Annotated in this window: 109 protein-coding genes (2 of these 109 running past the window's edge); 64 read left to right on the forward strand and 45 right to left on the reverse strand. The window is 64.5% G+C overall.

The features are described 5' to 3' along the window. From ccmE to C7G41_RS37725, 7 genes are all read right to left on the reverse strand, one after another. On the reverse strand, positions 1 to 96 hold the start of the coding sequence (gene ccmE, locus C7G41_RS10100; protein ID WP_106942427.1) for a cytochrome c maturation protein CcmE. Its footprint begins 414 nt before the window's first position; 96 of the gene's 510 nt are visible here — the first part of the coding sequence; the start codon lies at positions 94 to 96; the stop codon falls past the left edge of the window. A 37-nt stretch (positions 97 to 133) separates the two neighbouring features. Then, positions 134 to 1,249: a c-type cytochrome biogenesis protein CcmI gene (gene ccmI, locus C7G41_RS10105; protein WP_106942908.1), complete on the reverse strand. Its 1,116-nt coding sequence runs from the start codon at positions 1,247 to 1,249 to the stop codon at positions 134 to 136. 131 nt (positions 1,250 to 1,380) lie between these two features. Further along, complete coding sequence (locus C7G41_RS10110) at positions 1,381 to 1,650, reverse strand: hypothetical protein (protein WP_106942428.1); 270 nt, start codon at positions 1,648 to 1,650, stop codon at positions 1,381 to 1,383. A 99-nt stretch (positions 1,651 to 1,749) separates the two neighbouring features. Beyond that, a complete protein-coding gene (locus C7G41_RS10115; RefSeq protein ID WP_106942429.1) occupies positions 1,750 to 3,150 on the reverse strand; it encodes a hypothetical protein in 1,401 nt (466 codons plus the stop codon). 159 nt (positions 3,151 to 3,309) lie between these two features. Next, positions 3,310 to 4,686, reverse strand: coding sequence for a sensor histidine kinase (locus C7G41_RS10120; protein WP_106942430.1), 1,377 nt, complete (start codon positions 4,684 to 4,686; stop codon positions 3,310 to 3,312). Between the two features lie 121 nt (positions 4,687 to 4,807). Further along, a complete protein-coding gene (locus C7G41_RS10125; RefSeq protein ID WP_007593400.1) occupies positions 4,808 to 5,479 on the reverse strand; it encodes a response regulator transcription factor in 672 nt (223 codons plus the stop codon). A gap of 230 nt (positions 5,480 to 5,709) precedes the next feature. Then, positions 5,710 to 5,865: a hypothetical protein gene (locus tag C7G41_RS37725; protein ID WP_007593402.1), complete on the reverse strand. Its 156-nt coding sequence runs from the start codon at positions 5,863 to 5,865 to the stop codon at positions 5,710 to 5,712. A 234-nt stretch (positions 5,866 to 6,099) separates the two neighbouring features. On the opposite strand from C7G41_RS37725, the gene C7G41_RS10130 reads away from it, so the two are divergent. From C7G41_RS10130 to C7G41_RS10160, 7 genes are all read left to right on the forward strand, one after another. Continuing rightward, complete coding sequence (locus C7G41_RS10130; RefSeq protein WP_106942431.1) at positions 6,100 to 7,080, forward strand: Ku protein; 981 nt, start codon at positions 6,100 to 6,102, stop codon at positions 7,078 to 7,080. A 57-nt stretch (positions 7,081 to 7,137) separates the two neighbouring features. Continuing rightward, positions 7,138 to 7,374 carry a hypothetical protein gene (locus C7G41_RS10135; protein WP_106942432.1) on the forward strand — a complete coding sequence of 79 codons (237 nt, stop codon included), beginning with the start codon at positions 7,138 to 7,140 and terminating at the stop codon, positions 7,372 to 7,374. 219 nt (positions 7,375 to 7,593) lie between these two features. Beyond that, positions 7,594 to 7,776, forward strand: a complete 183-nt coding sequence (locus C7G41_RS10140) for a hypothetical protein (protein ID WP_106942433.1) — start codon at positions 7,594 to 7,596, stop codon at positions 7,774 to 7,776. Between the two features lie 192 nt (positions 7,777 to 7,968). Next, positions 7,969 to 8,133: a Flp family type IVb pilin gene (locus C7G41_RS10145; protein ID WP_106942909.1), complete on the forward strand. Its 165-nt coding sequence runs from the start codon at positions 7,969 to 7,971 to the stop codon at positions 8,131 to 8,133. Positions 8,134 to 8,346: 213 nt separating this feature from the next. Further along, positions 8,347 to 9,909, forward strand: coding sequence for a hypothetical protein (locus C7G41_RS10150; RefSeq protein ID WP_199198290.1), 1,563 nt, complete (start codon positions 8,347 to 8,349; stop codon positions 9,907 to 9,909). 158 nt (positions 9,910 to 10,067) lie between these two features. Then, entirely contained in the window at positions 10,068 to 11,063 is a 996-nt protein-coding gene (locus C7G41_RS10155; protein WP_106942435.1) for a glycosyltransferase family 2 protein, read from the forward strand. An 8-nt stretch (positions 11,064 to 11,071) separates the two neighbouring features. Further along, positions 11,072 to 11,755 carry a class I SAM-dependent methyltransferase gene (locus tag C7G41_RS10160; protein WP_245446497.1) on the forward strand — a complete coding sequence of 228 codons (684 nt, stop codon included), beginning with the start codon at positions 11,072 to 11,074 and terminating at the stop codon, positions 11,753 to 11,755. Position 11,756: 1 nt separating this feature from the next. Here the strand turns inward: C7G41_RS10160 and C7G41_RS10165 are convergent, their stop codons facing one another. Beyond that, positions 11,757 to 13,202 (reverse strand): hypothetical protein, encoded by a 1,446-nt coding sequence (locus C7G41_RS10165; protein WP_106942437.1) that lies wholly within the window; start codon positions 13,200 to 13,202, stop codon positions 11,757 to 11,759. Between the two features lie 198 nt (positions 13,203 to 13,400). On the opposite strand from C7G41_RS10165, the gene C7G41_RS10170 reads away from it, so the two are divergent. From C7G41_RS10170 to C7G41_RS10180, 3 genes are all read left to right on the forward strand, one after another. Beyond that, positions 13,401 to 13,820: a hypothetical protein gene (locus C7G41_RS10170; protein ID WP_106942438.1), complete on the forward strand. Its 420-nt coding sequence runs from the start codon at positions 13,401 to 13,403 to the stop codon at positions 13,818 to 13,820. 194 nt (positions 13,821 to 14,014) lie between these two features. After that, complete coding sequence (locus C7G41_RS10175) at positions 14,015 to 15,670, forward strand: thiamine pyrophosphate-requiring protein (RefSeq protein ID WP_306768036.1); 1,656 nt, start codon at positions 14,015 to 14,017, stop codon at positions 15,668 to 15,670. A 114-nt stretch (positions 15,671 to 15,784) separates the two neighbouring features. Beyond that, positions 15,785 to 18,286: a GAF domain-containing protein gene (locus C7G41_RS10180; RefSeq protein WP_199198291.1), complete on the forward strand. Its 2,502-nt coding sequence runs from the start codon at positions 15,785 to 15,787 to the stop codon at positions 18,284 to 18,286. 6 nt (positions 18,287 to 18,292) lie between these two features. Here C7G41_RS10180 and C7G41_RS10185 read toward each other — a convergent pair whose 3' ends face one another. Continuing rightward, complete coding sequence (locus C7G41_RS10185) at positions 18,293 to 19,873, reverse strand: MDR family MFS transporter (protein ID WP_106942440.1); 1,581 nt, start codon at positions 19,871 to 19,873, stop codon at positions 18,293 to 18,295. A 156-nt stretch (positions 19,874 to 20,029) separates the two neighbouring features. After that, complete coding sequence (locus C7G41_RS10190; protein ID WP_106942441.1) at positions 20,030 to 20,545, reverse strand: YcgN family cysteine cluster protein; 516 nt, start codon at positions 20,543 to 20,545, stop codon at positions 20,030 to 20,032. Between the two features lie 294 nt (positions 20,546 to 20,839). On the opposite strand from C7G41_RS10190, the gene C7G41_RS10195 reads away from it, so the two are divergent. The 3 genes from C7G41_RS10195 to C7G41_RS10205 are packed head-to-tail and all read left to right on the forward strand — an operon-like array spanning position 20,840 to position 24,294. Continuing rightward, positions 20,840 to 23,125, forward strand: coding sequence for a transglycosylase domain-containing protein (locus C7G41_RS10195; RefSeq protein ID WP_106942442.1), 2,286 nt, complete (start codon positions 20,840 to 20,842; stop codon positions 23,123 to 23,125). Positions 23,126 to 23,134: 9 nt separating this feature from the next. Next, positions 23,135 to 23,713 (forward strand): DUF1214 domain-containing protein, encoded by a 579-nt coding sequence (locus tag C7G41_RS10200; RefSeq protein WP_106942443.1) that lies wholly within the window; start codon positions 23,135 to 23,137, stop codon positions 23,711 to 23,713. After that, the gene (locus C7G41_RS10205) at positions 23,710 to 24,294 is read left to right on the forward strand and encodes a DUF1254 domain-containing protein (RefSeq protein ID WP_106942444.1); all 585 of its coding nucleotides are present in this window, start codon (positions 23,710 to 23,712) and stop codon (positions 24,292 to 24,294) included. The genes C7G41_RS10200 and C7G41_RS10205 overlap by 4 nt, the downstream gene beginning before the upstream one ends. Before the next feature lie 322 nt (positions 24,295 to 24,616). On the opposite strand, the gene C7G41_RS10210 is transcribed toward C7G41_RS10205, so the two are convergent. Next, the gene (locus C7G41_RS10210) at positions 24,617 to 25,588 is read right to left on the reverse strand and encodes a GlxA family transcriptional regulator (RefSeq protein WP_106942445.1); all 972 of its coding nucleotides are present in this window, start codon (positions 25,586 to 25,588) and stop codon (positions 24,617 to 24,619) included. 91 nt (positions 25,589 to 25,679) lie between these two features. On the opposite strand from C7G41_RS10210, the gene C7G41_RS10215 reads away from it, so the two are divergent. The 3 genes from C7G41_RS10215 to C7G41_RS10225 all read left to right on the forward strand — a co-directional run bounded on the left by C7G41_RS10215 (position 25,680) and on the right by C7G41_RS10225 (position 28,094). Next, the gene (locus C7G41_RS10215) at positions 25,680 to 26,360 is read left to right on the forward strand and encodes a DJ-1/PfpI family protein (RefSeq protein WP_106942446.1); all 681 of its coding nucleotides are present in this window, start codon (positions 25,680 to 25,682) and stop codon (positions 26,358 to 26,360) included. Positions 26,361 to 26,450: 90 nt separating this feature from the next. Next, the gene (locus tag C7G41_RS10220; RefSeq protein WP_106942447.1) at positions 26,451 to 27,719 is read left to right on the forward strand and encodes an ABC transporter substrate-binding protein; all 1,269 of its coding nucleotides are present in this window, start codon (positions 26,451 to 26,453) and stop codon (positions 27,717 to 27,719) included. Between the two features lie 135 nt (positions 27,720 to 27,854). Continuing rightward, positions 27,855 to 28,094 carry a DUF1127 domain-containing protein gene (locus C7G41_RS10225; RefSeq protein WP_106942448.1) on the forward strand — a complete coding sequence of 80 codons (240 nt, stop codon included), beginning with the start codon at positions 27,855 to 27,857 and terminating at the stop codon, positions 28,092 to 28,094. A gap of 131 nt (positions 28,095 to 28,225) precedes the next feature. On the opposite strand, the gene C7G41_RS10230 is transcribed toward C7G41_RS10225, so the two are convergent. Genes C7G41_RS10230 through C7G41_RS10245 form a run of 4 tightly spaced genes read right to left on the reverse strand, consistent with a single transcriptional unit; the run spans position 28,226 to position 30,578 of the window. After that, the gene (locus C7G41_RS10230; RefSeq protein WP_106942911.1) at positions 28,226 to 28,726 is read right to left on the reverse strand and encodes a heme-binding protein; all 501 of its coding nucleotides are present in this window, start codon (positions 28,724 to 28,726) and stop codon (positions 28,226 to 28,228) included. A 29-nt stretch (positions 28,727 to 28,755) separates the two neighbouring features. Continuing rightward, positions 28,756 to 29,415 carry a hypothetical protein gene (locus C7G41_RS10235; protein ID WP_106942449.1) on the reverse strand — a complete coding sequence of 220 codons (660 nt, stop codon included), beginning with the start codon at positions 29,413 to 29,415 and terminating at the stop codon, positions 28,756 to 28,758. Between the two features lie 3 nt (positions 29,416 to 29,418). After that, positions 29,419 to 30,327: a DUF1259 domain-containing protein gene (locus tag C7G41_RS10240; protein WP_106942450.1), complete on the reverse strand. Its 909-nt coding sequence runs from the start codon at positions 30,325 to 30,327 to the stop codon at positions 29,419 to 29,421. Positions 30,328 to 30,344: 17 nt separating this feature from the next. Continuing rightward, positions 30,345 to 30,578, reverse strand: a complete 234-nt coding sequence (locus C7G41_RS10245) for a hypothetical protein (RefSeq protein WP_106942451.1) — start codon at positions 30,576 to 30,578, stop codon at positions 30,345 to 30,347. Positions 30,579 to 31,061: 483 nt separating this feature from the next. Between C7G41_RS10245 and C7G41_RS10250 the strand changes: the two genes are divergently transcribed. Further along, on the forward strand, positions 31,062 to 32,093 hold the full coding sequence (locus C7G41_RS10250) for a Cj0069 family protein (RefSeq protein ID WP_106942452.1): 1,032 nt from the start codon (positions 31,062 to 31,064) through the stop codon (positions 32,091 to 32,093). Positions 32,094 to 32,136: 43 nt separating this feature from the next. Here C7G41_RS10250 and C7G41_RS10255 read toward each other — a convergent pair whose 3' ends face one another. The 3 genes from C7G41_RS10255 to C7G41_RS10265 form a co-directional block, all read right to left on the reverse strand. Then, positions 32,137 to 33,318, reverse strand: coding sequence for an MFS transporter (locus tag C7G41_RS10255; RefSeq protein ID WP_106942453.1), 1,182 nt, complete (start codon positions 33,316 to 33,318; stop codon positions 32,137 to 32,139). A gap of 115 nt (positions 33,319 to 33,433) precedes the next feature. Further along, the gene (locus C7G41_RS10260) at positions 33,434 to 34,801 is read right to left on the reverse strand and encodes an NAD(P)-binding domain-containing protein (RefSeq protein WP_106942454.1); all 1,368 of its coding nucleotides are present in this window, start codon (positions 34,799 to 34,801) and stop codon (positions 33,434 to 33,436) included. Between the two features lie 48 nt (positions 34,802 to 34,849). Further along, positions 34,850 to 35,167 carry a helix-turn-helix transcriptional regulator gene (locus C7G41_RS10265; RefSeq protein ID WP_106942455.1) on the reverse strand — a complete coding sequence of 106 codons (318 nt, stop codon included), beginning with the start codon at positions 35,165 to 35,167 and terminating at the stop codon, positions 34,850 to 34,852. A gap of 125 nt (positions 35,168 to 35,292) precedes the next feature. On the opposite strand from C7G41_RS10265, the gene C7G41_RS10270 reads away from it, so the two are divergent. The 4 genes from C7G41_RS10270 to arsC are packed head-to-tail and all read left to right on the forward strand — an operon-like array spanning position 35,293 to position 37,632. Next, positions 35,293 to 35,655 carry a helix-turn-helix transcriptional regulator gene (locus C7G41_RS10270; protein WP_106942456.1) on the forward strand — a complete coding sequence of 121 codons (363 nt, stop codon included), beginning with the start codon at positions 35,293 to 35,295 and terminating at the stop codon, positions 35,653 to 35,655. Continuing rightward, positions 35,648 to 36,175, forward strand: coding sequence for an arsenate reductase ArsC (locus C7G41_RS10275; RefSeq protein ID WP_106942457.1), 528 nt, complete (start codon positions 35,648 to 35,650; stop codon positions 36,173 to 36,175). The genes C7G41_RS10270 and C7G41_RS10275 overlap by 8 nt, the downstream gene beginning before the upstream one ends. A gap of 3 nt (positions 36,176 to 36,178) precedes the next feature. Beyond that, positions 36,179 to 37,234 carry an ACR3 family arsenite efflux transporter gene (gene arsB / locus C7G41_RS10280; protein WP_106942458.1) on the forward strand — a complete coding sequence of 352 codons (1,056 nt, stop codon included), beginning with the start codon at positions 36,179 to 36,181 and terminating at the stop codon, positions 37,232 to 37,234. After that, positions 37,231 to 37,632, forward strand: a complete 402-nt coding sequence (arsC, locus tag C7G41_RS10285; RefSeq protein ID WP_106942459.1) for an arsenate reductase (glutaredoxin) — start codon at positions 37,231 to 37,233, stop codon at positions 37,630 to 37,632. Before arsB ends, arsC begins: the two co-directional genes overlap by 4 nt. Positions 37,633 to 37,666: 34 nt before the next feature. Here the strand turns inward: arsC and C7G41_RS10290 are convergent, their stop codons facing one another. The 4 genes from C7G41_RS10290 to C7G41_RS10305 form a co-directional block, all read right to left on the reverse strand. After that, positions 37,667 to 39,046 (reverse strand): carbohydrate porin, encoded by a 1,380-nt coding sequence (locus C7G41_RS10290; protein ID WP_106942912.1) that lies wholly within the window; start codon positions 39,044 to 39,046, stop codon positions 37,667 to 37,669. A gap of 178 nt (positions 39,047 to 39,224) precedes the next feature. After that, a complete protein-coding gene (locus C7G41_RS10295) occupies positions 39,225 to 40,226 on the reverse strand; it encodes a tripartite tricarboxylate transporter substrate binding protein (protein WP_106942460.1) in 1,002 nt (333 codons plus the stop codon). 72 nt (positions 40,227 to 40,298) lie between these two features. Beyond that, a complete protein-coding gene (locus C7G41_RS10300; RefSeq protein WP_106942461.1) occupies positions 40,299 to 41,204 on the reverse strand; it encodes a VOC family protein in 906 nt (301 codons plus the stop codon). Between the two features lie 16 nt (positions 41,205 to 41,220). Further along, entirely contained in the window at positions 41,221 to 42,213 is a 993-nt protein-coding gene (locus tag C7G41_RS10305) for a zinc-dependent alcohol dehydrogenase family protein (protein ID WP_106942462.1), read from the reverse strand. 110 nt (positions 42,214 to 42,323) lie between these two features. Between C7G41_RS10305 and C7G41_RS10310 the strand changes: the two genes are divergently transcribed. From C7G41_RS10310 to C7G41_RS10320, 3 genes are all read left to right on the forward strand, one after another. Beyond that, entirely contained in the window at positions 42,324 to 43,025 is a 702-nt protein-coding gene (locus tag C7G41_RS10310) for an FCD domain-containing protein (protein ID WP_106942913.1), read from the forward strand. A gap of 94 nt (positions 43,026 to 43,119) precedes the next feature. Next, positions 43,120 to 43,983, forward strand: a complete 864-nt coding sequence (locus tag C7G41_RS10315) for a fumarylacetoacetate hydrolase family protein (RefSeq protein WP_106942463.1) — start codon at positions 43,120 to 43,122, stop codon at positions 43,981 to 43,983. A gap of 9 nt (positions 43,984 to 43,992) precedes the next feature. Then, a complete protein-coding gene (locus C7G41_RS10320) occupies positions 43,993 to 44,610 on the forward strand; it encodes an amino acid synthesis family protein (protein ID WP_245446499.1) in 618 nt (205 codons plus the stop codon). An 18-nt stretch (positions 44,611 to 44,628) separates the two neighbouring features. Here the strand turns inward: C7G41_RS10320 and C7G41_RS10325 are convergent, their stop codons facing one another. Continuing rightward, positions 44,629 to 45,456, reverse strand: a complete 828-nt coding sequence (locus C7G41_RS10325; RefSeq protein WP_106942464.1) for an MBL fold metallo-hydrolase — start codon at positions 45,454 to 45,456, stop codon at positions 44,629 to 44,631. 94 nt (positions 45,457 to 45,550) lie between these two features. On the opposite strand from C7G41_RS10325, the gene C7G41_RS10330 reads away from it, so the two are divergent. From C7G41_RS10330 to C7G41_RS37730, 4 genes are all read left to right on the forward strand, one after another. Further along, positions 45,551 to 46,426 carry a LysR family transcriptional regulator gene (locus C7G41_RS10330; RefSeq protein ID WP_106942465.1) on the forward strand — a complete coding sequence of 292 codons (876 nt, stop codon included), beginning with the start codon at positions 45,551 to 45,553 and terminating at the stop codon, positions 46,424 to 46,426. Positions 46,427 to 46,539: 113 nt separating this feature from the next. Continuing rightward, a complete protein-coding gene (locus tag C7G41_RS10335; RefSeq protein ID WP_106942466.1) occupies positions 46,540 to 47,694 on the forward strand; it encodes a LuxR C-terminal-related transcriptional regulator in 1,155 nt (384 codons plus the stop codon). A gap of 190 nt (positions 47,695 to 47,884) precedes the next feature. After that, complete coding sequence (locus C7G41_RS10340; RefSeq protein ID WP_106942467.1) at positions 47,885 to 48,070, forward strand: hypothetical protein; 186 nt, start codon at positions 47,885 to 47,887, stop codon at positions 48,068 to 48,070. A 60-nt stretch (positions 48,071 to 48,130) separates the two neighbouring features. Beyond that, complete coding sequence (locus tag C7G41_RS37730) at positions 48,131 to 48,298, forward strand: hypothetical protein (RefSeq protein ID WP_199198292.1); 168 nt, start codon at positions 48,131 to 48,133, stop codon at positions 48,296 to 48,298. Positions 48,299 to 48,899: 601 nt separating this feature from the next. Here C7G41_RS37730 and C7G41_RS10350 read toward each other — a convergent pair. Both C7G41_RS10350 and C7G41_RS10355 read right to left on the reverse strand, forming a co-directional pair. Then, on the reverse strand, positions 48,900 to 49,661 hold the full coding sequence (locus C7G41_RS10350; protein ID WP_106942469.1) for a hypothetical protein: 762 nt from the start codon (positions 49,659 to 49,661) through the stop codon (positions 48,900 to 48,902). A gap of 15 nt (positions 49,662 to 49,676) precedes the next feature. Then, on the reverse strand, positions 49,677 to 49,865 hold the full coding sequence (locus C7G41_RS10355) for a hypothetical protein (RefSeq protein WP_027516916.1): 189 nt from the start codon (positions 49,863 to 49,865) through the stop codon (positions 49,677 to 49,679). A gap of 253 nt (positions 49,866 to 50,118) precedes the next feature. Here C7G41_RS10355 and C7G41_RS10360 point away from each other — a divergent pair, with 253 nt between their 5' ends. Next, positions 50,119 to 51,105 carry a DUF2336 domain-containing protein gene (locus tag C7G41_RS10360; protein ID WP_106942470.1) on the forward strand — a complete coding sequence of 329 codons (987 nt, stop codon included), beginning with the start codon at positions 50,119 to 50,121 and terminating at the stop codon, positions 51,103 to 51,105. Here C7G41_RS10360 and C7G41_RS10365 read toward each other — a convergent pair. From C7G41_RS10365 to C7G41_RS10375, 3 genes are all read right to left on the reverse strand, one after another. Continuing rightward, positions 51,102 to 51,446 carry a DUF1491 family protein gene (locus C7G41_RS10365; RefSeq protein WP_018458488.1) on the reverse strand — a complete coding sequence of 115 codons (345 nt, stop codon included), beginning with the start codon at positions 51,444 to 51,446 and terminating at the stop codon, positions 51,102 to 51,104. The genes C7G41_RS10360 and C7G41_RS10365 overlap by 4 nt on opposite strands. A gap of 67 nt (positions 51,447 to 51,513) precedes the next feature. Then, entirely contained in the window at positions 51,514 to 52,218 is a 705-nt protein-coding gene (locus C7G41_RS10370) for a peptidoglycan-binding domain-containing protein (RefSeq protein WP_106942471.1), read from the reverse strand. Next, a complete protein-coding gene (locus C7G41_RS10375; protein ID WP_106942472.1) occupies positions 52,211 to 54,142 on the reverse strand; it encodes a PAS domain-containing sensor histidine kinase in 1,932 nt (643 codons plus the stop codon). The genes C7G41_RS10370 and C7G41_RS10375 overlap by 8 nt, the downstream gene beginning before the upstream one ends. Positions 54,143 to 54,526: 384 nt before the next feature. Here C7G41_RS10375 and C7G41_RS10380 point away from each other — a divergent pair, with 384 nt between their 5' ends. Both C7G41_RS10380 and C7G41_RS10385 read left to right on the forward strand, forming a co-directional pair. Further along, on the forward strand, positions 54,527 to 54,952 hold the full coding sequence (locus C7G41_RS10380; RefSeq protein WP_106942473.1) for a DUF5330 domain-containing protein: 426 nt from the start codon (positions 54,527 to 54,529) through the stop codon (positions 54,950 to 54,952). Between the two features lie 68 nt (positions 54,953 to 55,020). Then, on the forward strand, positions 55,021 to 55,452 hold the full coding sequence (locus C7G41_RS10385; RefSeq protein ID WP_007608201.1) for a SufE family protein: 432 nt from the start codon (positions 55,021 to 55,023) through the stop codon (positions 55,450 to 55,452). Positions 55,453 to 55,457: 5 nt separating this feature from the next. On the opposite strand, the gene C7G41_RS10390 is transcribed toward C7G41_RS10385, so the two are convergent. Next, entirely contained in the window at positions 55,458 to 55,874 is a 417-nt protein-coding gene (locus C7G41_RS10390; RefSeq protein ID WP_036005917.1) for a MucR family transcriptional regulator, read from the reverse strand. A gap of 189 nt (positions 55,875 to 56,063) precedes the next feature. Further along, positions 56,064 to 56,939: a hypothetical protein gene (locus C7G41_RS10395; protein ID WP_106942474.1), complete on the reverse strand. Its 876-nt coding sequence runs from the start codon at positions 56,937 to 56,939 to the stop codon at positions 56,064 to 56,066. Positions 56,940 to 57,252: 313 nt separating this feature from the next. Here C7G41_RS10395 and C7G41_RS10400 point away from each other — a divergent pair, with 313 nt between their 5' ends. After that, positions 57,253 to 58,902: a glycosyltransferase family 39 protein gene (locus C7G41_RS10400; protein WP_106942475.1), complete on the forward strand. Its 1,650-nt coding sequence runs from the start codon at positions 57,253 to 57,255 to the stop codon at positions 58,900 to 58,902. A 179-nt stretch (positions 58,903 to 59,081) separates the two neighbouring features. Then, positions 59,082 to 59,861, forward strand: a complete 780-nt coding sequence (locus tag C7G41_RS10405) for a class II aldolase/adducin family protein (protein WP_106942476.1) — start codon at positions 59,082 to 59,084, stop codon at positions 59,859 to 59,861. Positions 59,862 to 60,058: 197 nt separating this feature from the next. Here the strand turns inward: C7G41_RS10405 and C7G41_RS10410 are convergent, their stop codons facing one another. The 3 genes from C7G41_RS10410 to C7G41_RS10420 all read right to left on the reverse strand — a co-directional run bounded on the left by C7G41_RS10410 (position 60,059) and on the right by C7G41_RS10420 (position 64,596). Further along, the gene (locus tag C7G41_RS10410) at positions 60,059 to 61,453 is read right to left on the reverse strand and encodes a M20/M25/M40 family metallo-hydrolase (protein ID WP_106942477.1); all 1,395 of its coding nucleotides are present in this window, start codon (positions 61,451 to 61,453) and stop codon (positions 60,059 to 60,061) included. Between the two features lie 52 nt (positions 61,454 to 61,505). Further along, positions 61,506 to 62,834, reverse strand: a complete 1,329-nt coding sequence (locus C7G41_RS10415) for a glycosyltransferase family 87 protein (RefSeq protein WP_199198293.1) — start codon at positions 62,832 to 62,834, stop codon at positions 61,506 to 61,508. Between the two features lie 133 nt (positions 62,835 to 62,967). Then, positions 62,968 to 64,596, reverse strand: coding sequence for a helicase HerA-like domain-containing protein (locus C7G41_RS10420; RefSeq protein WP_106942479.1), 1,629 nt, complete (start codon positions 64,594 to 64,596; stop codon positions 62,968 to 62,970). A 346-nt stretch (positions 64,597 to 64,942) separates the two neighbouring features. On the opposite strand from C7G41_RS10420, the gene C7G41_RS10425 reads away from it, so the two are divergent. From C7G41_RS10425 to C7G41_RS10500, 16 genes are all read left to right on the forward strand, one after another. Then, positions 64,943 to 65,308 (forward strand): hypothetical protein, encoded by a 366-nt coding sequence (locus tag C7G41_RS10425; RefSeq protein ID WP_106942480.1) that lies wholly within the window; start codon positions 64,943 to 64,945, stop codon positions 65,306 to 65,308. A 26-nt stretch (positions 65,309 to 65,334) separates the two neighbouring features. Continuing rightward, positions 65,335 to 65,742, forward strand: coding sequence for a DUF4332 domain-containing protein (locus tag C7G41_RS10430; protein WP_007608193.1), 408 nt, complete (start codon positions 65,335 to 65,337; stop codon positions 65,740 to 65,742). Positions 65,743 to 66,018: 276 nt separating this feature from the next. After that, the gene (gene folP, locus C7G41_RS10435) at positions 66,019 to 66,879 is read left to right on the forward strand and encodes a dihydropteroate synthase (protein ID WP_106942481.1); all 861 of its coding nucleotides are present in this window, start codon (positions 66,019 to 66,021) and stop codon (positions 66,877 to 66,879) included. Beyond that, positions 66,876 to 67,244: a dihydroneopterin aldolase gene (gene folB / locus C7G41_RS10440; protein WP_106942482.1), complete on the forward strand. Its 369-nt coding sequence runs from the start codon at positions 66,876 to 66,878 to the stop codon at positions 67,242 to 67,244. The genes folP and folB overlap by 4 nt, the downstream gene beginning before the upstream one ends. A gap of 1 nt (position 67,245) precedes the next feature. Beyond that, positions 67,246 to 67,737: a 2-amino-4-hydroxy-6-hydroxymethyldihydropteridine diphosphokinase gene (gene folK, locus C7G41_RS10445; RefSeq protein ID WP_106942483.1), complete on the forward strand. Its 492-nt coding sequence runs from the start codon at positions 67,246 to 67,248 to the stop codon at positions 67,735 to 67,737. A gap of 81 nt (positions 67,738 to 67,818) precedes the next feature. Further along, positions 67,819 to 69,690: a methylmalonyl-CoA mutase family protein gene (locus C7G41_RS10450; protein WP_106942484.1), complete on the forward strand. Its 1,872-nt coding sequence runs from the start codon at positions 67,819 to 67,821 to the stop codon at positions 69,688 to 69,690. After that, a complete protein-coding gene (locus C7G41_RS10455; protein WP_106942485.1) occupies positions 69,687 to 70,151 on the forward strand; it encodes a GFA family protein in 465 nt (154 codons plus the stop codon). The genes C7G41_RS10450 and C7G41_RS10455 overlap by 4 nt, the downstream gene beginning before the upstream one ends. A gap of 22 nt (positions 70,152 to 70,173) precedes the next feature. Next, complete coding sequence (gene scpA / locus C7G41_RS10460) at positions 70,174 to 72,330, forward strand: methylmalonyl-CoA mutase (protein ID WP_106942915.1); 2,157 nt, start codon at positions 70,174 to 70,176, stop codon at positions 72,328 to 72,330. Positions 72,331 to 72,383: 53 nt separating this feature from the next. Beyond that, positions 72,384 to 73,154 (forward strand): RsiV family protein, encoded by a 771-nt coding sequence (locus tag C7G41_RS10465; RefSeq protein WP_106942486.1) that lies wholly within the window; start codon positions 72,384 to 72,386, stop codon positions 73,152 to 73,154. A 131-nt stretch (positions 73,155 to 73,285) separates the two neighbouring features. Next, positions 73,286 to 74,278: a tripartite tricarboxylate transporter substrate binding protein gene (locus C7G41_RS10470; protein ID WP_106942487.1), complete on the forward strand. Its 993-nt coding sequence runs from the start codon at positions 73,286 to 73,288 to the stop codon at positions 74,276 to 74,278. Positions 74,279 to 74,509: 231 nt separating this feature from the next. Continuing rightward, entirely contained in the window at positions 74,510 to 75,004 is a 495-nt protein-coding gene (locus tag C7G41_RS10475) for a tripartite tricarboxylate transporter TctB family protein (RefSeq protein WP_106942488.1), read from the forward strand. A 4-nt stretch (positions 75,005 to 75,008) separates the two neighbouring features. Continuing rightward, a complete protein-coding gene (locus C7G41_RS10480; protein ID WP_106942489.1) occupies positions 75,009 to 76,523 on the forward strand; it encodes a tripartite tricarboxylate transporter permease in 1,515 nt (504 codons plus the stop codon). Between the two features lie 51 nt (positions 76,524 to 76,574). Continuing rightward, positions 76,575 to 77,564 (forward strand): methylmalonyl Co-A mutase-associated GTPase MeaB, encoded by a 990-nt coding sequence (meaB, locus tag C7G41_RS10485; protein WP_106942490.1) that lies wholly within the window; start codon positions 76,575 to 76,577, stop codon positions 77,562 to 77,564. Then, a complete protein-coding gene (locus tag C7G41_RS10490) occupies positions 77,561 to 78,214 on the forward strand; it encodes a pyroglutamyl-peptidase I (protein ID WP_106942491.1) in 654 nt (217 codons plus the stop codon). The genes meaB and C7G41_RS10490 overlap by 4 nt, the downstream gene beginning before the upstream one ends. 92 nt (positions 78,215 to 78,306) lie before the next feature. Further along, positions 78,307 to 79,677, forward strand: coding sequence for a TIGR03808 family TAT-translocated repetitive protein (locus C7G41_RS10495; RefSeq protein ID WP_106942492.1), 1,371 nt, complete (start codon positions 78,307 to 78,309; stop codon positions 79,675 to 79,677). A 198-nt stretch (positions 79,678 to 79,875) separates the two neighbouring features. Beyond that, positions 79,876 to 80,193, forward strand: coding sequence for a GIY-YIG nuclease family protein (locus C7G41_RS10500; RefSeq protein WP_106942916.1), 318 nt, complete (start codon positions 79,876 to 79,878; stop codon positions 80,191 to 80,193). A 116-nt stretch (positions 80,194 to 80,309) separates the two neighbouring features. Here C7G41_RS10500 and C7G41_RS10505 read toward each other — a convergent pair whose 3' ends face one another. The 4 genes from C7G41_RS10505 to C7G41_RS10520 all read right to left on the reverse strand — a co-directional run bounded on the left by C7G41_RS10505 (position 80,310) and on the right by C7G41_RS10520 (position 84,444). Further along, positions 80,310 to 80,951 (reverse strand): TIGR03809 family protein, encoded by a 642-nt coding sequence (locus C7G41_RS10505; protein WP_199198338.1) that lies wholly within the window; start codon positions 80,949 to 80,951, stop codon positions 80,310 to 80,312. Between the two features lie 510 nt (positions 80,952 to 81,461). Further along, positions 81,462 to 83,168, reverse strand: coding sequence for a S8 family serine peptidase (locus C7G41_RS10510; RefSeq protein ID WP_106942494.1), 1,707 nt, complete (start codon positions 83,166 to 83,168; stop codon positions 81,462 to 81,464). Between the two features lie 14 nt (positions 83,169 to 83,182). Then, positions 83,183 to 83,878, reverse strand: coding sequence for a hypothetical protein (locus C7G41_RS10515; protein ID WP_106942495.1), 696 nt, complete (start codon positions 83,876 to 83,878; stop codon positions 83,183 to 83,185). Further along, a complete protein-coding gene (locus C7G41_RS10520; RefSeq protein ID WP_007593582.1) occupies positions 83,875 to 84,444 on the reverse strand; it encodes a sigma-70 family RNA polymerase sigma factor in 570 nt (189 codons plus the stop codon). Before C7G41_RS10520 ends, C7G41_RS10515 begins: the two co-directional genes overlap by 4 nt. Positions 84,445 to 84,879: 435 nt before the next feature. On the opposite strand from C7G41_RS10520, the gene C7G41_RS10525 reads away from it, so the two are divergent. Together C7G41_RS10525 and C7G41_RS10530 are read left to right on the forward strand one after the other, a co-directional pair. Next, on the forward strand, positions 84,880 to 86,037 hold the full coding sequence (locus tag C7G41_RS10525; RefSeq protein ID WP_106942496.1) for a GGDEF domain-containing protein: 1,158 nt from the start codon (positions 84,880 to 84,882) through the stop codon (positions 86,035 to 86,037). 63 nt (positions 86,038 to 86,100) lie between these two features. Beyond that, the gene (locus tag C7G41_RS10530) at positions 86,101 to 87,204 is read left to right on the forward strand and encodes a DUF2336 domain-containing protein (protein WP_106942497.1); all 1,104 of its coding nucleotides are present in this window, start codon (positions 86,101 to 86,103) and stop codon (positions 87,202 to 87,204) included. A 10-nt stretch (positions 87,205 to 87,214) separates the two neighbouring features. Here C7G41_RS10530 and C7G41_RS10535 read toward each other — a convergent pair whose 3' ends face one another. Together C7G41_RS10535 and C7G41_RS10540 are read right to left on the reverse strand one after the other, a co-directional pair. After that, positions 87,215 to 87,853: an NrsF family protein gene (locus tag C7G41_RS10535; protein WP_106942498.1), complete on the reverse strand. Its 639-nt coding sequence runs from the start codon at positions 87,851 to 87,853 to the stop codon at positions 87,215 to 87,217. 2 nt (positions 87,854 to 87,855) lie between these two features. Continuing rightward, a complete protein-coding gene (locus tag C7G41_RS10540; protein ID WP_199198294.1) occupies positions 87,856 to 88,401 on the reverse strand; it encodes a sigma-70 family RNA polymerase sigma factor in 546 nt (181 codons plus the stop codon). Positions 88,402 to 88,691: 290 nt separating this feature from the next. Here C7G41_RS10540 and C7G41_RS10545 point away from each other — a divergent pair, with 290 nt between their 5' ends. The 8 genes from C7G41_RS10545 to C7G41_RS10580 all read left to right on the forward strand — a co-directional run bounded on the left by C7G41_RS10545 (position 88,692) and on the right by C7G41_RS10580 (position 95,120). Beyond that, on the forward strand, positions 88,692 to 89,372 hold the full coding sequence (locus tag C7G41_RS10545) for a hypothetical protein (RefSeq protein ID WP_106942500.1): 681 nt from the start codon (positions 88,692 to 88,694) through the stop codon (positions 89,370 to 89,372). Positions 89,373 to 89,534: 162 nt separating this feature from the next. Then, a complete protein-coding gene (locus tag C7G41_RS10550; RefSeq protein ID WP_106942501.1) occupies positions 89,535 to 90,314 on the forward strand; it encodes an enoyl-CoA hydratase in 780 nt (259 codons plus the stop codon). A 185-nt stretch (positions 90,315 to 90,499) separates the two neighbouring features. Further along, complete coding sequence (locus C7G41_RS10555; RefSeq protein WP_106942502.1) at positions 90,500 to 91,930, forward strand: TolC family outer membrane protein; 1,431 nt, start codon at positions 90,500 to 90,502, stop codon at positions 91,928 to 91,930. A 66-nt stretch (positions 91,931 to 91,996) separates the two neighbouring features. Next, complete coding sequence (locus C7G41_RS10560; RefSeq protein ID WP_106942503.1) at positions 91,997 to 92,287, forward strand: type II toxin-antitoxin system RelE/ParE family toxin; 291 nt, start codon at positions 91,997 to 91,999, stop codon at positions 92,285 to 92,287. Beyond that, positions 92,287 to 92,637 carry an addiction module antidote protein gene (locus C7G41_RS10565; protein WP_106942504.1) on the forward strand — a complete coding sequence of 117 codons (351 nt, stop codon included), beginning with the start codon at positions 92,287 to 92,289 and terminating at the stop codon, positions 92,635 to 92,637. The genes C7G41_RS10560 and C7G41_RS10565 overlap by 1 nt, the downstream gene beginning before the upstream one ends. Before the next feature lie 83 nt (positions 92,638 to 92,720). Continuing rightward, complete coding sequence (locus tag C7G41_RS10570) at positions 92,721 to 93,278, forward strand: hypothetical protein (RefSeq protein ID WP_106942917.1); 558 nt, start codon at positions 92,721 to 92,723, stop codon at positions 93,276 to 93,278. A 52-nt stretch (positions 93,279 to 93,330) separates the two neighbouring features. Continuing rightward, entirely contained in the window at positions 93,331 to 94,293 is a 963-nt protein-coding gene (locus C7G41_RS10575; protein WP_106942505.1) for an amidohydrolase family protein, read from the forward strand. A 200-nt stretch (positions 94,294 to 94,493) separates the two neighbouring features. After that, positions 94,494 to 95,120 (forward strand): LysE family translocator, encoded by a 627-nt coding sequence (locus C7G41_RS10580; RefSeq protein ID WP_106942506.1) that lies wholly within the window; start codon positions 94,494 to 94,496, stop codon positions 95,118 to 95,120. A 9-nt stretch (positions 95,121 to 95,129) separates the two neighbouring features. Here the strand turns inward: C7G41_RS10580 and C7G41_RS10585 are convergent, their stop codons facing one another. From C7G41_RS10585 to C7G41_RS10595, 3 genes are all read right to left on the reverse strand, one after another. Next, a complete protein-coding gene (locus tag C7G41_RS10585; RefSeq protein WP_106942507.1) occupies positions 95,130 to 98,246 on the reverse strand; it encodes an efflux RND transporter permease subunit in 3,117 nt (1,038 codons plus the stop codon). Between the two features lie 36 nt (positions 98,247 to 98,282). Continuing rightward, complete coding sequence (locus C7G41_RS10590) at positions 98,283 to 99,527, reverse strand: efflux RND transporter periplasmic adaptor subunit (protein WP_106942508.1); 1,245 nt, start codon at positions 99,525 to 99,527, stop codon at positions 98,283 to 98,285. 145 nt (positions 99,528 to 99,672) lie between these two features. Further along, a complete protein-coding gene (locus C7G41_RS10595; RefSeq protein ID WP_106942509.1) occupies positions 99,673 to 101,073 on the reverse strand; it encodes a CoA transferase in 1,401 nt (466 codons plus the stop codon). Positions 101,074 to 101,127: 54 nt separating this feature from the next. Between C7G41_RS10595 and C7G41_RS10600 the strand changes: the two genes are divergently transcribed. Beyond that, complete coding sequence (locus C7G41_RS10600; RefSeq protein ID WP_092024185.1) at positions 101,128 to 101,415, forward strand: hypothetical protein; 288 nt, start codon at positions 101,128 to 101,130, stop codon at positions 101,413 to 101,415. Between the two features lie 178 nt (positions 101,416 to 101,593). Beyond that, positions 101,594 to 102,364, forward strand: coding sequence for an SDR family NAD(P)-dependent oxidoreductase (locus C7G41_RS10610; protein WP_106942511.1), 771 nt, complete (start codon positions 101,594 to 101,596; stop codon positions 102,362 to 102,364). Between the two features lie 252 nt (positions 102,365 to 102,616). On the opposite strand, the gene C7G41_RS10620 is transcribed toward C7G41_RS10610, so the two are convergent. From C7G41_RS10620 to C7G41_RS10630, 3 genes are read right to left on the reverse strand one after another with little or no spacing between them, the layout of a single operon-like run. Beyond that, on the reverse strand, positions 102,617 to 106,093 hold the full coding sequence (locus tag C7G41_RS10620) for an error-prone DNA polymerase (protein WP_106942513.1): 3,477 nt from the start codon (positions 106,091 to 106,093) through the stop codon (positions 102,617 to 102,619). Continuing rightward, positions 106,090 to 107,682: a DNA polymerase Y family protein gene (locus C7G41_RS10625; RefSeq protein WP_199198295.1), complete on the reverse strand. Its 1,593-nt coding sequence runs from the start codon at positions 107,680 to 107,682 to the stop codon at positions 106,090 to 106,092. The genes C7G41_RS10620 and C7G41_RS10625 overlap by 4 nt, the downstream gene beginning before the upstream one ends. Beyond that, on the reverse strand, positions 107,579 to 108,367 hold the full coding sequence (locus C7G41_RS10630) for an ImuA family protein (RefSeq protein ID WP_106942514.1): 789 nt from the start codon (positions 108,365 to 108,367) through the stop codon (positions 107,579 to 107,581). The genes C7G41_RS10625 and C7G41_RS10630 overlap by 104 nt, the downstream gene beginning before the upstream one ends. A gap of 160 nt (positions 108,368 to 108,527) precedes the next feature. Here C7G41_RS10630 and C7G41_RS10635 point away from each other — a divergent pair, with 160 nt between their 5' ends. The 3 genes from C7G41_RS10635 to C7G41_RS10645 all read left to right on the forward strand — a co-directional run. Beyond that, the gene (locus tag C7G41_RS10635; RefSeq protein ID WP_106942515.1) at positions 108,528 to 109,763 is read left to right on the forward strand and encodes a putative DNA modification/repair radical SAM protein; all 1,236 of its coding nucleotides are present in this window, start codon (positions 108,528 to 108,530) and stop codon (positions 109,761 to 109,763) included. After that, positions 109,763 to 111,205: a UdgX family uracil-DNA binding protein gene (locus C7G41_RS10640; protein WP_106942516.1), complete on the forward strand. Its 1,443-nt coding sequence runs from the start codon at positions 109,763 to 109,765 to the stop codon at positions 111,203 to 111,205. Before C7G41_RS10635 ends, C7G41_RS10640 begins: the two co-directional genes overlap by 1 nt. Before the next feature lie 98 nt (positions 111,206 to 111,303). Further along, positions 111,304 to 112,374 carry the 5' portion of an inorganic phosphate transporter gene (locus tag C7G41_RS10645; RefSeq protein ID WP_106942517.1) on the forward strand. 558 nt of this gene lie beyond the right edge of the window, so only the first 1,071 of its 1,629 coding nucleotides appear in the window; it begins with the start codon at positions 111,304 to 111,306; the stop codon falls past the right edge of the window.

The raw sequence follows: 112,374 nt of genomic DNA on the forward strand, positions 1-112,374 counted from the left end.
GGAGTCGCGCAGTGCGTTGAGCACCAGCGCGGCCGCGAGCGCGAGCACGGCAAGCGAGCCGCCGATGATGGTCATACGTCGCTGCTTGCGCGTCATGGCGTATCCATTCCCTGCCCGTCTCGTCCTGACATCGTCATCCGTCGAGCCCGAGCGTCTTGAGGCCTTCATCGAGCTGGCGCAAGCGCGCTGCATCGTTGGCAACCGCCTGGCGGGCATCGGTCGATGCCCCCACCGCCTTGTCGCGATCACCCATCACGAGATAGGCGCGCACCAGGCGCAGCCAACCCTCGACGTCGTCGCCGTTCTGCTTGAGGCGCGTGGCGAGCCGTTCGACCATGCCACGAACCATCGCGTTGCGGTCGCCCTCTTTCATGTCCTTGGAAGCTGCGAGGGTCTCATCCGACAGCGCCGGCATCGTAGCGCCACCGCCGCCGACCCGCGCGAGCGAGGTCTGCACGAGAGGGCGCCACGGCGCATCCGCCGGCGCTTTCGCCAGCAGCGCGCGCCAGATATTGGCGGCATCGTCCTTGCGGCCGTCCTGCTCGGCGGCGAGACCGAGAAAATAGTTCGCCTTGGGGTCGTCGGCGCTGAGCGCGCGCGCGCGCTCGAACTCGCTCTTGGCTTCGGCGGTCACGACACCACCGGCGGCGGCCGAGATCGCTTCGCCGAGATCGGACCGGCGCTCTGCGCTCTCGCCATTGTAGGTGAGCGAGTTGCGATAGGCGCGCACCGCGTCGTCGAAGCGGCCAAGCCGCTCCAGTACGGGCGCGATCACGTTCCAGCCGCGCCCGTCGGTCGGATTCTTTTCCAGATGTTGCTCGACCTGCACGACCAGATTCTCGAGCGACTGCGCCATGCCCGACCCGGATCCGCGCTCCCGCTGCGCCAGCGGAAAGTCCTGGAGTCTGGGCGAGCCGAGCGGCGCATAGACGCCGACCGCAACCAGCGGCAGGCCGGCAAGCGCCAGCACGGCCGCAGCGCGGCGCCATTTGACACTGGATTTCGGTGCCGTTGCGGGCTCGCTGCCGGCCGCGGCGAGCAGCCTGCGGCTGACCTCGACGCGCGCGGCCTCGGCTTCAGGCGCTGCGATCAGCCCTGCGGCAAGGTCACGCTCGATCTCGGCGAGCTGGTCCTTGTAGACCGCGACCTCGCTGCCCTGATTTTGCGCGCGTCCGCTACGGCCGAGCGGCAGAAGCACGGCGAAGATAGCCGCAACCGTCATCAGCGCGAACACGAACCATAGCGTCATCTGGCAAGCTTCCGGCAGCGCGCGAACCGCGCCCACTGGTGGCTTTACACCACGGCCTGACGATGCGGCAATTGACAATTGTCAATTCGGCGCGACCGCGCACAGTCCCGAAACGATGAAAATCCAACGGCTTAGCCGATCTCGAAGTCCGAGCTTTGAGCGGCGTCCTCGCCGTGCCCGTCGAAGGCCCTCAGGAAGTATGTTCCCGGCAGGATCGCGTCGGGCAATCTGATGCGCAACGCCCCGACGGGAACGGGCGATGCAACCCTGGTGACGGTCTCAGGAAGCTGCCGACCGCTTGCCTTCTCGACCAGCACCACCTTCGCGCCGACCATCAGCCTTTGATATTTGGCAACGACGACGCGATTCTCGATTTCGATGGAACTGATAACGGGTTTCATGCGCCCACAGATAGAAATATAGAAGTTTGCACGGTGAGCGTAGGGCCCGTCACCGACACCGTCAACCTAAAATTGTGATCACAAAAATATGCGCCTGGATCAGCTCGCGCGCGACGATTTGCGCTCGCCCGTGGCCGCGTTCTCCGCGGCGCGGCTCATCAGCGAGGCATAATCATCGCCGAACAGCACCTGGCAGAAGCGGATCGCGGCCTGCACCTGCTGCTGCCGATAGGTGCGAACCTTGTGATCGGCGCCGCGCAGCGACTGCACCAGTTGCTCTGTCGAACGCTCGACATATTGCTGGAGGTCGGAATAGGTGCGCAGTGTCACCTCGTTGATCGCAAGCTCACTCGCATAATTGCGGCAGGTCGCGACAAAATCGATCAGCGCCACGGTTTCCTCGACCTCGGTGCTGTCGATCCGCGCGCCCGGCGGAATGTCCTTCTCGGCGCGCTGGCGCAGGATGCGGCGGACACGGCCGGGAACACTGTCGATCTCGGATTGCAGCGCGTTGGAGATGTCGGCCCGGATCGAGGTCAACTGCTTGCCCCAGGCGGAATCGTTGCGCAGGTCGAGTTCGGTACGCAGGCCGCGGACGCCGTCGTGCAGCGTCTTGAGATTGCCGGCGACGTTGTCGAAATGGCCGCGCTTGATGTCCATGCGCAGGATGGCGGCGACACAGGACAGATCATGCAGCGCGATCGTGACGGCGACGCCATAGGGCGTTGCCGCGACCCGGATCTCATCGTCAGACGCGGCAATCTTGATGGCGAGGCGGATGATCTGCCACGGCGCGGTCATCCGCTGCACGACGATCGACAGCGCGAAGGGCAGCATCTGCGGCGTCTGGAGGACGGGAATGTTGAGCGCCGCAGTCACCGAGGCGATCTGGGCATCGCCGAAGGCGCGCAGGGAGCGCGGCAGCTTCTCGTTCAGGGTGGCAATAGCCTCGCGGACTGCGAGCACCGCCCCGGTCGAATAGAGGTCCTCGATCACGTTGGGCGGGCCAACGCGGGCAAGCGCACGCGACTTGTCGCCGCCGCCCGGCCCGGTCAGCTCGAAGATGGCGTCCGCGGCGACCGCCTGGAGCTTCGAGGCCAGCGCTTCGACCTGGCCTGCACTGTCGACCGGCGTACGTGCCAGCGCCGCCTCGAATTCGCTCAGCTTGTCCGGAGCACCGTCGCGGCCGAGCCATTGCCAGATCGGAGCCAGCGAGGAGCGGCGAATCTGCCCGACCCGGATCGGGGCGCCTGCTTCGACCAGGAATGGTTCCAGCACCTGGAACAGCAGCCGCGACAGATCGTCAGTGCGCGGCGGTGCGGCCTCGTCGGCTTCCGTCTTGCGGACGATCTTGCGCAGCTGGTCGAGCACGAGGGTCGCCACGGCAGTGTCCTGGCCGCGCTCGAGCGCACGCTCGAACTCCCGCATCAGCAGCGCCTGCGCCTGCGGCGGGAGCTGCGCGAGATATTCCCTCAGCCGCTCGATCGATGTCTGGCTCATGCGCCCGGATAATGAACGGTAAAATGGCGGACGTGGGATCCGTCCTGCTCGATCATAGGTGGGCCCACTTAAGAAGCCGTTTAGGAAGTCGCTCCGAATACCCCTGCTTTCGTTCGGATCGACGTGCCGTAAGCCAAATAGTCGCGTCGGAACAAGGGATTATACAGCGGGGAGGACCAGCTCCGCCCGCAGGCCTCCGGTCGGCGCGCGGCCGAGGGAGAGGCTGCCGCCGTAGAGCGCAGCGAGCTCGGTCACAATCGACAGCCCAAGCCCCGATCCGGGCTTGGACTCGTCGAGCCGCTGGCCGCGCCGTGAGACCTGGGTGCGCTCGGCCTCCGACAGGCCGCGGCCATCGTCGTCGACGATCACATGCAGCCGCGGACCGGCGCTCGCCTGATGGGGCGCTTCCACAAGAACTTCGATGAAGATCCGCGAGGCCGCCCATTTGCAGGCGTTGTCGACGAGATTGCCGACCATCTCCTCCAGATCCTGCCGCTCGCCGCGAAATTTCGCCGACGGATCGGCCTCGGCCTCGACCACGATGCCGCGGCCGCGGTGGATCTTCTCCATGGTCCGCCGCAGTGCCTCGATGGCCGGTGCGACCTCCGTCACCGTCGCGACAACCGAGACCCGCGCCGCGATGCGCGCGCGCTCGAGATGATGGGCGACCTGGTCGCGCATCACGTCGGCCTGCTCCATCACCTTTGCCGCGAACGGATCGGCGGCATGCGCGCCGGCCTCGTTCACGATGACCGAGAGCGGCGTCTTGATGGCGTGGGCGAGATTGCCGACATGGGTGCGTGCGCGCTCGACGATCTCGCGATTGGCGTCGATCAGCGCGTTGGTCTCGCGCGCCAGCGGTGCGATCTCGACCGGGAACTCGCCCTCGAGCCGCTCCGCCCGCCCGGACCGGATGTCGGCGATGGATTCGGAGATGCGCTTGAGCGGCGCGAGACCGAAGCGGACCTGGAACACGGTGGTCAGCAGCAACACGATGCCGAGCGCGGTGAAGGTGCCGCCGAGGTAATAATCGAAACTGCGCGTCTCGTCGAAAATCTCGGTGTCGTCGCCGGCGACACTGACGAGAAATTTGCCGTCCGCGCCGAGATCGACCGGCCGCTCCACCATGCGCAGGTTCTGTCCCTCGGGACCGTCGACATAGGCGATCCGGATGCCGGCGGCGGTAAGCTCGGTGCCCTGCTCTTCCAGCTTCGGCAGCTTCTTGTCCCAGAGCGAGCGCGACGAGCGCACCTCCGGCTTTTCGGTGTCGGTCCGCGTGATCTGCCAGTACCAGCCGGACAACGGCAGCTCGAACAGAGGCTCGCCGAGCGATTGGAACTGGCGATCCGGGGGCTCGTCGGGGGTGGCAACCTCGGCGATCAGTGTGCGGAGATAGAGATTGAGCCGGCGGTCGAAGGCGCGCTCCGTGGCGTTCTTGTAAACCGACGACAGCACCACGCCGGTGATGGCCAGGATCACCACGAGCCACGCGGTCGCCGACAGGAACAGGCGGTTCGCAAGCGAGCTGGCGGGCATCGGAATGATCCCGGAGGCGCGGGGTGGCATGGCATCGGAACTCATGACCCGAACAAGGCCTCTGCCGGGCCGCCCGTCAAGCCAAGATACGTCTAGACAAGATAGTTCGAGACGCCACGCTTCAAGCGCCGGGGGTCGGCGGAGTCAGGAGATAGCCGAGGCCACGGACGGTCTGGATGATGTCGACGTCGAGCTTCTTGCGGATGCGGCCGACGAAGACCTCGATGGTGTTGGAGTCGCGGTCGAAGTCCTGGTCGTAGAGATGCTCGACCAGCTCGGTGCGGGACACGACGCGCCCCGAATGATGCATCAGGTAGGCCAGAAGCCGATACTCGTGCGACGTCATCTTGATGGGATTGCCTGATACGCTGACCCGGCCGGTCCTGGTATCGAGCGTGACGGGGCCGCAGCTCAGCTCGCTCTGGGCATGGCCGGTGGAGCGGCGCAGCAGCGCGCGGATGCGCGCCAGCACCTCCTCCAGGTGGAACGGCTTTGCGACATAGTCGTCGGCGCCGGCATCGAAGCCCTGGACCTTGTCGCTCCAGCGGTCGCGCGCGGTGAGGATCAGGACCGGCATGGTGCGGCCGTTGCGCCGCCAGGCTTCCAGCACCGAGATGCCGTCCTTCTTCGGCAGGCCGATGTCGAGCACCACGGCGTCGTAGGGCTCGTTGTCACCGAGATAATGCCCCTCCTCTCCGTCAAAGGCGCGATCGACGACATAACCGGCGTCGGTTAGCGCCTTGGTAAGCTGGCGATTGAGATCGGGGTCGTCCTCAACGACGAGCAGGCGCACGCTTCTCTCCCGAATTAGGCCGCATGAACACCCGCACAGATGAGCAATTCCGGCGTGAACTGAATATGAACACGGGGAACCGGCCGTGTTACTTTTTGGTCATCTCCGACCTGATCGCGGTCAACGCACTGCGCCCGCCAGGCCACCGGACGAACCGGCGGCATGGCGGGCGCAATGTGCCGCGTTACGCGGCGAGTCGTAAGGTGCGAACCGTCCGATCGATCCGCCGATCAGGTCCGGAAGAACACGAACCAGATGACCGCGAGGATCAGGATCGCGAGCCCTGTGGATATGGCGAGCAGCGCCGCCACCGACGGCCCGGGCTCGCCCTGGCGCGCCTCTGTCGGAGTTTCCACGATCTGACGTTGGTCTCGCGTGGTTGCCATGGTGACCTCAATTTCTGGCTGTCGCGTCGGATGGCCGCGACTCCTCGCGGCGGAATGTCTCGTGGCAACGCATGATGGGATATGATGTTCCGGCCTTTGCGGCCCGATCAGGCTGCAACCGCGCGCTGGGCGGCCGGTTAACGCAGTTGCAAGATTCAGCGATCCGCCTTGCTATGATTCGTTGTTCCCCGATGGTATCCTCGTCTTCTGTCCCCGTTGCGTTTGGAGTAGCCCATGGCCCCCCGCGCCAATTGGAAGGGTTTTCTGCGTTTGTCGCTCGTGACCTGCCCGGTCGCGCTCTATCCGGCCACTTCGGATACCGAGAAGGTCTCGTTCAACCAGATCAACCGCAAGACCGGCCACCGGATCAAGTACCTCAAGGTCGACGCCGAGACCGGTGACGAGGTGACCTCGGAGGACATCGTCAAGGGCTACAAGGTCGACACCGACACCTATATCGAGGTCACCAAGGACGAGCTCGACGACATCGCGCTGGACTCGACCCACACGATCGAGATCGACGAGTTCGTACCGAAGACCGACATCGACAGCCGCTATCTGATCCGTCCCTATTATCTCGTGCCCGATGGCAAGGTCGGCCACGACGCCTTCGCGGTGATCCGCGAGACGATCCGGAGCATGGACAAGGTCGCGATCGGCCGTGTGGTGCTGACCAACCGCGAGCACATCATCGCGCTGGAGCCACTCGGGAGCGGCCTGATGGGGACGCTGCTGCGCTACCCCTATGAGGTCCGCGGCGAGAAGGACTATTTCGACGACATCCAGGACGTGAAGCTGACCAAGGACATGCTCGACCTCGCAAAGCACATCGTCGAGAAGAAGTCCGGCGCGTTCGAGCCCGAGCTGTTCGAGGACCATTACGAGACCGCGCTGATCGACCTCATCAACAAGAAGCGCAGCGGCGCGCCCATCGCAGCAAAGGCCGCGCCCAAGACCGGCGGCAACGTCATCAACCTCATGGACGCGCTGAAGAAGAGCATCGCGAACGAGAAGGACGCAGGCCCCGCGAAGGTGGCCAAGGACGTGACCAAGGACGCCGTCAAGGGCAAGAAGCCGAAGAAGCGCGTCGAAGGCCAGCGCGAGATGCTGCTGCCGATCGCCGGCAAGGGCGGCAAGGATGCTGCTGCGAAAGCCGCTCCCAAAAAGGCCGACAAGCCGGTGCGCGCGCCGGCGCGGGCGAAGAAGGCCGGCTAGCAGCATCGCACAGCGACGACGCCGTGATGCCTCCCCTCGCCGATCGGCCGACCTGACATGCCCTGGTCGGCCGCGTTCGACGACCCCATTCCGTTGCGCGGCAGGCGCAAGCTGCGGACGCTGCAAGAAGCTGCCGATCACATCATGCGACTGCCCGAGGACACGCAGCATGCGAGCCACTGGCAGACCGCGATCGAGGCCCTGATCAACGCGGCCGAGACCGGCGGCGGCTGGATGATGTTCGCCCGCATCGCGGTGTTGCGGGCGCTGAATGCGGACGGTCGGCGCGAGTGAGCACGGCACCGCACTGGGTCTGCCTTCCGATCCGCCGCCGACCTGCCCAAGAACAGGTTCAAGAACAGGCTCAACGATCCGTTAAGCTGCCCCATCGCTTTCAGTGTCCGCCTGCGGTCGCGGGGACGAGGCGTAATCCTACGGACGACAAAATTAACCGCCGGTTCCCGCTACGCACAGCATGGTCGCCCCTCGATTAAACCCGGGATTTGCAGCCTCGTGCAGCCGCAGGACGCCAGAAAGAACTACATCGGCATCGTCAACGACACGGCCGAGGAAGAAAGCCTCGCCGGCGGCGCCGCGCGGGCCCAGCCGCGCGTGGTGAGCTATCTGGTCGGACGCCTCGCGGCGGTACTGAAACGCCCCGGCAAGGCCGCGCCGGAACGCCCGATCGCGTCCTGAGACGCGATGAAGACATCGCCAAATGCATCCGAATTGGGTGACGAAACCTTAAGTCAATCAATGACACGATATGAAACGACAGGCGAGGACCATCCGACCTGCGTTTTGATGCGCCCACGAAAAATTAGTGAATCAATTTACCATTCCGAAAACGGCACCAGCCTACGTTGGACGGATGAACAGGAGTTGACGATGACTTTGCTCAAGTCATTTCTTGCCGATGAGAATGGTGCCACCGCCATCGAGTATTGTCTGATCGCCACCGGCATCGCGCTCGCGATCATCACGGCCGTGAACAACACGGGCAGCGCACTCCTGAGCGGCAAATTCAACTCGATCAGCGCGGCGGTGAAGTAGCCGCCATAGCCGGCGCGCCATAATCCGATCAGCGCAAGTCCGCGTGCAGCGCGCCCGATGAAGGGCTCCTCTTTCCAATCGACGTTCCGATACGGACACGCGTTTGGTGTTCTCGCGGCCCCAACTTGATTGTCGCGAAGTTCGCATTATGGCGTTGTGTCGTGCGGCTGCGCCATCGTAGAGCGTAAGCTCAAACTCCGGCGGCCCGATGACATGATTCCTTCCGACAAGCCGACCTTGACAATCCGGACTCGTCTTGGCTCGGACCGATCGGTGGCGATCACCGTTCTCGCGATGCTGGCGGCCGTCTCGTTTCTTCCGGTGCTGCTCACCCCTATCCCCGCGATGGTCGACTATCCCAATCACCTCGCCCGGATGTATATTCTGAGCCAGAACGGCACCCCCGACGCCAATCCGCATTACGAAGTGGCCTGGGCATTCTATCCCAACCTTGGCATGGATCTGCTGGTCCCGCAGATGGCGCGGCTGATCAGCGTCGAGAACGCCACACGGCTGTTTCTGCTCCTGAGCCAATTGCTGATCGTCGGGGGCGCGCTATTGCTCGAATGGGCGCGGAAGGGACGGGTCCATCTCGCCGGCTTTGCGGCGCTCGCTTTCCTCTACTGTCTGCCTTTCAGCTGGGGCTTCGTGAATTTCGAGTTCGGACTGGGCCTCGCTCTCTGCGGCATCGCCATCTACCTGATGCTCTCGGAACGCCCTTGGCCACTGCGTTTCATCGTCAACATGGTCTTCGTCGCTGCGCTGTTTGCGGCGCATTTCTTTTCCCTCGGCATCTACGGCGCGACGCTCGGCCTTTACGAGCTCTCGCGCATCCGCGATGGGCGAATATCGTACGGTGTCGCTGCCGCGCGGCTCGCCGCGTTGGCGATACCGGCGCTTGCCCTGTTTGGGATCATGCGCATGACCGCGGGCTCGATCGGAAGCGAAGGAACGAGCTGGTTCCTCGGGTTCAAGCCGATTTGGCCGTTGCGCATCATGAACGGTTACAATTTGACGGTCGCGGCTGCGACCGGACTGATGCTGATGAGCTCGCTGTTCTTCGCCGCAAGGCGTGGCGTCCTCAAGCTCGAGGCAGCCGGGATCTGGCTCGCGATCGGCTTCGCGCTGCTCTACGTTGTCATTCCCTCGAAGCTGTTCGGAACCTCGTTCGTCGACCTGCGCGTGATTCCCGCTGCGGCTCTGATCCTGCCGGCCTTCTGCTCGCTGACGCTGCCCAGCCGGGCATGGAGCATGGCAGCGCTCGCCGCGATCAGTGGCATCATACTGATCAATCTCGCCGTCGTGCTCGCGGTGTGGTTGCCTTACCGCACCGACTATGCGGCCATCATCGAGTCGTTCCACAAGATCGATCGCGGCTCTCGCATCCTCGTCGCCAGCACGGACGACAATGGAGACCCGCCCTTCGCCGACCTCACCTCCTATCCGATGTATTATGCGCCGACGCTCGCCGTGCACTATGCCAACGCGTTCGTGCCCAATTTATTCACGGAAGCGGGCAAGCAGCCCGTGCGGCCACGCGAGGAGGTGCGCCGTCTTGCCATTCCCTACGGCGGGCCAATGCCGCTAGACGTGCTTACCGCGATTGCGGAAAGCCGGCCGCCGGCGGGCGTTCCGCCGTTCGTCCGCACCTGGCACCAAGATTACGACTATCTCTATGTCCTCGGGCCGCGGGCCGCAAACCCGCTGCCGGATCTGCTGGAGGCGCTGGATACCTCAGAGCGATTTGTTCTCTACAAGATCCGCCGCAGATCCTAGGCGAAGCCGCGCTGCCTAGTGTGGTTAATCAGGCGTCACCATCCGCACCGCCTTCTGGAAGCCACCCCAGCGCCCCATATCCTTAACGGTTGTGGCAAGGCCACCTTAACCACCGCCGGCATAGACTTCCGCTCCTGCAACGAGTTGGAATCTCTCGCATGGCGGCCAATCCCCAGTCGATCCGCTACAGCCTCGTCATCCCCGTGTTCAACGAGGAAGCCGTGCTGCCGGTCCTGCTGCGCAGGCTCGACCTGGTGCTGTCCCGGCTCGACGGGCCGGCAGAGGCGATCTTCGTCGACGACGGCAGCAGTGATTCCAGCTCGATCGTGCTGCAGGCGCTCGCCACGCGCGACCCGCGCTTTCGCTATATCGGCCTGTCGCGAAATTTCGGGCATCAGATCGCCATCACCGCCGGCATGGACGCCGCGCAAGGTGAAGCGATCATCGTCTTGGATGCCGATTTGCAGGATCCGCCCGAAGTGATCGAGCAATTGATCGCAAAATGGCAGGAAGGCAACGACATCGTCCACGCCCGCCGCCTGTCGCGCGACGGCGAAAGCCGGTTCAAGCGCGCGACCGCGCATCTGTTCTACCGGCTTCTCGGCAGGATGTCTTCGGTCGGCATCCCCGCTGATGTCGGCGACTTCCGCCTGATCGATCGCAAGGTGCTCGACGCGCTTCGGCAGATGCCGGAGCAGGACCGCTTCGTACGCGGCATGATCGCCTGGCTCGGCTTCCGGCAGGCGGAGGTCACCTTCCACCGCCTCGAGCGTGCAGCCGGCGAGACCAAATATCCGCTCTTCAAGATGGTGCGGCTCGCGATGAACGCCGCGCTCGGCTTTTCCGATCTGCCCTTGCGGCTCGCAATCTGGTGCGGATTGACGGTCTCGGGTCTCGCGCTGCTATACGGCGGCTGGGTGATCCTGTTGTGGCTCAGCAACGACAGTCATCTCGTCACCGGCTGGTCCTCGACGATCGTGGTCGTGTCCCTGCTGTGTGGAATGAACATGCTGATGACGGGCATCGTGGGGCTTTACGTCGGCCGCATCCATGCCGAGGTGAAGCGCCGCCCGCTCTACGTGGTGCAGACGCGCGCCGGCTTCGATCGCAACGAAGCGACGGCCGCACCCGCGATCCGCGCCGTCAACGAGTGACCCAGCGCATGACCGAACTCTTCGACGGTTATCACGACAATTACCGTGACGTGGTCCAATCCTCGATCGACTTCTCCGGCTTGCCGCATGACTTCTTCATGCGCGCCAAGGCCGATCTGCTGGGCAATCTGATCGCGCAGCGGCTCGATACGGAGAGGCCCGACATGCTGGACGTCGGCTGCGGGGTAGGCAGCCTTCATCCCCTGCTTCACGGCATGGTCGGCCGCTTGAGCGGCATCGACGTTTCCTCGGCCAGCCTGGCGCAGGCACGCGCTGACAACGGCGGGGTCGACTACCGTGAGTTTGACGGCCGCACCTTTCCTTTCGACGATGCCAGCTTCGATCTGGTTACGGCCGTCTGCGTGATGCACCACGTCGTGCCGACCGAATGGGCGCAATTCATCGCGGAGATGCGGCGCGTGACTCGCCCCGGGGGGCTCGTCTGCGTCATCGAGCACAATCCGTACAACCCGCTGACACGCCTTGCCGTCGCGCGTTGTGAGTTCGACCGGGACGCCGTCTTGCTCGGTGCCGGCACCACCCGAAAGTTGATGGCTGCCGGCGGCCTGCGCGAGATCGGCGCGCGCCATTTTCTGCTGCTGCCCTGGGACACCAAGCCGGCGCGGCGCCTCGAAGATACCCTGAGCGGCGTGCCGCTCGGCGGCCAATACGCCGCCTTCGGGACCGCTTGATCTATCTTTGCGGCATATCTCGCCGCTTGTGCACGACCGCCACGTCGTCGCTGTAGACGCGCTGCCATTGGGGCAGCCGGTCCAGCATCGCTATCGCCGGCGTCCCCGGCGCAAGCAGCGTCGCGGCGATGTTGTATTCGTCGAGCAACTTGAGAAAGTCGCCGAGATCGACCAGCGCCAGGGCGCGATTGTAACGGTTGATGAACGCTCCCCCGTACAATTCGCCGCGACCGTCGATAAAGGTGGGAATGCCGGCAAAGATCAAATAGCCGCCGAACGAATAATCGTTGAGCACGTGCCCCGCCGTGGCGAGTTTGGCTTCAGCGATGGCAGCCTGAGGGGTAATGGCCGGAGCTGGCCGTATGTCACGGGCCAGCGTCGCCCCGCTCGCCACGATCAACACACCGAGCGCGACCAGGTTCAGGCCGCGTGACGAGCCGGCCTCGTCTTCCCCAATCGGTCCGCCGAACTTCCGCCCCAGCGGAGCCGCCAGATAGAGCGGCGCCAGCATGGCCAGCAGATCCGCATTGCGGATCTGGGCCAGCGCGAAATGCAGCAAGCCGATCACGACCAGGGCCCGCACGACCGGCAGCGTCACGCCGCGCGAGAGCGCGAAGATGCCGGCCAGCAGCAGCAACTCGAAGAAACTGATGTGGCTGAAATCCTGCGGCCGCCATTCCGCGATCCAACCGAGCGCGGGGCCGAGGCCGAGTGTGGTCAGCGGCATCAGCAGCGGTTCGGGCCCGTAGGGGGTCAGGCAGGACGCCGCGACCGCAAGCGCCGTGAACGGTAGCCAACGCAGGAATACGCGCGGCCATTCGCTGCACTTCTCGCGCAGCAGCGCCTCGAGCCCCGCAGGGCCGATCAGTCCAAGCGCCAGCACCACACTGCCGTGCAGATTGGCCCACACGACCAGCAGCGGAAGGACCCAGTACGGCGGAGGCCCTCCACGATCCATGCAGCGTACCAGGGCAGCCGCCCAGGTCACCATCAGCGGCAGCACCAGCACGTGTGGCCGCGCCAGCATATGCGGCGCCAACAGGATGACGGCCGCGATCACCATGAGCAGCGTCTGGGTCGGCGAAAGCTCGCGCAGCAGGAAGAACGTGAACAGGCCAAAGGCGAGCGCTATCGCCGCGGCGGCGACGACCAGGACGCCCTGCCAGCCGGCAAGCGCGTAGGCTCCGGCGTAGATGATCTCCGAGAGCCATTCGAACGTGATCCAGGGCGCGCCGTGCCTCGAAAAGGAAAATGGGTCGCTCGCCGGCAACGTGCCGTGCGCGATGATCCAGCGCCCGACCTCGATGTGGGAATAGCTGTCGGGATCATTGAGCAGCCGCGGTCCAAGGATCAGCAGCAGGCCATAAACGCCAAGGCTCACCAGCCAGGGAAGCGCCGCACGCGCCGAAAACGGATGAACCTCGCTGTGGACGGCCTGGTCACTCATGGCGAGCGCAAGTTAGGGCCCAAGCGTTAAATTCCTCTTTGACTTGACCGCGCCTGGCCTGGTGCGCGGCGGGCCGGTCACGCTTTGTGAACCATATTCCCGGCTGCGAAATCCGGGCTGCGGCGCTTTGACGACCATGTGGGTCCTGATACTCTTCGCACCGTCAGACGACGAACCGGAGCTGCTTGAAGGATGCGGATGAGAAGCGTGCTGCCCCTGGCTTTCAGCCTCATCTTTGTCGGCGTCTGGTCGCAGGACGGCGCGAGAGGACAGACTTCGGCCGCGCCGCCGGTTTCGCTTTCTCCCCCCAATGCATCGCCGCCGCATGCAGGCGCCAAAAACTCCAGACCTCCACCGGCAGCATCCATCAGAGAAGTTTCGCCGCCGGTGATCGGCGGGCTTCCACCGACGCCGAACCCAGCCGCCGACTACGATGGCTTCAGCGTAGGTACCGGCGACGGCAATGACACCTCGAGCCAGGTAGTCCCGCCTGTGAGGTCACGCACTGCGAAGGGCTCCAGGGCCGATCCGGGTGCTAAAGGCGCTGCTGAGCAATTAATCGATCAAGAAGACGCGGCGCTGAAACGCAAGCTGATGATCTGCCAAAGCTGCAAGTAGCGGTCGTAGTACGGATGGAGCGCAGCGAAATTGGTCATCGGTCTGCCCGGGTGGAACGGCCCCGGAATGCGCTGCGCTCCATCTGGGCTACGGCAGTCCGCTGCATAGCTGACCTACCGCGACTCTCATCGCCCGTGCTTTACCCTCCCTCAATTTCCTGATCCTCTCTCCCCTAATCAGCCGGACCAACCGGCCTGCCCAGGGAGAGAGACGCCATGAAGCTCGGCACCGCGATTGCGGAAATCATGAAGCGCGAGGGGATCGAGATCCTCTGCGGTTATCCGGTCAACCATCTGATCGAGCATGCGGCCAAGGCCGATATCAGGCCGGTGATGGTGCGGCAGGAGCGCGTCGGCATCCACATGGCGGATGCGATCTCGCGGGTGACATCGGGACGTTCGATCGGCGCTTTCTGCATGCAGCATGGACCCGGTGCTGAGAATGCGATGGGCGGCGTCGCGCAATGCTATGGCGAATCCGTTCCCGTGCTCGTGTTGCCGATGGGCTATCAGCGCCGGCTTGCGCATATCGAGCCGAACTTCAATTCCAGCGAGGCGATGAAGGCGTTTTCGAAATCGTCCGAGCCGATCATCTTGGCTGGGGAAGTCGCCAACATTTTTCGCCGCGCCTTCACCAAGCTGAAGAACGGCCGCGGCGGGCCTGTCATCGTCGAGATCCCCGCCGACATGTGGAACGAGGAGGTGCCGGAGCCGCTGAACTACACGCCGGTGCTGCGCACGCGCTACGGCGCGGACCCCGTACATGTGAAGGAAGCCGCCAACCTCCTCATGAATGCCAAGCACGCGGTGATCTATGCCGGCCAAGGCGTGCATTACGCGCAGGCCTGGCCGCAACTGAAACGGCTGGCCGAACGGCTCGCCATTCCCGTCACCACCAGTCTTGGGGGCAAATCGTCCTTTCCGGAAACGCATCCGCTCTCGCTCGGCTCAGGCGGCCTCGCGGTGCCGCGCGCGGTGCCGAAGTTCCTGGCCGAGGCCGACGTCATTTTCGGCATCGGCTGTTCCTTCACCGAAACAAGCTTCGGCATCGCGATGCCGAAAGACAAAACCATCATCCACTCCACACTCGATCCGAACCATCTCAACAAGGACGTGGAAGCCAGGATCGGCCTCGTCGGCGATGCCGGGCTCGTGTTCGACGCGCTGCTGGAGGAGATCGGCAAGACCGTCACCGCGGATCGCGACGCATCGGCGGTGGCAGCCGAGATCGCGGCCTCGCACGAGGCGTGGCTGGCGAAATGGATGCCGAAGCTCACCAGCAATGATGCGCCCTTGAGCCCCTATCGTGTGCTGTGGGACTTGCAGCACACCGTCGACATCGGCAACACCATCATCACCCACGACGCCGGCAGCCCGCGCGACCAGCTCTCGCCGTTCTGGAAATCGGTCGAGCCCCTCACCTACCTCGGCTGGGGCAAGACGACGCAGCTTGGCTACGGCCTAGGGCTGGCAATGGGCGCGAAACTCGCAAAGCCCGACAAGCTCTGCATCAATGTCTGGGGCGACGCCGCGATCGGCTTCACCGGCATGGATTTCGAGACCGCGGTGCGCGAGCGCATCCCGATCATGTCGATCCTGCTGAACAATTTCTCGATGGCGATCGAATTGAAGGTGATGCCGGTCTCGACCGAGAAATATCGCTCGACCGACATTTCCGGCGACTACGCTGCGATGGCGCGCGCCTTCGGCGGCTATGGTGAGCGGGTGACGAAACCCGAGGACATCATCCCAGCGATCAAGCGCGGCATCCAGAAGACGCAGGAAGGCGTCCCGGTGCTGCTGGAGTTCATCACCAGCAAGGAGACCGAGGTGTCGCGGCCGGGCACGTGAAGCGGGCCCGGTTCTGGCCGCAAAACTCGCTGTCGCGGACGCTGGCTCCGGCCGCAGGAGATGTGATAATCCGCCTTGGTGCCGCGCATGTCGCCGCATCAAGCTGGATTGCGAATGACCACCCCTGCGAACGACATCGAGGAACTCGAGCGCCTGTTGCAGTCGGCCACAGCCGAGAACGCGCAGCTTCGAAGCGAGCTCGCGATTGCGCGCGATCGTCAGAGCGCCAGCGCCGGGATTTTGCGTACCATCGCGGCCTCTCCCTCCGATGCCCGGCCGGTCTTCGAGGCGATTGCGTCCAGCTCCCGACGTTTGCTCGGCGGCTTCTCCGCCACTGTGCTTCAGTTCATCGAGGACGAGCTCCACCTCGTGGCGTTTACGCCAACCAGCCCAGAGGCGGACGAAGGGCTCAAGGCGTCGTTCCCGCGGAAGATAGCCGACTTTCCGACCTTCGCGCTGGTGCGTGGCGGCGAGACGATCCAGTTTCCGGATAGCGAAGCCGCTGATGTCCCGGAGCTGAACCGGAACCTTGCGCGGCTGCGTGGCTTCCGCAGCGTGCTGTTCATGCCGCTGATGAATCGGGGGACACCGGTCGGCATGATCAGCGTCACGCGCGCCGAGCCCGGCGCGTTCGCAGCCGACCTCGTGCAGTTGCTCCAGACCTTTGCCGACCAGGCGGTGATCGCGATCGAGAATGCGCGGCTGTTCAACGAGACGCGCGAGATGCTGGAACGCCAGACCGCCACCGCCGACATTCTGAAAGTGATGGCCGCTTCACCGTCGGACGTACAGCCGGTGTTCGACGCCATCGCCGCCAACGCCAACCGGTTGATCGGCGGCTTCTCCACGGCAGTGCTGCGCTACATCGGCGGCGCCGCGCACCTTGCGGCGTTCACGCCCACCGATCCGGCCGGCGATCGCGTGCTGCAGTCCTCGTTCCCGGTGCCATTCGCGCAGTTCCCGCCCTACCAGCTCGTGGCCGATGGTGCCGCGGCGCAATTGCCCGACACCGAGGTCGAGCCGGCAGCCCGCGACATCGCGCGCGCCCGCGGCTACCGCAGCATGTTGTTCGCGCCCTTGATGAGCGACGGCGAGGCCATCGGAATCATCATTGCCACGCGGCGCGCGACCGGCGCGTTCGGCGAGCATCATGTGGGGCTGCTGCAGACCTTCGCCGACCAGGCGGTGATCGCGATCAAGAATGTCAGCCTGTTCAACACCACGAGGGAAGCGCTGGAACGGCAGACCGCGACAGCCGACATCCTCAAGGTGATCGCGGCCTCGCCCGCGGATGTGACGCCGGTGTTCCAGGCGATCTCCGACAGCGCCAAGTCCCTGGTCGGCGGACATTCCTCCACCGTCACGCGCGTCATCGACGGCCAGCTGCACCTGGCCGCCTTCACCACCGACAACGAAGCCGGCAACGACGAGCTGCTCAGCTCGTTCCCGGCGCCGCTGTCGGCATCCGGCATTCACAGCCGGGTGGCGACGAGCGGAGAGTTCGCATTCCGCAGCGACATGCAGAACGAGCCCGACCTCACGGACGCCATGAGAGAGCTGGCGCGGACCAGAGGTTATCGCAGCATCCTCGTGATCCCGATGCTGCGCGACGGCGTCGCGATCGGCACCATCGGCGTGACGCGCCCCGAGGCCGGTCCCTTCCCGGACAAGGCGATCGCCCTGCTCAAGACCTTTGCCGACCAGGCCGTGATCGCCATCGAGAACACGCGACTGTTCAACGAGGTGCAGGACCGCACCCGGGACCTCGCCAAATCGCTCGACGATTTGCGCGCCGCCCAGGACCGGTTGGTCCAGACCGAGAAGCTGGCCTCGCTCGGCCAGCTCACCGCCGGCATCGCGCACGAGATCAAGAATCCGCTCAACTTCGTCAACAATTTTGCATCGCTCTCCGCCGAGCTGACGGACGAGCTGAACGAGGCGCTCGCGCCTGTCCCGCTCGCGGACGACGTCCGCAGCGAGGTCGACGAGCTGACCGGGCTCCTGAAGGACAATCTCGGGAAAATCGTGCAGCACGGCAGGCGCGCCGACTCCATCGTCAAGAACATGCTGCTGCATTCCCGCGAGGGCGGCGGCGAACATCGGCTGAGCGACATCAACGCGCTGGTCGAGGAGAGCCTCAACCTCGCCTATCACGGCGCCCGCGCCGAGAAGCCGCAGTTCGACGTGACGCTGAAGCGCGAGCTTGATCCGGCAGCCGGGCACGCGGAAGTGTTTCCGCAGGAGATCACGCGGGTACTGCTGAACCTGATCTCGAACGGCTTCCACGCGGTGGCCAAGCGCAAGTCCGATGACGGCGCTGCCGATTACGAGCCGGTGGTGATCGCCGTAACGCGCGACCGGGGTGACAGCATCGAGATCCGCATCCGCGACAACGGCACCGGCATTCCGCACGATGTGAAGGAAAAGATGTTCGATCCGTTCTTCACCACAAAGCCGGCCGGCGAAGGCACCGGCCTCGGATTGTCGATGAGCCACGACATCGTGGTGAAGCAGCACGGTGGCACGATCGACGTCGCGACGGAGCCCGGTGCGTTCACCGAGTTCACGATTCGATTGCCGCGAAACAGCAGCTTTCCAGACGGAGGTCGCGGCTAGCGGTTCTTACTCCGCCATCTCGGCGGGTTGCGTCGTGGAGGGACCGGCCAGCGGCCGCTCCTCCATCATGATCAGGCAGAGCGCGGCGCCGGCCATCAGCGCGGTGGCGGCACCGAAGACATATCGGAACGCATGCCGCATGTCGTCGGCGGGGATCGCATTGACGGCGCCGTGATGCTCGCCGGCGAGCGGAACGTCGGCGCCAAGTGCAATAAGCAGGATGGCCGCGAACGCCGCGACCGTGAACGACGACATCAGCGAGCGGAAGAAGTTCAACGCGCCGGTGATGGTGCCGACCTGCGGACGGGCGACCGAATTCTGCACCGAGACCACGCAGACCGGAAAGGTGGTGCCGAGGCCAAGCGCAAACGCGGCCATCAGCGTCAGCAGCGCCCAAAGCGGCAACGTCGTCAATGTGAGGCCGAGGCCGCACAGCGCAGCCCAGGACGTTCCGACGATGGCGACCCGCTTGTAGTGCTTGGCGCGCGCCATGGTGCGGCCGGCGACGGCCGCGCCGACGGTCGAGACCGCCGCGAGCGGAATCAGCGCGAGGCCCGCTTCGCTGGCGCTGAGATGATAGACCGCCTCGTAATAGAGCGGCAGCTGCACCGTGAGCCCCGTGATCGCACCGAGCGCGCAGCCGCCGGCCGTCAGCCCGAACGGCACAACCGATCCTCCGAGCAGCGGCAGCGGCAGGAACGGCTCGTCCGCCCGTCGCGCGTGCCACACGAAGGTGACCGCGAGCGCGACCGCGCCGCCCACCATCGCAACCACGGTCGGCGAGAGCCACGGGAAGCGCGTGCCGCCCCAGGTCAGCACCAGCATGAAGACGACGGCGGAGGCCATCAGCAGCACGCCGCCGAGCCAGTCGACCTTGCGCTTGCGGTGGAATACCGGGATCTTCTTCATCCTGGGCAACAGCAGCGCGATCGCAGCAGCTGCGAGCGGCACATTGATCCAGAAGATCATCGACCAGTGCAGATGCTCGGCGAACACGCCGCCGATGACCGGGCCGAGAATGCCGCCGACCATCCAGACACTGGAGAAATAGGCTTGATACTGGCCGCGCTCGCGTGGGCTCACGACGTCGGAAATCACGGTCTGCACGACAGGCATGATGCCGCCGCCGCCCAGCCCCTGGAGCCCGCGTGCAAGAATCAGCATCGGCATGTTCGGCGCGACCGCGCACAGCACCGAGCCGGCGACGAACAGGCTGAGCGAGATGATGATCATCACGCGGCGGCCGTAGATGTCGCTGAGCGTGCCGAACACGGGCGCGACCGCGGTCGACGCGAGCAGATAGGCGGTGATGACCCAGGAGAGATTGGAAACGTCGTGGAACTGGCGCCCGATGGTCGGCAGCGCGGTGGCGACGATGGTCTGATCGAGGGCAGCCAGGAACATCGTCAGCATCAGGCTGATGACGATGGTGCGGACCTCGTCCTGCGATAGCGGCGCCGGCGGCGCGAGCGAAGGAGCGTCATCGACGCTCAGGACCTCGGACGGAAGGCGAGACAATTCCTCGGCGATGTCGTCGGGCAATGTCTGGATGTCGGCAGAACTGCTCTGCCGCTCGAACTTGTTCATCTCGATCGGAAGCCATGAGGCGGCGCAACGCCGCGAAGGATTCGTTCTATGCAGTCCAATGTAGACAGCAAAGTTCTTCCCGGGCAGGCACCGCGGCGCATGGGAGCATCCCACCCCACGGCCATCCCGAACACGTGATCTATCTGATGCGGCGGATCAGTCCTTCGGACGTCGCTTCAGGCGGGCCCGTTTCGGCAGCTGCGCCGGCCACTGCACGATGTGGTTCTCGAGCTCATCGTCCGGGATCTCCACCTCGCTGCCTTCGACCCGTCCGCGTACGGAGACGCCGGCGTCATGCACGGTGTCGGGATCGCCTGACACCAGCGGATGCCACCAATAGAGGTCGCGCCCTTCCGCGACGAGCTTGTAGCCGCAGCTCGGCGGCAGCCAGTTCAGGGTGTGGACATTGGCCGGGGTCAGGCGGACGCAGTCCGGAACCTTCTCGGAACGATTCGCATAGTCCTTGCAGCCGCAGGTCACCCCATCGAGCAGCTTGCAGCCGACATGGGTGAAATAGATGTCGCCGGTGCCATCTTCCTCGAGCTTGTTCAGGCAGCAGCGGCCGCAGCCGTCGCACAGGCTCTCCCATTCGGGCCCCGACATCTCTTCCAACGTCTTGGTTTTCCAGAAGAATCCTTCCTGGCCTGAAGGTCGTTTGGGAGCTGCGGTCATGCGCCTCAACAAAAGTTCGAAAGAGCTACGGCTGGTGCCATCTAGGGCGTGCGGCCGGGGGGCTGCAAGCAACGCCCGCGTGAGGCCCGTAATGAACCGGGGTCAATTAGGCCTGTTGTTCAAAATCGCAAGCGTGACCATTGGTTTATAGGCCCTGCTCGGCTAGAAGGAACAGCAAGTCCCCACCGTCGCTGGCCGGGCGCCTTGGGTTTGCCGCAACACTCCCGCAAGACGTCTCGATGCCGCCCCGGCCGGGTGCTTGAACGCTTTCGAACCAAGCCGCAAGGGTTCTAGGTGCGCCAGATCATACCACCGCATTGGAAGGCCCGGATCCGGAATTTCTTCCTGGATCTCGATGCGCGCATCGATTCCTCGCTGTTCTCCTCGGCCAAGGGCATCCGCGAGCTCTACGAGCGCTACTCGACCTTCATGGACCGCTTCTATGTCGGACGTTGGAAGCGCTGGGTGTTCATCGAGCCGCTGTCGGAGGCTGCGACGCTGGGCCTCGGCGGCCTGGTCGTGATGCTCACGCTCGCCATCCCGGCCTTCCGCGAGACCGCGGACGAGGACTGGCTGAAGAAGTCCGACCTTGCGGTGACCTTCCTCGACCGCTACGGCAACCCGATCGGCAGCCGCGGCATCAAACACAACGACTCGATCCCGCTGGAAGATTTTCCGGACGTGCTGATCAAGGCGACGCTCGCGACCGAGGACCGCCGCTTCTACGAGCATTTCGGCATCGACATCGCCGGCACCGCGCGCGCGCTCGTCACCAACGCCCAGGCCGGCGGCGTCCGCCAGGGCGGCTCCTCGATCACCCAGCAGCTCGCCAAGAACCTGTTCCTGAGCAACGAGCGCACCATCGAGCGCAAGGTCAACGAAGCCTTCCTCGCGGTCTGGCTGGAATGGCGCCTGACCAAGAACGAGATCCTCAAGCTGTATCTCGACCGCGCCTATATGGGCGGCGGCACCTTCGGTGTCGACGGCGCCGCGCATTTCTACTTCAACAAATCGGCACGTGACGTGACGCTCGCCGAAGCCGCGATGCTCGCCGGCCTGTTCAAGGCGCCGACCAAATACGCGCCCCACATCAACCTGCCCGCCGCCCGCGCCCGCGCCAATGTCGTGCTCGACAATCTCGTCGACGCCGGCTTCATGACCGAGGGCCAGGTGTTCGGCGCCCGCCGCAATCCCGCCTTCGCGGTCGACCGCCGCTACGAGGCGTCGCCGAATTATTATCTCGACTACGCCTTCGACGAGATGCGCAAGCTGGTCGACACCTTCCCGAAATCCTACACCGAGCGCGTCTTCGTGGTCCGGCTCGCGATCGATACCAATGTGCAGAAGGCGGCGGAGGACGCGGTCGAGAACCAGTTGCGCCAGTTCGGCCGCGACTACCACGCGACCCAGGCCGCGACCGTCGTCTCCGATCTCGACGGCGGCATCCGCGCCATGGTCGGCGGCCGCGACTACGGCGCCAGCCAGTTCAACCGCGCCACCGACGCCTATCGCCAGCCGGGCTCGTCGTTCAAGCCTTACGTCTACACCACCGCGCTCCTCAACGGCTTCACGCCGAATTCGATCGTGGTGGACGGCCCGGTCTGCATCGGCAATTGGTGCCCGCAGAACTATGGCCATTCCTATTCCGGCGCAGTGACGCTGACACAGGCGATCACGCGTTCGATCAACGTCGTGCCGGTCAAGCTGTCGATCGCGATCGGCCAGAAGAACGAGCCCAAGGCGCAGAACCCGGCCAAGGTCGGCCGCGCCAAGATCGTCGAGGTCGCCCGCCGCTTCGGCCTCAAGGCGCCGCTGCCCGACACGCCGTCGCTCCCAATCGGCTCGGACGAAGTCACCGTGCTCGAGCACGCGGTGGCGTATGCGACCTTCCCCAACCGCGGCAAGGCGGTGACGCCGCATTCCGTGCTCGAAGTGCGCACCGGCGCAGGCGATCCGGTCTGGCGCTGGGACCGCGACGGGCCGAAGCCGCGACAGGCGATCCCCGCCTCCGTCGCCTCCGACATGGCCGGCATGATGAGCCACGTCGTCAGCGAAGGCACCGCGCGCCGCGCAGCCCTCGACGGCATTCCGACGGCGGGCAAGACCGGCACGACCAATGCCTATCGCGACGCCTGGTTCGTCGGCTACACCGGCAATTTCACCTGCGCGGTCTGGTACGGCAATGACGACTATTCACCGACCAACCGCATGACCGGCGGCTCGCTGCCGGCGCAGACCTGGCACGACATCATGCTCGCGGCGCATCAGGGCGTCGAGGTGCGGGAAATTCCAGGCATCGGCATGGGCCAGAAGCTGCCGCCCGAGCGGATCGCCAACGCGCAGGCCAATGCGGCGCCGAAGGTGCTGGAGACCAAGCCCGGTCCGCCGCCCGTATTGACCAAGCGCGGCGCCGACGTCTTGGTGCGCGTCGAGAAGCTGCTGGATGACGCGGCCAGGACCGCGACCAAAGCGGCCGTCACCGATCCCAAGCAAGCCAAGCCATCGTCCACGAGCGCGCTCGCCTTCCCGCAGAACTATGCGGAAGAGAATGCGAACGCATCCGCCCCGCGCAAGAACTGATCGAAACCAGTGCGGCTGATCCTGATCACATTGACGGCCCTTCTGCTCGCAACCGTCGTCGGCGTCGGCGCGACCTGGATGACGACGACTCGCGGCACCGAGATCGGCGCGCTGACCATCGGCCCCTGGACCGCGCGTCCGCGCACCGGCACCGCAGACGTCGATCCCTATTCGCGCGCCACCATCGTGCGCAACGGCGAGCTGCCGATCGGCACCGGCGACGGCGTCGCCTTCACCGCGACCGTCGACGACAAGAAGAAGGTGCTCGACGGCCGCTGCGATGTCGTGATCTCCGGGGTGACGCCGCCGGCACGGTTCTGGACGCTCACGCTCTATGACCGCAAGGGTCATCTCGTTCCCAATTCGCTGCAGCGCTACGGCTTCACCAGCCAGGAGATCGTGCGGCAGTCCGACGGTTCGTTCGAGATCCGCATCGCCTCGCGCTCGCGCGCCGGCAACTGGCTGCCGACCGGCGGCATCGAGCGCTACGCGCTGATGCTGCGGCTCTACGACACCCCGGTCGGCGTTGCCACCCGCACCCAGCGCGACGCGCCGATGCCCACGATCACGACGGCGGGCTGCTCATGATCCGGCTGTTGTTCACCATCGTTGCCGGCGTGGTGCTGGGCCTCGTGGTCCATCTCGTCAGCGTGCTGGCGCTGCCGCGGATCGCGACCCAGGACGCCTATTCGCGGCTGACGCCGATGACCAAGCTCAACGCCGTCACGCAGCTTCCACTCGCCGATCCGCAGACCTCGCCGATGCCGTTCATGGACCCGGCCTTTGCGCTCGCGATCTGCCGCTACGATCTATCGAACGGACCGATCAAGCTGACGGTGCCCGTCAGCCAGGCTTACACCTCGGTATCATTCTACACCCGCAACGAGATCGCCTATTACGCCATCAACGACCGCTCGGCCGGCAAGAAAGTGATCGAGCTCGATTTGATGACCGAGCCGCAGCACAACGAGCTGCCGGAGGACGAAGAGATCACCGCGGCCGACCGCCTGATCATCGATTCCCCCAGCACCACCGGCCTGATCGTGATGAAGGCGCTCGCCCCCGAGCCCGGACTGATGCCGCAGGCGCAAGGCTCGCTCGCGGCCGCGAGCTGCGGACCGCAGACCGAGCCGCCGGCCAAGGCCGAAGCGCCGCGCGGCCGGCGCTGACGCACAGCTTTCGGCAAGCCGCAAAACAAAAACCTGAAAAACAACCCCATGCACAGTAGCGGGGGCATTGAAATCATTAGCCATTTTATTCGCGCCAAATAGGCGTTTGCCGGACCGGTACATCCCTGCCCGTCGCGCTGTTCGGCTTTGACTCGTCGGGCAAAACACTGGCAGAATGGCATCATCGAAAGTCACCCGCGCGGAGCAATCCGCCGCGGGTTTTTTCATGCTGGAGCCCGGATCGTCATGATCAAAGCTTCACTGTTGTCTCCGCGGCAAGCAAGACCACCTCAACACCAAAGCCAAAATTGGATTTGAAGCGCTAGTCCAGCCAAGGGATCGCGGGCGACAGCTTCTCTGGTTTACGTGCGGAGCGTCGCAAGGACTGCGGAGGCTGACCAAAGGCACGGATGAACGCCCTTCGCATTCTTTCGGGATCGCGAAAACCTGTCGATTGCGCGACGCGCTCAATTGGCTCCCCGGAGGACTGTACGCGCTCGCGCGCGGCCTCGACGCGCAACCGCTCGACAGCCCGAGACGGGGTAGATCCGGTTTCGGCGACGAATGAACGGACGAAATGGCGTGCGCTCAGGCCGGCCCGCTCGGCAAGCGTCTCCACGGTGAGGCGCGCGTCGAGATTTTCGCGCATCCACGACAGAAGACTGCCGAAGCGGCCATTGGGCGTCTTGAGTTCGAGCAGGGTCGAGAACTGCGATTGCCCACCACTACGGCGATGGTAAAGGACAAGCTGCCGAGCGGTCCCCTGTGAAATTTCGTCGCCATGATCTTCAGCGACCATTGCCAGCGCGAGGTCTATCCCCGCCGTAACACCAGCGGACGTCCAAACGTCACCGTCCCTTGCGAAAATTCGATCTGCCTGAAGTTTCACTCTCGGATATCGTCCGATGAAGTCACGTGTGCGAGACCAATGCGTTGTCGCATACCGACCGTTCAACAGTCCCGCCTCGGCGAGAAGATAAGCTCCAGTGCACACGCTTGCGATACGCACGCCGCGTTTTGCCATCCTTTGAATGAAGGCAATCGTAGCCTTGCACTGCGCCGCCAATTCGACCCCTTCTCCTCCTGCCACGATGAGCGTTGACAGCGAGTTTGCCGATCGCAGGCTGCGGGCATACATCTCGGCTCCCGATGAACTCCGGACAGCGCCGGCCTTGATCGCAAATATCCCGGTGCGAGGCACGCTCTGCTTCTGCCGCCTTGCGATCTCGAAGACCGAGATCGGACCGGACGCGTCCATCAACTGAAAGTCTCTGAAAATCAGCAAGCCGATCATGGCATGTCCACATTTGAGGGAAATACGCCATTTCCGGCCCAAGGGCAGCATGGCAGGGTGTTGCGGTCAAGGGTGACGCGGGAGGCACGACATGTCGAAGCCGTTGCAGATCGGTCTGTTGGTGTTTCCTCGCGTGACGCAGCTGGATCTGACCGGTCCGGTTCAGGTCTTCTCCAGTCTGCCGGACGCAAAACTGCATCTCGTCTGGAAACGGATCGAGCCTGTCCCGAGCGATTCAGTCATCACGCTTACGCCGACCATCACTTTCGCTGATTGCCCGCAGCTCGACGTCATATGCGTCCCGGGTGGCTACGGCACGGACGAGCTTCTCCTGGACAAGGACGTTCTGGAGTTTTTGCAGAGGCAAGAACCGAAGGCAAAGTTCATAACGTCCGTCTGCACCGGTTCGCTGGTGCTGGGCGCTGCCGGACTGTTGAAGGGCTATCGCGCCGCGACGCATTGGACCGCCGTAGAGGCATTGCCGTATTTCGGCGCCTCGGTCTCGCGCGAGAGGGTTTGTATCGACCGCAACAGGGTTACAGGCGGCGGCGTGACAGCAGGCATCGACTTTGCGCTGACGCTGGTGTCGCTGTTGAAGGATCGTTCGGCCGCCGAGATGATCCAGCTTCGTCTGGAGTACAACCCGGCACCGCCTTTCGATGCCGGATCGCCGAACACCGCGCCCGCGGCAATCGTCGCGGCCATGAAAGAGCGGGTTGCCTCCGCGCATGCCAATCGCATGGAATTTGTGAAAAAGGCCGCTCTCACCTAGCGCAAGGTCACCCGCGACCCTGTGCTGCGCGATGCGACCTTCCGATGCCGGGAAGATAGCCAATCGTGACCTCGCGAACAAAGGTGGACAATGAGGCATTTCCCGATCGATGAATTTCACCCATTGCGGATCCAGCTTCATCGACTGGTTCTCGGTATTGGTTTGACGATCTCTATGACCGCATTTCCGGATTGCGGTTCCGCCAGCGAGCTCTCGGCTGGAATCGTCAAGATCGGCATCGTCAACGATCAAGCAGGACCGCTGTCGGATCTCGCGGGGCCGGGATCCGTGGTCGCGGCAAAGATGGCATTGGATGACTTTCGCAAGCTGTCTCCCGAACTGAAAGTCGAGATCGTCGTTGCTGATCATCAGAACAAGCCCGATATCGGTGCCCAGATCGTGCGCAAATGGTTCGACGTCGACGGTGTCGACATGGTTGCCGACGTCGGAAACTCGGCTGTAGCACTGGCCATCCAGTCGATCGCGCGCGACAAGAACAAGATCGTCATCTACTCCGCCGTCGGGACGACGGACATTGGTGGAAAGCAGTGCTCGCGCACGGGCCTGATGTGGCTCCACGACAACTATAATCTGGTGACCGGATCCATTCGGAGACTGGTGTCGCAAGGCTACGACACCTGGTTCTTTATTGCCGCAGACTATGCGTTCGGACGCAACATGGTGGAAGTGTCTCAACGTACGCTTGCCGCCGGCGGCGCAAAGTCGCTTGGTGCAGTCTTTCATCCGCTGGGAAATTCCGACTACGGCTCTTTTCTGCTGCAGGCCCAAGCCTCGAAAGCCAAAGTCGTTGCGTTCGCAAACGCCGGCGAGCAACTCGTCACGTCGATGAAGCAATGGAACGAGTTCGGATTGAACGCGACGCCGCAGAAGGCGGTGGCCGAGCTCATGTTCCTCACCGATGTGCACGCGATGGGACCCGAAACGGCCAAGGGGCTGACGACCGTGACCGCCTGGTATTGGGGGCTGAACGAGGAAACGAGGGCGTTCGGTCAACGCTTCTATAAGCTGCACAACGCCATGCCGACCGCGCCCCAGGCGGCCGTGTACTCTGCCGTGCTGCAATATCTCAAGGCGGTGGCTGCCGCGGGGACGGACGAGACGAATGCCGTTCTGGAGAAAATGCGCTCCATGCCTGTTGATGATTTCTATGCCCGAGGAGCCCGGTTGCGCGCCGACAACAAGCTCGTGCACGATTTCTATCTCGTCGAGGTCAAGAAGCCGTCAGACGTGAAGGTTGCCTGGGACTACTACAACGTCCTCGAGACAATACCCGCTGACGAGGCTTATCTGCCACTGAGCCAGAGCGAATGTCCATTGCTGAAAACCAGCGCGAATTAGCAATGTAAATGGGATCACAACCAGGACCGCTTGTGCGGCAAAGACGAGCATGATAGCAAAAGCCATCGGGTCAAACACAACCGCCCGACCAGCTTTCGAGCCAAGCGTTGTTTCGCTCCTTTATGGAGGTGAAACATGTCTTGCGACAGCACCACTGGCTCAATCAGTACATCCGACGCAGTCTTCGTCCCTGTTCCAAACCCTCGATGGTTCTGGAAGCTAACGCTCGCGCTGCTGGACGGCATCACACGGCGCCGCCAATACGACGAGCTTCTCGAACTGGATGACCGGCTTCTCGCTGACATCGGCTTATCGAGAACAATCGTTGGGGAAGCTCGACGGTCTTACTTCTCAGGTTGGCGCGACGATCGGTGATCGTCGTATCCCTTCAATGAGCGGTCACACCTGAGCGTGCAAAGGCGGCGCGTCTGCTCATCCCTGTGGATCAGACGGCCGCCAAGCTCGCGAAAAGGCCGAAGGACATTCCAGTCGCGTGCTGACTTCGCTCAGAAGTCCAGCTTGTCGCGTACGGAGTCGATTCCGGCTTTCGCACACGCTTCGTCCGCGTCACCGCCCGGCGCGCCGGACACGCCGACCGCTCCGACCAGGGAGCCGCCGGCTTCGACGATCAGTCCTCCGGCGATGACGACCGCTCCGGGAAGGTTGCGAATGCCCGCCTGCATCATGCCCGGCTGGCTGATCTCATTCAGCTCGGTCGTGCTGGTCTTGAAGGAGGCAGCTGTCCACGCCTTGCCGGTTGCCGTTGAGGGCGTATGGGGGCCTGCGAAGCGGTCGCGCAACATCACTTGCGTGACGCCGAAGCGATCGACGACGGCAACTGCAACCTGGTATCCACGGGTGCGGCAGCTGGCCAACGCGGCGCGCGCAAGATCGAGCGCCAGTTCGGGACCGAGTGACTTGTAGGCGACCAGAGCTTCCTCCGCTCGTACCGGGCAGATGGACGCAATCAGCAGGGCTGTCACAACCGACAGGCTTCGAACGTTCATGGCAATCTCCGGCATAGGTGGCCAAACGCCTATTTGATCTCACCATATGTCAGATCATCGAACAGGGTGATGCTATCTGCCTTGGTCCACAGGCCGATCATGCCGGCGTCCGGAATGGTGGCGTCTTCCACCTCGAACAATTGCTTGCCGTCATAGCTCACCTTAAACCGATTTCCTATGAAGTCGCAGCGCAGTACGTGCCATTGCCCGGACGACACCGGCGCGCTGACGCCATAGCCACCTTTGCGACCCACGATCTCCAGCGATGTTCGAACGCCCTTGATCGTCTTGTACAGCACGACATTGTCCTCCAGCGCGTTAGCTCGGACCACGTAATAATTATCGGCATCCTTCGCGCGCCAAATGACTCCCGCGGCGCGATCCCCGGAGCCGGCGACGGCCTTGAATTTCACCTCGACGAAGCCGTCACGGACGGAGGTATCTCGCTTGATGGCGAGGGGAAACGTCGCCCGCCCGGATTGCTTGAGAACGTTCGGCTGGCTTGGGGCCGTGGACTCGGCCTCGACGGTCCATTTCGGCTCTCCCCGGCCGGTCATCGTCAAAGTCCACCCGTCGGGCGACGTTCCGGCAGCAGCGCTGTCGAAATTCAGGGTCTCGGCCATGGCATTTCCTCCCACCAACAAAGCCAGCATCGATGCCAGCGCAAGCTTGCCCATGAGCTTGTCCATGCATCAGCTCTTCGTGCTCGCCGTCTTGTCGAGCGCGGCGCGGAGGCCCTCGGCGAGCTTGACGGCATCGTCGTTGGCCCAGAAGTGCATGAAGAAGAGCCGCGGCTGTTCGTCCAGCATGTGGCTGTGCAGCGCGGTCACTTCGATGCCGTGCGTCCGCAGCGCCAGGATGACGGGATTCACCTCGTCGCTGGTCAGCACGAAGTCGCCTGTGATGGCGGCCCTCCCCGCGCCGGTGGGCTGGAAGTTGATGCCGATCGCAACACCCATCGCGGCGACGGGGGTCAGCAACATGCCGTCTTCCGTGATGGGGTCGCGACGCTTCACGTTGAACTGGTAGACGCCGCCATTCGCCTGCCCCTTGACGCCGATGATCTGATCGAGCTTCGCGATATCAAGATCGATGGCGGGCGGCGGGTTCGCCGGCGCCGTGACCGTCAGCGGGGTCTTGCTTTCGGCCAGGGCGTCATGGATCGCCGAGGCCAGCTTGACGGGATCGCCGTGTCCGGCGACGTGCATGTAGAACGTGGCCGGGCTCGCACGTAGCAGATGATTGTGCACGGCGGTGATATCGAGACCGCTCGCGATCATCTTCGCCATCACGGGATTGATCTCGGTCTCGAGCAGCACGAGGTCGCCCATGACCATGGCACCGCCATGTGCCGGCTTGAACGCGATCCAGCCGCCCAGCGCCAGTGCCGGCTTGATCGCAACCCCGTCCAACGTCACGGAGAGATCGCTGCGGGGAAAGCCATAGCGGCGGACGTCGTCCGAGACGGCGGGCTTGCGGCCCAGGGTCTCGTCCACCTTCTGCCAGTCAGCATTTTGGGCATATGCCGGGATGAAGGAGCCAAAGCGAAATGCCAGAAAGCAGACGCCAATGCCGGCCATGGCCCAGATCATTTTTTTCATCGCGCCACTCCTCACCTTCAGTTTCGCTCTTTGACCTGACCGCTGCTGTCGACGACCAGCGTCACTGCCTTGCCGTTCTTCACCGCCTTGGCGGTGATGCCTTCGGCCGTCGACTTGATGTCGCTGACTTGCGCGTAGCCGGCCGCCTGGATCCTGGCGACGAGTTCCTCCTGCGTCAGAGCGTGCGCGCTCGACAGCCCGCCCGCGATCGCGAGCAACAGGACCGTGCGGAAGATTGTTCGTGTTCGCATGATCGTTTCTCCTGGTCTTGTCCTGCCCCAGGTGAACTCTCTTTCGCGATCTTCCCCCTACGCGATGCCCACAAGGCGCAAGAGGCTCCGGCCATCGATGCGCACAGCGATGCGACCGGCGCGGACTCCGTGCCGAGAAATCGAACCAGTGTGACGGATGAAATCGGGGATGTATGATGACATGCTGCGCCCTTGGTGATCAGGACGCGATGCTTGGGCATGTCGCCTCACGGGGAGATCGCACTTCCCCGAACGCGAAATAAAAACCCGAAGGCGGGAGCTGTCAACCGGCGTATGCTTCGGGCGGCCCACCGAAGTCGCCGGCGAACGTCACAAAGAGTTCACCGCTCCGCGGAAACCGCGCCAGCCACGTCTTGAAACTCGCGGACGGGCTCGCTACTGTCCTTTGCATGGGGACAAAGCAGACTCCCCGTGAGGCCTCGGTCCAAGCTCTGCGCAGCACGCCATTCGTGGAGCTTGCGCATGGACACCGAACGACACCCTTCTCACCAACACACCGTCGCCATCCTCTCGCGAGGGGACGATGTCGCGCGCCGGGACGCGACGGCGCAAAACAGCCGCTTCGTCCGCATCTTCGAAGCACTCGCCGCCGTCGGCATTGAAGCCCAGCCGGCGATCTACGACGAAAGCTTTGCCGAAGAGGTCCGCGAGCAGGTGCTCGCGGCCGGCGGCGTGCTCGTCTGGGTCGATCCGATCCACCAGGGCAAGACGCGCGTTGAGCTCGATCCCCTGCTTCGCGACGTCGCCGCACGGGGCGTGTGGGTCAGCGCTCATCCGGACGTCATTCTCAAGATGGGCACCAAGGAGGTACTCTATCGTACCCGCGCGATGGGGTGGGGATGCGACACGGCTTTATATCAAACCGCCGAGGCCATGCGCGCCGAGTTGCCGACACGGCTCGCCACCGGTCCGCGCGTGATCAAGCGCAACCGCGGCAACGGCGGCCAAGGCGTGTGGAAGGTCGAGAGGCTGCCGAATTCCCCAATGATAAAGGTGCTGGACGCGACCAAGGATGGCTCCGAGGAACTGACGCTGGAGAGTTTTCTCGGTCGCTGCGCCGAATACTTCGAGAATGGCAGCGTGGTCGATCAGCCATTCCAGCCTCGCTTGGGCGAAGGCGTGGTGCGCTGCTATATGGCCGGCGATCGCTGTGCCGGCTTCGGCTATCACAAAGTCAAAGCCCTGGTTGACTCGCCGGACGCCCGTTCCGAGGCCGGACCGCGGCTCTATACCTCGAACGCAGACTCGCGCTTCCAGCGGCTGCGTCGGTTGATGGAAGACGAGTGGACCGCAGGAATGATGAAGACATTGGACATCGACGAAGGCTCGCTCCCGGTCATCTGGGACGCGGACTTCCTGCACGGTCCGAAAGATACGGCCGGTGCCGACACCTACGTCCTGTGCGAGATCAACGCAAGCTCATGCTTCGCGATCCCCGAGGAGGCCCCGGCCGCGATCGCGCGGACGGTGAAGCAGCGGCTTACGCAGACGTAGAGGGCTGGCTCGGACAAATGAAAACGCCGGCGGACGCGCAGCGTCATCGCGCGCTGCCGCTTGGAGACGGTTGCGCCCGCGCCCACACCAGTGCCAGCGGCCCCAGCGCAATCCCGGCCGCCAGCACGATGAACGCCAGCAGCCAGCCGGTCGCGCTCTGCGGGCCGCCGGCTGCGTCGAGTGCGGCGCCGGTGCCCCAGGCGCCGACGGCCGACAGGCCGAAACCGACCGTCGAATGCAGGGCGAGGGTCGCGCCGCGATGTTCGGACACAGCGGCGGCCGACATGCCGGCGGTCAAGGCGCCGGAATCGGCCGGCACGGTCAGGCCGTAGACGAGCAGCAGCAGCGCGAGCACCCATGCCGGCGCCGTCGCGTTGAGTCCGATGACCAGCGCCACGCAGGCCGACGCGATCATCACGACCGTGATCGCGCGATGGCGCCCGAATTTCAGCGCAGCCTCGTTGCCGAGGATGCTGGCCGGCATCGAGATCACTGCAAAGCAGAAGCTCAGCACGACGGGGCTCAACCACGACGGCGCGCCTTGATGCGCGACGACGAAGGTCCAGAACCCGACCAGCCAGGTGCGGATGCCGTAGAGCTCGAAGCAATGGGCGCCGTAGCCGAAGATGTATCCGAGCGCCTCACGGTTGGCGAAGACGGGCGCGAAGTTCAAGAGACGTCCCGCCTTCGGCGCGGGCCGCTGCGCCTGTATCAGAAGGCACGCGACGACCATCGCGATCGGACCGAAGCCGGTGACAAGGAAAGCGGTCCGCCATCCCCAGCGGTCGGCGATCACTTGCGCGATCAGGAACGAAAGACCGACGCCGACCGAGAAGCTCGATGTGTAGAGCGTGACAGCGCGTGAGGTGTCGCCGGCGGGAAGCCGGTCCGTCAGCGCCTTCAGGCCCGGCATGTAGGCGCCGGCAAATCCAAGCCCTGCCAGGGACCAGATCGCGGTCGCGGACCAAAACCCTTCCGCGAAGAGTCCGAACGCGGCGGTCGCAAGCCCGCTGACGATCGAGCCCCAGAGCAAAACGAGCCGTGCGTCGATCCGGTCGGTCAACGTCGTCAGCACGGGCACCGCGACCATGTAGCCGAACGCGTAACCGCTCGCCATCAAGCCGCCTTCGGCCGCCGACAAGCCCCACGCCGGCATCAGATGCTGCGCCAGATTCGCGGACAACGTCACATGCGGCAGCAGATTGCCGACCTGGCCGATGCACATCGCCGCGATCAGAGACCGGCCGCTCAAGTTACGAATGCTGTCCTCCCGCCCCCGGACCGAAACGGCGCACCAGCCACAATGGGCAACTCTCCGGCTTCACCTGCAAGAACCAACTTCACGAACAACCGCACCCCGAAGCGCCAGCCTTCTTCGCCGCTTCGTCGGCGGCGCAACAGGCCGTTGGTTCCTGCTTCGCCGGCCCACCGCAACATCCTGATGCGGCTTCAGTGGACTCGACGCCGCCGCGCGTGCAGACGCCGGTCTCCGGCAGCACGAGCTCCACCCTTGCGGCGGCTTTCTTGTCGCCGGCGAGATCGGCCGCGATCGAGCGGACCTGCTCATACCCTGTCATCATGAGAAAGGTCGGCGCGCGGCCATACGACTTCATGCCCGCCATGTAGAAGCCCGGCTCATCGTGCGAGAGCTCGCGCGCGCCGTGCGGGCGCACCGTGCCGCAGCTGTGCTCGTTGGGATCTATCAGCGGCGCCAGGGCGACCGGTGCTTCGATGGCGGGATCGAGCCGCAGGCGCAATTCGGACAGGAACGAAAAGTCGGGACGAAAGCCCGTCGAGACGATCAGCTCGTCCACGATCACGCTTCGCGCGCCGCAACCCGAGCCGGCCACGATCTCGAGGCGGCCTTCGGAGTCCGACAGGTGCGTGACGGTGAATCCGGTCTCGACCTTGATCTTCCCCGCGGTCACGAGCGCAGCGAAGGTGGAGCCCAGCTCTCCGCGCGCGGCAAGCTTGTCATTCCGGCCGCCGCCAAAAGCCTTGGCGGGATCGGCGCCGCGCAACAGCCAGATCGCTTGCGTCCCCGGCACCTCGTCCGCGAGATGCACGAGATCGATCAGCGTGCCCACCGCGGAATGGCCAGCGCCGAGCACCGCAACGGTCTTCCCGGCATATCTGACGCGGCCGGCACCACGGACATCGGGCATGCCATAGGCGATGTGGCCGGCGCATTCGCGCTCGCCGATCGCGGGCAGACCATTGCCTCCGGCGGGATTGGGCGAGAACCATGTGCCTGATGTATCGATCACGGCATCCGCGCGCAGCACTTCGGGACCTTTGCCGTTCTGGTAGCGGATTTCGAACGGCGCCTGGTCACGCCCCTTCGTCTTCGCCTTGTCAAAGCCGACGCGGCTGATGGCCGAGACGCGACTGGATGTCCGGATCACCTCGCGCAGTGGCGTTCGCGTCGCAAGCGGCGTCACATATCGATCGAGCAGTTCGCCGCCGGTCGGATAAGAGCTCGGGTCCGGCGAATTCCATCCCGTCGGCGCGAGCAGGCGCGCCGCGGCCTTGTCGACATTGTATTCCCACGGCGAGAAGAGCTGGACCAGCTGCCACTGGCGAATCGCGTGCCCCGCCTCTGGTCCGGCCTCCAGCACGACGGGCGACATGCCGCGTTCGAGCACATGCGCGGCCGCGGCCAGGCCGACCGGCCCCGCCCCGATGATGGCTACCGTCTTCCCGTTCATCCTACTTCTCCCATCTTTCTAGAATCATGGAATAAATTGTCAAAAAAATCAGGCCGCCGTTTGTGTGTCCTTGCATCCGACCTCGTCCGCACAGCACTCCGCCGCCAGGAAATCGACCAGGCCCCGCATCGCGTCGAAATTCGCGTGGCAGATCAGCGTCGTCGATTCCCGAACCTGGCTGACGAGATCGACAGAGACCAGGGTCTTGATGTGATGCGACAGCGTCGACGCCGGTATCTTCAGCTTGTCCTGCAAGCGGCCGACGGGCATGCCCTTGTGCCCTGCCCGCACCAGGGCACGATAGATCTGGAGTCGCGTCCGGTTACCCAGGGCTTCGAGGCGTGCTGCTGCGTCATCGATCTTCATGGCCGCGACGATGCGCCCGCAGATGCCAAACTGTCAAACCATATTTCTGGAATATTCGAAATATAGCGCTCAACGGCGGCAATTCCGGATTGACGAGCCCTCAATATTTCCATACATCTGGATATATGGAAACCGAAGAAGCCGTCCTGGCCCTCGCCGCGCTGTCCCAACCGACTCGTCTGGAGGCCTTCCGGACGCTCGTCAGGCACGAGCCTGATGGGCTCGCTGCGGGCGATCTCGCCCGACTGCTGGAGGTCCCCCAGAACACGCTCTCGGCGCATTTGTCGATCCTGACACGCGCGCGCCTTGTCACCTCCGAGCGACACAGCCGCTCGATCGTCTATCGCGCCAACCTTGCGGAATTCCGCGACGTTGCGGTCTTCCTGCTTCGGGATTGCTGCGGCGGACGGCCGGAAGTTTGCGAGCCGGTCGTCGATAGCCTTCAAGCCTGCTGCTCGCCAAAACGAAAGGAGCGAAGCCGTGCCTGACCAGATGTTCAATGTGCTGTTCCTGTGCACAGGCAATTCGGCGCGCTCGATCCTTGCCGAGTCGATCCTCCGCAAGGACGGTGCCGGCCGCTTTCGGGCGTTCTCCGCAGGCAGCACGCCGAAAGCCGCGGTGCATCCGCTGGCGCTGCGCACGCTGGAGAGCATGGGCTATCCCAACGACGGGATGCGCTCAAAAAGCTGGCTGGAGTTCGCCGCCCCTGACGCGGCCGTGATGGATTTCGTCTTCACGGTTTGCGACAACGCCGCGGGCGAGGCCTGTCCCATCTGGCCGGGTCAGCCGATGACGGCACACTGGGGCATCGAGGACCCCGCCGCTGCCGAAGGCACGGAGTTGCAGAGGCAGGCGGCCTTCGTCACGGCCTTCCGCTACCTGAAGAACCGGATCGCCACCTTTGTGAACCTCCCGCTGAGGGGCATCGACAAGCTGTCGCTCGGCACCAAGCTGCGCGAGATCGGCCGCTCCGATGGCGCGTCCCTTTCCAATGACGATGTGGCGTAGCCCATGGGACTCTTCGAACGATACCTCACTCTCTGGGTTGCGCTTTGCATCGTGGCCGGCGTAGCGCTGGGACATGTCATGCCCGGCTTCTTTGCTGCGGTCGCGACCGCTGAGGTTGCCAAGGTCAACCTGCCGGTTGCGGCGCTCATCTGGCTCATGATCGTGCCGATGTTGCTGAAGATCGATTTCGGCTCGTTGGGCCAGGTCCGTGAGCATTGGCGCGGCGTGGGCGTTACCCTTTTCATCAACTGGGCCGTAAAGCCATTCTCGATGGCGCTGCTGAGCTCGTTTTTCATCGGCCAAGTGTTCGCACCCATGCTGCCGGCGGGCCAGATCCCGTCCTATATCGCGGGCCTGATCCTGCTGGCCGCCGCGCCCTGCACCGCGATGGTGTTCGTCTGGTCCAACCTGTGCGAGGGGGAGCCGCACTATACCCTGAGCCAGGTCGCGCTCAACGACGTGATCATGGTTTTCCTGTTCGCACCGCTCGTGGGACTGCTGCTCGGTGTGGCCTCCATCAGCGTCCCCTGGGGCACGTTGCTCCTGTCAGTCTTGCTGTACATCGTGGTCCCGGTGATCGTCGCGCAAGTGTGGCGAAGGGTGCTGCTGCAAAAGGGCGGCGATGCTTTGGCCCGCAGCCTGCGGACGCTGCAACCCCTTTCTCTCGTTGCGCTTCTGGCGACGTTGGTTCTCCTGTTCGGCTTTCAGGGAGAGCAGATCGTCAGGCAGCCGGGCGTGATCGCGATCCTCGCGGTGCCGATCCTCGTCCAGGTTTATTTCAATGCGGGCCTGGCGTATTGGCTCAGCCGGCGGTTTGGCGTGGCCTGGTGTGTCGCCGCTCCTGCAGCGCTGATCGGCGCGAGCAACTTCTTTGAGTTGGCCGTCGCTGCCGCGATCAGCTTGTTCGGTCTGGACTCAGGCGCAGCGCTTGCAACTGTGGTCGGCGTTCTTGTCGAGGTGCCGGTGATGCTATCCGTCGTCCGCATCGTGAAGGCGACCAGAGGCTGGTACGAAGCAGGCGCCGGCAAGGCGGCCACTGCGGTTGAGGCCCGATCATGAGCGTCACGATCTATCACAACCCCGCCTGCGGCACCTCGCGCAACACGCTGGCGATGATCCGGCAGAGCGGCGCCGAGCCCGTCGTCATCGAATATCTGAAGACGCCGCCATCCCGCGAAAAGCTGGTCGAGCTGGTCAAGGCCCTCGGCATCTCCGCTCGCGCGCTGCTGCGCGAGAAAGGCACGCCCTACAAGGAGCTCGGCCTCGACGACCCCAAATGGTCCGACGACGAGCTGATCGACCAGATGCTCGCACACCCCATCCTGATCAACCGTCCGATCGTGGTGACGCCCAAGGGCACACGCCTGTGTCGGCCTTCGGAAGCCGTCATCGATCTCCTGGACCATCCTGTTGCCCGGTTCGTGAAGGAGAATGGCGAGGTGGTCGAGGCGCGATGATTGCCGGCATGGCCTCGCTCGCGCTCGCCTCGACTTAAAATTTCAGGGTCGTGCGCAATCCGAAGACCGAGGCATTTCGCAATGCCCTTCCCGGCAGCGGACTTGCCGGAGCCGTCGCGCCGCCACCGGGATGGACGATGTATTGAAAGTTCGGCTGAACGGTCCAGCCATCCTTGATCTGGTACTGATAGACGGCCGTGAGCAGCCCCTCGAAGCTTCGCACCGGCCAGCGCGGGTCGACGAACCCGGCATAATCGGCGTCGAGCGTCTGGGCCCGTTTTGAGACATGCGCATATCCGGCGGCAATGCCGAACTTGTCGTCAGGGCGCGCATTGCTGAGCCCGATCAGCTCGACGCCACCATCTGCATAGACATCGACCAGATTGCGGTCAGCCGGCGCGCCGGACACGCGCGCGAAAATGCCGATGCCGCGATCGTCGCTGTTCGGCACCCGATAAATCTGCTGCTCGAAGACCGCCCAAGCTCCGATATCGCCCGACAAGAGCCGCGGTTCCCCGCTGCTCGTTGGCGCGGCCAGCGAGACGCCGTTGGATGCGAAGCGCTGATCCCCGAACGATCCGAAATGACGCCAGCCGCCGACCTTGATCTGGCCGGTCAAGTTCGGGTCACCCTTCCTGTTGTTCCAGGCATATTGAACCTGGCCGAGCAGAAGCGGCGGATCGTTGACCCGGAAATTGACGCCATACCGGTTACGCTCCTGCGGATCGCCGGGACCAGGCCCGGCCTGGTCGCCGTCGAAAATCGCGCCAAGGACGGACAACTGGTCTGTCACGTTCCACAGGAGGCGCGCGCCCACGGCCGCCAAGGGCGGCGACGGCCCGCCGCTTGGCAGGGCAAGCGACGTGATCGCCGGCCAACCCATCGAGGCGTTGGTGAAAACATCCGTGTACTTGGTATTGAAGAACTCGCTGTCGGCCGCCAGCTGCCCGAGCTTGAGCGATAGTTTCTTGTCGCCCCACTGCTTCTCGAAATAGGCCTCGTAGAGTCGCGTCGAGGGCAATGCTTCGATCCCGCTGACGACGAAGAAATTCTGCAGATTCGAGCGCGAGAGGCCGTCGCCGTGGATCTGAAACATGTTGGCGTGAAAGGTCAGCTTGTCGATGCCGACGAGCTTTTCGAAATCCAGATCGACGGCGAGATTGAGCCTGCCTTCATAGACCGCACTTTTCTTCAGTCCGCCGGTCGGATTTCCGAGCACCTCGCCGATATAGGTGGCCGCAAACTTCACCCCGTACTTTTGCCAGGGGTTCGGCAGCAGCCCGAGCGTTTTCTCCTCGACCGTGCTCTCGCCGGTGTCGGGATCGGCAGGCTTGTCGTCGTCGGTTTTCTTGTCTTCCTGGGCCGCGGACTGGGCAGCCGCGACCAGGCAAGCCGCAACGATCAACGCCCGCATCGAATGCCTGATTGCTTTGGCGGCCACGCTCTCCTCCCGAGCGATCAATGACGCACGCCGCAGCCCGACATTCAAGCCGGTCGTCGAACAATGTATGCCGGCGCGGCAATCCTGTTCTTGCGCTGTGAAATACCGCAGGCTGAGGGCGGCACTCTGTTCACTTCTATACTTTCGATCGTCAGATCTTCGGGATCTTCGCCCGCTCCACCACGCCCGTCCATTTGCTGATCTCGGTCTCAATCAGTTGCTTCATTTCCTCCGGCGAGCTGCCGCGAACCTCGCCGCCGACAGCGGTCTCCAGACGCTGCTTGAGGTCGGGATCCCTGAGTGCGTCGAGCGTCGCCGCGTTGAGGGCGGCCATGATGGCGGGCGGCGTTCCCTTCGGGGCCAGCAGGCCGGCCCAGGTGCGCACGTCATATCCCTTGATACCGGCTTCCTGGACCGTCGGGACGTCAGGCAACAATGCGGTGCGCGTCGGCGAGGTCACCGCCAGACCGCGGATCGCGCCGCCCTGGATTTGCGCGGCGAGCAGGACCGGCGTGCCGACGATCACCGGAACCTCTCCGCCGAGCAGCGCGGTGACCGATTGAGAATCGCCACGATAAGGCACGTGCACAATCTCGACGCCGGCGGCCGCGTTCAACAGCTCTCCTGCAAGATGGTGCGTGCTGCCGAAACCGACCGATCCAAAGCTGAGCGCGCCGGGCTTCTGCTTTGCCATGGCGACGAGCTCGCCCAGCGATTTTGCCGGATAGTCGCTACGCACGGCGATGACGAGCGCGTAATAGACCAGCGTCGAGATCATCTCGAAACTCTCGGCCGGCTGGTAGGCGAGGCTCTTGTAAGTCGCCGCGGAAATGGCGTGAGCGCCGGTGACGAGCCCGATCGTGTAGCCGTCCGGCGCTGCTTTCGCGATCGCATCCGCGGCGATGTTGCCGCCGGCACCGGGCTTGGCCTCGACGATGATCGGCTGCCCGAGCTTTTTCGAGAGTCCGTCGGCGATGATGCGCGACAGCGTGTCGGCCGCGCCGCCAGCGGCAAATCCATGCAGCAGTCGGATCGGGCGCGACGGATAATTGTCGGCAAACGCCGGGCCGGTCGCAAGACAACTTCCAAGAAAACTGCCAAGAAAGCCGCAAAGCAGAAAAATGGCCGCAGCAAGCCGCTTCATCCCTCGCATGGATGCTCTCCCTTCGATTGTTATGTCGTTGGCCGCAACAGCGCGGCATTCTTCAGGTCGATCGCGAATCCGCTAACGGGCGAACTCGGTGCATTCAGGCGATGGCGGCAGACCCCAGACATCGCGCGGCAGCCCGACCCAGACCTTTGGCCGCTGCGGACGATCGCGGTGCCAGGGGCGCGGGTCGAAATAGCCGAGCTCTTCATCGATCATGCGATCAAGATCGTAGAACAGCTCGACCAAGTGCCCATCGGGGTTGCGGTGATAGACGGCGGTGTTGTGTCCGGGGCCGTGACGGACCGGGCCCCAGAGGATATCGAACTTGTGGCGCGCCAAATGATCGCACGCCTGCTGCATGTGGGCGGCGCCGCGCAATTCGAATGCGAGATGATGCAGGCCGCGGGCGGGACCACGCGCGAAATTCAGCGTGTGATGCTCGTAGCCACTGCGCATGAAAACGAAGCGGTCCTCGACCCAATCGGAGACCCGCAAACCCATGACGCTTGCGCAAAACTTCGACGTCGCAAGCGGATCGGGCGTGCGAAGGGCGACATGGCCGAGCTTGGTGACGGCAAGCGCACCGATCCGCTCCTGCGCGGGCGTCGGCGTCCAGCCCTGGATCAACTCGAAGCGCGTGCCTTCGGGGTCGCTGAACGACAGCGATTTGGAAACGCCTGGCAAGGGATCGCTTTGCAGTTCGGGCCGCAGATCGGCCTGCTTCAGCGCGGCGCCGAGTGCCTCGATCTGGACATCAGGAGATATCTCGAAGGCGATGCTCGTCAGCGCCGCGTCTCCGGGTTCGATCACCAGCGAAAGCTGCTCGGAATCGCTCGCAAGGAAGATGCGGTTACCGTCGCGGCCGACGAGGCCGAGACCGATCACGGCCCGGTAATAATCGAGCAACCGCTCGGGATCGGGCGAGGCGAAGGTCGCGTGCCGCAGCCGGGTGAAGCGTGCAATGGGTGCTTGTGTCGTCATCGTGCAATCCACCCCCTCATGGCGTCATGATGATCTTGCCGAGCGCCGAGCCCTGCTCGAGCAGCGTGTGGGCCTGCCTGACCTCGTCGAGCTTCAGGACCGCTGAGATCGCCGGCTTGATCGCATTGCGGCTCAGCGCATCGATCACGTTGCGCATCAGTGCGCGACGCCCGTCGCGATCGTGGTCGTAGATGTGGAAGGAGAAGCAGCGGATCGCCGGGCAGATATCGAGATGGTCGCGCATCGCCGCCATCAGGTTTTCTTCCGGCAATCCGGCGAAGGCGTTGTAGGACAGCAGCGTCCCCCATTTGCCGAGCCCGCCGAGATAGCCGGTGAACTCGGGCCCACATACGTGATCGAGCACGAGGCCGACGCCCTCGCCGTGGGTCAGCTCGCGGGTTCGCGCAACCACGTCTTCGCGGCGGTAGTAGATGACATGATCGGCGCCGTTGCCCCGCGCGAATGCGGCCTTCTCCTCGGTGGAGACCGTGCCGATGACATTCAACTGCGCCAGCTTGGCGAGTTGCACCAGCGCGGTGCCGACACCACCGGCAGCTCCGATCACCAGCACGCTCGCCGGTGCGCGCGGATGGCGGCACTCGTTCAGCAGGGCGTAGGCGACCTGATAGTTCGACAGGCACACGGCCGCTTGTAGATCGACATTGTCGGGCAGCGCATGAACGGCGTCCGCCGGCGCGACCACATAGTCGGCGTAGCAGCCGCCGCGCTGCGACAGATCGCGCGCGCTCAGCAGCACCTTCTGGCCGATCGCGAACCCCTCGACGCCGGACCCGAGCGCGGCAATGCTGCCGGCGACGTCGTTGCCGGGATTGGCCGGCAGCGGCGGCATCCATTTGTAGACGCCACGCCGGATCAGCACATCGGGCTGCCCCACCCCGAACGCTTCGGCCCGGATTTGCACCTGGCCGGGTCCGGGCACAGGCACCGGAAGCTCGACCAATTCGAGTGCATCCGGCCCACCCGGCTGACGCACCAGCACCGCTCTCATGATGTCACCGCTCCCCGAGCCATATTTTCGAAAATCATACCGTTTACGAAAATTATTGCAAGATGCTCGTTGGCGCGGCATGTTGAGCCACCGATTCAATGACGGAAACCATGTCCGACAGCGCCATTCGCCCCCGCAAGGAATTCGGCAAGACCATCGCCGCCGACATCACCCATCGGCTGCGTGAGGAGATCATTGCCTGCGGCCTGGCGCCGGGCGAGCCGCTGCGGTTCGACGTCCTGCGCGAACGGTTCGGCGTCAGCTTCACGACGCTGCGCGAGGCACTGACGGCGCTCACCGCCGAAGGCCTGGTCGACGCCCAGGAGCAGCGTGGATATCGTGTCGCGCCCGTCAGCCGCCAGGATCTGGTGGAGGTCACCGATGCGAGGGTGCTGATCGAGGTGGAATTGATCCGCCGCGCGATCGAGCGGGGCAACGACGATTGGGAAATCGCCGTCATCTCGACCCTGCACAGACTGAAGCGAATCGAGCAGCGCGATCCCGAACATCCCCTACGCGATCCCGAATGGAAGATCGCCCACCGCCAATTCCACCAGGCGCTGGTATCCGCCTGCGGCTCCGCGACCCTTCTTGCCATTCGCGCCGAGCTGTTCGATCGCGCCGAGCGCTATCGGCATCTGTCGGCCAATTTCCGGCCGCGTCCGCGCGACAAGGCCGGCGAGCACCAGGCGATCATGCAGGCCGCCATCTCACGCAATTCGGATCTCGCGGTGCAGCTGATCGAGACGCATATCCGCTCGACCGCCGACAACGTGGCGACCTACGCCGCGCATCTGCTCGATACCGAATAGGCGGCAACGGCTTTTTATCGCCCTGGGCTTGCGCCCCGCCTGATTTTCGAAAATAATAGGTAAGATCGAAAATACCAACCTTTGGGGCGTAACCATGAAGCTGCTGTCGTTCTTGGAAGGAAATCGCGAAAGCTGGGGCGCGGTTGTCGAAAATGGCGTCGTGGATCTCGGTCGCGCCCTGCCCCAGTACCAGACGCTCGCGGACTTCCTCGGCAGCGATGACTATGCGCGGCGCGAGGCCATCGTCGCCGGGCAGAAGCCCACAATGGCGCTGAGCGACGTCAAATATCTGCCGGTGATCCCGCGTCCGGAGAAGATCGTCTGCGCCGTGCGCAATTATCTCGACCACCACAATGAAGCCGTGGCGTTCGGCATGAAGCGCGAGATCACGGAATTTCCGCCGATCTTCCTCCGGGTCTGGCGCTCCCAGGTCGCGCACGACGCGCCGGTGATCCGGCCGAAAGTCTCGGACAATTTCGACTGGGAGGGCGAGCTTGCCGTCGTCATCGGCAAAGGCGGCCGTCACATCAGCCAGGCCGACGCCTGGGATCACGTGGCGGGCTACTCGATCTACAACGACGTCAGCGTGCGTGACTGGCAGCGCCACGCCCAGCAGATCGCCTCCGGCAAGAACTTCGTCGGCACCGGCCCGTTCGGACCGTGGCTGGTGACGCCGGACGAGATCGGCGACCCCACCAAATTGAAGCTCGAGACGCGCGTCAACGGCGCGGTGGTGCAATCCTCCGACACCTCGATGCTGATCTTCTCGATCCCGCGGCTGATCGAGTACAGCTCGACCATCTTCGACCTCGTCCCCGGCGACGTCATCGCCACCGGCACGCCGGCCGGCGTCGGCTTCACCCGCAAGCCGCCGGTCTTCCTCAAGCCCGGCGACGTGGTCGAGGTCGAGATCGAGAACATCGGCGTGCTGCGCAATCCCGTCATCGACGAAGCATAGAGCCTGCGCATGTCGTCCCAAGAGGTGGTCCAAGAGGTGGTCCAAGACGTGTCCCATGACATCCGCAAGACCGCGCTCAGCGTCGAGACCATCTGGCACGAGCGCGGTCCCCGGCGGGAGAAGCCGCTGCTGGTCGGGACCGCCATTGCGGTGATCCGCAATCCCTTCGCGGGCCGCTATGAGCCTGATCTGATGCCGTTTCAGGCGTCCTTGCGCGAACTCGGGCGCGAGCTCGCAACGGGGCTGATCGCGCAGCTCGGCGGCGCCGCGCAGATCGAAGCCTATGGCAAGGGCATCATCGTCGGCGAGGATGGCGAGCTGGAGCACGGCGCGGTCTGGCACGAGGCCGGCGGCCAGGGCATGCGCGAGGTGCTCGGTCAGCCCAAGGCGATCGTTCCGGCGGCGAAGACCATCGGCGGTCCTGGCACGCGCCTGATGGTCCCGCTCGGCCACATTCACGCGGCCTATGTCCGCAGCCATTTCGGCACCGCGGAGATGACGCTGTGGGATTCACCACGGCGCGACGAGATCGCCTTCGGGCTCGTGATGGCGACCGGCGGCCGGCCTCACGCGCGCATCGGTGGCCTCGCGGCATCCGCGATCTCCGTGCACGACGGACAGCGTTGACCGGCCCGAGCAGCGCACTCAATGTGCGCCGCACCTGCAGCGCTCGTAATCAGCGGGATCGTGGCTGTTGACGATGCTCACGCGATCGCCGTGGTTCAGCTTCAGCGCGCGCAGGCGAGCCTGGTTGGCGATCCGCACGCTTCGGTCCATGTCGGCCTTGCGCTGGAAATATCCGAGCATCAGCGGCATACGCGGCGATGCGTCGAGTTGACCGTGATGGAAATAGCTGTCGCCGGCGTGCAGCAGCCATTTGCCGCCTGATCGCACGGCGATGCCGCAATGGCCGAGCGTGTGGCCGGCGAGCGGGATCATCAGGATGTCGGCCTCCCTGTCGCCGAGCGCGCGCACGCCCTTGAAGCCGAACCAGTCCTCGCCCGGCTCATCGTAGAATTTCCAGCTCGGTCCATGGCTCCACTGCCCCGTGACATAGCGCCCCTCGGGCGGCGCCGGCTTGCGCAGCACCGCCATGTCGTATTCGGCGCGGTGGACGTGGATCGCCGCGTGGGGAAAGTCGGGCACGCCGCCGGCGTGATCGCGGTCGAGATGCGTCAGCAGCACGTGGCGTACGTCCTTGGGTGAATAGCCGAGCGCCCTCACCTGCGCGACCGCCGTCTCGGCGGGATCGAGCTTTGGCGCGGTCTGCCGCAGCCATCGCCGTCCCAGCCGGTCGGGTGTCGCAATATCGCCGAGGCCGATGCCGGTATCGACGAGGGCGAGCCCGTGAGCGGTCTCCACCAGCAGGCAATGGCAAACCAGGCGGGCGCGCTGGAACAGGCTGCCGGCGCCGTTTACGAGGCGCCGCCCCATCGGGCACATCGTGCCGGTGTTGAGATGGTGAATTTTCATCGCGCGTCCCTGTCTGTTGTGAGCAGAGCGTTCTTGTCATCGTTCGACCTATAGGTAAAATATCGACTATTGATAGTATCTCTAGGAATATCCTATGGACATCCGCGAGCTTCGCTACTTCGCCGCCGTTTACCGCGAACGCAACCTGACCGTCGCGGCACGCGCCTGCTTCGTGTCGCAGCCGTCGATCTCCACGGCGATCACCCATCTGGAGGCCGAGCTCGGCACAACGCTGTTCATCCGGCACAAGAAGGGCGTCGCGCCGACTGCTTCGGCGGAGCAGTTTCATGCGCTGGCCCGCCGCATCATCGACGAGGCCGATGCCGCACGCAGCATGTTCAGGAAGCCGGCGACCAAGACCACTCTCACGCTCGGCCTGATGCGCACGCTCGACGTGCCCAGAACGATCGCACTGCTCAAGCCGCTGACGGCGCGCGCCGACATCGCACTCCGCCTCGTCGGCAGCGACGAGCGCGCCGACGCGCGGATCATCTCGAAGACCATGCTGCGCGCCGACGAGCACTTCGTCGCGCTGTGGAGCGAGCGTTATGTCGCGGCACTGCCGCCGTCGCATCCGCTGACGCTGAAGGAGAAGCTTCGTACCGCCGATCTTGTCGACGCTCCGCTGATCGATCGCTGCCATTGCGAGCAAAGCGCATTCTTTGGCCGCACCGGGCAGCGGCGCCGGCCCGCAGCGGTTGCGCAATCGGAAGATTGGGCGATGGCGCTGGTTGCCGCCGGCGTCGGCATCGCCATCGTCCCCGAAGGCGTGGCGCGCGGCCATCCCGACGTCGCCGTGCGCGAGATCGAGGTCAAGGTCCGGCGCGAGGTCGGGCTCGCCTACCGTGCCTCGGTGCCGTTGACGGATGCGCTGAAGGATTTTGTCGGGAAGCTGCAGAAGCAGCGCGCCAAGTCTACGCGCGGCCGAGCGGCCGTGGCGAACGCGAAGGGATCGCCTCGTCAGCGCTAGCGCATCCTTATTGCAGCGCAAAGTAGCGCTCGTAAATCCATCAATTCATGTGTTATGTATATTAGGCCGGTTGTTTGCCTAAAAACTAATCAAAGAAGAATGAAAGAGGCGTCATGATCGGTTTAGAGGGAGTTTCCGCCCAAGCGTTGTCCGACACCATCGGCGCCATCTACGACTGCGCCCTCAATCCGCAGCTTTGGGCAGCCACCTGTCGGAAGATCGCCGATCTGTGCGAGAGTACGGCGGGCGGCATCTGCGTTCACGACATGAAGCACGTCCAGAACGACCAGCTGTTCGTGTTTGGCTACGAGCAGACATTTCTGGAAAAGCTCGGCGAGAACTACGCGAAGACGCCGATGGCGGCCGCGGATATCGTCGCCGACATCGGTCATGTCAGCGCGCTCTCGATGAACGATCTCGATGAGCTGCTCGAAAGCCGGTTCTACCGGGACATTCTCCAGCCTCACGGATTGCAGGACATCATCTGGTTTCCAGCTCTGCGGACCGGCGGGCGCATGGCCTCCATGCATGCCTCCCGGACGGCGAAGGCGCATCGCTACCGGCAGCTGGACATCAACCTGTTCAAGATGCTGTCCCCTCATGTCTGCCGCGCCCTCACCATCTCTGACGCACTCGACCTCAGGACGCTGCGGTCGGAGATGCTGGAGCGGACATTCGACATGCTTGCCGTCGGTGTCTTCCTCACGGCGCGCGACGGCCGGGTCGTCTACATGAACGAGACTGCCGAGCGGCAGATCAAGACCGGCAACGCCGTTCGTGTCCTCGGCAACCGGATCTTTCCGACCGACGCCGCCGCCCGCAACGCGCTGTCCAAGGCCATCGACGAAGCGTCCCGCGACGATGCGGATTTGAGCGGACACTCGCTCGCGATCCCCGATATCGACGGCGCCGGCTACATCGCCACCCTGCTTCCTGTCGATCGCGGTCAGCGCAGCGGAATTCTCGCCCCCTTTGCCGCATCGGTAGCCGTCTTCATGAAGGACCCCGCCGAGGTGCCGATGATGCCGGGCGAGGCTTTTGCGAGGCTCTACAAGCTCACCGGCGGCGAGCTCCGCGTGCTGATGACGCTCGCCCAAGGTCTCGGCGCGAAAGAGGCCGCCGACATGCTCGGCATTGGCGAGCCAACGGTGCGCTCTCACCTGCAGCGCATCTTTGCCAAGACGAACACGACGAGGCAAACGGATCTGCTTCGCCTGCTGCAAAGCGCGACGCCGCCGCTTCTGCCCGCACAAGGCGCTGTCGGCTAATTCGTCACCTGCCATACGCCTAAATCGTCGTCATTTGCCGGCGCCGCCGGCTTGCGCCGCGCTACGCATGCCGTGTGAGATCTCCAGACGCAAAAAAACTCGCCGACAACGACTGCGTTTCATTGGTTCCGATGATGCGGCGATGCGGGATGACTGATTTTCTCATCGTCACGACATCAGGAGATGAACGATGCCGACGGCTACTGGCGCGCGCTGCCTCGATACGGACGACCATCGGCCCGAACCAAAGCGATGGCGTCTCGCGTCTTACGTCTTTCTGATCGCGCTGATGTTGCTGGCCATGTTCGCGCAGAAGCAAGCCACCGACGTCTCGATTCTTCCCACCGGCCCACTGCCGGCGATCAACATTCCTTGAGCGAAGCCGCGTTGGCGCACCCTTTGCTTCGATTTGGTTTTTATTTGCATTGGACATTTCATGATTCAAACCGCGAGCGATCAAGCGTTTTTGCTCATGCTGATTTCAGCCTGCCTGGGGGCGTGTTTCGTTTGGGCGTTCTGGGAAGTCGAGGAAGCCCGCCGGCGCCGGCAACGGTTCGACGAGTTCACGCGCGAAGCGCGGCGGTCGATCAGGCCCGGCCATTAGCCCACGCTCCGGAGATCATCATGAGAGCCCTCGCAACCGCCGCCATCGGGAGCGCTTTTGCTCGCGCATTCCCCGCGTCTTCGTTGCGGGCACATGTTCTCAAGCAGCTCACTACGTGCTGCGGAGCCGTCCTGTTCGTATGGCTGCTGTCGCTGACCCACGGGTTGGATCTCAGCGCCGGGTTCTTCTGACCGATCGGGTTCGACCATGAGCAACATGTCAGTTTGGTCCGGAGCGGCCTTTCAGGTCCCCAACCGCCACGTCGAACCGGAATCGCGAGGCGTCTTCGCCTTCATCATGTCGGCGCTGCACGCCTCGCGACGGCACCAGGCAGACCGCGTCCTGCGCCATTACGAGCACTTGCTCACCAAAGAACTCAAACATGATTCCGGAGAACCAGAATGGTCGTTGCGAACAGGACAGCTGAGGCAAGATTGACGGTTCGGTCTCCGCAGCGCAGTGAAATGCGTTGGCTCCTGGCGGTCGCAGCCGCGTTCCTTGTCGTTCACATCGTCGCCGTGATGATCTGGGGACGCGCGTCGGCGAGCGAGGCCACGGCTCCAGTGCAGGCGACCATATCGCCCTTGTGCGACTAGCTGGGTTAGCCCTTCGAGACGACCGCGCGGCCGTAGGGCGGCTGGGCCGCAACCGGCGGGTTGGCGGTCTGGGCGGCGAGCTCGCCGATCAGGCGGTCGGCATCGGCGGCCATGCCGTCGGGCGCCTGGATCACCAGCCGCTCCAGACCCCAGCGATAGGACGAGACGCGCTGCTCGAGGCACTGCTGCACCCACTGGATGATCAGCGAATTCTCCTGCATGCGCTCGACCGCGTCCTCCCTCTCCTTCGGCGAGAGGGAGGAGACGCGCGCCATGCTGGCATTGCGCTTCTTGTCGAGGTCGATGACGCGGATCGCGGAGGCGAAGAACGGCTCGAAGCGGGTGATGTCGTTGCGCACGTCCTCCATCAGCTGCGTATAGCGCGAAGAATGCGAACGGTGCGGCTCGTCGATCAGTGTGCGTCCATACATGGTGCGGTCGAACACGATCTTTTGCCGCCAGGGCGAGGGCAGCGCCTTGTAGTCGCCGAACACGCTCTTCCATGCGGGCCGCGACAGTGGCGGCTCGATCAGCGGATAGGCGAGGTCGCGAAGCTGGCGCTCTTCGTCGGTGAGCTGGAATTGGGATGGCTTCAGGCCGACGCTGGAGGTGACTTCCGCGCCAAGCCAGCGATGCATGTCGTCGCTGCGCATGTCGGCGCGGGTCCGGCCGAAATCGCCGCCGCTACAGGCGGCAAGCGTCGCGCCAAGCGATGCGAGCATGATGGCCGTTACGACGGGCCGGATCTGGCGGAGGTTCTCCGGCATTGCAAGGGCCGAAGGCTAGCGGCGACGACGACGGCGCCCCGGCGCTGTGCCCTGCTCCGGCCCGTGATCGCCGCTGGTTTCGTCGCTCTCGCGCTCGATGCGGATCACGGGAAGGATCAAAATCGTGCCCATGTCCGCGCGCGGAGCCACGTCCCCCGACGCGCTCACCCGGCGACCGGCCGGAAATTCGATGATGGTCCCCATATCAGCTCTCTTCAATTGCCGCGCGACCCGGCGCGCCTCTGCAACATGCGATCATTAAGATCAGTTCATGGTTAACGGGGTGTAAACGTGCCGGCCGGACCGTAACCGCACGGGCGGGACCCGGCGTCCCGTTGCGGCACGAGAACGCGTCAAAGCGCCCGTTCGGCTTCACGCCTCGTTTTCCTTAACGAGCCTTTAAAGGAGCCCGCGATAGGCTGCCGGCGAGTATCTCTTCCAGGTCGCGTATCTCTCCATGACCAAGTCGTTGTTTCCAGGATTCGACGGGCTGATGACCCTCTCCCGTCGCGAAGGCGTCGATGTTCGTCCGACGCTGCTGCGCGTGCTGACCGACCTCTATGTCCAGTCGAGCACCCACAGCGACGACGAGCAGCGCCAGTTCGTCGAGCTCGCCACACGACTGATCGACCAGGTCGACGACGCGACGCGCGCGGCCGTCAAGGCGCGGCTTGCGATCTATCCATCGACGCCCGCCCCGATCATGCAGAAGCTCGGACTGTCGGCCGCGCAGGAGGGACGCAGGGTTCCGCTCGCACGCGAAATCCCGGCGCCCGCCCTTGGCCCCCCTCCTGCCCCCTTGCCCGCTCGCACGCCAACCGACGCCGAGCTGCGCATGGCCTCGAACATGGCGATGCAGCCAAAGGACGCAGCCGATATCCACGACATGTTCTTCCGCGCCGGCGCCGCCGAGCGCGCGCTCATCCTGCACAATCTGGCGCAGACCCCGCTGAAGGCCGCGCCGCGGATTCCGACCGTGCGCGCCAAGCGCGCGATCCAGATCCTCGAGATGGCGGCGATCGCGGGCGATGTCGAGAATTTCACCTCCGAGCTCGGCGACAGCCTGATCCTGCCCTCGCGTGTCGCAGCCCAGATCGTCGACGATGCAAGCGGCGAAGCGCTCGCGGTCGCCGCGCGCGCGCTCGACATGCCGAGCCCGGTGTTCCAGCGCATCCTGCTGTTCTTCAAGCCGGAGATCGGCAACTCGGTGACCGACGTGTACCGGCTGTCGCGACTTTACGATCGTCTCAGCGACCGCTCGGCGCTGGTGATGCTGGCCGCCTGGCGCGGCTCGACGCTCGCCGTCACCCGTGCCAAGTACCAGCCGTCGCTGCACGACAGCGAGCGCCAGCGCGCGCGGGCGGGCGCAAGCCAGACGCGCCCGAGCGTGCAGCCCGGCTCCGCGCCCGCGGTCCGGACGGGGACTGACGGATCGGATCGTTAGGCCTTCGCCAGTTCGAGAAAATGCCGCCCGGCGCGGTCTTCGGTCTCGACGATCCAGATGTCGGAGTCGAAGCGGATCTCCTTGGTCAGACGCTCCTCCACCGCGGGCTCCGGCATCGGCTGCGGCGCAAGCGGCACGAAGAAGCGATCGACGGGCCGACCGTCGTCATAGGAGGTCTGCGGCGCGGGCACATAGAGCATCGCGTTGCCGTCAAGCAGCGAGACCTTCACGAACACCGCGCCCGCCTCCTCCGCGCCGCGACGACGCACCGCGCCGTACACGCCCTCGGTCTGGCACCGGCGCAGATAGGCTGAGACCCAGATGTTTGATTTCAAACGCATGGACGCACGATAAGCCAGTGCTGCAATGAGCACCAGCCTTCAGGCTTCTGTCTCGGCGAAGCGTAGACTATTCGACCGGGTGGCCGATCGCGGCGCCGAGCTCGCGGAGCAGGCGGTCGGAGACCTGGCCGGTGACCTGCATCTTGTGCTCGCGCTCGAATTTCTGGATCGCTGACTGGGTCTCGGCGCCCATCGCGCCCGTGATCTTCAAATTCCCGTAGCCGTATTCGGACAGCGCGCGCTGCACGCCGGCGATGCGCCGCGCGGCCGGGCCCTGCTGCACGGGGATCGGCGCCGGTGGACGCGCGACGGAAGGCGGCGCCGAAATCGTTTGCTTGACCAGATTGGTCATGGGATCGCCCGAGCGCGGCGTCGATGCGGTCGCGTCGACGGGCTTCTCCGGCGACTTCTCGGCGCGCTCGGCAGGTTTGGGCTCGGCACGAAACTCCGTCGCTCTCGGCTCGAGCGGCGAGGTATCGGCGCCCACAGGACGCGAACGGGGCAAGGGGTTCGACAGCGGCAGGGACGACGGCGCGGGAAGATTGATCACGGTGCCGAACATCGGCGCCGGATGCCGGCCGGTTTGAAGGAACAGTGCATTGGCAACGATCGCGCCGATGGCGGCAACGGCGACGAGACCGGCCAGCGTGTCCTTGGGACTATGCAGCAGCACGCGCAGCACGAGATTGCGCTCGGTCTCGACATCGATGACCGCGGCCTTGGCGCCACGGCGGCGCGGAGCGGTTTCGTCCTTGGCAGACTTCTTAGGCACTTTTCTTCACCAGAGCGGGTTGGTCCTGAACTTGGTCGTGAGGATGGTCCTGAAATTCCTGGCGCAACACCGGCATCAAGGTCGCGATCTTGCCCTCGCTCGTCTTGCTGTCGGACATCTTGCCATCAGATGTCTTGCCGTCAGAAGTCTTGCCATCAGAAGTCTTGGCCTGCGGCATGTAGACGAGCGGCAGCCTGACGGTGACGACAGTGCCTTCGCCGAGTCTGCTTTGTACCGTCAATTCGCCGAGATGCAACGCCACCAGGCTCTTCACGATCGAAAGTCCGAGGCCGGTGCCTTCGTGACGGCGCTGATAGGTCTTGCCGGCCTGGAAGAACGGCGCGCCGATCCGCTTGAGATCGTCAGGCGCGATGCCTATACCGGTGTCGCTGACGCGCAGCGCAAGCTGCGAGCCCGAGACCGCGGCTGTGACGGTGACCTGACCGCCGCGCTCGGTGAACTTGACGGCGTTGGCGACGAGGTTGAGCACGATTTGCTTGAAGGCGCGCGGATCGCCGGTCATGACAGGCAGGTCCTGCGGCGCATCGGTGACGAGATCGACGCCGTTCTCCCGCGCCTTCAGTGCCAGCAGATTGCAGCAATGCATCAACGATGCACGCGGCGCGAACGGTTCCGACGCAATCTCGAAATTGCCCGATTCCATCTTGGACATGTCCAGGATGCCGTTGACGACCGAGAGCAGATGCTGGCCGGAATCGTTGATGAGCTGGGCGTATTCCCTCCGCTGGGCCGCGCCCAGCATCAAGGTCTGCTCCTGCGTGATCATCTCGGAGAAGCCGATGATGGCATTGAGCGGCGTGCGCAGCTCATGGCTCATGGTGGCGAGGAAACGCGTCTTGGCGGCGTCGGCCGCCTCTGCAGCGCTGCGCGCCTGATCGAACGCCTGCTCGGAGAGCTTGCGATCGGTGACGTCGCGCATCACGGCGACGACATCGGCCTCGCGCGTGGCATCACGACCCATATCCTGATCGAGCGGGCGGCAGCGCATCTCGACCCAGATGAAATCAACCTGGCCGCGCTCCGAGCCGGCACGCTCCCGGCGCAACCGGAACTCGACGCTACGCACGTCACCGCGCGCGGCATCGGACAGCGCCGTGAGATACGCCGGGCGATCGGCGACATGGACGCGATCGAACAAGCCATGGCCGAGCAGTTGCGCGACGGGCACGCCGAGCATGGCTTCCACCGCCGGTGAAATGAACTGCACCGCGCCGTTGCGCTGATGCCGCGAGATGACGTCGCTCATGTTCCGCGCCAGGAGGCGGTAGCGCTCCTCCTCACGCGACAGCAGCGCAACGCTGGTGCGCGCAAGCGATTCCGCACCGAAGGCCAGGCCTGCGGCATAGAGCGTCGCCGAGGCGACGCCGAACGCCATCAGCACGCCGCGTTCCGCGGCGCTGGTGTCGTCAATGGTCAACCAGCCGAGCTGGCTGACGAGAATCAGGATGCCGGCGCAGGACAGCGCCAGCAACGATGCAAAGGCCGCAACGCGACGCGAGGCCGACAGCGCAGCTTCGAGGGGAACCACGACCAGCCAGATCGCGGCGAATGATTCGATGCCGCCGGTCGTCACCGCAACCGCCATGATCAGGCCTGTGAGCGCCAGCGACGACAGCACATGCGCGCCTTCGTAACGGCCGGTGCGCGACAGGAACCAGGACAACAGGATCGGCGCAATCAGCCAGGCGAAGGCTGCGACCTCGATCGCGCTCGGCGCGCCGCGCATGGCGAGATAGACCGGGAATGCGGCGAAGGCGGCCAGGCTGCCGAGCAGCCGCGGGGCCATGAAGGCACGATGGCGCGCTCGCGTCAGCGCGTCGTAACGCGCGGAGGGATGCAGCAGCGCATCGAGACAATCGCGGATGATACTCAAAACTGTCACGGGTCTCGCGCTTCGGCTCATTCGTCGGGAAGACGCGCCGGAACGCCTCCTTATCGTTGAGCCACCGTGTCAGAGCGACCTTAAACGAACACTAAGGCAGCTCGGCGCGCCGCCGGACACGGTGTCATCGCAGGGCTTTTTAGGCGATTTGACGACGTCATCGGCGAGGATGGTGAACACAGGGTTTCACCGTGATCCGCATGGTTTCGAAATGGTGGACGGGCGTGGCGGCAGAACCACGGAAGAGGACGTCAATCGAAAATTTACGAGACTGTCGATTGCGAAGATTTTTGCGTCAATTTTCCGCGAATTAAGCGGAAGGCAATCACTTGCGATTTATCGAGAGTTGCTAGGTCCGACATCCGCGGAGATCGCCGCGGCGGGCGCTAACATACAGGTCGCAAGATGCGCTTTCTGCTTCGCATCACATTCTGGCTCGGGCTGGTGCTGGTGCTCCTGCCGCGGGACAAGACGCCCGAATCGGACAAGCTGCCGCAGATCGGCGCTGCCGACGCGGTCCAGGCTGCGACTGCGGCCGTCTCGGACATGACCCAGTTCTGCAAGCGCCAGCCGGCGGCCTGCGAGGTCGGCGGACAGGCTGCGACCATCATCGGCCAGCGCGCGCAGGACGGCGCGAAGAAGATCTACCAGATCATCAACGACAAGAAAGAGCAGCTCGAGAAGCCCGACAAGAAGGCGCCCGATCACACCGGCTCGATCGCGCTGGCCAGCGAAGGCGACCTCGCTGCGAGCGAGGCGCCGCGCGACACCCTGTCCCAGGACGACCTCGCGCTGGAATGGCGCGGCCCGGCGCCCGCGACAGCGAATTAGCGCCCAAACCCTATCGATTTCACACGCTTGCGTCCCTATATTGGCCTGAACGGGAACTTTGGGCCAGCATGACGACGATCGACGAAATCAGGGATAATTTCGAGATTCTGGACGAGTGGGACGACCGCTATCGGTACGTCATCGAGCTCGGCCGCACCCTGGAACCGATGTCCGAGGCCGAGCATTCGGCCGAGAACAAGGTGAATGGCTGTGTCAGCCAGGTCTGGCTACAGAAGCTGATCGATCATCGCGATGGCGGCGCGCCGATCCTGACATATCGCGGCGACAGTGACGCCCACATCGTGCGCGGGCTGGTTGCGATCGTGCTGTCGCTTTACTCCGGCCGCACGCCGCAAGAGATTCTTGCGACCGACGCCATTGCCGTATTCGACGAGTTCGGCTTTCGCGATCATCTGACGCCGCAGCGTTCCAACGGCCTGCGCTCGATGGTCGAGCGCATCAAGACCGACGCGAAAGAGGCGCTCGCGGAAGCCTCGTAGAAAATCTACTTCCGCTTCCGCTGCTGCTGCCCCAGTCCCATCTGCTTCGCAAGCTGCGAGCGGGCCACCGCATAGTTCGGCGCGACCATGGGATAGTCGGCCGGCAGGCCCCATTTCTCGCGATATTGCTCCGGCGTCATGTTGTACTGGGTGCGAAGATGGCGCTTCAGCGACTTGAAGCGCTTGCCGTCTTCCAGACAGACCAGATAATCGGGCGCGATCGACTTCTTCAGCGAGACCGCCGGCTTCGCCGGCTCGAGCGGCGCCGTCTCGGTGCGGCCTGACGAAACGCGCACCAGCGCGCCATGCACCTGGCTGATCAGGTTCGGAATCTCAGCCGCAGGCGTCGGGTTGTTGCTGAGATAGGCCGACACGATGCTCGCCGTCAGCTCAATGAAATTCTTCGCCCCGGCATCCGACATCGGCCCGACCTTTCTCCACCCTGCGTCGCACGGGATTGACGACGCCAAAGTATTCCGTGTCAACAATACGTTCGGCTGAAACGGGACGACTGAGGAGTATGGGCTGATTTACTGACGAAGTGACAAGAACGCCAGCGCTTTACTTGCCTTCGCCAGACTTGCTTGCGCCAGATTTGCCTGCGCCAGCCCTCAAGCCCCGCGCTGGTCGAGGTGAGAGCGCAACTCGTCGATCGAGGCAAAGCGCATCATCCCCTCCGGCATCTGGGCTTCGATCGAGCCATCGGAATAAAGCGAATAGGCCATGCCGTCGACGATGCCGGATTTGAGCACCGTCACGGGCGCCTGCTCGGCCGCTGCCGCAGGCTCGGGTGCAGGCGGCGGAGCAGCCTCCGCGAAGGTCGACGGCGAGCGCGGTGGCGGACGCCGCGCGGCTGCCGGCGGCTCCGGAGGCCTCATGCGGTCCGGCTTCGGCCAGGCGTCGTCAAAGCTCGCAGGCGGACTCTCCGGGGCGGCAGGCTCCGCCGACGGCTCGACGTGCGGCAGCGGCGGCAAGCCCTCGCCGGTCTTCGCCTCCGCGCGCTCGCGCTCCTTGCGGGAGGTCGAGGCGAACAACAGGTTGCGCCGGCGCGGCGGTTCCGGAACCTCAGGCGGGCTCGGAGCTTCCGGTGTTGGCGGAGGCTCGACGCGCGGACGTTCGCGCGCGGCTGCTTCGTTCTGCCAGGGCGGCGGTCCTGCGGCCGGCAACGGCGGCGCCGGCTCCATCTTCCCGGCGCTCGCCGACTCAGGCGCGGGGGCTGGCGTTCCAGCCATCCCGAGACCCGGCAGCACGGGCCTGACCCGAACGTCGGACGGTGCGATTGACCCAGCCAGCCGGCGGGCCATGCCCTTCAATTCCGCGACCACGACGTAGAGGCCGGCCAGTAACATTCCGGAGCAGACGCCGATGGTCCCGGAGATTATGAGGGTGCTGCCGAGACTGAATTCCCTGACGGTGAAGCCGAACAGGATCGCAAGGAGGCCCGCCAAAACGGCGAAAATCCCCGCGATCAACAATGCCAACGCCATCGAACTCACCCCCGGCCGCGCAGCCACACGCGACCCTCGTTACGCAACGATACCGTCATCCGGTGTTCCACGCCAACGTCGAATTATAGCCTGCGTTCCTAAAGGAAAGGAAATCAGGGACTTATTCACATTCCCTTCAGCTACGGCTCGCTACTTTGAAGCTGCTCTCGCGTTGGTCGGATTTGCTGCGCTGCATCAGGAATTTAGCCATAATGCCCAATTACTTGGTAATGGAACTGCGCTATAGGAATTCCGGGGAGCAGGCCCGCGCGCACCAGCAGGGTCAAGAGGGGATTCCGGGTCACCAATAGCCATGACATCCATCACGACTTCGGCGATCGACACGCCTCTGCGGCGCTCGGTTGAACGGACTTGCGACGATCTCGCCATGCTGGTGCTGGCTGCGGTCGCCGTCATTGCTGGCTTGACCTTCCGCGATTACGGGCTCGGCTGGGACGACTACACCCACGCGGAATATGCCGACCTGCTGCTGCGCATGTTCGGTTCCGGTTTCAAGGACACCGCGGCACTCTCCTTCGCCAACCTCTACATGTATGGCGGCGGCTTCGACATGGTCGCGGCCCTCCTGCACAAGGTGATTCCGCTCGAGCTGTTCGAGACGCGCCGTCTGGTCGGCGCCGTCGTCGGCGTGATCGGACTTGCGGTGACGTGGCGGCTCGGCCGCCGTATCGGCGGTCCCCTTGCGGGCCTTGCCTCACTCCTGCTGCTCGCGCTCTGCCCGATCTTCTACGGCCACATGTTCATGAACCCGAAGGATGCGCCCTTCGCGGTGGCCATGATCATCCTCATGTTGGGCCTCGTCCGCCTCGCCGAAGAATATCCGCAGCCTTCGCCGCGCACGATCCTGATCGTCGGCCTTGGTGCAGGCCTTTCGCTCGGCACCCGCATCCTCGGCGGCCTTGCGCTGGTCTATGCCGTGATCGGCTTCATGCCGCTGTTCCTGGAGGAACTGCGCACCGAGGGCCTGCGCGAATCGGTCCGGCGCTTCGCTTATGTCGTCTACGTGCTGCTGCCCGGCCTCGTGCTCGGCTACCTCGTGATGGGGCTGATCTGGCCGTGGTCGATCATGGAGCCCGGCAATCCCTTCGAGGCACTGACCTACTTCTCGCACTTCTTCGAGAAACCCTGGAAGGAGATGTTCGACGGCGCGATCGTATCCGTGCCCGACATGCCCTGGTCCTATCTGCCGACGCTGTTCGCGCTTCAGCTGCCCGAGGTGATGCTGGTGCTGATGTTCGGCGCCGTGATCGGCACCTTCGCTATGCTGCCGCGTAGCGAGGTTCCCGCCCGCCGCAAGACCATCCTGCTGATGCTCACGCTCGCCGCGACCCTGCCACTCGCGATCGCGATGGTGAAGCGGCCGGCGCTCTACAACGGCATCCGCCATTTCGTCTTCGTGATCCCGCCGATGGCGGTGCTGGGCGGCGTCGCCTTTGGCTGGGCCATGGAGCGCCTGCGCGCCAATCACCGCACATGGCAGCCGGTCGTGCTCGCCACCTTCTGCTTTGGCTTGGCGCTCTCGCTCGCCGAGATGATCCGCCTGCATCCCTATCAATACACTCACTTCAACCACATCGCCGGCACCGTGCGCGGCGCCGACGACCGCTTCATGCTGGATTATTGGGGCCTCGCGCTGAAGCAGGCCTCGGACGAATTGCGCGAGCAGCTGGTCGAACGCCAGGAAGTGCCGCCGCGCAACCGCAAATGGAAGGTCGCCGTGTGCGGTCCGCAGCGCCCCGCCCAGGTCGCGCTCGGCCCCGACTTCACCATCGGCTGGGATTCCAATGCCGCCGATTTCGCCATGACGCTCGGCGAGTTCTACTGCAAGGGCCTCACCGCCCCCGTGCTGGTCGAGATCAAGCGCGACGACGTGGTGTTCGCCCGCGTCTACGACATCCGCGGCAGCAGCATTTCCAGCCTGCTCTCGATCCCGGCGCCGTAATAAATTCCTCCGGACCGTAGCCGGAAGACCGTAGCGACATCCGGAGCCTATCAGAGAGCCCCGCATGTCGCTTCGCTCATGCGGGCTACGCTGGACTGCCGCGCTTTGTGTGCCTTGCTGGCAGCTCGCGGCAGGACTACGCTCCCTCCCCGCAACAACGATGTTCGGAGAGATCAGCCATGTCGCCAGCGGAAGCGCGCCTGAAAGAAGTGCCGTCGAACATGACGGAGGCCGAGTGGCAGCAACGGGTCAATCTCGCCGCCTGCTATCGCCTCGTCTCGCTCTACGGCTGGGACGATTTGGTCGACACTCACATCTCCGCGCGCGTGCCCGGCCCCGATCATCATTTCCTCATCAACCCCTACGGGCTGATGTTCGACGAGATCACGGCGTCGAGCCTGGTCAAGGTCGATCCGCACGGCAACCAGCTCTCCGAGAGCGAGTACAGCATCAATCCCGCCGGCTTCACCATCCATTCGGCGATCCACGAGGTGCGCGAGGACGCTATCTGCGTGCTGCATCTCCACACCCTCGACGGCACCGCGGTCTCGAGCAGCGCCGAAGGCCTGCTGCCGCTGAACCAGACCGCCCAGCTCGTCACCCACGACCTCGCCTATCACGATTACGAAGGCATCGCGCTCGACCACGACGAGCGGCCGCGGCTACAGAAAGACCTCGGCGACCACAACCACATGCTGCTGCGCAACCACGGCACGATGACGGTCGGCCGCTCGGTCGCCTCGGCCTTCGAACGCATGTATCACCTCGAGCGCGCCTGCTCGATGCAGGTGCGTACGCGCGCGCTGGGCACGCCGGTCTACCCGGTCGACGATGTCGCGATCGACAAGAACACCGAGCTGCTCGCCAACCGCGACCGCGCCGAATTGCGCGCCACCAACCTCGTGTGGCCGCCGCTGCTGCGCAAGCTGGACCGAGAGCTCCCGGGCTACCGGTCTTGAGATTTTCGGGATTTGGTGTAGGGTAGGTCTCAACACCCTCTACACGTTTTAGAATCAAACGCCGCCCAATTCCGGGCGGCGTTTTTATTTGGCCCCGTCATTGCGAGGAGCGAAGCGACGAAGCAATCCAGGCTGTCTCCGCGGAGAGATTTCTGGATTGCTTCGCTACGCTCGCAATGACGAGGAAAGAGCGCGCCCTACTTCACCTCCGCCAGCGCCGCGAGGATGCGGGCCCAGGAGCGGATGCCTTTCTGGAAGCTGCGGAGGTCGTACTTCTCGTTCGGCGAGTGGATGTTGTCGTCGTCGAGGCCGAAACCGACGAGCAGCGAGTCGAGCCCCAGCGTGCGCTTGAAGTCCGCGACAATCGGGATCGAGGCGCCCGATCCCATCAGCACGGTCTCCTTGCCCCATTCCTCGGTCAGCGCGGTCTTGGCCGCGGCGAGCGGCTTCATGTTCCAGTCGAGCGCAATTGCAGGCCCGGCAGAGTGGTCGCCGAACTCGACCTTGCAGTCCCCCGGAATGCGCGCCGTCACGTACTCACGGAAAGCCTTGCGGATCTTCGCGGGATCCTGGCCTTCGACCAATCGGAACGAGACCTTGGCCGATGCGTGCGACGGGATCACCGTCTTGGAGCCCTCACCGATATAACCGCCCCAGATGCCGTTGACGTCACAGGTCGGACGCGTGGAAGCCTGCTCGACCAGGAGCCTGCCCTTCTCGCCGGCCGGTATCGATAGTCCAACCGGCTTGAGGAACGTGTCCGGCGTGAAATCGAGCTTCTTCCACTGCGCGAGAATGTCCGGCGGCGTATCCTTCACCCCGTCATAGAAGCCAGGAATGGTGATACGGTTGTCATCGTCGAACAGCCCGCCGAGAATTTTGGTCAGCACCCGGATCGGGTTCATCGCGCTGCCGCCGAACACGCCGGAATGCAGGTCGCGATTGGCGGCGGTGATCTTGAGCTCCTCATAGAGTAGACCGCGCAACGAGGTCGTGATCGCCGGCGTGTTGCGGTCCCACATGCCGGTGTCGCAGACCAGCACGTAGTCAGCCTTAAACTCGTCCTTGTTGGCTTCGATGAAGGGCACGAAGTTCTTCGAGCCGACTTCTTCCTCGCCTTCGATCAGGAACGTGACGTCGATCGGCAGCGATCCCGTCACCTTCTTCCAGGCGCGGCAGGCCTCGACGAAGGTCATGACCTGGCCCTTGTCGTCCTCGGCGCCGCGGGCCACGATGATCTTGCGGCCGTCGGCATGGTCGGTGACAACAGGTTCGAATGGCGGACGGTGCCAGAGCTCGAGCGGATCGACCGGCTGCACGTCATAGTGGCCGTAGAACAGCACGTGCGGCCGGCCGCCCGCGACGCTCTTGCCGACGACCGCGGGATGGCCGGCGGTCGGCCTCACTTCAGTCGCAACGCCGAGGCTCGCGATGTCCCTGGCAAGATGCTCCGCCGCCGCCTTGCAATCGGCCGCGAAGGCCGGATCGGCGGAGATCGACTTGATCCGCAACAGCGAGAACAGACGCTCCAGGCTGTTGTCGAACTCCTTGTCGATGTGGTCGAGCACGGATTGAAGCTGCGCATTGGCCATGGTCGTATTCCCTGCGTTCGAGTCCCGAGACGTCGGGCCTTAAGGTGTCTTCTCAAGAAGGATTGGCTTTTAGCGCTGCCGCGGCGTCGGGACCAGCCGCAACCGGCGGATGCCGGATGTGCCATGCGAGACTAGCTGCGAGAATCGCCGTCGCGACGAGGTTATTGCCCCAGGCCTGCAAGACATTGGGAAACCACGGCAGCGCCAGGAGCATGAGGATGCCGGCGGCGCCAAGGGCGAGCCAGGTTCCCAGGCGCACGTTCGCGCGCTCGTCGAAGGCGGCACGATGCATCAGCACCGTCATCGGGAAGAACAGCCACATGAAATAGTATTGCCGCGCCAGGGGCGATGCTACCGTCATCAGGCAGAACAGGATGCCGAGCTCCTCGGCGTCCGAGCGCGCCGTACGCCGCGCTTGCCGGGGCATGACCGCGACGAAGCCTAGCCCGAGCAACGCCGACAGCGCCAGCACGATCCAGTTCGCCATCCTGTAATCGACGTCGATGACATTCATCGTGCGCGGCGGCTTGTTGGGATCCTCCTGATTGTAGTTGATCGGCCGGACCAGCCGGTGCGTGACAGCAATGAGTGACTGGTTCACCCACGACCAGTTCTGCTCGTCGCGCTGGCCAAATCCTTTTTCCGAACTCGACCCGACCATGCCCTGATACCAGGTCCTGACCTCGGCGGCGTTGCGCTCGAAGCCGCGAATGGGGGCCGGCACGATATAGAGAAGCATGCCGGTGAAGGCGACCGTCGCGACGGCAGCTCCCCACTTTCGTCGCCAGACCAGATAGGGCAGCACCGCAATGGGAAACACCTTGATGGCGGTGGCGAGCGCAAACATGAAGCCTGCGAGCCAGGAGCGCTGATGCTGCAAGCTCCAGAAGCCGTAGAGCATCATCGCCAGCAGGACGAGGTTGGGCTGGCCAAGATCGAACATGTCGAACACGAAGGTCACGGTGACGACAGCGGGCAGCGCCTCCAGCCACGGGCCAGGCGTGCGGCCCGAACCGGTCATGGCATTGGAGAGCATCCCGGTGTACCACCACGCCACAATATTCAGGATCGACAGCACGGTGTAGAGCGCGATCTTGCCAAACCAGCTCGGGATCGCCAGCAGGATCGCCGGCAGCGGTGGGTAGATGAACTCGAAGTACTCATGGATGTCGCCGGGATAGAGCGGCCCACCTTTCAGGACCTGCTGCCCGGCCCAGTACCACAGGCCGTAGTCCTTCGTTTTGCCGTGCCCGAAGATCTCGGGACCAAGGACATCGGCGGCCAGGATGAAGCAACAGAGCAGGAAGAGCAGGTCGAGCGGCGCACGCAGCGACAGGTTTCGGAATGCGCCGGGTCGGACGAAAGATTCAGGTGAGGTCACGGTGGGGTCCAGTCAGGGGCCATAGCACCTAGCAGACCGACGGACGCTTGGAGAGTCCTGATCACCCGAATTTGTACCCGCCGCGCACAAGCGGCGGGTTTGCGGATGAATTGCCTCAAACGAGGCTTTCTGCCTACCTGCGCAGCAAGCCGCCGAGCGCGCCGCGGACCAGCGTGCGGCCAATCGAGCCACCAAGCTGGCCGGCGACCGACTTGCCGATATTGGCGGCCATCCCCCCGATCACCTGATTGGTGACCGATCGGGTCATGTCGCGCGCGATAACCTGGCCCGTCGAGAGGCGGCCGCGCTTGACGTTGGTGCCGAAGATGGTGCCGACGATCGAGCCGATCTGCCCGAGGATGCCGCCGCCCCCATTTCCGCCAGCCGCGCCGGGATCGGCAGTCGCAGCCGTGCCGGCAATGCGCTTCTGGATCATCTCGTAGGCGGACTCTGCATCGACGGCGGTGTCGTATTTGCCCTTCACCGGGCTTGCATCCATGATCGCCTTGCGCTCTTCCGGCGTGATCGGCCCGATCCGGGCCGATGGCGGCCGGATCATCACCCGCTCGACCATCGCCGGCGTGCCGTTGCCTTCGAGAAAGGACACCAGCGCCTCGCCCTTGCCGAGCTCCATGATCACCTTGGCTGTGTCGAGCTTCGGGTTGGGCCGGAAGGTCTGGGCCGCGGCGGCGACCGCCTTCTGGTCGCGCGGGGTGAAGGCGCGCAGCGCGTGCTGCACCCGGTTGCCCAATTGTCCGAGCACGCGGTCGGGCACGTCGACCGGGTTTTGCGTCACGAAATAAACGCCGACGCCTTTGGAGCGGATCAGGCGCACCACCTGCTCGATCTTGTCCATCAGCGACTTGGGCGCGTCGTTGAACAACAGATGCGCCTCGTCGAAGAAGAAGACCAGCTTCGGCTTGGGCAGGTCACCGGCCTCGGGCAGCTCCTCGAACAGCTCCGACAGCATCCACAGCAGGAATGTCGCGTAAAGCCGTGGGCTCTGCAGCAGCTTGTCGGCGACGAGGATGTTGACCATGCCGCGGCCGTCGCGGTCGGTCTTCATGAAGTCTTTCAGCGTCAGCGCCGGCTCGCCGAAGAATTTGGTTGCGCCCTGGTTCTCCAGCACCAGGAGCTGGCGCTGGATGGTGCCGACCGTGGCCTTGGTGACGTTGCCAAAACCCTGCGCCGCCTTCTTGATCTCGGCAAGCGGACTCTCCTCGGCATCCGCCCCCTTCTTGCCGGTATCGGGCACGATGGCATCGAGCAGCGCGCGCAGATCCTTCATGTCGATCAGCGTCAGCCCGTTGTCGTCGGCGACGCGAAAGGCGACGTTGAGCACGCCCTCCTGCACGTCGTTCAGGTCGAGCATGCGTGCGAGCAGCAGCGGGCCCATTTCCGTGACGGTCGCCCGCACCGGGTGGCCCTGCTCGCCGAACACGTCCCAGAACACCGTCGAGAACTGGTCGGGCTCGAACGTCAGTCCCATCTCGGTAGCGCGCTTGACGATGAAATCCGCGGGCACGCCGACCTCGGAGATGCCGGAGAGGTCGCCTTTGATGTCGGCCGCGAAGACCGGAACACCGGCGCGCGCAAATCCTTCCGCCATGACTTGCAGCGACACCGTCTTACCGGTTCCGGTTGCACCCGTGACGAGGCCGTGGCGATTGGCGAACGCCAGTGTCAGCCATGCCTGCTCGCTTCCTTTACCGACGAAGATCTTGTCGTCGGTATCACCGAGCTTGCTGTCCTGTGCGGTCATTATTCTCTGATCTCTCTGCCCTGTTTCGCATATCGAAACTTGAACCACTAGTTCCGTAGTTTAACGCATATCGCGCGCTGATTGAAACCATTCAGCGCGCTCCGGGCATGCGACATCGTCGGAAACATTCGGGGCGACATCAGCCGAAAGTAGGAACGACGCATTCGCACCGCGGCATTTTTTTGCCGATTTCATCTCCGCTCTTGCATCACTGCAACACTTCTCGCGCGTTCGAGACTGAATCGGAACGTTGGTGGCGTTCATCGCTTGTATTTCACATCACACCGGCTCAAGATCATTTTGAAAACGATACTCCGGCATGTGAACCGGCTGAGGGGCAGGCCATATGGACGAACTGATCGGGCGGCTGGCGACAAACGCCAGCATAGATGGTGCTGTCGCTGAAAAGACCGTCGGCATTATCCTGGGCTTCCTCCGCAACGAGGGTCCTACCGACAGCGTGCAGGTCCTGATCGACCAAATTCCAGGTGCAGAAGCGGCAATCGAGGCGTCCGGCAACGGCGGGGGATTGTCGCGGCTGATGGGCGGCGGCCTGATGGCAGTCGGCACGCGCCTGATGGGCCTGGGACTTGGCATGTCCGAGATTCAGAACATCGCCCGTGAACTTTTTCGCTTCGGTCGAGACAAAATCGGAGCGGATCAGATGGGCAAGATCATCGCGGGGACCCCGGGCCTCAGCCAGTTCGCCTGACGCCTGCGCATTTCACATCGAGTATCATGACATATCCGATCTCCGAGATTGAAGGCCTGTCGGCCTTTGCCGCCAACAAGTTGAAGGCGCAGGGTATCCGCACCACCGACGCGCTGCTCGAGGCGGCCTCGACCGTGAAGGGCCGCAAGGCGCTCTCCGCCAAGACCGGCATCAGCGAGCAGTTGCTGCTGGAATGGGCCAACGTCTCCGACTACATGCGCATCCCCGGCATGGGCCGGGCCAAGGTCGGCCTGGTCCGCGCCGCCGGCGTCACTACCGTGCGCGAGCTCGCCTACCGAAATCCGGCAAGGCTCGCCCAAAGCATGCGGGATGCCAACGAGAAGAAAAAGCTCCTCCGCATCCTGCCCTCGGAGAAATCGGTCGGCGACATCATCGCCAAGGCGAAGAAGCTGCCGCCGAAGATTTCGTACTAGGGCTGCCGCTCTCCGCATACGGGTTGCCGCGCTACTCTCTCGGCATCGTTTTGCCCGATGGGCAACAATGCATCCCCCAACTCCGCCGTCATACCCCGCGAAAGCGGGGTATCCAGTACTCCGCGGCTCCTCCGTATCGCGGCACCGTCTCTGGAATACTGGATTGCCCGCTCTCGCGGGCAATGACAGCGAGGGTGCGCGACGCCGTCCCTAAACGCTGACAACCCACCCCTTCCCGTCTTGACTCCCCCTCCCCGACCGCGCAAAGCCACGCGCATGAATGCCTCGCCCTCCCCATCCGTCCCGGCGGCCGGTTCAGTCGGGCTTGACGTGCTGCGGACGCTGCTGGAGCGGCCGATCCCGGCGGTGATGGGCGTGCTCAACGTCACCCCGGATTCCTTCTCCGACGGCGGCGAATTCATCGCGCCCGAGCAGGCACTCGCGCGGGCACGGGCGATGATCGAGGCCGGGGTCGACATCATCGATATCGGTGCCGAGTCCACCCGGCCCTACACGGGCGCCCGGCCGGTCACGGCGGAAGACGAACTGGCACGGCTGAGGCCGGTGCTATCGGATATCGTGGCGCTCGGCGTGCCCGTGTCGATCGACAGCATGAAGGCGGAGGTGGTGGCCTTCGCGCTCGACCACGGCGCGGCGATCGCCAACGACGTCTGGGGTCTGCAACGCGATTCCGCCATGGCGCCGCTGGTCGCCGCGAGGGGCGTCCCCGTCATCGTCATGCACAACCGCGACAGCGTCGATCCCGCCATCGACATCGTCGTGGATATGAAAGCGTTCTTCCTGCGCTCACTCGACATCGCCGCCAAAGCCGGCATCGCCCGCGACAAGATCGTGCTCGATCCCGGCATCGGCTTCGGCAAGACCGCCGAGCAGAGCATGATTGCGCTGGCGCGGCTGCGTGAATTCGACATGTTCGGCCTGCCGATCCTTGTCGGCGCCTCGCGAAAACGCTTCATCGCCTCGGTGTCACCGTCGGAGCCGACAGAGCGGCTCGCCGGATCGATCGCCGCGCATCTGATCGCCGCGCAGCGCGGCGCGAAAATCATCCGGGCCCATGACGTCGCCGAAACCTTGCAGGCCCTGCGAGTGGCGCACGCAATCGAGAGCAAGCCATGACCGATACGATCTTCGTAAGCGGCCTGTCGATCCATGCCCGCCACGGGGTGATGGAGCACGAGACCGAGGTCGGCCAGCGCTTCGTCATCGACCTCGAGCTCTATACCGATCTGTCGGAGCCTTCGCGCACCGACCGCCTCGCCGATACGGTGTCTTACGCCGACGTCGTCGCGACCACCACCGCGGCCTTCAAGAACACCAATTACAAGCTGCTGGAGCGCGCGGCCGGCGCGGTCGCCGATGCGATCCTGTCGCACTTCCCGCGCATCCGCGCCGTGAAGATCACCGTGCACAAGCCGCATGCGCCGATCGCCGCGATCTTCGACGACGTCGGCATCATGCTGACGCGCTCGCGGCACCCCTGACATGGCGAGCGTCCTGATTGCGCTCGGCGGCAATGTCGGCGATGTCCGTGCGACGTTCCAGAAGGCGATCGCCCATATCTGCGGCATGGCGCAGGCTGCGTTGATCGCCCGCTCCGCCGACTACACGACCCCGCCCTGGGGCGACGAGGACCAGGCTCCCTTCATCAACGCCTGCGTCGAGATCGAGACCGATCTCGATCCGCATGCGCTGCTGTTCGTGATGCAGAAGGTCGAGCAGAAATTCGGCCGCACCCGCGATAAAGAGCGGCGCTGGGGCCCGCGCACGCTCGATCTCGACATGATCGCCTATGACGATGTGTCGATGCAGAAGCCCGACCTGACCCTGCCGCATCCGCGCCTGTTCGAGCGCGCCTTTGTGCTGGTGCCGCTGGCCGAGATCGCGCCCGACCGCGTGATCGCAGGCATTCGCGTCCGTGACGGTCTCGCCAGCGTCTCGACACAAGGCATTGAGCGGCTTCCGGATACCGGTTAACCAAAAACAACCGTTTGCAGGGACGGCCGGCCGTGGCAATTTCGCCCGCGAACAACAAGATTTTCGGGAGCCCCTCGCCGCATGACCTCCGCGACTGACGACCTGCCGCTGGCGGCGGATTTTCCCAAGGCGACCGTCGAAGACTGGCGCAAGCTGGTCGATGGCGTGCTGAAGGGCGCGCCGTTCGAGAAGCTGGTCGGCAAGACCTATGACGGCATCAAGATCGATCCGCTCTATCCGCGCGCCAAGGGCGTTGCGCCCGTGGTCGGGCGGCCGGCGGCGGCGCCCTGGCAGATCATGCAGCGGATCGACCATCCCGATGCAAGTGCGGCGAATGCGCAGGCACTGACCGATCTCGAAAATGGCGCGACGGGTCTGGCGCTGGTGTTCGCCGGCGGCAATGCCGCTCACGGTTTCGGGCTGGAACCGACCGCGGACGCAATCGCAAAGATTTTGAAGGATATCCATCTCGATGCCGGCATCGGGCTGGAACTCGAGATCGGTCCGCAATCGCGGATGGCGGCGATCCACGTCGCGGAATATGTGAAGAGCAAGGGCATCGATCCCGCGGCTTGCGACATCCGCTTCGGGCTCGACCCGCTCGCGGCCGCCGCGGTGTGGGGCCACAGTCCCTATACCTGGGACGAGATCGTTCCGGCCGTCACCGGCGGCATCAAGGGCCTCGCCGCACTCGGCTTCAAGGGTCCTTTCGCATCGGCCGACGGACGCGTGATCCACGATGCCGGCGGCTCGGAGGTGCAGGAGCTCGCCTTCGTGCTCGCCTGCGGCGTCGCTTATTTCCGCGCGATCGAGGGCGCCGGCGTTCCGCTGGAGCAGGCGCAGGGCATGGTCTATGCGCGGCTTGCTGCGGATGCAGATCAATTTCTCACCATGGCAAAATTCCGCGCCTTGCGGCTGCTGTGGGCACGGATCGAGACGGCGTGCGGGCTCGCGCCAAAACCGCTGTTCATCGCCGCCGATACCGCCTGGCGCATGCTGACGCAGCGCGATCCCTATGTGAACATGCTGCGCGCGACCATGGCGACGTTTGCGGCCGGACTTGCGGGCGCCAACGCGATCACCGTGCTGCCGCACACGCTGGCGCTCGGCCTGCCCGATTCGTTCGCGCGGCGCGTCGCGCGCAACACGCAAGCCGTGCTGCTGGAGGAAAGCAACCTCGCCAAGGTCAGCGATCCCGCGGCAGGCGCAGGCGGCATCGAGACGCTGACAGGCCAGCTCTGCGACGCAGCCTGGGCGCTCTTCCAGGAGAGCGAGAAAACCGGCGGCGCCTTCGCTGCGCTTCAGCAGGGCGTATTCCAGAGCAAGGTCGCGGCCGCGCGAAAAGCCCGCGACGCCAACATCGCAAAACGCCGCGACGTGCTGACCGGCGCCAGCGAGTTTCCGAACCTGCACGAGAACGAGACTGCGGTGCTGAAGGCGCCGCCGATCGTGCTGGCGCCTTATGGCGAGCAAAAATACAAGTTCGACGCGCTGCCGCCGATACGGCTGGCGGAACCGTTCGAGGCGCTGCGCGACAAATCGGATGCGGCGTTGAAGACACGCGGTGCGCGTCCAAAAGTATTTTTGGCCAATCTCGGCACGCCCGCCGATTTCACGGCGCGCGCGAGCTTTGCCAAAAGCCTGTTCGAGACCGGCGGCATCCAGGCCGTCGACAGCGAGGGCTTCGCCGATCCGGCCCAGTTAGCTGCCGCCTTCAAGGCCACCGGCGCCGAGCTTGCCTGTCTTTGTTCCAGCGACAAGGTCTATGCGGAACACGCCGAAGCCGCGGCGCAGGCCCTGCAAACCGCCGGGGCGCGACTTATCTATCTGGCAGGCCGCCCGACCGATGCCGAGGCGGCGCTACGCGCAGCCGGCGTCACCGGTTTTGTCTTCGCCGGCGACGACGCGCTTGCGACATTGCAAGACGCCTATCGACGGATGGAGCAGGTATGACCGAAGCCAGCAAACCAGTTTTCACCGGCGGCTGCCAATGCGGTGCAGTGCGCTTTGGAGTCACGACGGCGCCGAACAGGGTTTCGATCTGCCACTGCCGGATGTGCCAGAAAGCCAGCGGCGCGCCGTTCGCGTCCTTTGCCGACATCAACAGGACGGACTTCGCCTGGACCAAGGGGAAGCCGTCGTTCTTCCGCTCCTCCTCCATCGCCGAACGTGGCTATTGCGCCGCCTGCGGCACTCCGCTGAGCTTTAGCCGCATCGACGGCGACCGGATCGAGATCATGACCGGCGCCTTCGACCGTCCTGACCACGTAGTGCCGACGCGGCAGTTCGGCACCGAGTCCCGCCTCGGCTGGGTGGTCGGCATCTCCAATTTGCCGAGCCAGACCACGCAGCAGAATTACGGACCGGAGAAGATGGCGACCATCGTCAGCCATCAGCATCCGGACCATGATTGAGCCCTCTGATATGGTTGAAACCATGAGCCGCGTTCCCAATTTCGCCGACGTGGCCTTCGAGCGAGCGGCCACCGGCGCCCCGACCGGCAACGCCGAGCCGTGGCTGACGCCCGAGGGCATTCTGGTGAAGCCCGCTTATGGCGAGGCAGACCTCGCCGGGCTCGACTTCCTCGAGACCTATCCGGGCATCGCGCCTTTTCTGCGCGGCCCCTACCCGACCATGTATGTCAACCAGCCCTGGACCGTCAGGCAATATGCCGGCTTCTCCACGGCGGAGGATTCCAACGCGTTCTACCGCCGCAATCTCGCGGCCGGACAGAAGGGCCTTTCGGTCGCCTTCGACCTCGCCACCCATCGCGGCTATGACAGCGATCATCCGCGCGTCGGCGGCGACGTCGGCATGGCCGGCGTTGCCATCGATTCCATCTACGACATGCGCACGCTGTTTGCGGGCATTCCGCTCGACCAGATGAGCGTGTCCATGACCATGAACGGCGCGGTGCTGCCGATCCTGGCGCTCTATGTTGCGGCTGCGGGAGAACAGGGCGTGGCGCCAGAAAAGCTCTCAGGGACCATTCAGAACGACATTCTGAAAGAGTTCATGGTGCGCAATACCTATATCTATCCGCCCGCGCCCTCGATGCGGATCATCTCGGACATTTTTGCGTATACCTCGCAAAAAATGCCGAAATACAATTCGATCTCGATCTCCGGCTATCACATGCAGGAGGCCGGGGCGACGCAGGACCTCGAGCTCGCCTATACGCTGGCCGACGGCGTCGAATATCTTCGCGCCGGCCTTGCAGCCGGCCTCGATGTGGACCGCTTCGCGCCGCGGCTGTCGTTCTTCTGGGCGACCGGGATGAACTTCTTCATGGAAGTCGCCAAGATGCGCGCCGCGCGGCTGCTCTGGGCGAAGCTGCTCAAGCCCTTCAATCCGAAGGATCCGCGCTCACTGTCACTGCGCACGCATTGCCAGACATCCGGCTGGTCGCTGACCGCGCAGGACGTCTTCAACAACGTGATGCGCACGACGGTGGAAGCGATGGCGGCGACCCAGGGTCACACCCAGTCGCTGCACACCAATGCGCTCGACGAGGCGCTGGCGCTGCCGACCGATTTCTCCGCGCGTATCGCCCGCAACACCCAGCTCTTCCTGCAGCAGGAGAGCGGCACCACCCGCATCATCGACCCCTGGGGCGGTTCGTATTATGTCGAGCGTCTCACGCGCGACCTCGCCGCCAAGGCCTGGAGCCACATCCAGGAGGTCGAGGAGCTCGGCGGCATGGCCAAGGCGATCGAGGCCGGCGTGCCGAAGCTGCGCATCGAGGAAGCCTCGGCCAAGACCCAGGCCCGCATCGATGCCGGCAAGCAGGCGGTGATCGGCGTCAACAAATACAAGCCGACCGACGAAGCTCCGATTGATATCCTCAAGGTCGACAATACCAATGTCCGCCGGCTCCAGATCGACAAGCTGGCGCGGCTGAAGTCCGAACGCGACCAGAAGGAGGTCGAGGCCACGCTCGCCGCGCTGACGCGCTCGGCCGGCGAAGGCAACGGCAATCTGTTGGCGCTCGCCATCGACGCTGCGCGCGCGAAGGCAACCGTCGGCGAGATCTCGGACGCGATGGAGAAGGTGTTCGGCCGGCACCGCGCCGAGATCAAATCCATCACCGGCGTCTACAAGCGGGAGGCGTCCAGCATGGGTAACCGGGTCGAGAAGGTCCAGGCGCTGATCGACGCCTTTGAGGAAGCGGAAGGCCGCCGCCCGCGCATCCTGGTCGCAAAAATCGGCCAGGATGGTCACGACCGCGGCCAGAAGGTGATCGCGTCGGCCTTCGCCGATATCGGCTTCGACGTCGATATCGGGCCGCTGTTCGCGACCGCCGACGAAGCCGCGCGCCAAGCTGTCGAGAACGACGTCCACATCCTCGGCGTCTCCTCGCTCGCCGCCGCCCATCTCACCGCCGTGCCTGAGCTCAAGGCCGCGCTGAAGAAGCAGGGCCGCGACGACATCATGATCATCGTCGGCGGCGTGGTGCCGCCACAGGATTACGACGCGCTCTACGCGGCCGGCGCCGAAGCGATCTTCCCACCGGGCACCGTGATCGCGGACGCGGCCGAAGAGCTGATCCGCAAGCTGAACGCCCGGCTCGGGCATAGCGAGGCGGCGGAGTAGGTCGTCATCGATCTTCGAAAGGACAGTGCGTGATATTTTCCGCGCCAGCGTTCATGCGCGCGCTTGCTGTGGTCGCGGCTTGCAGTGCGTTGTTGGCTACCGCCCATGCCGCGGACCCCAAGCCCGACGCGATCATCAAGACCAAGAGCATCGAGGCTCGCGTCTTCCTCGACGACAAGGTCAAGGTCGATGCAGCGCTGGCGGCGGATTGCCTGGCCGAAGGCAAGAAATGGCTCGACAAGAACGCGGCTGAAGCCGCCGCCTCGCGCAAAGAGGATCCGCAGTTCTTCAAGGAAGGCGGCTGGGACTTTGAGCGCAAATACGCGATCCGCTCCGTGGTCGCCGACCGCTATGTCAGCATTCTCCGCAACGATTACATGGACACCCACGGCGCCCATCCCAACTCCGACGTGAACACGGTCCTGTGGGACAAGGCCGAAGGCAAGCGCATCTCCATCCGCCCGTTCTTCAGCGAGACCGCCGACAACGGCCCGGCCATGAAGGCGATGGTGAAGGCGGTGATCGCCTCACTGAAAATCGAGAAGAAGAAGCGCGGCGCCGGCGAGACCGCGACCGACGAGTGGTTTAAGGAGCTCGCACCGAGCCTGCTCAAGATCGGCGCGGTGATGCTCGCGCCGTCAACCGACGCGGGCAAGAGTTCCGGCCTCACCTTCCACTACCCGCCCTACGCAGTCGGCCCCTACGCCGAGGGCGAATATCGCGCATTCGTGCCGTGGGAAACGCTGAAGCCCTATCTCACCGCGGAGGGCACGCGCATCTTCAGCGGCGCGCGGCCGAAGAGCGACGCGGACGAGCCGCAGTGATCGTGTTGAGCAGCGACAAGTTGCTCACAGAGCGCTGGTAGCGCTATCTTGCAGCCGCGCTGCAAAGCCGACTAGAATGTCGCCATTGACAAAAGAGCGCCCGAAATCATGGGCGCCGGTGGGAGGCATTGATGTCCAAGATTACGCGCCGCACCTTTGCGGCTTCATCTGCCGCAGTCGCGGCATCCGCCGCATTCGGCCTCACGCCCGCACGTGCGCAAGCCTATCCGGCGCGGCCCGTCACCGTGATCGTGCCCTGGGGCGCGGGCGGCGGCACCGACGCGACCGCGCGCATTGTTGCAGCGCTGCTGGAGAAGGATCTCGGTCAGCCCTTCAACGTGGTCAATCGCACCGGCGGCTCCGGCGTCGTCGGCCATAGCGCGATCGCGACCGCGCAGCCCGATGGCTATACCATCGGCATGCTCACGGTCGAAATCTCGATGATGCACTGGCAGGGGCTGACCGAGCTGGCGCCCAAGAGCTACACCCCGCTGGCGCTGATGAACGAAGACCCTCCGGGCATCCAGGTCTCCTCCTCCTCGCCTTACAAGACGGTGAAGGAGCTCGCCGAAGCCATCAAGGCGGCCCCTCCCGGCAAGTTCAAGGCCTCCGGCACCGGCCAGGGCGGCATCTGGCATCTCGCGCTGGTCGGCTGGATGCAGGCGATGGGCCTGCCGGCCAACCAGGTCGCCTGGGTGCCGTCGAACGGCGCCGCACCCGCGATGCAGGACCTCGCCGCCGGCGGCCTCGACCTCACCACCTGCTCGGTGCCGGAAGCCCGCGCCATCATCGAGGCTGGCAAGGCCAGGAGCCTTGCCATCATGGCGCCAGCGCGCAATCCGATCTTCAAGGACGTGCCGACGCTAAAGGAGGCGATGGGCATCGACTACGCGACCGGCGCCTGGCGCGGCATCGGCGCGCCGAAGAATCTGCCACCAGAGATCGCAACGAAGCTCACCGCGGCGCTGAAGAAGGTCTACGACTCCGCCGAGTTCAAGGACTTCATGAGCAATCGCGGCTTCGGCACGGTGTGGGGCGATGCCGGCGAGTTCGCAAGCTTCATGGACAAGGGCGACGCCCAGATGGGCGAAGCGATGAAGGCGGCGGGTCTGAGCAAGGCATGATCTCCTGCGGCTCTCACGCGAGACGATAGTTGGTTGAAGTGGCTGGTCCGCACGCTCAATTCGCCTCGCCCCGCTTGCGGGGAGAGGTCGGAATTCAAGCGCAGCTTGAATTCCGGGTGAGGGGGACTCTCCGCGAATCCAACTTTCGCCTCCCCTGCGGAGGGCCCCCCTCACCCCGACCCTCTCCCCGCACGCGGGGAGAGGGAGAACACCTCTTGTAGGACTTCTCCCATGCGCCTTCCCGACTCCGTCACGGGATCGTTTCTCGTCGTGCTCGGCACAGCAGCCGCCTATGGCGGCTGGCTGCTGCCGCCGGTGCCCGGGCAGCCGGTCGGCCCCAACGTATTTCCGCTCGTGATCGGCATCGGGCTTGCGCTGTGCGGGCTCGCGATCGTGTTCGGGATCGGCCACACCTTCGAGGAGGCGGAAGAGCTGATCCCGCTCGAGGATGGCCAGACAGCGGCTGCCCCGCCGCCGCAAGGAAAGCTCTATGCCCTGCGCGCGCTGCTGCCGCCGGCGCTACTGCTGTTCTACGTGGTCTCAGCCGACCGGCTCGGCTTCATCATCACCGCGGCGATCATGGTCTACGTCACCTCGACCGCGTTGGGGGCGAAGTGGAAGCTGGCACTGCCGCTCGCCGCACTCTCGCCCTTCGCCATCCACCTCATCTTCGGCAAGCTGCTGCGCGTGCCGCTGCCCGCCGGCCTGTTGCCGACGCCCTGGTGATCCCATGCTGAAAACATTGATTGAAGCGTTCGCACTGATCTCCACCTGGGAGGTCATCATCGCGATGTTCGCAGCCTCCGTGTACGGGCTCGTGATCGGCTCGCTGCCGGGCCTGTCGGCGACGATGGCAACCGCCCTGCTCGTCCCCGTCACCTTCTACCTCTCGCCGATCGCGGCGATTGCGACCATCGTGGCGGCATCCTCGATGGCGATCTTCTCCGGCGACATCCCCGGTGCGCTGCTGCGCATCCCCGGCACGCCGGCCTCCGCCGCCTATGCGGACGAGGCTTACGCCATGACCCGCAAGGGGCAGGCCGAGCTGGCGCTCGGGGCCGGCGTCTGGTTCTCGGCCGTCGGCGGCATCGCCGGCGTGCTGTCGCTGATGATCCTGGCGCCGCCGCTGGCCGAGATCGCGCTGTCGTTCTCCACCTTCGAGTATTTCTGGCTGGCCCTGCTCGGCTTGATGTGCGCGACGCTGGTGGCGCGCTCCTCGCCCGTGAAGGCGATTGCCGGCATGTTCCTCGGCCTGCTGGTCTCCTGCGTCGGCATCGAAAATCCCGGCGGCGTGCCGCGCTTCACTTTCGGCCTCACCGACCTGTTCGGCGGCATCGAGCCGATCCCCGCGCTGGTCGGCGTGTTCGCTGTCGCCCAGGTGATGCGCGCGATGCTGACGCCCGAGCCTCCGCCGCTGCCGCGGCGCAAATTCGGAAGCATCATGGCCGGTCAGTGGAAACTGACCAAGAAATACCATTGGCAGATGACGCGCGGAAACATCGTCGGCATCATCATCGGCGTGCTGCCCGGCGCCGGCGCCGACATGGCCGCCTGGGTCTCCTACGCGATGTCGAAGCGCTTCTCCAAGGAGCCGGAAAAATTCGGCACCGGCCATGTCGAGGGCCTGGTCGAGGCCGGCGCCAGCAACAATGCCAGCATCGCCTCGGGCTGGGTGCCATCATTGCTGTTCGGCATCCCCGGCGACACCATCGCCGCGATCGCGATCGGCGTGCTCTACATGAAGGGCCTCAACCCCGGACCGACGCTGTTCACCGAGAAGGCGTCGAGCATGTACGCGATCTATCTGATGTTCATCATCGCGAACATTTTGATGATCCCGCTCGGCATCGCCATGATCCGGGTTGCCGCCTACATCCTGCTGGCGCCGCGCTCCGCCATCATGCCGATCATCATGCTGTGCTGCGCGGTCGGCTCCTTCGCAATCGGCAACAACATGTTCGGCGTCGTCACCGTCGCCGCCTTCGGCATCATCGGCTATGTCATGGAGGCGAACGGCTATCCCGTGGCCGCGATGGTGCTTGGCATCGTCATGGGCACCATGGTCGAGCAGGCTTTTGTCACCTCGCTGATCAAGTCGGACGGCAGCATTTTGCCGTTTTTCGAGCGCCCGGTGGCCGCGATCCTCGCCGCCATGGCGATCGGGGCGCTGCTGTGGCCGGTGATGCTCTGGGCGTGGCGGAAGGTGAAGCCGGTGCGGACGGGGGTGGCGGCGACATCCCGGTGATATCGGGCGGGCGGCCCTCGCCTGCCCCGCATGGGCGTTGTAAAGCAGGGCATGGTTGAGAAAAAACCTTCACTGGACATCAAACCCCTCGCCCATGACCTCCGCGCCGGCAGCCGCGCGGCATTGGCGCGGGCGATCACGCTGGTCGAGAGCCGGCGCAGCGACCATCAGGCGCTGGCGCGCGAGCTGGTACAGATGCTCTTGTCCGATACCGGCAAGGCGGTCCGCGTCGGCATCACCGGCTCGCCCGGCGTCGGCAAATCCACCACCATCGACGCGCTCGGCACCCATCTCATCGAGCAAGGCCGCAAGGTCGCGGTGCTCGCGGTCGATCCGTCCTCGGCGCGCAGCGGTGGTTCGATCCTCGGCGACAAGACGCGGATGGCCCGGCTGTCGGCTTCCGACGACGCCTTCATCCGACCCTCGCCGTCCTCGGGCACGCTCGGCGGCGTCGCGGCCAAGACACGCGAGGCGATGCTGCTATGCGAGGCGGCCGGATTCGACGTCGTACTGGTCGAGACTGTCGGCATCGGCCAGTCCGAAACCGCGGTCTGCGACATGACCGATTTCTTCCTGGCCCTGATGCTGCCGGGCGGCGGCGACGAATTGCAGGGGATCAAGAAGGGCCTGGTCGAGCTCGCCGACATGATCGCGATCAACAAGGCCGACGGCGACAATCTCAAGCGCGCCAACATCACCGCCGCCGATTATCGCGGCGCGCTGCATATCCTGACGCCGCGCTCCGAGCACTGGCATCCGCCGGTCGAGACCTATTCGGCGCTGACCGGCGACGGCATCGCGAAGATCTGGCAAAAGGTCCTCGATCACCGCAAGGCGATGAACGCATCCGGCGACTTCGCCGCGCGGCGGCGCGAGCAGCAGGTGAAATGGATGTGGTCGATGCTGGAGCAGCGCATGCTGGCGCGCTTGCGCAGCGAGGCGTCGGTCCGGACCAAGGTCCGGAAGATCGAGACCGAGGTCGCCGATGGCCATCTCACGCCGGCGCTCGCCGCCGAAAAGATCCTGGAGTTGCTGCAATGAGCGACAAGCTCCGCATTCTCCTCACCGGCTTCGGCCCGTTTCCCGGCGCGCCCTACAATCCGACCCAGCCGCTGGTCGCCCGGCTGGCGCAATTGCGCCGTCCCGCGCTCGACGATGCCGCGATCTCCAGCCACATCTTCCCGGTCACCTATGCCGCGGTCGATCGGCAATTGCCGGAGGTGCTCGCGAAAGAGAAGCCGGATGCGCTGCTGATGTTCGGCCTCGCCGCACGCACGCCCTATCTGCGCATCGAGAGCCGCGCGCGCAACGCCGTCACCATGCTCTGGCCCGATGCCGCCAACACCCGCTCGAGTAAGCGCGGCATCGCCGGCAATGCGGACGCGATGACGTTCGGTCCGCACACCGCAAGGCTGCTGCGCGCCGCCCGCCTCACCGGCATCGACGCGCGCCCTTCGCGCGATGCCGGCGCCTATCTCTGCAATTATCTGAGCTGGCGCGCGATCGAAAACGCCAGTGCCGGCGGGCCGCGGCTTGCGGCGTTCATCCATATTCCCCTGCTTGCGCGCAGCGGCGCCGTGCGCCGCAAGGGCGCGCCGCGGATCACGCTAGAGGACCTGGTGGACGCTGGGGAAGCGATGCTGATGGAGATGGTGCAGTTGGCACGGAAGGCGCGGAACAAGACTGCGTAAACATTTAACCCTACCGCGAACAATCCTCACGCGACCAGCCGCCCTGCGCTACCTAACCGCTGCGGACCCCCGCGTCCGCCGGAGGACGCTTCATGGACCTCAATCGCCGCCATCTCATCGGAGCTTCGACCGCAGGCATTGCCGGCGCGCTCGCGATACCCGCCGACGCCGCGCGTGCGGCGCCGCTGACGTCGCTGCTCGGCCGCGATGCCACGCAATATGGCGTGCGACCCGGCAGCAGCGAGGATCAGACCCGCGCGCTCCAGCGTGCGATCGACGAGGCCGCGCGAGCGCAGATGCCGCTGGCGCTGCCACCCGGCATCTATCGCAGCGGGTTGCTACGCTTGCCAAATGGCGCGCAACTGATCGGCGTGCGCGGCGCGACCAAGCTCATCTTCACCGGCGGGGCCTCGGCGATCCAGAGCGACGGCTCCAATTCGATTGGCCTCACCGGTATCACCTTCGATGGCGGCGGCATTCCGCTGCCGACGCGGCGCGGGCTGATCCACGTGCTTGGCGGGCGCGACGTCCGCATCGCCGATTGCGAAATCACCGGCTCCGGCGGCAGCGGCATCTGGCTCGAACAGGTCTCCGGCGACATCTCCGGCAACATCTTTACCAACATCGCGGTGACGGCGGTGGTGTCGTTCGACGCCAGGGGTCTCAGCGTCTCCCGCAACACCATCACCGGCACCAACGACAACGGCATCGAGATCCTGCGCACGGCCATCGGCGACGACGGCACACTGGTCACCGATAACCGCATCGAGGACATCAAGGCCGGCCCCGGCGGCTCCGGCCAGTACGGCAACGCCATCAACGCGTTCCGCGCCGGCAACGTCATCGTGCGCGGCAATCGCATCAAGAACTGCGATTACTCCGCCGTGCGCGGCAACTCGGCCTCGAACATCCACATCAGCGGCAACAGCGTCAGCGACGTCCGCGAGGTCGCGCTCTATTCGGAATTTGCGTTCGAGGCCGCGGTGATCGCCAACAACATTGTGGACGGCGCCGCCGTCGGCGTCTCCGTCTGCAATTTCAACGAAGGCGGCCGCATCGCCGTGGTCCAGGGCAACATCATCCGCAATCTGATCCCGAAGCGGCCGATCGGCACCGCGCCGGATGACGATGCCGGCATCGGCATCTACATCGAGGCGGATTCATCGGTCACCGGCAACGTGATCGAGAACGCGCCGTCCTACGGCATCGTCGCCGGCTGGGGCAAGTATCTCCGCGACGTCGCCATCACGGGCAACGTGATCCGCAAGGCACTGGCAGGCGTCGGGGTGTCCGTCGTGCCCGGCGCCGGCACCGCGCTCGTCAACAACAACATGATCTCGGAAACCCCGCGCGGCGCCGTGGTGGGGCTCGATCACGCGCGCGCCGTAACGTCCGACCTGTCGGCGGACGGCGCCCAGCGGTTTGCGCAATTGGTCGTCGGCGGGAATGCGGTGCGGCGGTAGGCGTGCCGTTGAAAGTCGGGCCGTTCATCCTTCGAGGCTCGCTCCGCGGTGCTCTGCACCGCGAAACTCGCACCTCAGGATGACGGGATACATCTTTAGGTTGTTATTTCCAACTTGACAACCAGAGCACCGTCGTCATCCTGAGGTGCGAGCCGTGCGGTGTGGAGCACCGCGCGGGGAGCCTCGAAGGATGATGCTGTGGGCATCTATGTCTACATGCTGCGATGTGCGGATGGCTCGTTCTACAATCGCAGCGCCACCGGCGACGACGTGTCGAGGCGCGTCGACGGGCACAATGCCGGCGCCTATCAGGGGTACACCTACTCGAGGCGCCCCGTCGTCCTGGTGTGGTCCGAGTATTTTGATCGGATCACGGACGGCATTGCCGCTGAGCGGCAACTCAAGGGATGGAGCCGCGCCAAGAAAGAAGCGCTCATCAAGTCGGATTGGGCTTCGGTGAGTCAGCTTGCAAAACGTCGCGCGGGAGAGCCCAGGTCAAGAAATAAGTCTCGGTGAGGCTGGCACACGGGCCGCTCATCGTTCGAGGCTCGCTAATCGGCGCCGTTGCGCCGCTTAGCTCGCACCTCAGGATGACGGTTTAAGAAGGCGCGGCGTCCGTCCCAAGCATTCCCTTAGAACGCGTTCCGCAGCAGCGGGTACTTCGCTTCGAGGCCGTCGAGGCTGAAGGTGAACTCAACCAGGCGCTCGGGGGCTGCGACAATTTCGGCTGCCGGCGGAGAGAACTGCGGCAGAAGCGCCGCCATCGCAGCCAGCGCCTTGGGCGCTGCGGTCGCGGCCGGCACCTTGGGCCCCGTCATTGCCACGGGCGCGGTGGGCGGCGCCATGGCAGCCGGCACTTGGAGCGGCGCCATCGCGGCAGGCGCGGCGACCGGCGCGGGCGGGGCTTCGGAGATTTTGGCGATAACGCCGGGCTTGGGATCGAGCCTGACCGGCACGGCGGTCTCCGGAGCGATGTGCACGGCCTTTGGTTGCACGGTCTGCGCCTGTTGCTCGCGCGGAAACATGCGGGGCATTGTCGCCGGCGACCAGCCGAATGCGGGCGACACGCTGGCGGCTGCCGTGGCGACGTCAGCGCCGGTGGCAAGCGCGCGCCAGGTCTGAACGGCGAGCTTGGCTTCCTGGATGTTTTCGAGAAATGCGATCTCGGAGTGATAGCGGCGCCAGCGCCCGGTCTCGAACATCTCGGAGAGGTGCACCAGCCGCTGCTCGGCGAGAGCGCACCAGCGTGCCGCAATGTCGCGGCCGATGGCCACGTCGCGAATAGCCTCTTGGCGATGTGTCATAAATCAGCCCGTCAGGAGAAAATACGGACGCGACGCAACGCACACGAATCAATTTAGACGCGACGTGAATATTTTGTGGAAAAGTTTTGACTTGTCCAGCAACGACGATGTTTTCGTCGCCAAACTCCGTAGTCGTGCGGAGATTCAAGGGGTTTTGGAGTCAAGCTTCGCACAAGCATAGCGCGCCTGCGGCCTGTCGGCGGAGCGGTGGCGATGAGTGAGCCAAGATCTCTCAACCGAAAGCTGAGCTCGCGCAGGGCTTCGAGGAATTGGACGTCCCAAAAAGAAAAGACCCGTCCGGGGGGACAACCGGACGGGTCGAGCCATATGGGCGCTTGGGGTGGATGGGCGCTCGCGCCTGATATGACTTATGGGGAGGGATAACCGCTCCCACATAATTTGGTCGTGCCAGCGGGCCGAACGTTCAATGCGGCGTTTGATTTTTCGACCTTCGCGCCGCGCGCAAAGTTGTCGCAGCCGCTATCGCGTCGCCGGCCTATCCGCCTGAGAAACCGTGGCTTTATCCTCGGTGCTCGACAACGAGGGTTGCTCTAATGCGCGGATGCCAGGCTCGTCGCGACGCTTCTCGATATCTTCACGTTTTGTTGTACCGGACGCGGCCGCGACCGGCGTCGCGCCGGCGGCGGGAACGGCCGTGACCGCGGCAAACGCGTCGGCCTCGCCGTCGCCGAAGAGATCATCACGGCCGGGTGAACCGAGGTCGCGCGCCGTCTTCGCCAGCGTCGTGCGCAGCGCTTCCGGCTTCAAGGTGTAGTTGCGCTCGAGTAGCAGCGCCGCGACGCCGGAGACATAGGCGGCCGAGAACGAGGTGCCCGACGTCATCTGGTATTTGCCGTCAGGCGCCGGCAGGAAGATATCGACGCCGGGGGCCGCGACCGCGATGTAGTTGCCGCGGTTGGAGGCGGTGAACAGCCTGTCCTGCTGGTCGGTCGCGCTGACCGCGATCACGTTGGGATTGGCGGCCGGATAGAGCGGCGGGGACTTCGCGCCGGCATTGCCGGCGGCTGCGATCAGCACCAGGCCACGCGCGGCGGTCGCCGCGATGGCCCGCTCGATCACCGCGTCTTTGGGACCGGCAAAGCTCATGTTGACGATCTGCGCGCCGTGCTCGGCGGCATAGTTCAGCGAGCGCAGGATGATGTAGGACGAGCTCTCGGCCCCGCCGGTGGTGCCGCCAAAGGCGCGGATGGCGATGATGCGCGCCTCGGGCGCGCTGCCCATCAGCTTGGCATGCGCCACGATGGCGCCGGCAATGCCGGTGCCATGAATGTGCGGGCCCTCCGCGCTGCCGAGCGCGTCGAAATTGTCCGCAATGGAATTAGCAAGTTCCGGATGCTGGGCGTCGATGCCCGAGTCGATCACGGCGACCGTCACGTTGGCGCCGTGCGCCAGCGCATGGGCCTGCGGCAGGCGCAGCTTGGCCAGCGCATATTGCGCGGGATCACCCTCGGTCGGCACCGACGATTTCTGGTCCTGGAGCAGGTAGCGGAAGTTCGGCTGGACCGAGCGCACGCTGCCGTCGGCCGCGAATTCACGCCGCACCGTCGCGGAGGGCCGGCCGTCGGTGATGCGGAACAGTCCGAACGTTGCCCCGATCAGCGGAAAATTCTCGGAGGACACGCGGGTCAGGCCATGGCGGCGCGCAAGCTCGTCGGCCTGGGTCGACGACAGCCCGCCGTCGATCTCCGCGACGAATTCATTGGCGAAGGTGCGCAAGTCCCCGGCGACGGGGGGGTTGTTGCCGCGCCCCTTTCCGGCGGTCTTCTTGCCCGATTTGCCCGAGCCATCGCCACCTGCGTTCTGCTGCGCCAGGCATTCGCCGGCGGCCTCGCGATCGGACGCTGTACAGGCGGGATAGAGGTTCGGGGAGTAGCGCGCGTAAGGCGGCACCGGCGTCGGCCCCATCCGCGCCGAAATCCTCGCGGTCACGATCGGGCCGGGACCGCGGCCGACGGCCACAGCTCTGGCGGCAACACCCGGACTGACGCGTGCGGCGATGCCAGGAGAAATGGTCGGTATTCGGGAGGGGACGCTGATCGTCGGCGTACGCATCATCGCCTGCGCCTGCGCAACCTCGACGCCGAGACAGGCGGCGAGCAAAAGCGCGGCTGCGACCGACGAAGCGTAGGCCCCGGCTCTCACTCCACTTTCGGACTTGCGCGTCATCGGTATGGAGCGCCTTACGGCGCCGCGACGGCGAGGTTGACGAACTTCTCGCGCTGCATCTTGCCGAGCAGCGAGGTGAGTTCGTCACGGCTCATCGCCTTGTCGAACTGGAGGCGGAACATGCCGCCCTTGGCATCACCGATGATCGAAGCCTGGTAGCCGTCGAGCAATGCCGTGATGTCGGCGACGCGCGCCTCGGGCGTGAAGCGTACCAGCGCGCGCGCTGGCGGGACGGTCGTGCCGAGATCGCGGGTGAGCGGAGCGCTGGTCGAGAGCGAAGCAGTCTGGAAGGTCGCAGTCTGGCTCTTCGTCAACACGGCGCCGATGATTCCGGCCTGCAGTACGAGCGCCATGGCGCCAAGGCTCGCCGACCAGGCCAGAGTGCGTGGCGACAGGCTCGCAAAGAAGGTGGCGATGCGCGCCGACAGCGGCAGCGAACCGGCCGCCCGCGCCGGCTCAGCGTCGATCGCCGCGAACAGCTTCTGCATCGCGCGCGCCGACGGAGCACCCAGGCTCTCGTTCAGATGGATGGTCTCTTCATACTCGCCGCGGATCGCGGCATATTGCTTCGCGAGCTCGGGATCGCGCGCCAGCGCTTCGTCGACGCGGCGCGCATCGCGCGGGTTCAGCGTGCCGGCCGCGTGCCACGGCAGCAGCAGTTCAATTTCACCGGGCTCTTGCTCCAGCATCTTCTTGCTCAAAGCCATCATGGCCAGCCTCGCTCAATGCCGGCTGCCTTCAGCAGTTCGGCCAATTTCTTGCGCGCATAGAACAAGCGCGTCTTCACAGTGTTCTCCGGGATGCCAACGATTTCGGCCACCTCTTCCACGGACTTCTCGTGGTAGTAGACGAGATCGACGATTTCCCGATGATCCGGCGAGAGGCCCGTCAGACACTCCCGCAACGCTTCACTGGTATCCTTCTTCTGCACCGCCGTTTCCGGATTGTCGGACGTATCCTCGATCGCGTTCGCGGCGTCGTCGTCCAACTCAAAATCCTTCCTGCGCCGGAGCGCAGACAGGGCCTTGAATCGGGTAATGGCCAGCAGCCAGGTGGAAACGGCGGATCGGCCCTCGAACTTGCCGGCTTGACGCCAGACGTCGAGAAATACCTCGCTGATGAGGTCTTCCGCCGCCTGCTCGTCCCGCACGAGCCGGAGGCCGAACCGATACACCCTGACATGGTGCCGCCCGTACAGCACCTGCATGGCGAGCCGGTCGCCTTGAGCGATCCTGGCGATCAGGATCTCGTCCGAAGCCGCTTGTGTCACGCTCAAAGGCCGTCTCGCAAGGTTGGTCTGGTCGATGCGGCAGACGGTTCGACGGGAGGGGCAAAATTGTTCAACCTACCGCAGTCATACGGGGGGCTGTGTGATCTACCCCACATACGCGAAATTTCCTGTTGCCACCCGCGGCTGGGTGCCTCGCTCAAGAACGGTAACATAGTAATGAAGCACTTTCCTGTGCAATGCCGTCCCGGCGTGGACGGCTCGACGTGCATGGAACCTTAGCAGCCTAGCACGACATATGTCTTCCGAAGCCCTGCTTTGGCTCGACCGCATCGCACACGATGCCTAATCGCCAGCAAATTCCTCGAGCGGTCGACGTCCCCCCGCTCCCGCGCTGCACAGCGTAGATTCGGTTTCGAAGGATACCAAACCTAAAGGCTTGCCACGTAGATTTTTGGGCTGACATCCACCATTGGCGGGGCCATGAGCACGGCTGCGACGTCCTTTCCCGAGAGGAATGCCGCTGAGGCTGCGGATCTCGCCCTCGTGCCCGATGCAGCTGCGCCCCTGGTGCGGGCGCGCCGGGTGCGGCAGCGCCGCCAGATGTATCTCGGCCAGGTCGCCAGCTACTCGCTCGGCGCCTTCGTCCTGCTGCTCTACGCCTTTGACGGCGTCATCTCGATCGACATTGCCTCACTGTTCTGGTTCGGCGGCCTGCTCATCATCGGCACCTTCGCCGTGCTGTCGGAAGCCGGCGTCGGTGACAGATTCTCCGACCACTATCTCACCGTGTTCCAGATCTCCGCGCACATGGCGCTGCAATTCGTGTTCCTGCTGTCGGTACCGACCATCGGCGTCGCCTTCCTCAGCGTGCTGTTCCTGATCTTCGCCTTCGGCACACTGCGCATGACCTCGATCCAGGCGATGCTGACCTGGGCGATTGCGACCGCCGGCCTCGCCGCCGTCTTCCTCGCCTCCGACCTGCCGATCGGGATGCCCGTTGCGACGCGGCTCCAGCGGACCGCCTCGATGCTGTGCTTCGCGCTGGTGATCGGCCAGTGCGCCTTCCTCGGCCTGTTCGGCGCCACGCTGCGCAAGATCCTGTACCGGCGCAGCATCGAGCTGAAGGCCGCCTATCAGCGCATCGAGGAGCTGGCGGAGCTCGACGAGCTCACCGGCTCCTACAACCGCCGATGCATCATGCGGCTTCTCGACGCCGAGATCGAAAAATCGCGGCAGACATCGACCCCTTGCGCGATCGCACTGATCGATCTCGACTGGTTCAAGCGCATCAACGACGCCCACGGCCATCCCGTCGGCGACGAGGTGCTGCGCACCTTCGCGATCACCATTTTTGCCAATATCCGCCCGGCCGACTGCTTCGGCCGCTACGGCGGGGAGGAATTCTTGCTGCTGCTGCCAGGGATGAACGGCGAGGCGGCGTCGCGCATGCTCGATCGGCTGCGCGGCATCGTCGCCGATCTGGACTGGAGCGCATTCTCCCCGGGCATGCGCGTGACCATTTCCGCGGGCGTCGTGACGCTGCGCGACAACGATACTGCCGACACGTTTCTCGTGCGCGCCGACAGCGCGCTCTATTCCGCCAAGGCACAAGGGCGCAACCGCATTGCAACCAGCTGACCAATCCATTTTCTCCCGGCGCGACAGAAGCCGCTGCCGGGCCGAACGCTCCAGGACAGGGCAATGAGATCCAAAGCCGCAAAATCATCCGAGAGCCTGCTCGAGGAATTGCAAACTGCGCTCTCGCACGGCACCGTTGCGCACCGGGTCGAGACGCTGCGCCGCGTCACCGATCTCTTCATGGACAACGCGGTGGACTATTCCGACGACCACGTCCGCGTGTTCGACGACGTATTCCAATGCCTGATCGAGCAGATCGAGACGTCCGCCAGGGCGCTGCTCGCCGAACGCCTCGCACCGATCGCGGCTGCGCCGCCGAAGATCATCCGCACACTCGCGCTCGACGAGGTGATCGAGGTTTCCGGCCCGGTGCTGTCGAAATCCGAACGGCTGGACGAGGCGACCCTGATGCAGATCGCGCGCACCAGGGGCCAGGCCCATCTCAAGGCCATCTCGCTGCGGCGGGTGCTGTCGGAAGCGCTGACCGACGTGCTGGTGACCCGCGGCGACGAGGACGTGGTGCAATCGACCGTCAGCAATCCGGGCGCGCAACTGTCCGAGGGAAGTCTCGCCGACCTCGTGACGCGCGCCGAACGTGACGACGACCTCGCCAGCTGCATCGGCCTGCGGTCCGACCTGCCCCGCCATCATTATTTGAAGCTGGTCGCGAAGGCCTCCTTGACCGTACGCAGGAAGCTGGAGGCCGCGCATCCGGAGCTCGCGGACGACGTATCGAGCGTGGTCCAGGAAGCGGCCCAGCGGATCCGCGCCGCCACCATGACCAGGCAGACCGAGATGGCGCGGGCGCTGGTGAAGTCGCTGCACGAGGACGGCCGCCTCACCGAGCTCCAGGTCGCCACCTTCGCAGAGCAGGGCAAGTTCGACGAGACCAATGCGGGGCTTGCGGCGCTTGCGGGCGTCGCAGTCGAGACCGCCGAGACCATGATGATCGAAAGCCGGGTCGAGGGCGTGATGATCCTCGCCAAGGTCGCGGCCATGCAATGGTCGAGCGTCCGCGCCATCATCGCCCTGCGCGAGAAGCTCTCCGGTGGCTCGCAGACCGACATGCTGACGCTGCGCGACGCTTACGAAGCGCTGCGCAGCTCAACCGCGCAGCAGGTGCTGCGCTTCCACCGCATGCAGCAGGGCGCGGCGCCGGCGGCGTGAAGCCGGCGAGCTAGTAGCGTAGGACCTTCGCCCCCACCAGCGCGCCGATTGCCGTCACCAACGCGGTGGCGAGCGTGTACCAGGTCGCGACAAACAGCGGCGAATCGTCGGTGCAGTGCGAGGCGTACAGCGTCGCAGCAAGGCCCGCCGACACCAGGCCGGCGAGTGCACCGGCGAGCGCCGGGTGCGACGGCGCGCCGTGGCGCAGGCCGAACAGCGCCCCGGCAAGCAGGGGCAGCGACATCGCGGGGATTGCGAACAGGCATACCCTGGAATTCTTGCCCATCAATCGCATCGTCATCGGCATGGCCGGCGCCATCATCGCCTCGCTGCCGATCGCCACCGCGAGCAGCCCGACGGGCAGCAGCAACAGCCAACCCCAGCCGCGCAGCAAGGCTTCGGGACGCGACAGATGCAGGCTGACGATGATCGCGGGGATCGCGAGCGACAGCGTGACCGCGAACTTCATGTCGAAGAACGGGTTGTGCATCGCGCTCATCACGTCGTGACGCACACCGAGGAAGGTCGCGAAGATCAGGATCGACAGGGGCGCGGCGACCAGCAGCGCCATGGTCAGCACCGCGCCGACGCGCGGCGGGCGATGGGCGTTATCGGCCGCGAGCGTGCGAATGAGTTGATCGGTATCCATGACTACTGGTCCCGCAGTTTGGCAGTCAGCGCCGCAAGTCCGCGATGCAGCGCGACCCGCACCGCGCCCTCGCTCATCGCATATTTCGCCGCCGTATCCTTGATCGAGGTGCTGTCGACCGCGATCGACTGCAACACGTCGCGCTGGCGTTGCGGCAGCGTATTGAGCTGGCTGGCGACTTCGCCGGCCGAGACCGTCTCCTGCGGCACCTCGCCCGGCAGGGTCTCGGCGAAATCGTCGATGTTGACGAAGATCCGCCTCCCCCGTCGCCGCAGCATGTCGATCAGCTTGTTGCGGCCGATCGCAAACAGCCACGGGGCGAAGGGGGCTTCGCTGTCCCAAGTGTGCCGCTTCAGATGCACCGCCAACAAAATCTCCTGCACGATATCCTCGGCTTGGTCGGGAGGCTGCCCGGCCCGCGCCAGGCCGCGCCTCGCGGCAGCGCGCAGCACAGGCGTGACCGCCTTCAACAGACGATGATACGCCGCGTCATCGCCTGCCATGGCCGACCGCATCAGGCCGGTCCACTCGTCCTCACGTCCGCGCACGCGCGCCCTCACCATGCAATTCGGCCGTTCTTTCAGTTTGTTACGCCGGCGGCAGCACGATCACGAATTCGTGATCGCACCTGGCCACGCAACCGATACGGCCGTCAGGATCTGGGACGGCTCATAACACCGATCGGTCCCGTACGCACCAAGCGGCCGGGCGCGACGGCAACGGATTGCCGCGCTTTTGCCCCGTGTGGGCCGAAGATTCCCATTTTCTGCCCCGCTGTCGTCACGCCCCAGGGTCTCTGTTCGGTCCCGGGACGGGTTGAATTGGGGAGATCGTCAACATGATGAAAGCCAGCGGGCGCGCGGCCGTGATTCTCGTGGTCGGGTTTTTCTTGGCCGGGCTTTTCTTGCTGTTCGGGGGCGTTGCACAGGCGGCGCCGGCTTCAGCCGCGAGCAGCAAGTCGGACAGTGCAGGCAAACAGGCCGATATGGCCAAGCCGAGCAAGCCGCGGCGTCACGCGTCGCGCCACCGCGACAGCTCCAAGACGGCGCAGAAATCCGACGACAAGGCCGACAAGAAGGACGCTGCGGCAACGGCCGAGGAGGCCAAGGCCGACAATCGTGACATACCGGCCTCGAGCCAGATGCCGCCGGAAGTCGCCAACGCCAATGCGCAGCTCGCCGCCGCCGATACGCCGACCGCGGCTGCCGCCTCCGCAATGACGGGCCGGGCCAACGACAATGTCCAAGCCGCGGCCGATAATACCGCCGCCCCGAACGCCGAGAGCCAGGTCGTCCCACCCGATCAGCTCAACGACATCGACCGCGCCCTGCAACAGGACAACGCGCCGGCGCAGAAGGCGGTGATTGCCGCAATCGAGGCGCAGCCGCGTCCGGCGCCGGTGATGGCAAGCAGCCAGCAGAGTTCGGCCTGGGACCAGAGCTCACTGATCGGAAAAATCTTCATCGGCGTCGGCACGCTGCTGACGCTGGCCTCCGCCGCGCGCATGTTCATGGCGTGACTCTGGCTTGATTTTGGCCTGATCGCCGGTCCGCGGGACCTGGTCCGGAACGCGCAGTTCGCCGCGTGTTCCGGCCGCTCTTGCTCCGACGACTTTGGGGCCTCTTGAAGCCCACCGCGCCAGCGGGCACATTGCCCGCTCAATCAAAAGCGTGGGTGGAGCATGAGCACGTTCGAACACATCATCGTCGAAAGCAAAGGCGCGGTCGGCGTCATCAAGCTGAACCGGCCGAAGCTGCTCAACGCACTCTCCTTCGGCGTCTTCCGCGAGATCGCCGCGGCCGTCGACGATCTCGAAGCCGATGACGCCATCGGCTGCATCGTCGTGACCGGCAGCGAGAAGGCATTTGCCGCCGGCGCCGACATCAAGGAGATGCAGCCGAAAGGCTTCATCGACATGTTCTCGGAGGATTTTGCCGCGATCGGCGGCGATCGGATCGCGCGCTGCCGCAAACCGACGATCGCCGCGGTCGCGGGCTATGCGCTCGGCGGCGGCTGCGAACTCGCGATGATGTGCGACTTCATCATCGCAGCCGACACCGCCAAATTTGGCCAACCCGAAATCACCCTCGGCACCATCCCCGGCATCGGCGGCACCCAGCGCCTGACCCGTGCGATCGGCAAGTCCAAGGCGATGGACCTTTGCCTCACCGGCCGCATGATGGATGCAGCCGAAGCCGAGCGCAGTGGCCTGGTCAGCCGCATCGTGCCGGCCGACAAGCTGATGGACGAGGTGATGGCCGCGGCCGAGAAGATCGCCGCGATGTCGCGGCCCGCGGTCGCGATGGCCAAGGAAGCGGTCAACCGCGCCTTCGAGACCACGCTCGCCGAGGGCATGAGCGTCGAGCGCAACCTGTTCCACTCGACCTTCGCGCTGGAGGACCGCTCCGAGGGCATGGCGGCGTTCATCGAGAAGCGCAAGCCGGTGAACAAGAACCGGTAAGGAGGGGAGCGGTCAGGCTGGTGTAAGGCTCTGCCGTTTCCCGCAGAATCCCTGTGACGGACCTGCAACAAGCACGGAATACATGGGGGTTTCCCCCGCGGCAGTTTGCCTGCGGGACCTCGGCTGGTTAAACAGTTAAGAGAGCCGCCGTCGGCGGGGGCGGACAGCCGGGATTTGCGGATTACATGATTGGGCGTGCCGCCAGAGTTGGTCGCGTGATGACGCGGCATCGATCGGGCGTGGCTCCTGTGCTCGCGACATGGACCACGCTGGCACTCTGTTGCGCCCTGCCCTCCGCCGCACGGGCGGAAGCGCTGCAAGAGGCGCTCGCCAAGGCCTACCAGACCAATCCACAGCTCAATGCCGAGCGTGCGCGGCAGCGCGCCACCGACGAGAATGTGCCGCAGGCCCTCGCCGGCTACCGGCCACAGATCGTGGCAAGCCTCAGCGCCGGGCTGCAATCGGTGCGCAATCTGCTGCCCGACAACACCATCCAGACCGCCAATCTGAAGCCATGGATCATCGGCGTCACCGTCACGCAGACCCTGTTCAACGGTTTCCGCACCGCCAATAACGTGCGGGCCGCCGAACTCCAGGTGCAGTCTGGCCGCGAGGCGCTGCGCAACGTCGGCCAGGGCGTGCTGCTCGACGCGGTCACCGCCTACACCAACGTGCTCGCCAACCAGTCGCTGGTCGAGGCGCAGCGCTCCAACGTCGCCTTCCTGCGCGAAACGCTCTCGGTCACCCAGCGGCGCCTCAACGCCGGCGACGTCACGCCGACCGACAGCGCCCAGGCCGAGGCGCGGCTCAACCGCGGGCTCTCCGATCTCAACGCCGCGGAAGTCGCGCTGGCGGTGAGCCAGGCGATCTACGCGCAGGTGATCGGCAATGCGCCGTCGCAGCTTCGGGCTGCCGAAGTCGTCGACCGCTATCTGCCGAAGAGCCGCGAAGACGCGCTGACGATGGCGATCCGCCAGCACCCGGCGGTGATGGCGGCCGGCTTCGACGTCGATGTCGCCTCGACCAACATCCGCGTCGCCGAAGGCGCGCTGCTGCCGAGCGCCAGCGTCCAGGGCAGCGCCAGCAAGAGCCGCAACAACGACCCGACGCTCGGCACTTTCGCCGAAGACCAGGCCTCGATCGTCGCCAATGTCACCGTGCCGATCTACGACGGCGGCCAGGCCGCGGCACAGACCCGGCAGGCCAAGGAGATCACCGCGCAGAGCCGGCTCGTGCTCGATCAGGTGCGCAATCAGGCGCGCACGGCGGCGGTCAGCGCGTGGGTTTTCAATGAAGGCGCCAAGATCGCGGTCTCGGCCTCGGAGTCCGAAGTGAAGGCGGCGACCGTCGCTCTCCAGGGCGTGCAGCGCGAGGCCGCCGGCGGACAACGCACGACGGTGGATGTGCTGAACTCGCAGGCCGATTTGATCCAGGCCAAGGCCCGCCTGATCGGCGCCAATCGCGACCGCGTGATCGCCTCCTATACGCTGCTCAGCGCCGTCGGCCATCTCGACGTCAAGACCTTGAGCCTGAACACGCCGGACTATCTGCCCGAGGTGCACTACCAGCAGGTCCGCGACGCCTGGCACGGCCTGCGCACGCCGTCTGGGCAGTAGTCCGTTCCCACGCACCACGCCGCCGCCTTTGACATACTGTAGCCCATAGACTACAGTCGCTACTTAATGATCGAGGTGAGGCAAACCAAGCGCTTTTCGGAGTGGTTGAACCGTCTCAAGGACGCCAACGCGGTTGCCCGTATCGCCGTCCGCATTCACCGCATGGAGATGGGCAATCCTGGGGACAGCAAGAACGTCGGCCGGAATGTCCAGGAAATGCGCGTCGACTACGGCCCGGGCTACCGGATCTATTACGTGCAGCGCGGAGCACAGATCGTGATCCTGCTGTGTGGCGGGGACAAGCGCACGCAGCGACAAGACATCAAGCTAGCCCAACAACTGGCGGAGTCAATGTGATGCCAAAGCCAGCGAAAACGACGGTCAAAACGGCATCCAGGACGACGCGCTTCGACGCCGCCGACTATCTCAACACAGAAGAACGTCAAGCCGCCTATATTGCGGCCGCGTTAGAGACCGGCGATGCTGATTTCGTACGTGACGCGCTTGGCCTCGTCGCGCGTGCGCGCGGCATGAGCGCGATCGCGAAGAAAGCCGGCTTGAACCGAGAAAGTCTCTATAAGGCCCTTGGAGAAGCCGGCAATCCCGAGTTCGGCACTGTCATGCGCATCGTTGGAGCACTGGGCCTGACATTGTCCGCCCAACCCGCGACAAGAGGACGAATGTCGAAGCGCCGCCGGGCCGCGTAACGGAGCGCTCCACGGTCCGCCTTGAACGTTGTGAACGCCGTCACCGGCCGCTAAACCGGCTTAGGCGGTCTTAGGGTATGAATATGAAAAGCCGCCGCATCCATCTGATGGGAGCTTCAGGCTCCGGCGTGACGACGATCGGCCGCGCGCTCGCCGGCCGGCTTGCGCTGCCGCATCACGACAGCGATGATTATTTCTGGCTGCCGACCGCGCCGCCCTACCAGACGACACGCCCTGCCGCCGAACGTTTGCGGCTGATGCGCGAGATGTTTCTGCCGCGGCTCGATTGGGTGCTGAGCGGAACCGTCACCGGCTGGGGCGACGAGTTCGTCCCGTTCTTCGATCTCGTCGTCTTTGTGAGGACGACGCGCGAGCTTCGCTTGCAGCGCCTGCGTGGCCGCGAGGCGACGCATTTCGGAGCGGATGCCGTCGCACAGGGCGGCTGGCGTCATGAGGAGGCGGAGTCGTTCGTCGATTGGGCCTCGCACTACGAAGCCGGCGATCGCGACGGCCGCAGTCTCGCAAAAGATGAGGCGTGGCTCGCGAAGCTGCCCTGCCCGGTCGTGCGCGTCGACGGCTCACGTCCGCTTGCGGACCTCGTCGAGCAGCTATGCAGCGAAGCGCAGCGACTGCCGGGCTGATGTGATACTGTCGCGACGCCACTGCCAAATGATAAAAACAGGGAGAGAAACCATGCTCAGCCGACGCAGCGTCCTGCTTGCCTCCCTTGCCGCCGGAGTTGCCATGTCGAAAAAAGCACACGCACGTGCCGCGCAGCCTGCCACGCCGGTCAATTTCGAGGTCCCGGCGCATGCCTGCGACTGTCACACCCACATCCATGGCGATGTCGAAAAATTTCCGTTCTTCGCGGGCCGCGTCTACACGCCGGAGCCGGCGAGCCCCGAAGAAATGGCCGCGCTGCACAAGGCGCTGCATATCGAACGCGTGGTGATCGTGACGCCGAGCGTCTACGGCACCGATAACTCCTCGACGCTGTTCGGCATGAAGGCGCGCGGCGCGGCCGCGCGCGGGGTGGCCGTGATCGACGACAAAACAACGGAGGCCCATCTTGACGCGATGCAGGCAGACGGCTTTCGCGGTGTCCGCCTCAATCTCGCGACCGGCGGCGTCAACGATCCCAATGTCGGCCGGCCGCGCTTCACCGCCGCAGTCGAGCGCATGAAGGCGCGCGGCTGGCACGTGCAGCTCTACACCACGCTTCCCATGATCTCGGCGATCAAGGACCTCGTCGAGACGGCGCCCGTACCCGTTGTCTTCGACCATTTCGGCGGCCTTGAGGCCTCGCTTGGGCTGGAGCAGCCGGGATTTTCCGACCTGGTCGCGCTGGTGAAATCCGGCAAGGCCTATGTCAAGATTTCCGGCGCCTATCGCTCCTCGAAGCTCGCGCCCGACTATCAAGACATGGCGCCCTATGCGCGCGCACTGATCGCGGCGAATGCGGACCGCATCGTCTGGGGCACGGACTGGCCGCATCCGGATTCGAGCCGTGTCGAGGGACGCAAAGCCACCGACATCGCGCCGCTCTACCAGATCGACGACGGCCGCCTGCTCAACCAACTTCCGGTGTGGGCGCCGGATGCGGATGTCCGCAAGAAGATCCTGGTCGACAATCCGGCGCAACTCTACGGATTCTGAGTCGCGACGCGCGCAATTCGGTTCAACGAACGCGACACGGTTCCACAGTGAGGTGTGGAACTGTTGTCGCGAAGGCACAAACTCGTTGGACTCACACGAACGTGTTTGTGCTCTCGTTCGTTTCTCACCCTTCTGGTTGAGGCGGCGATTCTTTTTCGGGGCTACGCACACGCACAGATTTCATTTGTTCGTGCGGGTGCATGCCTTTATCGCATTATCTTGCCGCGCTTTTTTCCGGCATTGGAATTGGTTTCACCGTCGCCGCCCCCATCGGACCGATGGGCATGCTGTGCATTCAGCGCACATTGGCATCGGGCATGGCCACGGGCCTCGCAACCGGCTTCGGCGCGGCGACCGTGCATCTCACCTACAGCGCCCTCGCGGTCTTGGGACTGGGCTCGCTGGCACAGCCCTGGGTCGAAGCCAATGCCGCCGGCTTCGGTATCGTCTCGGCGCTCACGCTGCTGTGGTTCGCGATCCGGACCCATCGCGGCTCGGTCGCCCTCCAGGCGACCGACGACATCGACAACGTACATCTGGCGCGCGCCTATCTCAGCGCCATCGCGCTCGGGTTCACCAATCCGCTGACCGTCATCCTGTTTCTGGCTGCGCTGCACGCCTTCTCCATGCAAGCCGCGGCAGCCCCGCTGATCGCCGGCGTCTTCTTCGGTTCCGCGATCTGGTGGACCGTGCTCAGCACGATCGTGGCAACGGCGCGGTCACGGCTGACGCCGCGCATGCTGTCGATGAGCCGTCGGTTGGCCAGCCTGACGCTGCTGGGCCTCGGCACCATGATGCTGGTGCGGATCGCGCAGCGCATGCTGTGATTGGCGGCGTCAGCGGGCCCGACGGGAGAAAAAGGAGATCAGCACCGGCAGCGTCACCAGGATCACGATCGGCGCCAGCATCATGCCTGTCACCACGACAACCGCGAGCGGCTTCTGCACCTGCGAGCCGATGCCTTCCGACAGCGCGGCCGGCAACAGGCCGATGCCGGCGACGACGCAGGTCATTAGCACCGGCCGAAGCTGCAATTCGCCGGTGCGTATCACCGCGCTCATGCGGTCCATGCCCTCTTCGATGAGCTGGTTGAACTGCGACAGGATGATGATGCCGTCCATCACGGCGATGCCGAACAACGCGATGAAGCCAATCGCCGCCGAGACACTGAAGGCGGTGCCGGTGATCAAGAGACCGAGCACGCCGCCGAAGATCGCCATCGGGATCACGCTCATGGCGAGCAGCGTGTCGGTCATCGAGCCGAAATTGAACCAGAGCAGGACGCCGATCAGCGCCAGCGAGATCGGCACCACGATGGACAATCGCCGGATCGCGTCCTGGAGATTGCCGAATTCGCCGACCCAGTCCATGTGGGCGCCGGGCGGCAGCTGCACCTGATCGGCGATCTTCTGCTGCGCCTCGCGGATCGCACTGCCGAGGTCGCGCTCACGCACCGAGAACTTGATCGGCAGATAGCGTTCCTGCTGCTCGCGATAAATGTAGGCCGCACCCGAGACGAGGCTGATGGTGGCGACCTCGCTCAGGGGTATCTGCGTGACGGTTCCGTTCGGTCCGGGCGCGCCGATCCGCAAATTCTGGATCGCCTCGGCGCTCCTGCGGAATTCCGGCGCAAGACGAACGATGATCGGGAAGTGGCGGTCGCTTCCCGCCTCGTAGATGTCCCCGGCCGTGTCGCCGCCGATCGCGACTTTGATGGTGGCGTTGATGTCGCCCGGCGCGAGGCCGTAGCGCGCGGCCTTGGCACGGTTGATGTCGATCTGGATGGTCGGCTGCCCGAGTGAGGTGAACACGGCAAGGTCGGTGACGCCCTGCACGGTGGCCAGCACCGACTTGATCTTGTTGGCGGTGTCCGTCAGCGCCTGAAGATCGCTGCCGAACAGCTTGATCGAGTTCTCGCCCTTCACGCCGGAGACGGCTTCCGAGACGTTGTCCTGGAGATATTGCGAGAAGTTGAACTCGACGCCGGGGAAGCGATCGTCGAGCTGCTTGAGCAGCTGCGCCGTCAACTCTTCCTTGTCGCGGGTGCCGGGCCATTGGCTGGCGGGCTTGAGCGGCGCGAAGAACTCGGCGTTGAAGAAGCCGGCGGCGTCGGTACCGTCATCGGGGCGGCCGTGCTGCGACACCACGGATTCCACTTCAGGCCGCGCTCGGATCACCTTGCGCATCTCGTTGACGTAGGAGTTGCCTTCCTGGAGCGAGATGGTCGGCGGCAACGTGGCGCGGATCCAGAGATTGCCCTCCTCCAGCTTCGGCAGGAATTCGAGGCCAAGCAGCCGGCTGAGCGCAACCGTCATCAGCACGAGACCGAACGCGCCACCGAGCATGATGCCGCGGTTGGCGACCGCCCAATGCAGCACAGGCATGTAGATCCGATGCAGGATCAGCATCACCCTGGTCTCGGTTTCATGGACATGCGCCGGCAGGATAATCGCGGACAGCGCCGGAGTGACGGTGAAGGTCGCAAGCAGACCGCCGGCCAGCGCGTAGGCGTAGGTCCGGGCCATCGGCCCGAAGATGTTGCCCTCGACGCCGGAGAGCGTGAACAGCGGCAGGAAGGCCGCGATGATGATCGCCGCGGCGAAGAAGATCGAACGTGAGACATCGGCCGCCGCGCTGAGGATGGCGTGGCTTTTCATGCCGAACAGCGTCTCGGACGACATCTGCTCGGATTCCGACATCGGGGTCGTCTGCGTCAGGCGCCGGAAGATCGCCTCCACCATGATGACGGTGGCATCGACGATCAGGCCGAAATCGATCGCGCCGACCGACAGCAGGTTCGCCGATTCTCCGCGCAGCACCAGGATGATCACCGCGAAGAACAGCGCGAACGGAATGGTGGCGCCGACGATCAGCGCACTGCGGAGGTCGCCGAGAAAGATCCACTGCAGCAGCACGATCAGCAGAATGCCGATCACCATGTTGTGCAGCACGGTGTGGGTCGTGAGGTCGATCAGGTCGCCGCGGTCGTAGATGCGCTCGATGCGCACGCCGGGCGGCAGGATGCTGGACTCGTTGATGGTTTGAACGAGCTGGTGGACGCGCTTGATGGTTGGCGAGCTCTGCTCGCCGCGGCGCATCAGGACGATGCCTTGCACGATGTCGTCGGAATCGTCGAGGCCGGCGATGCCGAGACGGGGCTTCTGACCGACGGTGACGGTGGCAACGTCCTTGACCAGCACCGGATTGCCGTTGGTCTGCGAGACCATGGTGTTGGCGAGGTCGTCGATCGAGCGGATCAGGCCGACGCCGCGCACCACGGCCGATTGCTGACCGATATTGACGGTGTTGCCGCCAACATTGACGTTGGAATTGCCGACCGCCTGGAGCAATTGCGGCAGCGTCAGGCCGTTGGCGACCAGCTTGTTGAAGTCAACCTGGAGCTCGTAGGTCTTGCTCTTACCGCCCCACCCGGTGACGTCGATCACGCCGGGCACGGCACGGAAGCGCCGCTGGAGGATCCAGTCCTGGATGGTCTTGAGGTCGAGCACGCTGTAGTTCGGCGGGCCGACGAGACGGTAGCGGAAGATTTCGCCAATCGGGCTGAGCGGCGAGATCTGCGGCTGCACATTGCCGGGCAGCGGCGCGAGCTGCGCCAGGCGGTTCAAGACCTGCTGCAACGCCTCGTCATAGGTGTAGGCGAAGGAGAACTGCAGTTTGACGTCGGAGAGGCCGTAGAGCGAGATGGTGCGAATGGTCGTCAGGTTCTTCAGACCTGCGACCTGGGTCTCGATCGGAATCGTGATGTAGCGCTCGATCTCCTCCGCCGACAGGCCCGGACTCTGCGTCACGATGTCGACCATCGGCGGGGTCGGATCGGGATAAGCCTCGATGTTGAGCTGGTTGAACGCAATCAGGCCGCCGATCAGCACGGCGACGAACATCCCGACCATCAGGAAGCGCCGGTTGACGGCAAGGGCGACGAGGCGATCCATTCAGGTCTTCAGCTTGTCTTTTTCCCGGCCCGTCGATCAGCTGCCGGACGCCGCGCGGTCGATGAACAGGCTGCCTTTGGTGACCACCTGCTCGCCGGGCTTGAGATTGCTGGTGACCTCGACGAGGTTGCCATTGATGAGACCGATCTTGATCTCGCGCAGCTCCACCGACTTGTCCTCGCGTGCGACCCAGAGGCGGACCTTGTCGGCTTCGTAAATCAAGGCCTGCTTCGGTACCGCCGGTGCGGCGCGGTCGCCGGACGAATAGATCGTGACGTTGGCGAACATCTCCGGCTTCAGCAGGCCGTCCTTGTTATCGATGGTGGCGCGGACCAGCAGGCGGCGGGTGCTCGGATCGATCGCGGCGGCGACGTAGTTGACCTTGGCGGTCAAGGGGCGGCCCGGCAGCGCCATCACGTTGACGGTGATGTCCTGCCCGACACACACGGCAGCCGCATCGCTCTCACGCACGAAGGCGGTGAGCCAGACGGTGGAGAGGTCGCCGACCACGAAAACCGGATCGCTGGCGCCCGAATTAACGTACTGACCGGGGCCGATCTTACGCTGCACGACCGTGCCCGCGATCGGCGAATAGATCGTGACTTCCGGATTGATGACGCCCTTATCCTGGAACGCCTTGATGGTCTCGTCGGTGAAGCCGAGGATCCGCAGCTTGTTGCGCGCGGCTTCCAGCGCCGTCGCAGAGGAGCGCATGTCGTTCTGCGCCTGAACCTGGTTTGCTTCCGCCTGCTGATAGTCCTTCAGTGGGATGGCATGGCCCTCGTAGAGGTCCTTGGCGCGCTTGAACTGGATGTCGGCAAGATCGATCGCGGACTTCGCCTTGTTCTGCGAACTCATCGCCGCAATGAAATCGTTCTGGGCCTGCACGGTGTCGGCGGCCTCGATTGTGAACAGCGGTTGACCTTGCTTCAGCACCTCGCCGGGCTTGGCGAGCAGCTTGGTCACCCGGCCTGCATAGGGCGAAAACACCGGCGTCGAACGGTCCTCGTCGACCGCGACCTTGCCCTCGGTGACATACTCGGCGCGGAAGGTCTTGGCCTTGACCGGCTCGATCGTCAGCGTCGCCCATTCCGACGGCGTCGGCGTGAAGTTCTGCGCATTTCTGCGCGATTGGCTGGAGATCTCGGAGTGGCTCTTCTCCTTGGCTCCCGCATGGAGGAAGCCGTAGGCCCCGGCACCGGCAAGAGCTAGTAAAACTACGGATGTAATCACCCGCTGTTTTGTAAGCACCTGCAATCGCTTGGTATTTTCAACTACCATGGGGCCCGGTCATGTCTGCGATGATACTGGCGGATGCCGGCCTCATCGGTCGCGCTAATAGTGCCGAATTGTGATTTCAAACAACCTAAAAAACGCCGGACGCCTTTCGGTTTGCGTTAAAAATTTGCGACACGTCAGCCCCACGTCAGGTTCGCACTGGCCACTGTGCAGGATGACTGCCGAGCGGCATCGCCGGACGGCTCCATTGCGCCGGCGTCTTCGACAGAAGTGCTGAATGGCGCACCGCCTTCAACGTGCCGAAGCCAGATGGCATGCTCTCGATGAATGCAGCATGTACGGCCTCGCCCGTAATATCCGGGATATTCAGCCCACCTTCGAGCCTTCCGAGATTCCACAGCCAGCGCCCGGTCTGCGCCAGCGACACGCGCACGTGCCAGCTGCCGCCTTCGCGGGTCTGCCGAACCTTGGCCATCATCGCGCCGAATGCCATCAGATAGCCAGTGGCGTGGTCAAGCATCTGTGCCGGCAATTCCTTCGGTCCATCGATGCCGGCGGCCTGTCCCTCGGCATGGTTGAAGCCAGTCGTGGTCTGCACCAGAGAATCGAAGCCGCGCCGCTCCGCCCAGGGACCGGCATGGCCATAGGCCGACAGCGTCACGTAGATGATGCCGGGATTGATTTTCGCGGCGTCCTCCGGCGCAAAGCCGAGAGCGGCGAGCGCGCGCGGGCGATAGCCTTGCGAGAAGATGTCGGCGTCCTTCAACAGCGCGCGCATCTGCGCTCTGCCCGCCTCGCTCTTCAGCTCGATGAAGGTGGTGAGCTTGCCGCGGCCGGTGTCGATGGTCAGCCACGGAATGGCCGGCAGCGTAGGGCCTGACACGAGCAGCACATCCGCGCCGTGCGCGGCGAGCGTGCGGCCAGCGACAGGCCCCGCGATGACGCGGGAGAGATCGAGCACGCGCAGGGCAGTGAGCGGGCGATCGCCTTTTGGCCATGGCTTCGGCGGGGCCTCGCCGATCTTCTCTATCGAGACCAGCGGCAATTCAGCGAGCGCGCGGGCCTGCGGCAACGCCGACCATTCGTCGCAGGAGCGCATCAAGGCAACGACGCCGCCCGCGGCATAGGCCGCAGTCTCAAATTCCTCGCCCTTCCATTGCATCAATGCGGCCTGCACCTTCTCGCGCTCGGGTTCGCAGGCGAGAACCTTGCAGACGGCGTCGCGATGATGCGGGAAATTTGTGTGGCAGCGGACGAAGCGGTTGTCGCCGGTTCTGTAGACGCCGGCGATGGCGTCCCAGGCCGGCGGCGGCGGCTTGTCGTCGACGCGCAAATAGCGCTCGGAGCGGCATTCGGCGACGGCATGGCGCAGGTCGACACTAACGTCCTGCGCCTCGCCGCTGCGCAATCTCCAGATTTCGGCGGCGGCAAGGCCGGCGGCCGCGATCGTCGTCTGGCCGGCGACGGCGACGCGAAACGAGGACGGGATTTGCGGCTCCTCGCCCGTCAGCCGGACGCGCGCGAGCGCGGCGGCGTCTCCGCCCGCGGATGTCCAGATACCACTGAGAATCTCGGCGGGGCTTTGCATGACCCTTCTCTCCCCTTAGTTTGCGATTATCTCATTAGCACATAAGGACATGCAATGGCCGCCATCGATCCCCTCACCGCAGGCGCCGTGTTCATCGCAACGGCGGCCACCGACGCGGTCTATGTCATGTTCACCTCCGCGGTGATCGCGCGCAAGCGTGTGCCCGCGGCGAACTGGAGCGCGGTCTGGTACATGCTCTCCTCCTATGCGGTGATCAGCTACACCGAAAACGCCTTCTATGTGGCTTTCGCCGCGATCGGCTCCTGGGCCGGCGCCTACGCCTCGCTGACCTTCCTGCACCGCCCGCCCGGCGGCCCGCCGGTGGGGGCGGCGCCGGAGTAAGGGCACACTGTTCCCATACCCGTCATTGCGAGCGCAGCTAAGCAATCCAGAATCTTTCCGCGGTGGCAGTCTGGATTGCTTCGTCGCAAGAGCTCCTCGCAATGACGATGTGGAGGCTTTTGGGCGTCTCTCGAAACAGCTACACTCGCTGCGACCAACAAAAAAGGAAAACCAAACTATGGATCTCGGTCTCAAAGGCAAGAACGCCGTCGTGCTTGGCGGTACGCGCGGCATCGGGCGGGCGATTGCGGCGACGCTGGCCGGCGAAGGCAGCAATGTCGCGGTGTGTGCACGCAACGCCGATCAGGTTGCCGCCGCCGTTGCGGAGTTGAAGGCCAGCGGGATTCGAGCGACCGGCGGCCCGGTCGATGTCACCGACGGCGCGGCACTGAAATCCTGGATCGAGAATGCTGCAAAGGAGCTTGGCGGCATCGACATGCTGTTCTCCAACGCGGGCGCGATGGCGCAAGGCCATGATGCCGCATCGTGGGAACAGAATTTCCGCCTCGACGTGCTCGGCGCCGTGCACGCGTTCGACGCCGCGCGGCCGTTCCTCGAGGCCAGCGGCGACAAGGGTGGCGACGCCGCCTTCGTGATCATCTCGTCGATCTCCGCGGCGCAAGCCGACACGGCGAGCTCCTACGGCCCGATCAAGGCGGCGTTGATCCACATGGCCAAGGGGCTGGCGCGGCAATATGCGAAGAAGAAGATTCGCGTCAACGTGGTCTCGCCTGGCACGGTCTATTTCAAGGGCGGCGTCTGGAATACGATCGAGCAGAACATGCCCGAGCGCTACAATGATGCGATGAAGCGTAACCCCACCGGCCGCATGGCCACGCCACAGGAGATCGCGAGCGCAGCGGTGTTTCTGGCGAGCCCGGTGTCGGGGTTCACCACGGGCTCCAATCTCGTCGTGGATGGGGCGATCTCGAACCGGGTGAATTTTTGAGGCCACGCTGTCATCGCCCGGCTTGACCGGGCGATCCGGTATTCCGAGGCAACAGAAGTTGAATCGTGAAGCCGCAGCGTACTGGATACCCCGCCTCCGCGGGGTATGACACCGAGAGTATGACGCGCGCTCGTCGCAACAAACTCGTCATTGCGAGCGCAGCGAAGCAATCCAGAGTCTTGCCGCGGTGACAGTCTGGATTGCTTCGCTGTGCTCGCAATGACGGTGGGGCAGCAGAGAGCGCTACATTCCTCAATGGAAATCCCGTGACGGCGGCAGGATGCGGACGTTGCGGGGATGGCGAAGTTTTTGCGCGGGCGCATCGGTGTGGGCGCGGGGATCGTCGTTGAGCGGCTCGACCACGGTGGCACCTGCCGGCACCGGATGCTTGCGGCCGAGGGCGTCATTGGCGAGGCTGACCAGATCGTGCGAGCGGTCGATCATGCGCTGGGCAATGAGGTGCGTCACCTTTTCGGGGCTGCTCTGGATGTAGCCCTCGACCAGGATGAGGCGCGCGCCCATCACCTCCTTGCGGTACTGCTCCATGATCTTCGGCCACACCACGACATTGGCGATGCCGGTTTCGTCCTCCAGTGTCATGAACACGACGCCGCTGGCGCTGCCTGGCCGCTGCCGTACCAGCACGACGCCGGCACAGCGGACACGGCGCCGCTCGTTGTCATGATTGATGTCCTTGCAGGCCACGATGCGCTCGCGCGTAAACATCTCGCGCAAAAATTCCATCGGATGGCCTTTGAGCGAAAGGCGAATGGTCTGGTAGTCCGCGACCACCTGTTCGGCCCGCGGCATCACCGGCAACGGCCTGGCGTACTCGTCCGGCTGCTCGCGTGCGGTGGCCACCTCGAACAGCGGCAGCGGCACGTCGTCGGGCAGGCGCCGCACCTGCCACAGCGCCTCGCGGCGGTCGAGCCCGAACGAGCGGAAGGCGTCGGCATCGGCGAGCAGGATCAACGCGCGCTTGGGCAGTCCGGTGTCGCGGGCGAAGTCTTCCAGCGAGGTGAAGGGCCGGCGGTTGCGCGCGGCGACGATGCGGTCGGCCCAGTCTTTCGCCTTGTCATTCCGGGGCGACGCATGAGCGTCGAACCCGGAATCCATGCCTCCAGGCGCGTGCGGCCTGATGGATTCCGGGCTCGCGCCAAGCGGCGCGCCTCCATTGCGCAATTGCGCCATTGGGAATGACGATTGGAGATGTTTCAAGCGCTCCTCATCCTCATCGAGCCAATGAAAACCGTCGATCTGGCGGAAGCCCAGACGCACGGCGCAATATTTGCCACTTCCTTCTTCCAGCGTGTTCTGCGCAAAGCTGTGGGACACGTCGATATCGCGCACCTCGACGCCGTTCTTGCGGGCGTCGCTGACGATCTGCGCCGGGGCGTAAAAGCCCATCGGCTGCGAGTTCAGGAGGCCGCAGCAGAATGCATCAGGGTGATAATGCTTCAGCCATGAGGAGATATAGACAAGCTGCGCGAAGCTTGCGGCATGACTCTCCGGAAAGCCGTAACTGCCAAAACCCTTGATCTGTTCGAAACAGTTTCTGGCAAAATCCGGCGCATAGCCGCGCGCGATCATGTTGCCGATCATCTTGTCTTCGAACTTGCCGATGGTGCCGACGTTGCGGAACGTTGCCATCGCCCGGCGGAGGCCGTTGGCCTCCTCGGGCGTGAACTTCGCGGCCTCGATCGCGATCCGCATCGCCTGCTCCTGGAACAAGGGCACGCCGAGGGTCTTGTGCAGCACTCTGTAAAGCTCGTCCTTGTCGCCATGCTCCGGTGACGGCGATGGATAGTTCACTTTTTCCAAGCCGTTCCGCCGCCGCAAATAGGGATGCACCATGTCGCCCTGGATCGGCCCCGGCCGCACGATCGCGACCTCGATCACGAGATCGTAGAAGGTCCGTGGCCTCAGGCGCGGCAGCATGTTCATCTGCGCACGGCTCTCGACCTGGAATACACCGAGCGACTCCCCGTCACACAGCATGTCGTAGACTTTGGAATCATCCTGCGGGACGCTCGCCAGCATCCAGCGTTCGCCCTTGTGCTGTTCGATCAGATCAAAGCACTTGCGGATGCAGGTCAGCATGCCCAGCGCGAGCACGTCGACCTTCATCATGCTGAGCGCGTCGACATCGTCCTTGTCCCATTCGATGAAGGTGCGATCGTCCATCGCGGCATTGCCGATCGGCACATAGGTATCGAGCCGGTCCTGCGTGAGCACATAGCCGCCGACATGCTGGGACAGATGACGCGGAAATTCGATCAGCTCGGTCGCGAGCTCGACCGCGAGGTTGATCATGGAATTTTGCGGATCGAGGCCGGCCTGCCTGACCTGCATGTCGTTGAGACCCTTGCCCCAGCTGCCCCAGACGGTGTCGGCGAGTGCGGCGGTGACGTCCTCGGTCAGGCCCAGCGCCTTGCCGACGTCGCGGATGGCGCTGCGCGGGCGATAATGAATGACGGTGGCGATGATCGCGGCGCGGTGGCGGCCGTAACGGCGATAGACATATTGCATCACCTCCTCGCGCCGCGAATGCTCGAAATCGACGTCGATGTCGGGCGGCTCCAGCCGTTCCTTGGAGATGAAGCGCTCGAACAGCAGATCGACCTTGGTCGGGTCGACCGAGGTGATGCCGAGCACGTAGCAGACCGCCGAATTTGCCGCCGATCCACGCCCCTGGCACAGAATGTTCTGGCTGCGGGCGTAATGCACGATGTCGTGTACGGTAAGAAAGTAATGCGCGTATTTCAGCTCGGCGATCAGCGCGAGTTCTTTCTTCAGGGTGGCGCGCAGCTTGTCGTCGATCCTGCCATCGAAATATTTGTCGACGCCGGCCCAGGTCAGATCCTCCAGATGCCCTTGCGCGGTCTTGCCCCGCGGTACCGGTTCGTCCGGATACTGGTATTTGAGCTGGTCGAGCGAGAAGGTGATCTGGTCCGCAAAGCGCATGGTCTCCGCGATCGCCTCGGGGAAATCGCGGAACAGCCGCGCCATCTCCCTGGGCGTCTTCAGAAACCGCTCTGCATTGGCTTCCAGCTTCCGGCCGACCGCCTCGATCGTGGTCTTTTCCCGGATGCAGGTCAGCACGTCCTGGAGGGGACGGCGCGCGGGATGGTGATAGAGCACCTCGTTGGTCGCGAGCAGCGGCACTTTTGCTTTTGCGGCGAGATCATCGAGCTGCGCGAGGCGACGGCGGTCGTCGCCGCGATAGACCAGGCTCGCCGCCAGCCACACGCCCTCGGCGCGACTTGCCTTCAGCTTGGCGAGAAGGTCCTGCGCTTGCGCCGCATCGAAGCGATGCGGCAGCGTCAGGATCAGGAGCTGGCCTTCCGAAAACGCAAGGAGATCGGCGAAGGTGAGATGGCACTCGCCCTTCGCGATCCGTGTGATGTCGTCGCCGCGCTTGCCCCTGGTGAGAAGCTGGCACAGCCGGCCATAGGCGGCGCGGTCGCGCGGATAGACCAGAATATCGGGCGTCCCATCGATGAAGACGATGCGCGTGCCGATCAAAAGCTTCGGCTTGTGCAGCACCTCGTCATTGTCGAGCTCCTTGTAGGCGCGCACCACACCGGCGAGCGTGTTGTGGTCGGCGATGCCGATCGCAGGAATGCCGAGGATGCTGGCTTGGTGCACATAGGCGCGCGGATCCGAGCCGCCGCGCAGGAAGGAGAAATTCGTGGTGATGCCGATCTCGGCATAAGCGGGCGTGTTCATGCGAAGAGACCGTGCACATACCAACCGGGAGGAGCGGGCTTGCCGTCGCCGTCGAAGCACTCCCCCTCGTAAAGACCGTCGCGAAAGATCCAGAAGCGCAGGCCCTCGGCATCCTCGATACGGAAATAGTCCCGCGTCAGTTGCTTGCCGTCCTGCCGCCACCATTCCATGGCGATGCGCTCGGGGCCTTCCACCCGCACCACCGCATGCTGCGCGCGACGCCAGGTGAATTGATGCGGCGGGCCGTCCGGCACGGTCGCGAACGGCACATTGATCGGCTCAGGCTTGTCGAACAGCCGCAAGGGACGCAATGGCGGCTCAGTCTCGGTGCGCGCCGGCCATTCGGCCTGCATGGCCACGGCGAGATGATGCTGCGCCGGCGCGGCCAGCACCGCACATTCGGGGATATGGGTATCCTCAGGCAGATGCACGACGACGCGCTTTCCGCCGATGCGCGCGGCGATGCGGTCGATCAGCGCGGCAAGCTCGTCATTGTCGTGGACATGGGCGTCAAGATCGCGCTGCTCCTGCACCACGATCTCGGTGCGGCTTGCCGACAGCCGCACCATGTCGAAGCCGAAGCCGGGATCGAGGGGATCGGCGAGTGCATCGAGGCGCTCGCGGAATAGCCGGTCGACGACCGCGCTCCGCGTCACGGGACGTCCGGTCTCGACCATGATCGCACGCACCGCGCCGTCGGTCCGGAAGAAGGTAGCCTCGAGCCGGCGCGCGCCCTTGCCCTGCTTCTCCATCGACGCGATCAGCGTGTCCGCCAACCGCGACAGCGTCATCGCGATCATGGTGTCGGTCGCGATCGGCTCGGCAAAGCGTTTCTCTACGATGTAATCGGGCAGCGGCTTACGTGGATTGATCGGCGCATCGCCCTGCCCCAGCGCATGCGCGAGCAGCGTGGAGAACCGTGCGCCGAACCGCGCCGTGATTTCGCTCGGCGTTCGCGAGGCGACATCGCCGATGGTCTTCAAGCCGGCGCGGCGCAGACCGGTGCTGATGGTCTCACCCGCACCAAGCGCGGACACCGGAAACCGGCTGATTGCCGCCGCCTCCCCGCCATCGGCAACGATGGTCCCTGATGATTGCCGCGTCAGCGTGCGCGCGCAGACCGAGGTGCCGGCGATCGCCGCGCTGACGGCAAAGCCCTGGCGATCGAGGGCACGGACAAGGGTTTGCAACAGCGCAGCCTCGCCGCCGAACAGATGCGCGCAGCCGGTGATGTCGAGGAACAGCCCGTGCGGCGGATCGAGCGCCACCAGCGGCGTGAAGCGGTCGCACCAGTCGGCGATGTCGCCGATCGTCTTCGCATCGGCCACGGCATCGGCGTCGAACACCTTGAGATTCGGACACATCGCCCGGGCATTGGCCAGAGGCTGGCCGATATGCAGACCGAGGCGCTCGGCCGCCTCGTCCAGCGCATGGATCACCAGCGCGTTGCTGTCCTTGGCAACGACGATGCTGGGCTCATTGTCTTTATGCAGTCCGACGTTGCCAAAGAACCGCTGGATCCGGTCGATGGGCAGTCGCGGCAGCCACAGGCTGAGGATACGCCGACGATTCAGAGAACTGGCACTCATCACATTTCCATTCCATGATCCACCTGCCGCACGGGCCATGACGATTGCGCAGGAGCTCGGCATCGAAGCGCGGCGCCCCCCAGGCGCTCCACATCGCGCCCGGCGGCGAATGCGCCGCGCGAAGCATCCATCTGGTCTCGGCGGTTGAGGGCAAAGGTTGCGCCGCCATCCGCAGCAGCAAGCCGGTGACACCGGAAGACTGCGCAGCCAGCGTCAGCTTGCGGCTCGCCACGAGATCGAACTGCCTCGTCTCACCCCAGAGCTCCAGCACGACGGCGCCCAGCGCGTCGCAGGCGAGCGCATCGGCCGACGTGCGCAGCGCGCTCTCCACGTCGGCGGCGCGCACCATCACCATGCGGCGCGGATCGAGACCGATCTCGGCGAGCCCGCTCATCGACAGCGCGCCGGTTTCAATCTCTGAAAAATCCTGCCGCACCCACAGCAGCGGTTTGCGCGCCGTCATGCGCCCCGCAAGTCCCGTGACAAAGCCCGTCGCGGCCGCGCCCTGACGTCCCTCGCAAAACACCTCGTGGATTGCCGCGCGCGCGAGCCCGCCCTTCAGCGCGCTGTCGGCCTCGCGGTGGCCGAGCGCGACACGGTCGCGATGATGCACGACCTCCGCCGTCTCGATGCGCTCGATCTGGCCGCGCAAGGCTGCAAGCGCGCTTGTTCGTGCGCCGCTCATATACGCCGCTCCTCAAGGGTGATCGCCAGTGGCTCAAAAAGAGAACCAGCGGCTAGCTCATTTGTTCATGATATGTTCTAATATAAAGCTAACGATGCCCCGGGAGTCAATCGAATTGGCGGACCTTGGGATTCATAAGCTGAATCAAAGGGATTCCAATATGGACGTGCAACGCAAGCTGGAAATCCTGGCGGATGCCGCCAAGTATGACGCGTCCTGCGCCTCCAGCGGCACCGAGCGGCGGGATTCCAGCGACGGCAAGGGCATGGGCTCGACCGCGCCCGGCATGGGCATCTGCCATTCCTACGCGCCGGACGGCCGCTGCATCTCGCTGCTCAAGGTGCTGCTGACCAACGCCTGCAATTACGACTGCCTCTATTGCGTCAACCGCGCCTCCTCCAACGTGCCGCGTGCCCGCTTCACCGTCGACGAAGTGGTCAAGCTGACGCTCGACTTCTACCGGCGCAATTACATCGAAGGGCTGTTTCTCTCCTCCGGCATCATCCGCAACCCCGACTACACCATGGAGCAGGTGGTGAGCGTCGCGCGCAAACTGCGCGAGGAGCATCACTTCCGCGGCTACATCCATCTCAAGACGATCCCCGAGGCCGACGATGCATTGATCTCCGAGGCCGGCAAATATGCCGACCGCCTCTCCATCAACATCGAGATGCCGCAAGAGACGAGCCTGCAGCAATTCGCGCCCGAGAAAGACGTGCGCGCGATCCGCCGCACCATGGGCCGGCTGCGGCTGAAGCTGGACGAGGCCGAGGAAAGCCGCAGCGCGAAGACGAAAGCCAAGCCGCAGCGCTTCGCGCCGGCCGGCCAGAGCACGCAGATGATCGTCGGCGCCGACGCGGCCTCCGACCACACCATCCTCCACACCAGCGCCAATCTCTACGGTTCATACCGGCTGAGGCGCGTCTATTATTCCGCGTTCAGCCCGATCCCCGATGCCAGCCGCGCGCTGCCTCTGCGCGCGCCGCCCTTGCTGCGCGAGCACCGACTCTACCAGGCCGACTGGCTGATGCGGTTCTACGGCTTCGACGTCGGCGAGATCGTCGACGACAGCGCGATGCTGCCGCTCGACATCGATCCAAAACTCGCCTGGGCGCTGCGCCACCGCGACCGCTTCCCGCTCGACGTCAACCGTGCCAGCCGCGAGGAATTGTTGCGCGTGCCAGGCTTCGGCACCAAGGCGGTCGAGCGCATCATCGCGGCGCGCCGCTCGACCACCATCCGCGTCGCCGATCTCGCGCGGCTGCACGTGCCCCGCAACAAGGCGCTGCCGTTCATCGTCCTCAGCGATCACCGGCCCACGCCGCATCGCCTCGACGAGGCACGGCTGATCGAACGGTTCAAGCCGAAGGCAACACAACTGGGATTTGGCTTCTGATGCAGTACATCACCCTCGAGAACGAAACCGATTTCGACGGCTGGCGTAAAGCCGCGCGTAGCCTCGTGCTTCACCAGGTGAATCCGGCCGACATCACCTGGGCCGTACAGGGCGGCGAAGCGGAGCTGTTCGCGCCGCCCTCGCCGTCTCCGCTGCCGGCGGCTGGCGATGGCACCTTCAACGTGCCTGCAAAATTCGTCGAGCTCGCCAAGGCCGCGATCCTGCATCGCGATCCCGAGCGTTTCGCGATCCTCTATCGCCTGCTGTTTCGGCTGAAGGACAATCACGACCTCATCGAGGTCGCGACCGATCCCGATGTCGCGCAAGTCACGGCCATGGCAAGGACGGTCTACCGCGACGAGCACAAGATGCATGCCTTCGTGCGCTTCCGCGAGATCGGCAGGGAACGTGAAGCACACTACGTTGCGTGGTTCGAGCCGGAGCATCATATCGTCGAGCTCGCCGCGCCGTTCTTCGCCAAGCGCTTTGCCGACATGCCCTGGTCGATCCTGACGCCCGATTTGTGCGCGCACTGGGATGGCCACGCGCTTTCGTTCACATCAGGCGTCAGCAAGAGCGAGGCGCCGAGCGAAGACCGGCTGGAGGAAACCTGGCGGCGCTACTATGCCAGCATCTTCAATCCGGCCCGCCTGAAGGTGAAGGCGATGCAAACGGAGATGCCGAAGAAATATTGGAGGAACCTGCCCGAGGCTTCGATCATTAAGCCCTTGATCGAGGACGCCGAGCGCATGACCGGCGCCATGATCGCCAATGCCGCAACCGATCCGCACAAGCCTCAAAGGCGGCCGGAAGCTCCGATGAAACGCAAGACCGCTGCCGATGATCTCGAAGCGCTCCGCGAGGAGGCCGCCCACTGCCGCGCCTGCCATCTCTACAAGGACGCCACCCAGACCGTGTTCGGCGAAGGCCCCAAGTCCGCCAATATCATGCTGGTCGGCGAACAGCCCGGCGACAAGGAAGACCTCGCCGGCCATCCCTTCGTGGGTCCGGCCGGCCAGATGCTCGACCGCGCATTGGCGGAAGCGGGCGTCGATCGCAAGAAGGTCTATGTCACCAACGCGGTGAAACACTTCAAATTCGTGCCGCGCGGCAAGATCCGCCTGCATCAGAAGCCGAATACGCCGGAGATAAAGGCCTGCCGGCAGTGGTATGAGCGGGAAGTCTCCGTCATCCAGCCCGATCTCATCGTCGCGATGGGCGCGACCGCCGCGCAGAGCGTGTTCGGCAAGATCACCCCGATCGGCAAAACCCGCGGCCGGCTGATCGACCTTCCCGACGGTCACAAGGCGCTGGTGACGGTGCACCCGTCTTATCTGCTGCGGCTGCCCGATCCGGAAGCCAAGGTCTTGGAATATCAGCGCTTTGTCGAAGACTTGAAAATCGTCGCCAGTCTGCAGAAGAAAGCGGCGCGCGCCGCCTAAATACAGGCGGGAAAACGACTTTCAAGCCTCGGTTGTCATCCAGCCTTCAAATCCATCGGAGACAATAGCCCTTACAGAAAGTTAAGGGGCGTCCAGACATGACCGATGTTGCATTCGACCGCGCGGTAGCCGATCCCGCGCCGATCCAGCCGGCCTCGCGGCCAAATCTCGACAAGGGCTTCAATCCGCTGACGATGATCCTGTTCTTCGGCATCCTCGCCGCGGGCCTGCTCTATGTGGCCTACAGCATCTATGCCGACGTCGACGCGACCGGCGCCAGGGTCACGAGCTACCTGCCCTTCATCCTCCTGTTCGTCGCCCTGCTGATCGCGCTCGGCTTCGAATTCGTCAACGGCTTCCACGACACCGCCAACGCGGTTGCGACCGTGATCTACACCCACTCGCTGCCGGCCGAAGTCGCGGTGATGTGGTCGGGCTTCTTCAACTTTCTCGGCGTGCTCATGTCCTCCGGCGCCGTGGCTTTCGGCATCGTCTCGCTGCTGCCGGTGGAGCTGATCCTCCAGGTCGGCTCCAGCGCCGGTTTCGCGATGGTGTTCGCGCTACTGATCGCCGCGATCCTTTGGAACCTCGGCACCTGGTATTTCGGCCTGCCGGCCTCCTCCTCGCACACGCTGATCGGCTCGATCATCGGCGTCGGCGTCGCCAACGCGCTGATGCGCGGCCGCGACGGCACATCGGGCGTGGACTGGGGCAAGGCCACGGAGATCGGCTATGCGCTTCTGCTGTCGCCGCTGGTCGGCTTCATCTGCGCCGCCGGCCTGCTGCTGCTGCTCAAGCTGATCATCAAGAACCCGGCGCTCTATGCCGCCCCTGAGGGCAACAAAGCGCCGCCGATCTGGATCCGCGGCCTGCTGATCCTGACCTGCACCGGCGTCAGCTTCGCCCATGGTTCGAACGACGGCCAGAAGGGCATGGGCCTGATCATGCTGATCCTGATCGGCACCGTGCCGACCGCCTATGCGCTGAACCGCGCGCTGCCCGAGAGCCAGGTCGCCCAGTTCCAGAAGGTTTCGGAAGCCGCCTCCAAGGTGGTTGCCGCCAAGGGCGCCGGCCATGCGATCATCGGCGATCCCCGTCCTGCGGTGACGCAGTACATCACCTCGCACCACATCAGCGAAGGCACCTATCCCTCGCTGTCGGTGCTGGTG

Origin of the sequence: Bradyrhizobium sp. MOS002, assembly GCF_003020115.1 — a bacterium.
In the GTDB taxonomy this organism is placed as follows: Bacteria; Pseudomonadota; Alphaproteobacteria; order Rhizobiales; family Xanthobacteraceae; genus Bradyrhizobium.

Excerpts from the sequence above, each read along its gene's own strand:
- ccmI (WP_106942908.1), bottom strand. The coding sequence starts at position 1,249 with ATGACGCTATGGTTCGTGTTCGCGCTGATGACGGTTGCGGCTATCTTC.
- C7G41_RS10110 (WP_106942428.1), bottom strand. The coding sequence starts at position 1,650 with ATGAAACCCGTTATCAGTTCCATCGAAATCGAGAATCGCGTCGTCGTT.
- C7G41_RS10115 (WP_106942429.1), bottom strand. The coding sequence starts at position 3,150 with ATGAGCCAGACATCGATCGAGCGGCTGAGGGAATATCTCGCGCAGCTC.
- C7G41_RS10120 (WP_106942430.1), bottom strand. The coding sequence starts at position 4,686 with ATGCCCGCCAGCTCGCTTGCGAACCGCCTGTTCCTGTCGGCGACCGCG.
- C7G41_RS37725 (WP_007593402.1), bottom strand. The coding sequence starts at position 5,865 with ATGGCAACCACGCGAGACCAACGTCAGATCGTGGAAACTCCGACAGAG.
- C7G41_RS10130 (WP_106942431.1), top strand. The coding sequence starts at position 6,100 with ATGGCCCCCCGCGCCAATTGGAAGGGTTTTCTGCGTTTGTCGCTCGTG.
- C7G41_RS10135 (WP_106942432.1), top strand. The coding sequence starts at position 7,138 with ATGCCCTGGTCGGCCGCGTTCGACGACCCCATTCCGTTGCGCGGCAGG.
- C7G41_RS10145 (WP_106942909.1), top strand. The coding sequence starts at position 7,969 with ATGACTTTGCTCAAGTCATTTCTTGCCGATGAGAATGGTGCCACCGCC.
- C7G41_RS10150 (WP_199198290.1), top strand. The coding sequence starts at position 8,347 with ATGATTCCTTCCGACAAGCCGACCTTGACAATCCGGACTCGTCTTGGC.
- C7G41_RS10155 (WP_106942435.1), top strand. The coding sequence starts at position 10,068 with ATGGCGGCCAATCCCCAGTCGATCCGCTACAGCCTCGTCATCCCCGTG.
- C7G41_RS10160 (WP_245446497.1), top strand. The coding sequence starts at position 11,072 with ATGACCGAACTCTTCGACGGTTATCACGACAATTACCGTGACGTGGTC.
- C7G41_RS10165 (WP_106942437.1), bottom strand. The coding sequence starts at position 13,202 with ATGAGTGACCAGGCCGTCCACAGCGAGGTTCATCCGTTTTCGGCGCGT.
- C7G41_RS10170 (WP_106942438.1), top strand. The coding sequence starts at position 13,401 with ATGAGAAGCGTGCTGCCCCTGGCTTTCAGCCTCATCTTTGTCGGCGTC.
- C7G41_RS10180 (WP_199198291.1), top strand. The coding sequence starts at position 15,785 with ATGACCACCCCTGCGAACGACATCGAGGAACTCGAGCGCCTGTTGCAG.
- C7G41_RS10185 (WP_106942440.1), bottom strand. The coding sequence starts at position 19,873 with ATGAACAAGTTCGAGCGGCAGAGCAGTTCTGCCGACATCCAGACATTG.
- C7G41_RS10190 (WP_106942441.1), bottom strand. The coding sequence starts at position 20,545 with ATGACCGCAGCTCCCAAACGACCTTCAGGCCAGGAAGGATTCTTCTGG.
- C7G41_RS10205 (WP_106942444.1), top strand. The coding sequence starts at position 23,710 with ATGATCCGGCTGTTGTTCACCATCGTTGCCGGCGTGGTGCTGGGCCTC.
- C7G41_RS10210 (WP_106942445.1), bottom strand. The coding sequence starts at position 25,588 with ATGATCGGCTTGCTGATTTTCAGAGACTTTCAGTTGATGGACGCGTCC.
- C7G41_RS10215 (WP_106942446.1), top strand. The coding sequence starts at position 25,680 with ATGTCGAAGCCGTTGCAGATCGGTCTGTTGGTGTTTCCTCGCGTGACG.
- C7G41_RS10220 (WP_106942447.1), top strand. The coding sequence starts at position 26,451 with ATGAGGCATTTCCCGATCGATGAATTTCACCCATTGCGGATCCAGCTT.
- C7G41_RS10225 (WP_106942448.1), top strand. The coding sequence starts at position 27,855 with ATGTCTTGCGACAGCACCACTGGCTCAATCAGTACATCCGACGCAGTC.
- C7G41_RS10230 (WP_106942911.1), bottom strand. The coding sequence starts at position 28,726 with ATGAACGTTCGAAGCCTGTCGGTTGTGACAGCCCTGCTGATTGCGTCC.
- C7G41_RS10235 (WP_106942449.1), bottom strand. The coding sequence starts at position 29,415 with ATGGACAAGCTCATGGGCAAGCTTGCGCTGGCATCGATGCTGGCTTTG.
- C7G41_RS10240 (WP_106942450.1), bottom strand. The coding sequence starts at position 30,327 with ATGAAAAAAATGATCTGGGCCATGGCCGGCATTGGCGTCTGCTTTCTG.
- C7G41_RS10245 (WP_106942451.1), bottom strand. The coding sequence starts at position 30,578 with ATGCGAACACGAACAATCTTCCGCACGGTCCTGTTGCTCGCGATCGCG.
- C7G41_RS10250 (WP_106942452.1), top strand. The coding sequence starts at position 31,062 with ATGGACACCGAACGACACCCTTCTCACCAACACACCGTCGCCATCCTC.
- C7G41_RS10255 (WP_106942453.1), bottom strand. The coding sequence starts at position 33,318 with ATGTGCATCGGCCAGGTCGGCAATCTGCTGCCGCATGTGACGTTGTCC.
- C7G41_RS10260 (WP_106942454.1), bottom strand. The coding sequence starts at position 34,801 with ATGAACGGGAAGACGGTAGCCATCATCGGGGCGGGGCCGGTCGGCCTG.
- C7G41_RS10265 (WP_106942455.1), bottom strand. The coding sequence starts at position 35,167 with ATGAAGATCGATGACGCAGCAGCACGCCTCGAAGCCCTGGGTAACCGG.
- C7G41_RS10270 (WP_106942456.1), top strand. The coding sequence starts at position 35,293 with ATGGAAACCGAAGAAGCCGTCCTGGCCCTCGCCGCGCTGTCCCAACCG.
- arsB (WP_106942458.1), top strand. The coding sequence starts at position 36,179 with ATGGGACTCTTCGAACGATACCTCACTCTCTGGGTTGCGCTTTGCATC.
- arsC (WP_106942459.1), top strand. The coding sequence starts at position 37,231 with ATGAGCGTCACGATCTATCACAACCCCGCCTGCGGCACCTCGCGCAAC.
- C7G41_RS10290 (WP_106942912.1), bottom strand. The coding sequence starts at position 39,046 with ATGCGGGCGTTGATCGTTGCGGCTTGCCTGGTCGCGGCTGCCCAGTCC.
- C7G41_RS10295 (WP_106942460.1), bottom strand. The coding sequence starts at position 40,226 with ATGCGAGGGATGAAGCGGCTTGCTGCGGCCATTTTTCTGCTTTGCGGC.
- C7G41_RS10300 (WP_106942461.1), bottom strand. The coding sequence starts at position 41,204 with ATGACGACACAAGCACCCATTGCACGCTTCACCCGGCTGCGGCACGCG.
- C7G41_RS10305 (WP_106942462.1), bottom strand. The coding sequence starts at position 42,213 with ATGAGAGCGGTGCTGGTGCGTCAGCCGGGTGGGCCGGATGCACTCGAA.
- C7G41_RS10310 (WP_106942913.1), top strand. The coding sequence starts at position 42,324 with ATGTCCGACAGCGCCATTCGCCCCCGCAAGGAATTCGGCAAGACCATC.
- C7G41_RS10315 (WP_106942463.1), top strand. The coding sequence starts at position 43,120 with ATGAAGCTGCTGTCGTTCTTGGAAGGAAATCGCGAAAGCTGGGGCGCG.
- C7G41_RS10320 (WP_245446499.1), top strand. The coding sequence starts at position 43,993 with ATGTCGTCCCAAGAGGTGGTCCAAGAGGTGGTCCAAGACGTGTCCCAT.
- C7G41_RS10325 (WP_106942464.1), bottom strand. The coding sequence starts at position 45,456 with ATGAAAATTCACCATCTCAACACCGGCACGATGTGCCCGATGGGGCGG.
- C7G41_RS10330 (WP_106942465.1), top strand. The coding sequence starts at position 45,551 with ATGGACATCCGCGAGCTTCGCTACTTCGCCGCCGTTTACCGCGAACGC.
- C7G41_RS10335 (WP_106942466.1), top strand. The coding sequence starts at position 46,540 with ATGATCGGTTTAGAGGGAGTTTCCGCCCAAGCGTTGTCCGACACCATC.
- C7G41_RS10340 (WP_106942467.1), top strand. The coding sequence starts at position 47,885 with ATGCCGACGGCTACTGGCGCGCGCTGCCTCGATACGGACGACCATCGG.
- C7G41_RS37730 (WP_199198292.1), top strand. The coding sequence starts at position 48,131 with ATGATTCAAACCGCGAGCGATCAAGCGTTTTTGCTCATGCTGATTTCA.
- C7G41_RS10350 (WP_106942469.1), bottom strand. The coding sequence starts at position 49,661 with ATGCCGGAGAACCTCCGCCAGATCCGGCCCGTCGTAACGGCCATCATG.
- C7G41_RS10355 (WP_027516916.1), bottom strand. The coding sequence starts at position 49,865 with ATGGGGACCATCATCGAATTTCCGGCCGGTCGCCGGGTGAGCGCGTCG.
- C7G41_RS10360 (WP_106942470.1), top strand. The coding sequence starts at position 50,119 with ATGACCAAGTCGTTGTTTCCAGGATTCGACGGGCTGATGACCCTCTCC.
- C7G41_RS10365 (WP_018458488.1), bottom strand. The coding sequence starts at position 51,446 with ATGCGTTTGAAATCAAACATCTGGGTCTCAGCCTATCTGCGCCGGTGC.
- C7G41_RS10375 (WP_106942472.1), bottom strand. The coding sequence starts at position 54,142 with ATGAGCCGAAGCGCGAGACCCGTGACAGTTTTGAGTATCATCCGCGAT.
- C7G41_RS10380 (WP_106942473.1), top strand. The coding sequence starts at position 54,527 with ATGCGCTTTCTGCTTCGCATCACATTCTGGCTCGGGCTGGTGCTGGTG.
- C7G41_RS10385 (WP_007608201.1), top strand. The coding sequence starts at position 55,021 with ATGACGACGATCGACGAAATCAGGGATAATTTCGAGATTCTGGACGAG.
- C7G41_RS10390 (WP_036005917.1), bottom strand. The coding sequence starts at position 55,874 with ATGTCGGATGCCGGGGCGAAGAATTTCATTGAGCTGACGGCGAGCATC.
- C7G41_RS10395 (WP_106942474.1), bottom strand. The coding sequence starts at position 56,939 with ATGGCGTTGGCATTGTTGATCGCGGGGATTTTCGCCGTTTTGGCGGGC.
- C7G41_RS10400 (WP_106942475.1), top strand. The coding sequence starts at position 57,253 with ATGACATCCATCACGACTTCGGCGATCGACACGCCTCTGCGGCGCTCG.
- C7G41_RS10405 (WP_106942476.1), top strand. The coding sequence starts at position 59,082 with ATGTCGCCAGCGGAAGCGCGCCTGAAAGAAGTGCCGTCGAACATGACG.
- C7G41_RS10410 (WP_106942477.1), bottom strand. The coding sequence starts at position 61,453 with ATGGCCAATGCGCAGCTTCAATCCGTGCTCGACCACATCGACAAGGAG.
- C7G41_RS10420 (WP_106942479.1), bottom strand. The coding sequence starts at position 64,596 with ATGACCGCACAGGACAGCAAGCTCGGTGATACCGACGACAAGATCTTC.
- C7G41_RS10425 (WP_106942480.1), top strand. The coding sequence starts at position 64,943 with ATGGACGAACTGATCGGGCGGCTGGCGACAAACGCCAGCATAGATGGT.
- C7G41_RS10430 (WP_007608193.1), top strand. The coding sequence starts at position 65,335 with ATGACATATCCGATCTCCGAGATTGAAGGCCTGTCGGCCTTTGCCGCC.
- folP (WP_106942481.1), top strand. The coding sequence starts at position 66,019 with ATGAATGCCTCGCCCTCCCCATCCGTCCCGGCGGCCGGTTCAGTCGGG.
- folB (WP_106942482.1), top strand. The coding sequence starts at position 66,876 with ATGACCGATACGATCTTCGTAAGCGGCCTGTCGATCCATGCCCGCCAC.
- folK (WP_106942483.1), top strand. The coding sequence starts at position 67,246 with ATGGCGAGCGTCCTGATTGCGCTCGGCGGCAATGTCGGCGATGTCCGT.
- C7G41_RS10450 (WP_106942484.1), top strand. The coding sequence starts at position 67,819 with ATGACCTCCGCGACTGACGACCTGCCGCTGGCGGCGGATTTTCCCAAG.
- C7G41_RS10455 (WP_106942485.1), top strand. The coding sequence starts at position 69,687 with ATGACCGAAGCCAGCAAACCAGTTTTCACCGGCGGCTGCCAATGCGGT.
- scpA (WP_106942915.1), top strand. The coding sequence starts at position 70,174 with ATGAGCCGCGTTCCCAATTTCGCCGACGTGGCCTTCGAGCGAGCGGCC.
- C7G41_RS10465 (WP_106942486.1), top strand. The coding sequence starts at position 72,384 with ATGCGCGCGCTTGCTGTGGTCGCGGCTTGCAGTGCGTTGTTGGCTACC.
- C7G41_RS10470 (WP_106942487.1), top strand. The coding sequence starts at position 73,286 with ATGTCCAAGATTACGCGCCGCACCTTTGCGGCTTCATCTGCCGCAGTC.
- C7G41_RS10475 (WP_106942488.1), top strand. The coding sequence starts at position 74,510 with ATGCGCCTTCCCGACTCCGTCACGGGATCGTTTCTCGTCGTGCTCGGC.
- C7G41_RS10480 (WP_106942489.1), top strand. The coding sequence starts at position 75,009 with ATGCTGAAAACATTGATTGAAGCGTTCGCACTGATCTCCACCTGGGAG.
- meaB (WP_106942490.1), top strand. The coding sequence starts at position 76,575 with ATGGTTGAGAAAAAACCTTCACTGGACATCAAACCCCTCGCCCATGAC.
- C7G41_RS10490 (WP_106942491.1), top strand. The coding sequence starts at position 77,561 with ATGAGCGACAAGCTCCGCATTCTCCTCACCGGCTTCGGCCCGTTTCCC.
- C7G41_RS10495 (WP_106942492.1), top strand. The coding sequence starts at position 78,307 with ATGGACCTCAATCGCCGCCATCTCATCGGAGCTTCGACCGCAGGCATT.
- C7G41_RS10510 (WP_106942494.1), bottom strand. The coding sequence starts at position 83,168 with ATGACGCGCAAGTCCGAAAGTGGAGTGAGAGCCGGGGCCTACGCTTCG.
- C7G41_RS10515 (WP_106942495.1), bottom strand. The coding sequence starts at position 83,878 with ATGATGGCTTTGAGCAAGAAGATGCTGGAGCAAGAGCCCGGTGAAATT.
- C7G41_RS10525 (WP_106942496.1), top strand. The coding sequence starts at position 84,880 with ATGAGCACGGCTGCGACGTCCTTTCCCGAGAGGAATGCCGCTGAGGCT.
- C7G41_RS10530 (WP_106942497.1), top strand. The coding sequence starts at position 86,101 with ATGAGATCCAAAGCCGCAAAATCATCCGAGAGCCTGCTCGAGGAATTG.
- C7G41_RS10535 (WP_106942498.1), bottom strand. The coding sequence starts at position 87,853 with ATGGATACCGATCAACTCATTCGCACGCTCGCGGCCGATAACGCCCAT.
- C7G41_RS10545 (WP_106942500.1), top strand. The coding sequence starts at position 88,692 with ATGATGAAAGCCAGCGGGCGCGCGGCCGTGATTCTCGTGGTCGGGTTT.
- C7G41_RS10550 (WP_106942501.1), top strand. The coding sequence starts at position 89,535 with ATGAGCACGTTCGAACACATCATCGTCGAAAGCAAAGGCGCGGTCGGC.
- C7G41_RS10555 (WP_106942502.1), top strand. The coding sequence starts at position 90,500 with ATGATTGGGCGTGCCGCCAGAGTTGGTCGCGTGATGACGCGGCATCGA.
- C7G41_RS10560 (WP_106942503.1), top strand. The coding sequence starts at position 91,997 with ATGATCGAGGTGAGGCAAACCAAGCGCTTTTCGGAGTGGTTGAACCGT.
- C7G41_RS10565 (WP_106942504.1), top strand. The coding sequence starts at position 92,287 with ATGCCAAAGCCAGCGAAAACGACGGTCAAAACGGCATCCAGGACGACG.
- C7G41_RS10570 (WP_106942917.1), top strand. The coding sequence starts at position 92,721 with ATGAAAAGCCGCCGCATCCATCTGATGGGAGCTTCAGGCTCCGGCGTG.
- C7G41_RS10575 (WP_106942505.1), top strand. The coding sequence starts at position 93,331 with ATGCTCAGCCGACGCAGCGTCCTGCTTGCCTCCCTTGCCGCCGGAGTT.
- C7G41_RS10580 (WP_106942506.1), top strand. The coding sequence starts at position 94,494 with ATGCCTTTATCGCATTATCTTGCCGCGCTTTTTTCCGGCATTGGAATT.
- C7G41_RS10585 (WP_106942507.1), bottom strand. The coding sequence starts at position 98,246 with ATGGATCGCCTCGTCGCCCTTGCCGTCAACCGGCGCTTCCTGATGGTC.
- C7G41_RS10590 (WP_106942508.1), bottom strand. The coding sequence starts at position 99,527 with ATGGTAGTTGAAAATACCAAGCGATTGCAGGTGCTTACAAAACAGCGG.
- C7G41_RS10595 (WP_106942509.1), bottom strand. The coding sequence starts at position 101,073 with ATGCAAAGCCCCGCCGAGATTCTCAGTGGTATCTGGACATCCGCGGGC.
- C7G41_RS10600 (WP_092024185.1), top strand. The coding sequence starts at position 101,128 with ATGGCCGCCATCGATCCCCTCACCGCAGGCGCCGTGTTCATCGCAACG.
- C7G41_RS10610 (WP_106942511.1), top strand. The coding sequence starts at position 101,594 with ATGGATCTCGGTCTCAAAGGCAAGAACGCCGTCGTGCTTGGCGGTACG.
- C7G41_RS10620 (WP_106942513.1), bottom strand. The coding sequence starts at position 106,093 with ATGAACACGCCCGCTTATGCCGAGATCGGCATCACCACGAATTTCTCC.
- C7G41_RS10625 (WP_199198295.1), bottom strand. The coding sequence starts at position 107,682 with ATGAGTGCCAGTTCTCTGAATCGTCGGCGTATCCTCAGCCTGTGGCTG.
- C7G41_RS10630 (WP_106942514.1), bottom strand. The coding sequence starts at position 108,367 with ATGAGCGGCGCACGAACAAGCGCGCTTGCAGCCTTGCGCGGCCAGATC.
- C7G41_RS10635 (WP_106942515.1), top strand. The coding sequence starts at position 108,528 with ATGGACGTGCAACGCAAGCTGGAAATCCTGGCGGATGCCGCCAAGTAT.
- C7G41_RS10640 (WP_106942516.1), top strand. The coding sequence starts at position 109,763 with ATGCAGTACATCACCCTCGAGAACGAAACCGATTTCGACGGCTGGCGT.